The sequence below is a fragment of the Rhodanobacter koreensis genome (genome assembly GCF_054782855.1).
Genome location: NZ_BAAGRR010000011.1, coordinates 172,585 through 281,230 on the forward strand (window position 1 = coordinate 172,585; position 108,646 = coordinate 281,230).

Sequence of the window (108,646 nt, forward strand, 5' to 3'; positions counted from 1 at the left end):
CGCGCCTGTTCGAAGGCAACAACCTCGACTACACCTACGACCTCGGCACGGTCGGCCGTTACTACGTGCGCTACATCCAGCTGATGCGGCACTGGCAGCACGTGCTGCCGGCCGGCACCGTGCTGGACCTGCGCTACGAGGACATGGTGGCCGATACCGAAGGCCAGGCGCGGCGCCTGCTCGACTACCTCGACCTGCCCTGGGACGAGCGCTGCCTCGACTTTCACCAGAACAAGCGTGTCGTCAGAACCGCCAGCATCGCCCAGGTGCGCAAACCGATCTACCGATCGTCCGTGGCACGCTGGAAACATTTCGAGGCCCATCTAGGTTCGCTGCTGGATATCGTGCGTGACTATCGATGAAATACCTGCAGCAAAACCGGACTGCCACCCTTCCACCTTCACCAAGCATCCGCCCATGACCCGATGGTTCGCCTGGACATTCGCCTTCGCCCTGCTCGCCTGTGCGCACACGTCGCAGGCAGCGGACATACCGGTCTATGGCTACAAGGTCGTGCACGTCTATCCGCACGATACCGGCGCCTATACCGAGGGCCTGTTCTACAAGGACGGCTATCTCTACGAGAGCACCGGCGAAGCCGGTCAGTCGACCGTGCGCAAGGTTGAGCTGAAGACCGGTGAAGTGGTGCAGCGCTACAACGTGCCGTCGCAGTATTTCGGCGAAGGCATCGTGGACTGGAAAGGCCGGCTGGTACAGCTCACCTGGCAAACCCAGATCGGCTTCGTCTATGACCTGGCCAGCTTCAAGCTGCAGCACACCTTCACCTATCCGGGCGAAGGCTGGGCACTCACCCGCGACAGCCGGCACGTGTACATGAGCGATGGTTCAGCGGTCATACGCATCCTCGATCCGGAGACCCTGGCCACCACCGGCAGCATCATGGTGATGGCCGATGGCCAGCCTGTGACCAATCTCAACGAACTGGAATGGGTCAAGGGCGAGATCTACGCCAACGTCTGGCTGACCAACCGGATTGCGCGGATCGATCCCGCCACCGGTCACGTAGTAGGCTGGATCGACCTCAGCGGCCTGCTCGATGTCAGCAAGCTGCCCGACCCCGGCAACGACGTGCTCAACGGCATCGCCTACGACGCTGCGCATGACCGGCTGTTCGTCACCGGCAAGCGCTGGCCGAAGCTGTTCGAGATCAGGCTGGTGAAACAGCCGACACGGTGACGCCGACGAAGCCGGTCGAGCCACCGGGATTCACCGGCAAGCGCACGTGTTCAACGCTGCGCGGTCGATTTCCTCGAATCATCGAGTTCGCTGGCCGACCAGCCGCCGCCGATGTCGCCGATCAGTGACACCGAATCCAGCAGGCGCTGCTGCTGCACGTCGAGCGCGCTCTGTTGCGTACTCAGCTGGGTCGCCCGGGCGGTGGCCGCGGTGGTGTAGTCGACGGTGCCGGCCTGGTATTCGTTGAACGCGATCTCGGCACCGCGGGTGGCGTCGCGCACGGCCGCGTCCAGCACCTCGGCCTGCTGGGCGAGGATGCGCAGGCCGGAAAGATCGTCCTCCACATTCTGGAACGCGGTCAGCACGGTGCCGCGGTAATTGGCGACCGTCGCTTCGTAGGTTGCCTTGGCGGCAGCAACCTCGCCATGGCGTGCGCCGAAGTCGAGCACGGTTTCACTGACGTCCGCGCCCAGCGACCAGACATGGTTGGCGATATGCAGCAGGCCGGCGAGCGGCGATTGCGAGAAGCCATCTGCCGCCGACAGCGAAAGGCTCGGGTAATAGGCGGCGATGGCAACGCCGACGGCTGCGTTCTGTGCGGCCATCTGGCGTTCGGCGACGGCGATATCCGGACGACGCTGAAGCAGGGTCGAGGGTACGCCAGCCGGAACCACGGGCAATGTCGGCAGGGTCGTGCTGGAGGGAATATCAAGCTCTTCCGGGTTCTTGCCGACCAGTACGGCAATCGCATGAGCGTACTTCGCGCGGGCGACACCGAGCGCGATCAGGCTGGCCTGCGCGTTCTCCAGCTGGGTGCGCGCACTGATGACGTCGGAAGGCGGGATGGTGCCGGCGCTGTCCTGGTTGGCAATCACGCGCAGGTATTCCTTGTAGGCAGCGACGGTCTTCTGCAGCAGGTCGATGTTGGCATCGCTCACGCGCAGTTCGATGACGGCGGTGGCCAATGCGGTCTGCTCGGACAAGGTGGCGTTGGCAAGGGTTGCTTCGCTGGCCTGGGCAGTCGCCTTGTTCTCCTCGATCGTACGGCGGACCTTGCCCCACAGATCCGGCGCCCAGCTGACATTGCCTTCGAGCGAGCCTGCCGTGCCTATCGATGGTTTGGTGCCGAGACTGCTGGTGGCGCTGCGCTCCTTCGTTGCCGAACCGGTGATGCCGATGGTGGGGAACAGGCTGCTGCGCGCCACCTGCACTTCGGCCAGCGCGGCCTGATAGTTGGCGTAGTCCTGGCGCACGGTCTGATTGGACACCGATACCATCGGCTCGAGCTGGTCGAGCAATGGATCGTTGAAGCCGGTCCACCAGTCACCCTTCGGCGCCTCGGCCGCCGGCGCCGCCGCGGTCCAGCCAGGCAGCTCCTTGTATTGCGGCGGTGTCGCCACCTGCGGTCTGTGGTAGTCGGGGCCGACCATGCAGCCGCCGAGCAACAATGCCAAGGAGGCGGCCAGGGTCGTGTGGAGGATCTTCATGTTCATGCGCTTGCGTCCGATCGGTTCCACGGCAGGGTGGCCGACCACCTGGCGAGCTTGGCGCGCAGGCGGTCGAGATAGAGGTAGATCACTGGCGTGGTGTACAGCGTGAAAACCTGGCTGAAAATCAGGCCACCCATGACGGTGATGCCCAATGGCTGGCGCAGCGATGCACCCTGGCCGATGCCGATGGCCAGCGGCACCGCACCGAGCACGGCGGCGGCCGTGGTCATCATGATCGGGCGCAGGCGTATGACGGCCGCGTCATGGATGGCCTTCTGCGGCTCGTAGCCTTCGTCACGCTGCAGGTGGATGGCGACATCGATCATCATGATCGCGTTCTTCTTGACGATACCGATCAGCAGGATGATGCCGATCATCGCGATCACCGAGAACGGCGTGCCGAAGATCAGCAAGGCCAGCGTGGCACCGATGCCGGCCGACGGCAGGGTGGAGAGAATGGTGATCGGGTGCACGGTGTTCTCGTACAGGATGCCAAGCACGATATAGACGGCCGCCAGTGCCGCCAGGATCAGCAGCGGCATGCTCGACATCGACTGCGCGTAGACCTGCGCGGCACCCGCGAAACTGCCATGGATGGAGGCCGGCAGGCCCAGCTGCTGCGAGACCTGATCGATCGCCACGGTCGCCTTGCTCAGCGAACCACCAGGCGGCAGATTGAACGAAATCGTGGCGGCCACCAGACCACCCTGATGACTGACCTGGGTGGCGGTGTGGTTGCTGGTGTACGTCGCCAGTATCGGGAACGGCACCAGGGTCTCGGATGACGTGCTGTCCGCGCTGCCGCTGGAGCTGCCACCCTTGGCATTGGAGATGGCGTTGGTGAGCTGGTTGGCCTCGGCGTTGGCGTTGCGCGCATTGGTGGAGGATGTGGAGCCCTGTGCCGCACCCACCGCCGACACCTGCTTGACCGGCTGCACCAGCGCGCTCGACATCTGCGTCTGTGCCGTACCGGTGGCGTTGCCTGCTGCGGTGCTGAAGCGCATGCGGTCGAGCATCTGCGGATACTGCCAATACTTCGGCGCCACCTCCATCACGACGTAATACTGGTTGAGCTGGTTGTAGACCGTCGACACGGTGCGCTGACCGAACGCGTCGTAGAGCACGCTGTCGATCTGGTTCGGCGCAAAACCATAACGTGCCGCGGTGGCGCGATCGAAGTTGACGTAGATCTGCAGACCGTTCTGCTGCAGATCCGAGTTCACGTCCGTCATCTGGCTGCGATCCTTGCCCAGCGCGGTCACCAGCTGCGGTACCCACTTGAACAGCGCGTCCGGATCGTCGCTGGTCAGCGTGTACTGGTATTCGGCTGCCGACGAGCGGCCACCGATATGCAGGTCCTGCGCGGCCTGCAGGAAGAGTTTTGCGCCGGACACGGCATTGAGCTTGGGACGCAGGCGATCGACCACCTGCGCCGCCGAAAGCTTGCGCTGCGCCAGCGGCTTGAGTTCGATGAACACATTGGCGGAATTCAACGCACGGCCGCCGGTGAAGCCAGCCACCGAGGCGACCGCGGGATCCTTCTGGACGATGGCCTGCAGCTGCGCCAGCTTCTTCTCCATCGCCTGGAACGAGATGCTCTGGTCGGCGATGATCTGGCCCATCAGGATGCCGTTGTCCTGCTCCGGGAAGAAGGTCGAGGGGACCAGTTTGAACAGGAACACATTCAGCACGACCAGGCCGATCAGGGTCAGTCCGACCAGCAGGGCGTGATCGAGCACGGCGGTGAGCGAACGCGAATATGCCTTCCTGAAACGCTCGAACTGCCGTTCGTACCAGACTGCCCAGCGGGCCTTGGAATGCAGCGCCTTGTTGCGGCTGAGCACATAGGCCGCCATGGTCGGGGTGACCGTCAGCGAGATCAGCAGCGAGAACAGGATGGCGATCGACAGCGTCACCGCGAATTCATGGAACAGCAGGCCGATGATGCCGGGCATCAGCAGGATCGGCAGGAATACCGCGATCAGCGACAGGCTCATCGAGATCACCGTGAAGCTGACCTCGGCACTGCCGCGCAGCGCCGCCTCGCGCACATCCATGCCGGACTCGACGTGGCGCACGATGTTCTCCAGCACCACCACCGCGTCGTCGACCACGAAGCCGGTGCCGATGGTCAGCGCCATCAGCGAAAGGTTGTCGATGCTGTAGCCGAGCAGGTACATCGGCCCGAACGTGCCGACGATCGACAGCGGCAGCGCCACCGCCGGCACCAGGATCGCGCGCGGCGACTGCAGGAACACGAACACCACGCCGATCACCAGCAGCACGGCGATGAACAGGGTGCGCTGGGTATCGTTCACCGCGGCGTTGACCGACTCCGAGCGGTCCACCGCGATGCCGACATGGACATCGTGCGGCAGGGTGGCCTCGATCGACGGCAGCACCTTGCGGATCTGCGCGACGGTCTTGACGATGTTTCCGCCCGGCAGCGGATAGACGATGACCAGTACCGCATCCTTGCCGTTGTAGAGGCCGGCGTTGCGGATGTTTTCGGCGGAATCCTGCACATCGGCGACGTCGCGCAGCAGCACCGGCGCATTGTTGCGGTAGGCCACGACGAGATCGCGGTAGGGCGCAGCCTTGTTGATCTGGTCGTTGGAGGTGACCTCGTAGCGCTGGTCGCCCTGGTCGATGTGGCCCTTGGCGCTATTGGCATTGGCCGAGCTGATCGCGGCACGCACATCTTCCAGACCGATGCCGTAACTGTTGAGCTGGTCGGGCTGCAGTTCCACCCGCACCGACGGCAGCGCGCTGCCACCCAGGGTGATCTGGCCCACGCCGTCGACCTGTGACAGCTGCTGCTGGATCACCGAATCGGCCGAATCGTAGAGCTGCGCACGGGTCAGCGTGTTCGAGGTCAGCGCCAGCACCATGATCGGCGAATCGGCCGGATTGAACTCGCGATAGGTCGGATTGTTGCGCAGCGTCGAAGGCAGGTCCGCGCGCGATGCCTGCAAGGCAGCCTGCACATCGCGTGCGGCACCGTTGATGTCGCGGCTCAGGCCGAACTGGATGATGATCCGGGCCGAACCGACCGTGCTCGTCGAGGTCATTTCGTTGACATCGGCGATCGTGCCCAGGCGTCGCTCCAGCGGTTCGGCCACGGTGGAAGCCATGATGTCCGGACTGGCGCCCGCCATGCTTGCCTGCACCACGATGACGGGATAGGTGACGTTCGGCAGCGGCGCGACCGGCAGCTTGAAATACGCCAGCAGACCGGACAACAGGATGGCGACCGCCAGCAAGGTGGTCGCCACCGGCCGCTGGATGAAAAGCCCCGGGATGCTCACGGCGCGAGCTCGGACGCCGGTTCGGGGCGCTTGCGCTGGAAGCGCTGCGACAGGCGATCAAAGAACAGATAAATGACCGGCGTGGTGAACAGGGTCAACACCTGGCTGAAGGCCAGGCCGCCGATGATGGCGAGGCCGAGCGGACGGCGCAGTTCCGAACCGGTACCGGTGCCCAGCAGCATCGGCAACGCACCAAGCATCGCCGCCAGCGTGGTCATCAGGATCGGCCTGAAGCGCAGCAGGGAAGCTTCGAAAATCGCGTCCGCCGGCAGCTTGCCATGCTCGCGTTCGGCCTCGAGCGCGAAGTCCACGATCATGATGGCGTTCTTCTTGACGATGCCGATCAGCAGCACGATGCCGATGATGCCGATCACGTCCAGATCGCTGCCCGCAATCATCAGCGCCAGCAGGGCGCCGATGCCGGCCGAGGGCAAGGTCGAGAGAATGGTTACCGGGTGGATGAAACTTTCATACAGCACGCCGAGCACGATGTAGACGGCCACCAGCGCCGCGATCAGCAGGTACACCTCGCTGGACAGCGAATCCTGGAACGCTTGCGCGGCGCCCTGGAAGGAAGAGGTGATCGAGGACGGCAGATGCACCGCCTGTTCGGCCTGATTGACTTCATCCACCGCCTTGCTGAGCGAGGCGTCCTTGGTCAGGTTGAACGAGATGGTGACCGCGGGAAACTGTGCCAGGTGACTGATCACCAGCGGCGATTTGGTCACCTCGATCTTGGCGATCGCACTCAACGGCACCTGGCCGCTGCTGCTGGTCTGGCTGGGCAGGTACAGCTCACCCAGCGACTGCAGTGTGGGTAACTTCTCGGGCTTGGCGACCAGGATCACGCGATACTGGCTGGACTGGTCGAAGATGGTCGACACGATGCGCTGGCCCAGCGCATCGTAGAGTGCATTGTCGATCGTCGCCGCGGTAATGCCGTAACGCGCGGCCAGTTGCCGGTTGACCTCCACGTTCACGCTCAGGCCGTCATTGTTCAGATCGCTGGTGACGTCGGTGATCGAGGTGATCTTCTTCATGCGCGCGATCAGCGCGGGCACGTATTGCTGGAAGGCCTGCTGACTCGGCCCCCTCAGCACGAACTGGTACTGGTTCGGCGACACCGTGGTATCCAGCGTGAGATCCTGTTCGGGCTGCAGGTAAAGCTTGATGCCGGGAACGTTCGCCACTTCCTGCTGCAGATTCCTGGCGATTTCCGCCGCGGTCAGCGAGCGATCGTCGCGCGCTTTCAGGTTGATCAGGAAGCGGCCGTTGTTGAGCGTCGTGTTGGTGCCGTCGATGCCGACATACGAGGTCAGTCCGGTGACGTTCGAATCCTTGAGAATCGCGTCTGCCAGCGCCGCCTGACGGTCCACCATCGCGGTGTACGACACGGAATTGTCGGCCACGCTGATGCCTTCGATCACGCCCACGTCCTGGGTCGGGAACAGACCTTTCGGGATGACGATGTACAAGAGCAGGGTCAGCGCCACGGTGGCCGTGGCGACGATCAGAGTCCACGTCTGATGACGCAAGACGAAGCGCAGCCCGCGCTCGTACGCCGCCAGGGTCCTGTCGAACAGGCCTTCGCTGATCCGCTCGAAGCGGCTGGGATGCCGCTCCTTCTGTGCCCGCAGCAGTCGCGCGCACAGCATCGGCACCAGGGTCAGCGAGACCACGCCGGAAATCACGATGGTCACGGCCAGCGTGACGGCGAATTCGCTGAACAGCCGCCCGATCACGCCACCCATGAACAGCAGCGGGATCAGCACGGCGATCAGCGAGACGGTCAATGACACGATGGTGAAGCCGATCTGCCCGGCGCCGGTGAGAGCCGCCTCCAGCGGCGTCATGCCTTCCTCCAGATAACGCACGATGTTCTCGATCATCACGATCGAATCGTCGACGACGAAGCCGGTGGCGATGATCAGCGCCATCAGCGAAAGGTTGTCGATCGAGTAGTTGAGCTCGTACATCATCGCCAGCGTGCCGATCAGCGAGACCGGCACCGAAATGCTCGGGATGAGGGTGGCCGGCACATTGCGCAGGAAGACGAAGATCACCAACACCACCAGCACGACCGCCAGCACCAGCTCGAACGCGGCATCGGAGACCGACGAACGGATCACCCCGGTGCTGTCGGAGACGACCTCGACCTTCATCCCCGCCGGCAGCGTCGACTCCAGCTGCGGCAGCTCCTTCGTGATCTGGTTGACCGTGGCGATCACGTTCGCCCCGGGCTGGCGCTGCACGTTGAGCACGATCGCCTGCGTCTTGTTGTACCAGGCGCCCTGCTCGGTGTTCTGCGCGGACTGGGTGACTCTGGCGACATCGCGCAGATAGACCGGCGCGCCGTTCTGGTAGGAAATCACCGTGTTGAGGTAATCGGTGGGATTCTCGATCTGGTCGTTGCCGTTGATCGTGTAGTCCAGGTTCGGACCGTCGAAGTTGCCCTTGGGCTGGCTGACGTTGACGTTCGCGATCAGCGAGCGCAGGTCGTCGATGCTCAGTCCGTAGGCGGCCAGCTTCTGCGGGTCGGCCTCGACCCTGACGGCGGGCACGTTGCCGCCGGCCGGCGTAACCAGGCCGACACCCGGCACTTCGGAAATCTTCGCACCGAGCCGGTTGTTGGCAACGTCCTGCAGTTGCGGCAGCGACATCGAGTCGGAAGTGACCGCCAGGGTGAGGATGGGCTGGTCGGCCGGATTGACCTTGGCATAGGTCGGCGGTGCAGGCAGGCCTGCGGGCAACAGACTGTTGGATGCGTTGATCGCTTCCTGGACATTCTGTTCGGCCACATCGAGGTTGAGCGACAGATCGAACTGCAGGGTGATGACCGATGCCCCGGCAGAACTGTTCGAGGTCATCTGTTGCAAACCGGGGATCTCGCCCAGTTGCACTTCCAGCGGCGCGGTCACCGTGGTCGCCATCACCGTGGGGCTGGCGCCCGGATAGAAGGTCTGCACCTGGATCGTCGGGTAGTCGACGTCCGGCAGCGACGAAACCGGCAGGAAGCGCACCGCGACCAGGCCCACCAGCACGAGGGCGATCATCAGCAGCGATGTCGCCACCGGCCTGAGCACGAACAGGCGGGAAATGTTCATCGGCTCGCGTATCCGTCGCTCAGGAAGCTTGTGCAGCGGAGGCAGTGCCGCGCACCCGCTTGCCGCCCTGATGCTGTGCGCTTGCCGAGGACGAAGCCGGCGCCGGAGCGCTGCCGGCCCCGGCTGGCTTGGCCGACTTCGCCGCAGCGATCTTGATCCTGGCGCCGTCGCTCAGCCGGTCCATGCCGTCGGTGACGACGGTCTGGCCCGCCGACAGGCCCGACAGGATGACCGTATTCTTGCCATCGCTGGGACCCTGGGTCACCTTGTGCACGGAGACGGTATTGTCGGCATTGACCAGATAGACGTAGTCCCCCGGCGCACCACTCTGCACCGCCGGCGTCGGCACCAGCACCGCTTTCTGGAGCGTGTCGACCAGCAGCTGCACGTTGACGAACTCGCTCGGGAACAGTGCCTCGTCGTCGTTGGGGATCGTCGCACGCAGGGTCACCGTGCCGGTGCTGGTTGCCATCTGGTTGCTGATCGCATACAGCGTGCCGCTGGCGAGCTGCTTGCTGTTGTCGCTGTTGTAGACCTTGACCGCCAGCTTCGCACCCGGCGCGCTGAACTGCTGCTGCACCTTGGCCAACGCATTCTGCGGCACGGTGAACTGCACCGTGGTCGGCTTCATGGTGGTGATGGTCACGATGCCCGGCGAACTCGACGCAGTGACGTAGTTGCCCGGATCGACCAGGCGCAGGCCGACCCGTCCGGCGACCGGCGCGGTGATGTGGCAATAGGCGATGTCCAGATCGAACTGCGCAATGTTCGCCTGATCAGCCTTGACCGCCGCCTCGTCCTGCTGGACCGTGAACTGCTGGTCGGCATAGGTCTGCTCGGCAATCGACTTCTGTGCATGCAGCTGTGTATAGCGGGCAAGGTCGGCACGGGCCTGTGCCAGGCTTGCCTGATCCTTGGCCAGCTGTGCCTGCGCCTGCTGCTTGTTGATTTCGTACTGGCGCGGATCGATCTGGGCGAGAAACTGACCCTTCGTCACGTCCTGGCCTTCCTGGTAGCCCACCGCGGTCAGGTAGCCGCTCAACTGCGGCAGTACGTTGACCGTGGCGACCGGGGTCACCGTGCCCAGCTCGTTCAGGATTTCCGGCATGTTGCCCAGGCTCACGGTGGCGGCGCTCACCACTTGCGCCGACACGCCGTTTTTGGCTTTCTTGCCGCCCAGGAGGTGGATCAGGATCAGGATGATCGCCGCCACAATGACGAGCACGGCGATCAGCAGACCGCGTCTCTTGTAATAGGGTCTGGCTGCTTGCGGGGCGCCGACATTCATGAGTATCTCCAGGTGTTCATTGCCCTGTTTGCGAGGGCCGTTTCGTTGACCGAAACATCGTCGCCTCGCGCGGTAAAACCGCCTGCGGCAAGACTCTCAGCGTGCATTGGGCGATCCATGGTTCGTGCGGTTACCGGACTTGTATTCAGCGTTCACGTTCTCACCCGCCACGGATTCGCTCAAGCAATGATGTACAACCAGGGCGATGAGCTCAGGGGCGGACTGCCATTCGGGAACGGGATGCCGCTGCAAGGGAGGCCGGACAGGCCATCGCTGAAAGCAGCGCGTCAACTCAAACTCATGCGACATTATTCCTGCATATGTATTTTTGCCGTGCTTTTCGGACATCCTCGGTCGCACCCGGATGTGGCGCACGGACTGATTGAACGTTTCTTGCGGCCATGCGTTGACCTGCCACCCGCAAATCACCGCAGGTTGTCCACCGGACAAAATCCTTTCATGCCGGACCACACGAACCATCGCGGCCATCATCCGCGATGAAGCCTGAATCAGCGGAATGACGTGGTGGTGACTGGATACCTTTGCTGGCTACCTTCCCAACCAGCGTGCCGCGCCACGGCCGGCCAGCAGGCCGCTGGCAAAGCAGGCGGTCAGCAGGTAACCACCGGTGGGCGCCTCCCAGTCGAGCATTTCGCCGGCGCAAAAGACGCTGGGACGCACGCGCAGCATCAGGTTTTCGTCCAGTGCTTCCAGTCGCACGCCACCGGCCGTGCTGATCGCCTCGGCGACTGGTCGCGGCGCAAGCAGGCGCAACGGCATCGCCTTGAGCTGTGCCGCCAGCGCGACCGGATCGGCCAAGGTCGATTTCGCGGTCAGTTCGAATACCAGCGCACACTTCGCTGCATCAAGCCCGGCCCGCCGACGCAGCCAGTCACCGATGCTGTGCTTGCCTCGCGGCGCGGCAAGGCGTTCGGCGAGCACCTGTCGGGTATGGCCCGGCACCAGATCCAGCATCAACATGGCATCACCACGCACGGCAATCTGCTCGCGCAGTTCAGCGCCGATCGCGTAAATCAGGCTGCCCTCGATGCCGTATTCGCTGAGCACACACTCGCCCTGCCGTGCGTGGCTCACGCCGCGGCGATCCGTCCAGTGGGCAACGACCGCCTTGAGCGGAGCTCCGGCAAAGCGGCTGGACAGATGCTCGCTCCATGCCAGTTCGAAACCGCAATTCGCCGGCCGCATCGGTGCAACGTCCACCGCAGCCTGCTCGAGCGGAGCCACCCACGCACCATCGGAGCCCAGCTGCGGCCAACTGGCGCCACCGAGTGCCAGGATCACCGCATCGGTCGGCACGACACGTTCACCCTGCGGGGTGGCGAAGTGCAACGCGCCATGCTCCTGCCAGCCCAGCCAGCGATGATGCATGTGGAACGTCACACCGGATTCGCGCAGACGGCGCAACCAGCCGCGCAGCAGGGGCGCGGCCTTGAGGTCGACAGGAAACACCCGGCCCGAACTGCCGGCAAACGTCTCCACGCCCAGCCCGTGCGCCCAGGCACGCAACGCGTCCGCATCAAACGCATCGAGCCAGCGCGCAATGTCGGCTTGCCGCACACCATAACGTTCGACGAAGCGTGTGCGCGGTTCGCTGTGGGTCAGGTTCAGGCCACCCTTGCCGGCCAACAGGAATTTGCGGCCGACCGAGCCCATCACGTCATAGAGATCGACCTTCAGACCACTTTTGCACGCGACTTCCGCGGCCATCAGGCCGGCGGGGCCGCCGCCAATGATGGCCAGGTGGGGAGGAGTTGTCCGGGTCATCCGTGCATGGTCGCATGCTGCCTGAATGGAATGAACCGGCGACCGGGTCATCCCGCGGCGACCGGGCTGACGTCGACTCACCTGGTCCAGGGCGTTCGATCAGAATCAACTGAATTGAAAATAAACCGAATTAATCGGATTTCATGAATTATCGCAGCGACACCCCGCAAGGGCCGGGCAATATATTGCGCAATCGGACGGATTAATATCGTTCCAAACGCATGTAATTGCGCAATTATCAAAAATATCCCAAGCCCGGGTAAACGATTTCATCGCCCATGCCAGATCACGCAAGAACGCTTTTGCCGGGGGCCTGCTTGCTCCTTCTATTTGCTTGATTGGATTCATGAAAAAACCCGACGCAGTACGCCCATCGCGGGATCTCTCAAGCGCGCCTTCACAGGAACACCGCAACGCCACGATTATTGAAAATATTTGCGATGACGGCACGACGGCGTAATTATTCGATTATGTGATAGCGATCACCGAGCACTTCAAAAAGTCCTATTGACTGGTTTCATCTGCAACTCATACCGTCGACGAATTCGCCAATGGGGAGCTTGGCGAATGATCCTGTCGCCACGCCTGCAAAACCATTTCAAATCTGTGTTCAACCCTGAGGGAAACCTGGGGGAGGGTCGGGCACAAGACACAGGATCGCAGGGCAATCCAAGAAAACTCGTCGTGTCGTGTCTGTCCACGACACTCAATCATGAGGTCCACGGGTCTCAGCGGCTTCGTTTGGCCTCGAAAAACATTCTGGGAGCTCTAAATGCCAAACCATTTTCGTCTCAAGATGCTGGTAACCGCGATCGGCATGGCCGCCACCGCGTCAGCCTTCGCGGCACCTACTTCATTCGTCGCACTGACGCAGCCGCATCACGCCACCAGCCTGCGCAACGGTGATGTTGCCCAGGGGCCGCTGGCGTTCTCGCAGCCGATGCACGTGGTGATCTCGCTGAAGTTGCAGAACAAGTCGAAGCTGGACGCCTATGTAGCCGATCCCAAGCACAAGGCACTCACGCCGGCTGAATTCACCGCCATGTATGCACCGACCCAGGCACAGGCGCAGGCGGTCGCGAACTATCTGAAGCAGTCCGGCTTCACCAATGTCACGATCGCGCCCAACCGCATGCTGGTCGAAGCCGATGGCCATGCCGACACCGTGCAGTCATCCTTCCATACCTCGATGGTGCATGTGCGCACGCATGACGGACGCGATGCATACGCCAACTCCAACGATGTGATGATCCCGGCCGAATTGCAGAGCACGGTGCAGTCCGTGCTGGGCCTGGACAACGTGCACATGTCGCACATCTTCGCGCGCCGGGTACGTGCAAACGCCGTTCACACGGATGCGACGTCCGGTACCGCCGTCGGCCACAACCCGCTTGATTTCCCGAAGATCTACGGCGCCAGCAGCCTTGCGCCCGCAACCTCGATCACCGTCGGCAACGTGGTGTCGGGCCAGATGAGCGATGTGCTGAACGACATCAAGTCCTTCGAGAGCACCAATGGCCTGACCTCGCTCGTCCCAAGCATCGAGGGCCCCGGCAATACCGGCAGCGTCTCGGCCAGCGGCGACGGCGAATGGGATCTGGACACCCAGGACATGATCGCTATGTCCGGTGGCCTGAAGAGCCTGATTCTTTATGATGCTGCCTCGCTCTCCGACGCCGCCCTCACCACGGACTACAACCTGGCGGTGACCGACGACAAGGCGGTTGCGATCAACGTCTCGCTGGGCGAGTGCGAAACCGATGCGAAGTCGGCTGGCACGACCACGACCGAAGACGCGGTCTTCGAGCAGGCCGTGGCGCAGGGCCAGACCTTCTCGGTCTCCGCCGGCGATTCCGGCGCCAACGAGTGCGGCACCGGCAGCGGCACCACCCCGAGCTGGCCGGCCAGCTCGCAGTACGTGATCGCGGCGGGCGGTACTGAGATTTACACCACCGGCACCACCACCTGGGCCAGCGAGACGGTGTGGAACAACCTCAACGAGAGCGAGGGTGCCACCGGCGGCAGCCCGAGCACCTTCGAGCCGATGCCGAGCTGGCAGTCGGGCGTGGGCCAGAACGCCGGCCACACCACCCGCGGCGTGCCCGATATCGCCTATGAAGGCAGCCCGGATTCCGGCGCACTGGTCATCGTCGACGGTCAGGCCAACCAGCAGATTGGTGGCACCAGCCTGTCCTCGCCGCTGTTCGTGGGTGCATGGGCGCGTATCCAGGCGGCCAACGGCGGCGCCCTCGGCTTCGCTGCTCCGCTGATCTACAAGGCAGCCGCGGCCAACTATGCAACCGACTTCCACGACATCACCTCGGGCAACAACAGCGGTGAGACGGCCGCCACCGGCTGGGATTACACCACCGGCTTCGGCAGCATCATCGTCAGCGCGTTGTCCAGCAACGTCGGCGGCAGCGGCAGCACGGGTGGCACACCGACTGCCAACTTCAGCGACACGACCAGCGGCCTGACCGCCACCTTCACCGACAGCTCCACCGATTCGGGCGGCACCATCAGCTCGCATGCGTGGACCTTCGGCGACGGCGGCACTTCGACCGCCACCAGCCCGAGCCACACCTATGCGGCCGCCGGTACCTACAGCGTGACCGAGACGGTGACCGACAGCGTCAGCGGCAAGACCAGCTCCAAGACGGCCTCCGTGACCGTCGCCAGCGCCGGTGGCACGCCGACCGCCAACTTCACCGATACCGTGAGCGGCCTGACCGCCACCTTCACCGACAGCTCCACCGATGCGGGCGGTACCATCGGCTCGCATGCGTGGACCTTCGGCGACGGCAGCACCTCGACCGCCACCAGCCCGAGCCACACCTACGCCGCTGCCGGTACCTACAGCGTGACCGAGACGGTGACCGACAGCGTCGATGGCCAGACCAGCTCCAAGACGGCATCGGTGACGGTCTCCAGCGGCGGCACCCCGACGCAGATCCTCGTCAACACCGGCTTCGAAACCGGCAAGGCGACACCGTGGACCATGAGCTCGGGCACGCTGTGCAACAGCAGCAGCTCCTCGTCCAGCTACTGCGGCAGCGGCGAGACTTCGCACGCCGGATCGTGGTTCGCCTGGCTTGACGGTTATGGCACTTCGCACACCGACACGGTCTCGCAAAAGGTAGCGATCCCGAGCGGCAAGACCTCGGCGACCCTGCAGTACTACCTGCATATCGACTCGACCAAGACAACGGCCGTCGACACGCTTACCGTGCAGGTGCTGAATTCGTCAGGGACGGTGCTGGGCACGGTGGGTTCGTTCACCAGCAAGAACACGAACACCGGCTATGCCGTGGAGACCGCCAATCTGTCCGCGTACATCGGCCAGACGGTAACCCTCAAGTTCACCGGCAAGGAGACTTCGTCCTCGGGCAATACCGACTTCACGCTCGACGACATCACCCTGACCGTGCAGTAAGTCCGGAAGGCCAAACGGCGCACACGGATGTGCGCCCTGTCCCTGCGCTTGCCGGCAGGAATGCCTGAGACCGGTTGGAAGACACCACGCGACAGAACGCGCAGGAAGCACGTTCGCATGACTATCAGGGACCCAGGGCCCGATCGGCAACGATCGGGCCTTTCATGTCTTGACGCCCTCGGCGGAACCCGGTCCGTCACCAGAACCATCCCGGCGTTGTATCGTCACCACTTTGCCGCCCAGGATCCTGACGATGCTGCGAACCACGCGAATGCTCTGCTTCTCCTTGCTGACTGTTGCCAGCGCCAGCCAGGCAACCTCCGGGGCACCTGCCATTCCGCGCGAACAGCCCGCACTGCATGCCCTCGCCGGTGCACCCAGCGAAGCCGAACTGCGCGCCACCATCACCCGCCTGGTCGGCTTCGGCACCCGGCACACCATGTCGGATACCCGGTCCGACAAGCGCGGTATCGGTGCTGCACGGCGCTGGGTGAAGTCGCGCTTCGAGGCGATCTCGCACGATTGCGGTGGCTGTATCGAAGTCGTCACGCCGTCGCAGATGTTCACCGGCAAGCGACTCCCGACGCCGACAGAAGTGCTGGACGTGGTCGCGATCAAGCGCGGCAAGGGCGATCCGAAGCGGGTCATCGTGATGACCGGACATCTCGATTCGCGCGTCACCGATGTGATGAACAACCACAGTGACGCGCCCGGTGCAAACGACGACGCCTCCGGCGTCGCTGCGCTGATGGAAGCGGCACGCCTGCTGTCGAAGCAGGACAACGACGCCACCCTGGTATTCGCCGCCTTGTCCGGCGAGGAGCAAGGCCTGTACGGCGGCAAGGTGCTGTCCGACTACGCCGTGGCACAGGGCTGGCAGGTCGAGGCCGATCTCAACAACGACATCGTCGGCAACAGCCGCGGCCAGAACGGCGTGATCGACAACACCACGGTACGCGTGTTCTCCGAAGGCACCAAGAGCAACGAGACCGGCAAACAGGCGGACTACCGCCGCTACCACGGTGGCGAGGTCGACTCGCCTTCGCGCAACGTGGCCCGCTACATGGCGACCATCGCCGACGAGTACATGCCGGACTTCCACGTGAAGATGGTCTATCGCACTGATCGCTACGCTCGCGGCGGCGACCAGGTGCCGTTCCTCGAAGCCGGCTTCCCCGCCGTGCGCGTGACCGAGGCGCACGAGGACTACATCCGCCAGCACCAGGATCTGCGCACCGGACACACCGACCAGGATCGGGGCGTGCATTACGGCGATACCATCGACGGCATCGATTTCCGTTACCTCGCCCGCGTCACCGCATTGAACACGCTGACCATGGCCGCGCTCAGCCGCGCACCGGCACCGCCGACCGGCGTCGACACAGAAGGTGCGCTGGCCACCGACACCACGGTGAAATGGACCCGGGTGCCCGGCGCCGCCGGCTACCGCGTGCACTGGCGCGACACCAGCGCCCCGCAGTGGCAATACCAGCGTGCTGTCGGCGATGTCGACCATGCCGTGCTGCAGGACGTGGTGATCGACGACTGGTTCTTCGGTGTCTCGTCGGTATCGGCCGACGGTTACGAAAGCCCGGTGGTATTCCCCGGTTTTGCCGGCAGCTTCGAGCGTTCGCCGGCAGCGGTGACCGCACCCGACAAGCACTGAAACACCGTTATCAATCGAGCGGTACGCCCAGCGCGCCGAGCCGGCGCAGGCCATCGGCGCTGGGCTGCAAGGCACGGCCATGCGGCAGCCTGCGCAACCAGCCGGCTTCGAACATCGCCGAGGTCAACGCCACGCCCAGCGGTCCGCCCAGATGCATGCGGCGCTCGGTCCAGTCCAGGCAGCTGCGGCCATACAAGGGGGCCGCGTCGGCCAGCAACAGCCCGCTCGAACGCAGCGCCTCGATGCCGACGGGTCGCAGGCGCAGTCCACGTGTATCGGTCTGCAGCCAGTCGCGCTGCAGCAGCGTGGCGCAGAACGCCACGCCAAGGGCACCGGCCAGATGCCGGTAGCAGCAACGTGCGCGGCGCAGTTGCACATCGCCCCTGGCCGGCATGGCGTGCAGCGCCGGCGCTCGTGCCAGTGCAAGCGACTCCAGCATGGCCGCGACACGCTCGTCCGCCAGCCGGTAGTAGCGATGGCGTCCCTGCACATGCAGCGCCAGCAGGCCACCGTCGAGCAGTCGATGCAGATGCGCGCTGGCGGTGGCCGGCGTGATGCCGGCCGCCTGCGCCAGCTCACCGGCCGGACGCGACGTGCCATCGGTCAGCGCCAGCAGCATCGCCGCTCGTGCCGGCTCGGCCAGCAGGCTGCCAAGTTCGGCCAGCTGATATCGATTGAGCGGCGCGGCATCGTTCATGCGCGCAGTCTAGCGAGGCCGCCGCGCGAACGCTTCGCCGCGCGGCGAAACATCGGCCGGTGGCATGCGTCGACACTGCCGGCATGGACATGCATCGCACTCCCGACTCCCTCGTCATCCATCCTTCGATCCTCTACTTCGGCACGCCGATCGTCCTGATCACGACACGCAATCCGGACGGCTCGACCAACATCACGCCGATGTCGTCCGCCTGGGCGCTGGCCGATCGGGTGGTGATCGGCCTCACCGGCGACGGCCAGGGCCTGGCCAACCTGCTGCGCGAACGCGAATGCGTGCTCAATCTCGCCGACACGGACCAACACGAGGCGATCGAGCGACTGGCGCCGACCACCGGCCGTGATCCGGTTCCGCCCTGGAAACGCAAGATCGGCTACCGGCACGAATCCGACAAGTTCGCACTGGCCGGCTGGCATGCCCTGCCCTCGTCGACCGTGGCCGCGCCGCGTATCGCCGAATCCCCACTGCAACTGGAAGCGCGCCTGTGCCATGCGCTGTCCCGCCCGCTCGACGCCTGGCGCGGACAGGCCGGCGGCTACGTGATCCTGGAGCTGGAAGTACTGTGTGTGCACGCCCACGAGGAAGTGGTGATCGCCGGCACGCAGCATATCGATCCGGCGCGCTATCACCCGCTGTTCTACGTGTTCCGGCATTACTTCGGCCGCGGTTCGCGGCTGGGCCGCACCTTCAGGGCTGAAGTGTGAACACTCAGGTGCCGCGCGGCTTCGCTCGGTGCGTCGGCGTGGCGGTCCACGGATCGTCCGGCCACGGGTGGCGCGGATAGCGCCCCTTCAGTTCCTTTCGCACTTCCGGGTAAGTGCGCTCCCAGAAACCTTTCAGATCCTGCGTGACTTGGATCGGCCGGCCGGCCGGCGACAGCAGGTGCAGGGTGACCGGGATGCGCCCGCCGCCAATGCGCGGGGTGTCGGCCAGACCGAACAGCTCCTGCAGCTTGACCGCCAGCACGGGCGGCTCGCCTTCGGCGTATTCCAGTCGTCGTTGCTGGCCGCTCGGCACGGCGAGACTTTCCGGTGCCTGCGCATCGAGCGCCCGGCGCTGCTCGTGATCGAACATCGCCAGCAGCGCCTGCGACAGTTCTTCGGCCGCGAGCGCGTCGAGCCGGTGCTTGCCGCCGAGATACGGCGCCAGCCAGACATCGAGCGCCGCGAGCAAGGCCACATCCGAGACATCCGGCAAGCCCAGCTCCGGCATCCACGCGCGCAGCGCCTGCATGCGCGCGCGCAGGCGCTGCGCGTTGCCGCTCCACGGCAATACGGCGAGGCCCTTCGCACGCACGGCTGCCAGCATCGCCGGCAATGCATCCTCGGGACGCACCGGCACACTGCGACGCTCCAGCACGATGGCGCCGAAGCGGCGCTCGTCGAAGGCTTCGGCGGCGGCGCGTTCGTCGTTCCAGCGCAGCGTGCGTTCGCGCGTGAACTGCAGCGGAAAATCGCGCTCCAGCACGCGCGGATCAAGCGGCGCGGCCGCGAGGATCAGGCTGTCGCGCGCCTCGAAACGCAAGTCCAGCGCGACCAGCCATGGTTCGCCCAGCAGGGCGGTGTTTTCATGCAGGCGCGCGCCGCGACCGTTCGCCAACGTGTAGCGCAAGGGATTGTTGTCGTCGCGCCGCGCGATGCGATCGGGAAACGCATGCAGCAGCAGATCGCCGACCGCGTGGCTGTCCGGCATGCCGCTGGCCGCGGTACGCACGTCCAGACGTCGCCGCCAGCCTTTGCCGGCCTGCTCGATCACGGCCAGTGCGCCACGATCGACATCGCCGCCGCCGGCCGTACCGCGACGATCGCGCCATGCGTGCAGGGCAGTGACCCGCACGCGAAAATCATCGCTGCGCGCGTGCGTGCCGCGCAGCGGCGAACGCGCCTCCATCAAGGCCAGCAGATCAGCGATCAGCGGGCGCAGCTCCGCTGGCGCGCGCAAGGCGGCGGCGCCAAGGCGTGGTGTGGCGCCCAGTTCGAGCATCTGCCGACCGAGTGCCGTGATGCGGCCGTCCGTAGCCAGCGCGGCCAGATTCGTCAGCAGTTCGCGCGCCTGGGCCAGCGCACCGCCCGGCGGCGGATCGAGCCAGGGCAGGTCGACGCTGCTGTTCGCCGTGATGCCCCACGCCGCCAGTTCCAGCGCCAGTGCGGACAGTTCGGCCTGGGCGATTTCGGCGCCGCGCACCGGCTCCAGTCGTTTGCTTTGCGGCCATAGCCGATACGCAGTGCCTGCAGCCACACGGCCGGCACGGCCGGCACGCTGATCGGCCGAGGCCTGCGAGATGGTGACGGTCTCCAGCCGGGTGAAGCCGGAGTTCGGATCGAACCGCGGCTCACGCGCAAGACCCGCATCGATCACCGCACGAATGCCCGGCAGGGTGATGCTGGACTCAGCCACATTGGTCGCCAGAACAATCCGGCGTGTGCCCGCGACAGCCGGACTCAGCGCAGCCTGCTGCTCGGTCAGCGAAAGCTCGCCATGCAGCGCGACCACCTCCAGCGCATGGATTTGTGGGGACGTCTCCGCGAGCAGCACCTGCGTTCGTGCAATCTCGCGGCGTCCTGGCAGGAACGCCAGCACGTCACCCTCGTTTTCCTCGAGCGCCTGACGTGCCACCCGCGCCAGATGATGCTCGACGCTTTCCTGCGTGCGTGCCGGTGGGTGCTCGATGCGCACCGGAAAGCTGCGACCCGGGCTGCTCAGCCGCGGCGCGTCCAGCCAGGACGCTATGCGTTCGCCATCGAGCGTCGCCGACATCACCAGCAGACGCAGTTCCGGTCGCAAGGTTGCCTGCACATCAAACGCCAGCGCCGCGCCGAGATCGCCGGCGAGATGGCGCTCATGGAATTCGTCGAACACGATCGCACCGATGCCGGTCAACTCCGGATCGTGCTGGATCAAGCGGGTCAGGATGCCTTCGGTAACTACCTCGATCCGCGTCGTCGCGCCCACCTTCGACTCGAAGCGGATGCGGTAACCAGCCGTCTGACCAACCTCTTCACCAAGCTGCCATGCCATGAACTGTGCCGCGGCACGCGCGGCGATCCGGCGCGGCTCCAGCATCACGATCTTCTGCCCATCGAGCCATGCCGCATCGAGCAGGGCCAGCGGCACCTGGGTGGTCTTGCCGGCGCCGGGCGGCGCCTCCAGCACCAGCCGCGGATGCGCGGCGAGCGAGGCGCAAATCTCCGGCAGCAGCGGGGTGATCGGAAAGGTAGGCGTGGATGAAGTCATCCGCGCCGATGATAACGGCTGTCGTACGCGACCGGCCTTCCTTGGCCCGTGTCAATGCAAACCCTGTTCGACGGCGACTACGGCGAGGCTGCCGGCTGCAGGCATGCCGCTTCCTGCTTGCGCGCCACATCGGCACTGCCCAGCGCATGGCTGCGCTGGCGCGCCTGCACGATCACCTGCCAGTTGCGTTCGCACAAATTGCCGTGCCGCGAACCCTGTCGCCAGGATTGCATCGCCAGGTCCTGCGCATTGGCATAGTCGGCTTGGCGCAGGGCATCCTCGGCATGCTGCTGCAGCTGCTCCGGCCAGCTTGGCTCCGGCGCAGATGCTGCCGGCAAAGGCACGATCGCGGCGGGTGCCGTGCTGACGCTGTTGCCTGCTGCACGCAGCGGTGCCAGCGACTCGAACCTGCTTTGGTAATCGTCGGTGATCTGCTTGGCATCCTGGGCACCGCGAATCACCCGCGGCGTGATCAACACGATCAGCTCGGTGCGGTCCTTGCTGCGGCTGGTGGTGCCGAACAGCCGGCCCAGCCAGGGGATATCGTTCAGTCCCGGAATGCCGGTATTGGTCGTGCTTTCGTCCTGCTGGATCAGGCCACCAAGCAATACCGTCTGCCCGCTTTGCACCGCGATCTGGGTCGCCACATCACGCTGCGCGATGGTGAAGTTGCCCTGCGCATTGGCGGCACCAAGTGTCGAGCTGACCTGCTGGTGCACATTGAGGTAGACCAGGCCACCCGGATTCACCCGCGGCTGCACATCGAGGATCACGCCCGTGGGGAGATACGTCACCGTACTGGCCGTTGCATCCGTGGACGTTGTCGCGCCCAGGCCGATGATCGAGGTCTGGTTGACCGGGATCTGGTTACCGACCTGGATATGCGCCAGCTGGTTGTTGAGCACGACCATCGAGGGCGCCGACAGTGTCTTGGTATTGGCGCTGGTCTCCATCGCGCTGAGCGCGACCTGCATCTTGCTGTTAATGAAAGAGTAGAACAGCGAATCACCGCTGTTGTAGGTGTTGCCGCCGCCGCCAAGTGCGGCAGCCCGATGGCGATATGGCTGCCCGGGCGTGACGCTGCCATCGCTGTTGGTGGTGCTGCCGGTCAACCCCTGCAGATACCACTGCACACCGAACGCAAAGTCACCCGTAAGTGTGACTTCCATGATGCGCGTCTCGATCTGCACCTGCAGTGGCACATTGTCCAGTTTGTTGATCGCTCCCTTGATCTCCTCCCACTGCGACGGCCGGGCACGCACCATCAGCTGGTTGCTGCTGTCGACCGAGCTGATGCGCACGCTGCCGTCGCTGGAGGTGTATTGCTGGTCGCCCGACCCGCCGTTGCCAGCGGCGTCTCCCGTACCCGCACTGCCGCCACCAGGAGCAAAATTCTTTCCCGTACTACCGATTCCAGTCGACGTGCCACTTCCGAAACCGGTGCTGGTGCCGGTAGTGCCGCCGGTGCCGCCCAGCCCGCCAAAGCCGGTCGAACCAGTGGTTCCGGTCGAGCCGAACGCACCGCTCGAACCACTGGCCGAGCTGCCGAAGCTGCCGGCGGTGCTACCCATGCTGGTCCCGCCATTGCTGTTGTCGGCACTGCCCAGCGTCGTGCTGCTCAGGCCTGGCCCGACCTTGCCACCGTTGTCGCCGCCGTTGCCAGCACCGTTGGTGTAGATCTGCGCCAGATACTTGGCCAGATCCGAGGCCTTGATGTTGCGCACGTCGTAGACGAACAACTGCGGCTCGTTGCCGCCGCCGCGATCGATGCGGGTGATCCAGTCACCGACTTCCTGCAGGTATTCCGGCTGGGTGCTGATCACCACCAGGGCGTTGGTGCGCTCGATCGGAATGAAGCGCAGCATGCCGGCCAGCGGAGTATTCCCCTTTTCGCCGAACATGCCATCCAGCTTGGGCATCAGCTCGCCGACGTTGGCGTACTGCAGGTTGAACACGCCGACCGACATGCCGCGCAGCCAGTCGACGTCGAAGGTGCGCACCATGCTCTGGTAGTTGGCCAGTTCCTCCGGTGTGCCGGACATCACCAGCAGGTTGCGCGCCGGATCCACCAGCAATACGGAATCTGCCCGCGCGAACGGCTTGATCAGCTTCTGCATCTCGGTGGCGGAGATGTAATGCAGCGGAAACAAACGCGACTGCAAGCCGCTCGTGGGTGCGCTGGCGCCGAGGCTCGGCACCATGTTGCCGGCCACGGCTTCCTTCTCGGGCAGCACCACATAGCCGCCGTTGCGCTTGACCAGCGCGTTATGGGTCCACGACAGCAAGGTCTCGAGGATCGGCAGGGCCTGCTCCGCGTCGACCGGTTCGGAAGTGGAGAACGAGATATTGCCCTGCACGCCCGGCACGATCGTGTAGTTCTGCTTGAGCAGGTCGCCGAGGATCGCCTTGACCACCGCCTGCACCGGCTGGTTCTCGAAATTGAAGGTCACCGATCCGCCACCGCTGGCTGTCGGCCGCGGCTGGCTCAGCGCGGTGGGCCGGATGAACTGTCCGCTGCCCCGGCTCACCTCCGACTGGGGTGCGCCCGCGCTGTTGTCCGATATGCCGTTGTTCAACGGCAACGGCGCGGGCACCGGATTCTGCGTGCCGGCGATCGCCTCGCGCTGCAGTGCGCCGTCGTCATGCGGCAGCGATGGCGGCTGCAGGCTGGCACAGCCTGCCAGCCATACGGCACATGCCAGCGCGCCAGTGCGCAGGGTTTGCTGAGTGAGTTTGCGGAACATGGATCAACGTACTCCTGCGTTGGCCGCAGCAGCAGCGGCACGACGTTTCTGGATATTTTCCCTGAGTCGCTCAAGGACTTTTTGTTGAGGCGGATTCCCCGGCTGCGGCTTCACTTGCGGAGCCTGATCATTCCCGCCGCGATTTGCCGGACCGGCAGGATCATGGGACTGGACATTCATCATTGCGCCTGCAGGAACATCCGGGCTGACCGGAGCTTCTGCCGTACCGGGCTTTTGCCCGTCGAAAGGCGCGCCAGCCGGCAGCTTCAACTCGGTCTGACCAGCGGATGTCGCGAACACCGCCGAACGCGGATGCACTTCCAGCAGGGTGACGCTGCCATCCGGCAAGGACGCACCCTCGCGCAGTCGCACCTCACGATGATCACCATTCTTGTCGCGCAGCAAGGCCATGCGCAGCGTCGGCGTGAGGATGATGCCGGTCAGTTCGAGGTCACCGAGGCCGGCACCCGCGCTGGCCATGCGTGCCGCCGGTTTGCGGTCGGGGCTGAACAACGGCTTCTGCCAGACCACGGCGAACTGCTCCAGTGGCAGCGGTGCCGGCAGGCTGGTGGCATTGCCCGCCCGCGGCAGCGGCGCCAGCGCTCGCGGTGCGTTCCAGTGCACCTTGCTGCCGATGCCGCCGAGCAGCAGCAACCACAATGAACCCAGCACGATCGCAGTCACCGCGAGTACCGGGGTCAGGCTGCGCTGATGTGCGGCATTCATGGCGCAGCTCCTTGACCCGATGGCTGCATGCCGGGCGGTGCATTCACGGGGGCCGCCGGAGGGCTCCCGTGCGACGGTCGCAGGTAACCGGACAAGGTGAACTGCACCTCCAGCGGCGCGCCCCGATTCTGCTGCGCCGCCACCGGATTGCGATAGATGCTGAGATCGTCGATGAAGACGTACGGTATACCCTGCTCGAGTTCATGCAGGACACTCGCCAGCGATTCGATGTCGCAACTCAGATTGATGCTCACGGCTGCCTTGCGATAAGGCTCGCCGGGTGTCGCCGGCGGGCTCGGCAACGGCATCTTCTGGCTCACCTCGCAACTGCCGCCATGGGTGCTGTTGCCAACCACATCGACCACGCGCTGCATCAGATCGGCAGCGGCAGTGTTCGGATCGTCGTCCGCCAGAAACGCACTGCTGGCCGCCTGACCCGCACCCAGCGCGGCAAGCCGCTGCTGCAGCGCCGGCTTTTCGGCGATCGCCGCCGCATAGCGGCTCTGCGTGTCGCGCAGGTCGGACATCTCGCCATTGATCTGCCGCAACGGCGCCACGAACCACCAGTGCAGCAAGACGAAGTAAGCCAGCAACAGCGTCAGCAACAACAGCAGGATCGCCGCGATGCGGCTGTCGCGGGGATTGAGTGCAGCCAGCTTCATGGCGCGCCCCCATCGCCTGCCGACGACGCGGCAGCGGGCTTTGCCTGGGCCGTCGCCAACTGCGCCATCAGGTAGAAACGTTCCTTGCCGGTGGTCGGATCGGGCTGGATGCTGCCCTGGAAGCTGGCATTGGTGATCAGTCGCGAATCCTTCAGGGCATCGAGCAGCTTCGCTGCCTGCTGGCTCTGTCCCTGCATGCCCACCTGGCCGGTATTGTCCACGTTGAAACGCTCCAGCCACGCGCTGTCCGGTAGCCGCTGCGTGACATCCTGCAGCACGCTGAGCATGGCACTGGTGTTTTTCTTGCGCCGGACCAGAAAGCCGGCGGCACCCGCGTTGTCCTGCAATTGCGTGCGCAGCGCAGCGACCTGCTGCGCCTCGCCACGCATGTTCTCGACCTCGGTGCGCATCTGCTCGAGCGCCGTCTGCCGGTTCTGCAGCCACTGCGCCAGCACCAGCAACAGCAACAGCACGCAACCCGCCGCCAGCGCCAGGTTCAATCGACGACGCGGCCGCACGTGGCGCGGCGTCTGCTCCAGCGGCAGCAGGTTGACGCCGAGGCGGTCATTGCCGACGGCCAGATCGACCGCATCGATCGAGACGCCCAGCTCGCGCAGGCGCGTCAGCAGGGGATCCAGCATGCCACGCGTCACCACTACCAGTTCCGCATGGAAGCGTCCGGCGATGGGCGCACTCAGTTCGCGCACCGCGTAATACACCTGTGCCGCGCTGAAAGGAGTCTGCCGGTCCATCTCGAACGCCATCACCTGTTGCAGGTTGTCTCGCGCAGCCACCGGCAGCAGCAACGTACGCCGCAACACCATGGGCGGCGGCAGCAGCAAGGCCAGCCGCAGATCCTCGCGATCGACCTTCTGCAAGGCGGCGTTCAGTGCAGCCTGCCCGAAGCCGGCATCGACGGCTGACGGCTCGGCGTTGTCATCCCAACGGGCCAGCGTCTCGCCATGCCCGGCGCGGCGCAGCGTCCACTGCGTGCCCGTGCATTGCAGAAGATGCCAGTCGGCTCCACCGCCGAGCCAGCCACGCCAGCGCAACGGCAGCAGCCCGCGCAATTCGCCACCCCACCAGCCGAGAAAGGCCGGCAATGGCGAAGCACGCAAGCTTCGACGCAGACGATCCAGCAGCGGCCGCAACGACTGAGTTGCCGTATTACTCATTCCGCATTCCCCTCCTGCCAGCGCAGCACCACATACGGTTGCGCACCGGCCTGCCCCCCCTGCATACGAATCGTGGCACGCAATACGGCACGCGTGCCATCGGCCAGCGTAGCCTCGGACTGGATACTGTGTGTGGTTCCGTTGTTGAGAACCACACCTGGATCGTTTGCATTGCGCAGGCGTGTGGCCTGGATCGCACTCTGCTGCTGCGGCGTCATTCCCGGAATTGCTGCCAGCGCCAGTGGCGGCGCCGTATTCGGATCCGGACTCGGGTTGCCCGACCAGATCGTGATGACTGGCGCCACCAGCTGATACAGCGCCGGCGTCATGCCCAGTACCATCTGCAGTTCCTCGATGCTGGCGAACGCCCCGTGGCGCGGACCGTAGTCGCGTCCGGCCGCCGCATAGGCGGCACGCTGGGTGGTCGCCGCGCTGTCGAGGCCGGCCTGGCCACGCCAGTCCACCACGTTGGCGGCCAGCGTCTTGGCGTGTTCCGGGTCCATCCCCGCGGCCTGGAAAAGAGCCTGCAGCACGTCGGGCGTGGCGCTGTTGAGATCCACCTTGCCGCCCTCGTCGATCGCCGACACCATGACGGTGGCATGGTCGTAATGGAACGGATAAATGCGTCCATCACCCATCCATCGCTGCTTCAGGTCCGGATTCTGCAGCCCGTAGACTGCGCGCATCAGGCCTGCTTCGGCGGCGTAATGCGCCTGGGCCTGGGCAAATTCGTAGCGCGCCTGCAAACCCTCGGTACGCGCCAGCGCGGCATAACCTCCCAGCAGGATCGCCAGCAGGGTGCACGCCCACAGCACCAGCAGCAGGGCCACCCCGCGCTGGTCGCTGCGCCGGGCCAGCCGCCGCCTCATGGCTGACTCCCGCCACGCAGGATCGCCCGCGGCAGGCCGGCAGGTCCGTTGCTGTTCAGCGGATTGGCGCGCAATGGCACATCGAGCTGCGGCCAGCCCTGGTTGCCTTCCGGCTGCAGCTCGATGCGTACCAGCTGCGGCAGCATCCGGCCGTCCGCCCACGTGCCGGACCACGCCACGGCCTGTCCCTGCCCGTCGACGCCGCGATAGCCGAAGCTGCCGTCCTTGATGTGATCCAGCAATACCTGCGTATCGCCCAGGGACTTGAGCGGCTGGCCGTCCGGCGGCAGCACGGCCAGGCTCAGCTCCAGCCGCAGGCCGCCCTTGCCGTCACTCACCAGCTGCAGCTGCTGCAACTGCGGGCCGAGCTTGCCGAGATAGCCGGGTAGCGGCGCGACATAACGCATCTCGCGTGCGCTTCCCTCGAAATAGATGGCCTCACCGTGTTCGTTGTGGCTGATCGGCTGGATCAGGCTCTGCGCCAGCTCGCGCCGCAGGAAATCTTCGGCCGAACGGATCTGGTCGACCCGCTCGATCGCGGCGGTACCCGAACGCACGCTGTGGGTGGCAGTGCGGATGCCTGAGTACACGCCCACCAGCAGCAGCGCCAGCAGCACCAGCGAGGCCAGCACTTCCAGCAGGGTGAACCCGGCAGCGCGTTTCATCGGTCAGCCTGCAGACTGCCGGCGCTGCCACCGCCGACTTGCGGACCGGCCAGCCGCAACGTGCGGAAATGCGCCTCGCGCGGATGCGCCGGCGGTCCCCATTGCACGTCAAGATCCAGTTGGTACAGATGCAGCGGCGCAGCGGGCGGAGCCACGCCGGCCTGATTCCATGGCGTCACGTCGAGCCGCCAGCGGAACTGGCGATTGAACTGGCCAGAACGGCTGCCCGCCTGCAGCGGCTCGCCGACATACGCGCTGTCCAGCATGCTGCGTGCCCACATCGCCGCCTCGCTGTGTTCGGCTGCGTTGCGGCTCAGGTTGATCGAAGCACCAGCCACCTTCATCAAGGCAGTGAATGCAATCGCCAGCAGCATGATCGCGGCAATCACCTCGAGCAGGCTGAAGCCTTGCTGCAAGCATGCATGCCGTGGGTGCAGGCGGTTCATCGCGCCGCCACCGTATCGACCACGCGCACTTCACCGGTCAGCCAGGACACGTTGACATGCCACTGCCGCTTGCCGCTCTGCAGGGTGATTCGTCCGCCGGTGGAACTGCCGTCGGGAAAGAAGCGGATGCGCCCGGTGTGATCGTTCGGCTCGTCCTCCTTCGCACTGGTGACGCTTACGCGCAGCCCCTTCGGCAGGCGTATGTCCTGCTCGCGTACGTTGCGGTAGGTATTCGCGCGGGTGTCCACGTCGAAGTTCTGTTCCTGTCCGCGCACGATCGCCTGCGCACGTGTGGCCCGCAGCGCACCGGCCAGCTCGCTGCTGGCCGCACGCACGCGCGCACTGGCCAGCCCCTGCGTCACCGCGACCGACACAGCGGCGGCCGCGATGCCGATCAGCAGGATCACCGCGAGCATCTCGAGCAGGGTGAACCCGTTGGCGCGCGCAAGCTTCATGACTTACTGCCAGTTGCCCACGTCCTGGCTGTAACCGTCGCCACCAGGCTTGCCGTCCTGACCGTAGAAGATCAGATCGAAGTTGCCGTGCTGGCCTGGATACTGATAACCGAAGGCGTGACCCCACGGATCCTTCAGGTCCGATTCCTTCGCATACGGGCCCTGCCAGTTCGATGCGTTGGCCGGCTTCACCACCAGATCCTCCAGCTGCTGCGGCGGCGAGCCGTTGTCCAGTGCGTAGTTCTCGATCTTCTGGCTCAGCGTCAGCAGCTGCGCCTTGCCCGCACCGTACTTGCCCTTGTCGACGTTCTTGCCGACCTGGGTCACTACCACCGCGCCGATGATGCCGATCAGCACGATCACCGCCAGCATTTCGAGCAGGGTGAAGCCGGCGTTCGAACCGATACGTCGTGGTTGCCTGTATTGCATGGGATTACCTCGGGTTGGCGAATGGTTGTGCATCTACTGGATATTGCTGGTGAGACTGAGCAGCGGCAGCAGGATCGCCGCCATGATGATCGCCACCATCACCGTCATCACGATGGTCAGCGCCGGTACCAGCGCAGCCAGCAGACGATCGATCGCGCGCCTGGATTCAAGTTCAAACGTATCGGCCACTTTCAGCAGCATGGTGTCGAGCTGGCCGGCTTCCTCGCCGACCTGCACCATCTGCATCGCCAGCCGCGGGAACAGCTTCGACTGTCCCAGCGCGAGGCTCAGTCCGGCACCGCCCTTGACCTGCTCGTGCGCTGTCGTCAGCGCCGCATCCAGTGCGCGGTTGCCGGTGACCTGGCGTGCGATGGTCAGCGCGCTCAGCAAGGGCACTCCGTTCTTCAGCAGGGTGCCGAGCGTGCGGGCGATCCGTGCGGTCTCCACCTTCAGCAACAGCGGGCCGACCAGCCGCATCGTCAACAGCCGCATGTGCCAGGCCAGCCGCGCCTGCGGATCGCGCAATCGCGCACGCCAGAAAAACAGCCCGCCTCCGAGCACCAGCAGGATCAGCCACCACCATGCCTGCAAGGTGTTGCCGAGCACCAGTACCGCTTCGGTGATCCACGGGATCGGCACCTGCATGTCCTCGAAGATCGGCACGAACTGCGGCACCACGTAGGCCAGCAGCAGCACCAGCGAACCGAGCACGCCCACCATCAGGAACGCCGGGTAGATCAACGCGTTGACGATGCTGCCGCGCAACTGTTGCGAACGCTCCAGATAGTCGGCCAGCCGGCGCAGCGTCTCTTCCAGCGAACCGCCTGCCTCGCCGGCGCGCACCAGGCTGACATACAGCTTCGGGAATACGCCGTGTTCCTCGTCCAGCGCAGAGGACAGCGTGTTGCCGCCACGCACGCGGTCACGCACGCGCTCCACCAGCTTCTTCGCGCTCTCGCCCTCCGGCAGCTCGAGCAGGATGCCGAGCGCGCGATCCAGCGGCTGGCCGGCACCGAGCAGGGTGGCCAACTGATGCGTGAACTGTGCCAGCTGGTCACCGGTGAACGGACCGCGCTTGAACAGGGCCGCCAGCCCACTGCCGCCACCGGCAGCATCGGCAGGCTGCGCCTCCAGCGGGGTGTGTCCCTGATCCTGCAGCCGGCCGATCACCTCGTCGACACTGGCGGCCTCCATCTGCCCCTGCAGCATTTCGCCGGCATCGCTGACTGCCTTGTAACGGAACTGCGCCACGTCAGCCTTCCTGCGTGACGCGCAGGACCTCCTCCAGCGTGGTGATGCCGGCCACGGCCTTGACGATGCCGTCCTCGTACATCGTGCGCATGCCTTCGGCGCGCGCCTGCTTCTCGATCTCGCCGGCATCGGCGCGCTGCATCACCAGTCGGCGCAGCGGATCGCTCATGGTGAGAAATTCCATGATCGCGCGGCGACCGCGATATCCCGTGGGATTGGCCGTGCTGCTGCCCGGTTTCCACAGCCGGATCGGCCGCTCGTCGGTGTATTTTTCCAGTTCGAACTGCGCGATCACTTCGGGCAACGCCTCGTAGGAAATCGCCGTTTCCGGATCGAGCCGGCGCACCAGCCGCTGCGCCAGGATGCCGTTGACGGTGGAACCGAGCAGGTAGTCTTCGACGCCCATGTCCAGCAGCCGCGTGATGCCGCCGGCCGCCGAATTGGTGTGCAGGGTGGACAGCACCAGATGGCCGGTGAGCGCGGACTGGATCGCGATGCGGCAGGTCTCCAGATCGCGCATTTCGCCGATCATGATCACGTCCGGGTCCTGGCGCATGATCGAACGCAGCGCACCGGAGAAATCCAGCCCGATCTGCGGCTTCACCTGGATCTGGTTGATGCCTTCGAGCTGGTATTCGACCGGATCCTCGACCGTGATGATCTTCACGTCATTGGTATTGATCTGCGACAGCGCGGTGTACAGCGTGGTGGTCTTGCCCGAGCCGGTCGGACCGGTGACCAGCAGGATGCCGTGCGGCCGATTCAGCACCTCGACGAAACGCGACTGGAAGCTGTCGGTGAAGCCAAGCGAGGCGAAATCGAACACCACCGATTCGCGATCGAGGATGCGCATCACCACCGACTCGCCGAAACTGGTCGGCACGGTCGACACGCGCAGGTCGAGCTCCTTGCCCTGCACGCGCAGCTGGATGCGGCCGTCCTGCGGCAGCCGGCGCTCGGCGATGTTCAGCCGCGCCATGATCTTCACGCGCGAAATCACCGCCGCGGTCGACGATGATGGCGGCGCCTCCACTTCATGCAGCACGCCGTCGATGCGGTAACGCACCTTCAGCCGGTTCTCGAACGGTTCGATGTGCACGTCCGAGGCGCGCTGCTCGACCGCACGTTGAAGAATCAGGTTCACCAGCCGGATCACCGGCGCTTCGGACGCCAGATCGCGCAGGTGCTCGACGTCATCCTCTTCCGCGGCACTGCCGTCGAGGTTTTCGACGATCGTGCCCATCGCCGAACGGCCGCTGCCGTAATAGCGTTCGATCAGGCCATCGATTTCCGAGCGCAGGCCAATCCGCAGGGCGACCGGTCGACCCGCGGCCAGCTCGACTGCCTGCAACGGATACGGATCCGCCGGGTCGGCCACGATCAGGGCCAGCCCGTCCTTTTCATCGCTCACCGGCACCACGTGTTGCTGCTTCAGGAAGCGCAACGACAGTTCGAGATCGACTGGCGGCAACTCCGGTGCATCGCGCGCCGCCAGCAGCGGCACCTGCAGCAATTCCGCCCAGGCCTCGGCCAGATCGCGCTCGGACACCAGTCCGAGCCGAGCCATCAAGGTGGTCAGCGTGCCTTCGGCGGATTCCTCGTGCAGCCGGCGCGCACGCCCCAGGTCACTGTCCTTCAGGCGACCGCGTGCGACCAGCCACGCACAGACTTCCGCTTCGCGGTCGTCCATGCCGGTGCCCGCCCCGTCAATCGCCGGCTCAATGGCTGCCGACATCCTCCACCCCGCTCAAATATAGGCGAATACCGTCAACGCCCCCCTTCAGCGAAACGGTAAACACCATAGTTATCACATCCGGCAGGCGACAGGCGAGCAGCGTCGTGCCACGTCATTGTCCCGTTCATGGATCGCACCTGAAATGAATGCCCATTGTGAGGCTTGCATCGCCCTGATGGGCACCAGCGGCCGGGAAAATTTCCCGGCCTAAGCCGGCTGTGATCCCGTTCGCGCAAATTATTTCGACGCGTTGCCGCTTCATGCAGCAGCACCTGACTCGAAGCGGTGGATTCAGGGGCAGTCTTGCACACCCATCAACGTCTGGGACAATGTTGTTTTCGCTCCTTGGCCGAACCATGCAGCTGCTCGATATCGGCGCCAACCTCGGCCATGAGTCGTTCCATCACGATTTCGATGCCGTATTGCAGCGTGCGCATGCGCACGGGGTCAGCCGGATGATCGTCACCGGCGCCTCGCGCGAAGGCAGCGCGCATGCACTGATGCTGGCCAAGGCACATCCGGCCGTGCTGTTCGCGACCGCCGGCGTGCATCCGCACCACGCGATCGACTATGACGATGCCACCGATGCGGTGTTGCGCGAACTTGCGCAGGATCACGCGGTTCGCGCGATCGGCGAAACCGGGCTCGACTACAACCGCAACTATTCGCCACGCGCGGTGCAACTGCAGGTGTTCGAGCGCCAGTTGCAGATCGCGGCAGATACGCAGAAGCCGCTGTTCCTGCACCAACGCGATGCACATGTCGATTTCATTGCTTTGTTGCGACGTTATCGCGACAAGGTTCCTGCCGCCGTGGTGCACTGCTTCACCGACACCGGTGAAGCGCTGCGCGACTACCTCGCGCTGGATTGCCATATCGGCATCACCGGCTGGATCTGCGACGAGCGCCGCGGCACCCACCTGCGCGAACTGGTGCGCGAGATTCCCGCAAATCGGTTGATGATCGAGACCGATGCACCCTATCTGCTGCCGCGCACAGTGCGGCCGCAGCCGGCGCACCGGCGCAACGAGCCGATGTATCTGAAGCACATCTGCGAGGAGATCGCGCGCGACCGTGGTGAACCGGTGGCCGTCACGGCGGCGAACAGCACCGCTACCGCGGAGGCGTTCTTCGGCCTGTTACAGCTCCCTTAGGGATGGCCTGAATAACTCGTCATTACCAGCGAAAGCTGAAAAGCTCCACAACAGCGAAGCTGGTCAATCCAGCGTCTGCAGTGTCTTGCAACGGCACTGGATCCCAGCTTTCGCTGGGATGACGGGCAAAGATTTATTCAGACCATCCCTAGAAGTACCCGAGGTGCGCCCCTACGGCAACAACGTGCGCGTCTCGCCAGGCACCAACCCGTCCAGCGCATGCTCGCCAATTCGCACGCGTATCAGCCGCAGCGTAGGAAAGCCGACCGCGGCGGTCATCCGCCGAACCTGCCGGTTGCGGCCCTCGCGCAGGGTGAGACTGAGCCAGCTGGTGGGAATGCTCTTGCGGAAACGTACCGGCGGATCGCGTGGCCATAGCCAGCCTGGCTCCGTTGCAAGTTCCGCTTCCGCTGGCAGTGTTCCGCCGTCATTCAACGAGACACCTCGGCGCAATGCCTGCAGGGCCTCCTCGCCAATTGCTCCATCGACCTGCACCAGATAGGTCTTGGTCTGCTTGTGGCGCGGATCGGTGAGCCGATGTGCCAGACCACCATCATCCGTCAGCAATAGCAGGCCCTCGCTGTCATGATCCAGCCGTCCAGCCGCATAGACGTCCTTTTGCCGGACGAATTCGGCCAGCGTGCGCCGTCCGCCCGCATCAGTGAACTGGCACAGCACGCCATACGGTTTGTTCAAGGCGATCAGCATGGCGACGCGCCTGCAAGGCGCCTCAGGGCGTCGAGGCGGTCGATGCCGGTGCCGACGGTTTGACGAAACGCAAGGTCATCCGGTCGGACTCGCCGATCGCCTGATACTTCGCCTTGTCCTGCTCGCCCAGCGCAAGCGTGGGTGGCAGGGTCCACACACCCTTCGGGTAGTCCTTGGTGTCCTTCGGATTCGCGTTGATCTCGCTGCTCTCGTCCAATGTGAAGCCAGCATCCGTGGCCAGCTTCACCACGTAGCGGGTCGGCAGGTAACCGCTCTGCTTCACCGTTGCCAGCGGGGCATCGTTGTCGGCGCGGTGATCGACCACGCCCAGCACGCCACCGGGTCGCAGCACCGCGAAGAACGCCTTGAACATCGCTGGCGCGGTATCCGTCATCACCCAGTTGTGCACGTTGCGGAATGTCAGTACCAGATCGGCCGAACCGGGCGCGCCGAACACCGGCGCCTTCGGATCGAAGGTGACGAACTGTGCCTTGCCGTAATGCGTCGCGTCGCCGGCAAACTTGCGATGCAGTGCATCGTCGTCGCGACGCGCTTCGCCGCCGCCACTCGGCGCCTGCACGGCGGCAACGTAGTGACCGTTGTCGTGCAACAGCGGCGCCAGGATCTCGCTGTACCAGCCGCCACCGGGAGTGATCTCGATCACCGTCTGATCCGGCCGGATACCGAAGAACTGCAAGGTGGCCTTGGGATGGCGATACACGTCGCGGGCGCGGTTGGCCTCCGAACGCCAGCTGCCGGCCAGCACGCTATCCAGCTGGGCGGAAGTGAAATCGCTGGCGCTGGTTGGCGGTACCAACTCGTTGGCGGGCTGATCCGTTCCGGTCGAACTCGCCGGCGCAGCTTGCGCCATGGCGATGCCGGGCAGGCTCAGGCAGGCCGCCAACAACAACGTCACCGTTGCGCCCCTGCTTGCTGCTCGTATACCGCGATTCATCGATTGCCCCTTGGTGTGTTGGTTGTCCGGACCCGGCGCCATCATGACGACCGCGATGTGCAGATTCGGTGGATGTCTCAGAACGGCCGCGGGCACACGGATTGCAGCCCGTCGATATGTTCGTGCAGATCCGGCGCGATGCCCTGCCACATCGGATCGAGGATGAAATCGATACCCTCGTAACGGGCCAGTTTCGCGGCCGGAATGAAATCCGCATCGCCGGCGATCAGGATGATCTGGTCGACCAGCTTCTTGTAGGTCAATGCGGCGATGTCGATGCCGATCTTCATGTCGACCTGGGTCTGGCGCATGTCCGGTTCGAAATGCTCATCGCCGAGATCGTCCCACTGCAGGTTGCCGTCACGCAGCTGCTGGTAGGCGTTGCGCTTCAACTGCCATTCGCCGCGTTCGGCCAGCCTGCCCAGCCGCAGCGCCAACTTGCGCTGGCGGCGTAGCTGGTCGTGCAGCTCACGCCGGAACCCGGCGGCCCCGGTGCGCCCGAAGTCGATGCTGTCGCCGCTGACCGGCTTGATGAAACTCTTTTCCAGCGGCGGGCAGTCATAGAAGAAGATCCGATACAGCGATTCGCGCGGACGATCGACCGCCTTCAGATGCTCCAGCGCCATGGTGAACACGGTTTTCGCCACGGCACGCGCATCGTTGGCGTCACGCTCGCCGTACACCTTGCGATAGCGGGCAAGGAAAAAAGCACCGTCAACGAGGATGGCGGTACGGTTCATGGGACAACCTTATGGGCATGCGGCATGGATGAATGAACGCCGTCGGCAGAATGGGCCGGCGACGGACGCTCATTCTACGCGAAGGTTCCACTGCAACGGCAGCCGATGCCGCTCAGTAATGGATCACCGAGCGGATCACCTTGCCCACATGCATCAGCTCGAATGCGTCGTTGATGCGCTCCAGCGGGAGCACCTCGGTGATCATCTCGTCGATGCGGATCTCGCCGGCCATGTAGCGGTCCACATAACCCGGCAGCTGCGAGCGGCCCTTGACTCCGCCGAAGGCGGAACCACGCCACACGCGACCGGTGACCAGCTGGAACGGCCGCGTGCTGATCTCCTGCCCGGCGCCGGCGACGCCAATGATGATCGACTCGCCCCAGCCCTTGTGGCAGCACTCCAGCGCCGCGCGCATCACGTGGACATTGCCGATGCATTCGAACGAATAGTCCACGCCGCCGTCGGTGAGCTCGACGATCACCTGCTGGATCGGCGTGTCCGGGTAGTCCCTGGGATTGATGAAGTCGGTGGCGCCGAGCAGCTTCGCCATCTCGAACTTGTCCGGGTTGGTGTCGACCACCACGATGCGCCCGGCCTTCGCCATCACCGCACCCTGCACCACCGACAAGCCGATGCCACCCAGGCCGAACACCGCCACCGACGCACCCGGCTCCACCTTCGCCGTGTTGAGCACCGCACCGATGCCGGTGGTGATGCCGCAACCGAGCAGGCAGACCTTCTCCAGCGGCGCGGCCTTGCTGATCTTCGCCAGCGAGATCTCCGGCAACACGGTGTATTCGCTGAACGTGCTGGTGCCCATGTAGTGCAGCAACGGTTTGCCGTTGAGCGAGAAACGCGATGTGCCGTCCGGCATCAGGCCCTTGCCCTGGGTGACGCGGATCTTCTGGCACAGGTTGGTCTTGCCGGACAGGCAGAACTTGCACTCGCCGCATTCGGGCGTGTACAGCGGGATCACGTGGTCACCGACCTTGAGCGAGGTCACACCCTCACCGACTTCCTCGACGATGCCGCCACCCTCGTGGCCGAGAATCACCGGGAACATGCCTTCGGGGTCGGCACCCGACAAGGTGAACGCATCGGTGTGGCAGACGCCGGTGGCGACGATGCGCACCAGCACCTCGCCAGCCTTCGGTCCGTCCACATCGACCTGTTCGATCGTGAGCGGCTTGCCCGCTTCCCAGGCTACGGCAGCACGTGACTTCATGGTTCAACTCCTGGCAATCGGTCTGCAACGACCCACGATGATGACGTGTCCGCCGGCTTTGCGAAACCACATCAGCCAACGGCCGTGTCATCGGGCCGAAACGCCGACATCTGCCGACCGTAGTCGTCCGCCTCGGCCAGCAACCATTCGCGGAACAGCTGCAGGCCGCGATGTTCCTGCGAGCGTGACGGATACACCAGCCAGTAGGCCTCCTTCACCGCCAGGTAGTTTTCGCCCAGCACCTGCAGCCGCCCGGCGTCGATCAGCGACTTCGACGTCACCATCCGCCCCAGCGCCACGCCAAGGCCTTCCAGCGCCGCGTGGCGCAACGCATCGAGGCTGTCGAACTGCGCCACATAGCGCTTCGGTGGCGTGCCGCCAGTGCGACCGAACCAGTCGCTCCAGCGCGTGGAGGGACTCGGCTCACCGAGCAGCGGCCAGCGCGACAGGTCACGGGGGTCAACACCCTGCATCCGCGCTATCAATTCCGGCGCTGCGACTGGCGCGATCCATTCGCCGAACAGCCGCTCGCTGTGCAGACCGGGCCAGTTGCCACGGCCATAGCGCAAGCCGACATCGACCGGCTCGCGCTCGAAATTCACCAAGGCCGAACTCGATTGCAGGCTGAGCTCCAGATCCGGGTGCACCGCGACCAGCCGTGGCAGTCGCGGCACCAGCCAGCTCGACATGATGCCGGGACTGGCGCTGAGCGTAAGCGCATCGTGGTGACGCTGGTGATAGCGCGACATCGCATGCTCGATGCCGTCGAAATGCTCGCCCACCGCCTCGAGCAGGCTGCAGCCATCCACGGTCAGCGTCACCCCGCGCGGCCCGCGTTCGAACAGGCGCCGCTCCAGCCGTTCCTCCAACTGGCGCATCTGGTGGCTGAGCGCGCTTACGGTGAGGTTCGCCTGCGCTGCCGCACGCGACAGATTGCCCTCGCGGGCAACCAGAACGAACTGTTGCAGCAGACCCAGCGGCAGCTTGCGCATCTTGAATTTTCCTCAAGTCTGGCTTGCGAATATATCGCTTTTTGGCGGCATGTGGCCTGTGTATCTTGAGCTCACACCAAGCCTCCATGCTCCCCAGGAGATCCCGTCATGAGCTCACTCTGGACCAACCTGCTGTTCCTGCACGGCCACGTCACCCACACCGATCTGCCCTGGCGGCCCGATGCGCGCACCGAGACGGGCCGGCGCAAGCCCGCCCCCGGGAAAGCCAAGTCCATCGCACGGATGTGCTGCGCGGCGGTCTGGCCGCGGCTCGTCGGACCGCGCTGAGCCGACGCTTCCCGTGTCCGGCATGCCACGTCCCCGGATACATCACGCTCCTTTTGCCCGGACGCGTGCATGCTTGGCGCTTTCAATGCTCCGAGGTGTTCCTCCGTGCACAAGCGCCCACTTGGCAAATCGTCGCTGTCCATCGCCCCGCTCGCCTTCGGCGGCAACGTGTTCGGCTGGAGTGTCGACGAAAAACGCTCGTTCGAACTGCTCGATGCCTTCGTCGACGCCGGTGGCAACCTGATCGACACCGCGGATGTCTATTCGGCCTGGGTACCGGGCAACAGCGGCGGCGAATCAGAAGCCATCATCGGCAGGTGGCTCAGGCAGAGCGGCAAGCGCGACAAGGTCGTGATCGCCACCAAGGTGGCGAAGTGGGCCGAGCATCCCGGCCTGTCGCCGGTGAACATTGCCCAAGCCGTGGATGCGTCGTTGCAGCGCCTGCAGACCGACCATATCGACCTGTATCAGGCCCATGAGGACGATGCCGGCGTGCCGCTGGCGGAAACCCTGGGGGCGTTCGCGCGACTGATCGAGGTCGGCAAGGTGCGCGTGATCGGTGCGTCGAACTACCGTGCCGACCGCCTTGCCGATGCGCTGGCGGTATCGAAACAGCACGGGCTGCCACGCTACGAGAGCCTGCAACCGGAATACAACCTGGTCAGCCGCGCCGGTTACGAAAAGGAACTGGAGCCGCTGATCCGCTCTGAGGACATCGGCGTGATCAGCTACTACGCGCTGGCCAGCGGCTTCCTCAGCGGCAAGTACCGCAGCGAGGCCGACCTGGCCAGAAGCAGTGCACGCGGCGGTTCGGTGAAGAAATACCTGAATCCACGCGGCATGCAGGTGCTCGACGCGCTGGATGCCATCGCCGCTGCCCATCACGCCACCCCGGCCCAGGTGGCGCTGGCATGGCTGATTGCGCGGCCCGGTCTTACCGCGCCGATCGCCAGCGCCACCAGCGCGGAACAACTGCATGAGCTGCTTGGCGCGATGACGCTGGCACTTGGCAGTGACGAGATCGCCCAACTGGATCTAGCGAGCAGCTGACTCCGCGGCAGCGGCGGCCGGCGGTGGTGTCAGGCCATCTGGCAGCTCCACCTGGTCGCCTTGCGCCTGCAACACGACCAGATAGTTGTGCGGACCCAGCAGGTACTCCATCGGCAGCAGGGCGAAGCTGACCTTGTCGGTATCGAGCGCCTGGCTCGCAGCCGCCACCCAGGCAGCCTCCACATTCGCGTGCAGTTCGGCCATGCCCAGCTTGCGCATTGCGCCCGATTCGGCGAGCACGGTACGACAGACGTCCAGCTGGTCGCTCATCGGCAGCTGCTCCAGACGATCCAGATCGCCCAGCGCCCAGGCATTGGCTCGGCTGCGTATCAACTCGACATCGCCCTCGAGATGGTCGAGGGTCTTCTCGAAGCACTGCAGGTCATCGGCCTGGGCCAGGTCGAAATTCCTGACCGCGTCAGGCGGCCCGACCGGATCTGCGCGATAAACCACCGGCGTCAGGCCGAGGTGATGCTGTTTCAACGCATCCGTGATGACCGGCTCGATCACCGTGCCGGAAAGGTCGGCCTGCTCCATCGCTGCGAGGTAAAGCCGGATCGCTGCGAAGATCGGCCGATGGCTTTCGATGCTGTCGTCGCGGCCGATGTAGGCCGTCTTCAGCCGCAACCATGTCGCATAGTCAGTCGGCGACACGACATCCTGCAGCTTCCGGCCCGCGGGATTGAACGCCAGCTTGTCGAAATAGCCGACATCCGCGTGAATGCGCACGACCGGCGCCGCCAGCACCTGCTGCGACTGGGCAATCCGCTGCCGCACCTCCTGCGCCTGCCAGCGAATCCTGCCCGGCAACTCATCCAGCGTGCCGAGTACCCACAATACGTGGTCGCCCCGGCTCACCTTCCACAAGCCCGGACCCGGCTGCACGCCGGTAACCGTCACGGTCTGCAGGGTAACTGCATGCGACGCGACGCGTGGCGGCGTGGCCGCAGCCGGAAGCGCCGTCGCCAGCAGCGCTGCCATCAGCACCCGTTTGCCGAAACCATGCATGCTGCCCTCCACCCCGCGACGGTGATATCCGCTCGGACCAGCATACCTTCCGCATCCATGGCACGACGCCGGCTGGCGACCGGACCACGCGGCGGATCACTCCGGTGAGGTACTCGCACTTGCAGGAGCACCGGCACTGCTGCCGGAAGCAGGAACCTCATCCTGATCCTCCGGCGACTCGACCCGATAGCCATCTGCCTTCAGCGCGGCCAGATAGCCGTCCGGTTTCAGCAACTCGGTCATCGGCAACATCGCGAACGTCTGCGTGTTGTGGACGAGCGCCGTCCGCGCAGCGGCGAGCCATGTTGCCTGCTGCTTCGCCGGCACATCGTCCAGCCCCAGCGTGCGTGCAAAGCCCGCACCGGCGAGTGCCGCCACGCAGGCATCGCGCCGTTCGCTGTCGGGCAGTTCACGCAGGGCCTGCAGATCCCCGGTAGCCCACGCATTGGCGCGTGCCTTCATCGCCGGCATGTCCTGCTCGATGCTGTCCAGCGTGCGGATGAAACAGGTGGTGTCGTGCGGCGCGGAGCTCTTGAACGCCTTGATCGCCGCGCCCGGGTGCTCGACGACGACCTGGTAGTCCGTCGACACCTCCTTGACGCCGTAACGCGTGGCCAGCGCATCAACGCTGGCCTGGATGCCGCCGGTCTTGCTCAGACCATTCGCCGAGATCGCCTTGCGATACAGCTCCTGCGCCGCGAAGATCGGCCGCCAGCGCTCGATGCCGCGGTTGTCGCCGAGGTACTTCTGCTTGAGCACCTGCCAGCGTGCATACACCGGTGGCGGCAGCACCTGCTGCAGGGTTGCACCATCGTCGTTCTTGCGCGCGCTGTACGCCGACGGCAGCAGAAAGAGCTTGCCCAGGAATCCGACCTTGGCATCGAGCTTGACCGAAGGTGACAGCAGCACCTGCTGCGACTGGCTGATCACCTGCTCCAGCTCGTGCGACTGCCACTGCATGTTCCGTGGCAGCGGCGACAGCGTGCCGAGCACCCACATCACATGATCGCCCTTGCTGACCTTCCACAGGCCCGGGCCCGGCTGCACGCCACTGACCACCACGGCGGCAAGGTTCGCCACGTCCGTCGGCACCGGTGCGAGCGGCGCAGTGGCCGCAGCCGATTGCGCGAATGCCGGCACGGTGCCGCACAGCACGAACAGGAAAATTCCACACAGCAGGCGCATCCGGATGACTCCGTTCTCGAAGCGCCCATTGTGGCAGGCCCATTATGACTCGGAGATTGCCTGATACGCGGTCACAGCTGTACGGCGGCATCCGGGCGGACCGAAGCCCGCGAACATGCCATGGGGCTGCCGGATTCCGTCCGTGCCCGCGTCGCCAATACACAAAAGAAACGGGGCGCCGGAGCGCCCCGTTCCATCCGTTGCCGCCGCGGATACCCGGCTGGCCGCGATCAGTGCTTCGCGAGCGTGGCCAGCGCCGCATTGAAGGTGCTGCTGGGGCGCATTGCCTCGCTGACCAGGGTGAGGTTCGGATGGTAATAACCCTGGATGTCGACCGGCTTGCCCTGCGCACCGTTGAGCTCGCCGACGATCTTCGCCTCGTTCTCTTCCAGCGCCTTGGCCAGCGGAGCGAACTTCGCCTTCATCGCGGCATCCTCGTCCTGCGCGGCCAGCGCCTGCGCCCAGTACAGCGCCAAGTAGAAATGGCTGCCGCGGTTGTCCAGCTCGCCGACCTTGCGCGCCGGCGACTTGTTGTTGTCGAGGAACTTGCCGGTGGCCTGGTCGAGGGTCCGCGCCAGTACGCCGGCGGCCGCATTGTTGTAGCGATTACCGAGATGCTCCAGCGACGCGGCCAGCGCGAGGAATTCGCCCAGCGAATCCCAGCGCAGGCAGTTCTCTTCCAGGAACTGCTGCACGTGCTTGGGCGCGGAACCGCCGGCGCCGGTCTCGAACAGGCCACCACCCGCCATCAGCGGCACGATGGAAAGCATCTTGGCGCTGGTGCCCAGTTCCATGATCGGGAACAGGTCGGTCAGGTAGTCGCGCAGCACGTTGCCGGTCACCGAGATCGTGTCCAGACCCTGGCGGATGCGCTCCAGCGAATGGCGGGTAGCCTCCACCGGCGTCATGATGCGGATGTCGAGGCCCGAGAGGTCGTGGTCCTTGAGGTAGCGCTCGACCTTGCTGATCACCTGCGCGTCGTGCGCACGCTGTGGATCGAGCCAGAACACGGCAGGCGTGCTGCTCAGGCGCGCTCGGCTCACGGCAAGCTTCACCCAGTCCTGGATCGGTGCATCCTTGGTCTGGCACATGCGCCAGATGTCGCCCGTCTCGACCACGTGTTCCAGCAGCACCTTGCCGGACTCATCGATGACCTTCACCACACCGTCGCCGGCGATCTGGAACGTCTTGTCGTGCGAGCCGTATTCCTCGGCCGCCTGCGCCATCAGGCCCACATTGGGCACGCTGCCCATGGTGGCCGGATCGAAGGCGCCATGCGCCTTGCAGTCCTCGATCGTCGCCTGGTAGACACCGGCGTAGCAGCGATCCGGGATCACCGCCTTGGTGTCCTGCAGCTTGCCTTCGGCGTTCCACATCTTGCCGGAGTCGCGGATCATCGCCGGCATCGAGGCGTCGATGATCACGTCGCTGGGCACGTGCAGGTTGGTGATGCCCTTGTCGGAATTCACCATCGCCACCGCCGGGCGCTTCGCGTATTCGGCATCGATATCGGCCTTGATCGCGGCCTGTTGATCGGCGGGCAACGTGGCGATGCGTGCATACAGGTCGCCGATGCCGTTGTTCGGATTGAAACCGGCAGCCTGCAGCGTGTCGGCGTGCTTCGCCAGCACGTCCTTGTAGAACTCGGTGACCGCCACACCGAACATGATCGGATCGGACACCTTCATCATGGTGGCCTTCAGGTGCAGCGAGAACAGCACGCCCTGCTGTTTCGCGTCCGCGATCTGCGCGTCGATGAAGCCGGCCAGCGCCCGCCTGCTCATCACCGAGGCATCGATCAGCTCGCCGGCCAGCAATGGCGTCTTTTCCTTCAGCACGGTGTGGCTACCGTCCTTGCCGAACCACTCGATGCTGACATGGCCGGCCTTCCCGACCAGCGCGGACCGCTCGCTGCCGTAGAAGTCGCCGCCGTCCATGTGCGCCACGTGGGTCCTCGAATCGCCGCTCCACGCGCCCATCTTGTGCGGATGCTTGCGTGCATAGTTCTTCACCGACAACGGTGCGCGGCGGTCGGAATTGCCCTCGCGCAGCACCGGGTTCACCGCACTGCCCTTGACCTTGTCGTAGCGCGCCTTGACGTTCCAGTCGCCGACGTCCTTCGGTGCCTCGGGGTAATCCGGCAGTGCATAACCCTGCTGTTGCAATTCCCGGATCGCCGCCTTTAGCTGCGGCATCGAGGCGCTGATGTTGGGCAGCTTGATGATGTTGGCATCCGGCGTGGTCGCCAGCTGGCCCAGCTCGGCCAGATCGTCGGCGATCTTCTGCCCGTCCTTCAACAGCTCCGGGAACAGCGCAATGATGCGTCCGGCCAGCGAGATGTCGCGCGTCTCTACCGCGATACCCGCCGTGCTGGTGTAGGCATCGATGATCGGCAGCAGCGACTGTGTGGCCAGGAACGGCGCTTCGTCCGTGAGCGTGTAGATGATCTTTGGCGTGGTGGACATGGTCTGCATGGGCCTCTTTGCTGCGGCAATCAGGGATGGGAGCTGCGACCCGGGTCAGGCCGCAGTGGCATGGCACGCGCCATGCCCGCGGCGACCGGATCATGCGAGCCACCCCGGCAAGGTTGATCGGAGTTCACGAAAAGCCTCCCATTGTCGCGGTTTCAGCGGGGAGGGGGAAGCGCGCGCCCGGCACAATCGGCCCACATGCATCGGCGCATGGGGCATCGTGCTGGCCCTGCCCAGGGCCAGTTTCACGCCCGTTCCGGACCGCGGTTGCAGCCCGCATGGAGCGCCTCGATGTCGATCGCAGTCGCGCAGCAAGCCGGCGCACGGCGATATCGCACGCATGCGAAAACAGGAGCCCGGCCAAGCCGCGCTCCTGTTGTGACCACATCAGCACCCGATGACCCAAACCTGCCGAAGGACACCCTTAGACAGGTTTGAGCATCAATGACACCGTCGCCTCAATGCCCCGTCGTGCTGGCCGGCGGCGGCGAGGCCGTGCCGCTGTTCATGGGCGTCATGGCCGTGCCATTGCTTGCCGGCGCTTGGGTGGTGGCAGCGGGCGCCGGTGGCGGCGTGGCCGGCGATGCCGCAGTGGCGGCCGGCGGTGGCGTGGCGGGCACCTGCGGGGACGATTCATCGTTCTTGCCGCACGCACTCAGGGCCAGCACGGCGGCGGCAGAAGCCGCATACATCAGGATCTGGCGAGTCATCTTCATCTGGAACCTCCTGCCTCGGGAAAAACGAACAGGCTTGAGCCTGGAAACAGGTTCAGTGATAACCGTCCTGCTGTTAACAGGCCGTGTGCACGAAGGCAAAGCATCGCTTACAAGCAGGCCTGCAGCTCATGCCAGGATCGCGTACAGCGCGTACCTCAACCCCGCACGCCGACCATGCGACGCGCTCGCTCCTGCCGGCTCGCGCGCCAGCTTTTCCAGCGCGCTGCCAGGCACGAGAAGATCACGTACAGCGCCGGGGTGCTGAGCAGGGTAAGGCTTTGCGAGAACAGCAGACCGCCGATCAGGGCGATACCGAGCGGACGGCGCAGCTCGGAACCTTCACCAAGACCGATCGCGATCGGCAGCGCGGCGAGAATGGCAACCATCGTGGTCATCATGATCGGGCGGAAACGCACGATGCAGGCTTCGCGCGCGGCATCCACCGGGTTCTTGCCATGCTCGCGCTCGGCGACGAGGGCGAAGTCGATCATCATGATCGCGTTTTTCTTGACGATGCCGATCAGCAGCACCAGCGCGATCTGCGCAATCACCGACAGATCGGTGTTGGTGAGCCACAGCGCGAGCAGTGCGCCGACACCGGCCGCAGGCAGGGTGGACAGGATCGTCACCGGATGGATCAGGCTCTCGTACAGCATGCCGAGCACGATGTAGACGGTGAGGATCGCGCCCAGCACCAGCCACAACATGCCGCTCTGCGACTGCTGGAAACGGCGGAAATCACCACCCACGTTGAGCTTGATGTCGCCGGGCATGCGCATGTTGCCGGCGGTAGCCTGGATCACCTGCAGCGCTTCGCCCATGCTCACACCAGGCGCCAGGTTGAAACTGAGATCCATCGTGGTCTGCTGGTTCTCGTGGGTGACCTGGGTGGGCGCCAGACCCGCCCGCTGATGCGCGAAAGCAGTGAGCGGAATCATGCTGCCGTTGGTCGAGCGCACATAGGTGCTGTCCAGCGAAGCCGGTGTGGCGGTCTGGTTCGGCAGCGCGTTGATCACCACCTTGTACTGGTTCAGGTCGGAATAGATCGTCGACACCTGGCGCTGGCCGAAGGCGTCATACAGCGCGCCGTCGATGGTGCCGATGGAGAGCCCGAGTCGCGAAGCCTTGTCGCGATCGATCACGATGTCCTGTTCGAGACCGGCATCGTCGACGTCACTGCCGACATCCTTCAGCTTGGGATTCTTTTTCAGCTCGGTCACCAGCTTCGGCAACCAGGTCTGCAGCTCGGCCAGGTCGTCGCCCTGCAGCGATATCTGGTACTGCGCGCCCTGGCTGCTGCCGCCGCCACCGAAGCTGGGCAGGTCCTGGATCGGACGCAGCCGCACATTCAAGTCCGGATACTTCGCCGCCTTCGCGCTTAGCCGCGCCAGCGCCTCGAAGGTGTCGTCCGTGCGCCCCGCCTGATGGGTCTTCAACTGGATGTCGAAGAAACCGCTGGCGCCCTGCCGGCTGCTGCCCAGCCGCGAGCCCACCGTGGCAACGTCGTGATCCTTCAGCAGCATGTCGATCAGGCGCTGCTGGCGATTGACCGAGTCCTGGAACGACACCGTGGCGCCGGATGTCGCACGGCCGCGGATCAGGCCGGTGTCCTGCTGCGGGAACAGGCTGGTCTTGACCTGGGTGAACAGAAATACGGTGACACCGATCAGGATCAGCGGGGTCAGCGACAGCAGCAAGGCATGCCGCAGCGAGAAATCCAGCGACCGCACATAGACCGCGAGCATGCGCTCGTGGAAGCGGTCGATCGCCCGGCCCCAGCGCGACGATTCCGCCATTTCGCGATGACCCCGAAGGAAATGGCCACACAGCGACGACGTGAGGGTCAGCGAGATCACCGCCGAGATCACGATCGCCGCCACCAGCGTCATCGTGAATTCCTTGAAGAACATCCCGGTGATGCCGCCCATGAACAGCAACGGGATGAACACGGCGATCAGCGAGCCGGTGATCGACACGATGGTGAAACCGATCTCGCGCGCACCGGCCAGCGCCGCCTGCATCCGCGTCATGCCCTGGTCGATGTGCCGCACGATGTTCTCGATCACCACGATCGCGTCGTCGACCACGAAGCCGATCGCGATGACCAGTGCAAGCAGGGTCAGGTTGTTGAGCGTATAGCCGAGCACGTACATCAAGGTGACTGCGCCAGCCAGCGACAGCGGCACTGCCACGGCGGCAATCAGGGTAGGCGCCAGCCGGCGCAGGAACAGCGCCATCGTCAGCACCACCATCGCCAAGCTGATCAGCAGCGTGGCCTGGACCTCGTGCAACGACGCACGGATGGTCGGCGTGCCATCGAAATACGGCGTCAGCGTGGTGCCCGGCTGCAGATAGCCGTGCAGTTCGGGGATGGCTGCCTTGACCCGGTCCACCGTGCCGATGATGTTGGCGTCGGACTGCTTGTAGACGTACATCAGGATCGCCGGCTTGCCCTGGAACCAGGCCGCCTGATAGGCGTCCTGGGTACCGTCGTAGACCCTGGCCACATCGGACAGGCGCACCGCCACGCCCTTCTGGTTGGCGATCACCAGCTTGGCGAAATCGGCGGCGTTGTGCAGGGCGTCGTTGGCGGTCACCGCCATGGTGGTACGGCCGTCCGTCAGGAAGCCTTGCGGCGACGTCACGTTGGCCGCGGTCAGGGCATTGCGCAGATCGTCCGGCGACAGGCCCATCGCGTTGAGCGCGCGCAGGTTCACGTCGACACGCACCGCCGGCGTCGACGCACCGGCGATATCCACCGAGGCCACGCCCTTGAGCTGGCGCAGCCGCTGCGCCAGCAGCGAATCGGCCACGTCGTACAGGTCGCGCGTGGATTGTGTGTCGGAAGTCAGTGCGAAGGCGATGATCGGATCGTCGTTCGGGTTGGCCTTCTCGTAACTGGGCGGGCTGTTGAGGCCGGATGGCAGATCCGACTGCGCCGCGTTGATCGCCGCCTGCACGTCACGCGCGGCAGCGTCCAGGTCGCGACCGGTATTGAACATCAGGAACACCTGCGTGCTGCCCAGCGAACTGGATGAGCGCATGGTGTCGATACCGGGCACCTGGCCCAGATGACGTTCCAGGGGCGCGGCCACGGTGGAAGCCATGGTGCCGGCGCTGGCGCCGGCCTGACTGGCCTGCACGAAGATCACCGGAAACTGCATGTCAGGCAGTGCGGACACACCCAGCAGCGCATAGCAGATCACGCCGACCACGAAAACGCCGATCGCCAGCAACGAGGTGCCGATCGGACGGCGGATGAACGGGCCGGAGATATTCATGAAGCTGGCTTGATCAAAGTACGGATCACGTTAACCCAGATGGCGCGCGGAGAGCTCATCAGGCTGTTAACGCAGCTGCCGCGAAAAGGTTGAGCTGGAACCTGGATGATCGGGCACCTGCATTTCCACCTGCAAGGCGCCCTGTGGACAAGATCAAGCCACACCCTGCTTCGCGTGCCGGAGTGCGCGCTGTTCGCGACGCGCGGCAAGCCAGTCGGAGAAACGCTCCATGTACAGGTAGATCACCGGTGTGGTGTACAGCGTCACCAGCTGCGACAGCAGCAGGCCGCCGACGATCGACACGCCCAGCGGACGGCGCAGTTCCGAACCGATGCCGTTGCCCAGCGCCAGCGGCAGTGCGCCGAGCATCGCCGCGGCGGTGGTCATCATGATCGGGCGGAAGCGCAACAGACAGGCGCGGCGAATCGCATCGTGCGCGTTCATGCCGGTGCGCTTCGCCTCGATCGCGAAGTCGATCATCATGATCGCGTTCTTCTTCACGATGCCGATCAGCAGCACGATGCCGACGATGCCGTCCACCGACAGGCTCATGCCGCACAGGATCAGCGCCAGCAGCGCACCGACACCGGCCGGCGGCAAGGTGGAAATGATCGTCAGCGGATGGATGTAACTCTCGTACAGCACACCCAGCACGATATAGATCACGATGATGGCAGCGAGCAGCAGCAGCACCTCGTCACCGAGACTGGAGGAGAACTCCGCCGCCTTGCCGATGAACTGGCCGCGCACCTGCGGCGGGAAATTCAGCTGCTTCTCGATCGTGTGGATGGCATCCACCGCCTGCGACAGCGAATAGCCCGGCGCCAGGTTGAACGACACGGTCACCGCCGGCAGCTGCTGCTGGTGACTGACCACCAGCGGCGCGGTGGTGATTTCGGACGTCGCCAGCGAGGCGATCGGAATGATGCTGCCGCTACCGAGGATGACGCCGGTATTGGCGACGTTGATGCCGGTGCTGGTGGACGAATTGCTCGAGGCGACCTGGCCGAAGCTGGTCGCATTGCTGCCGGTGAGCGCACCGTTGCCGTTGCTCTTCACTGCCAGCTGGTTCAGCAGCGAGGTACTGGTGCGGAACTGCGGCGCCACTTCGAGCACGACGCGATACTGGTTGAGCTGGGTGAAGATGGTCGAGATCTGGCGCTGGCCGAACGAGTCGTACAGCGTGTCGTCGATGGTCTGCACCGGCACGCCAAGCCGGCTGGCCTTGTCGCGGTCGATGGTCAGCTTCAGCGCGGTGCCCTGATCGGCCAGGTTGTTGCCGACGTCGGCCAGCTCCGGACGCTGGCGCATCGCCTGGGTCATCTGGTTCGCATAACCGGACAGCTCAGCCGAATTCACGTCCGATAGCGAATACTGGTATTCGGTGGCAGAAACCTGGCTGTCCAGCGTCACGTCCTGCACCGGCTTGAGATAGAGCGCCACACCGGGAATGTCTGCCGCGGCCGCCTGCAGGTTCGCCACCATCGTGTCCAGATTGGGGCGAACGCCACGATCCTTAAGCACGATGCTGAGCTGGCCCTGGTTCAGCGTGGGATTGACCGAGCCGGCGCCGATGAAGGCCGCCACGCCCGCCACGCCGTCCTGTTTGCGCAATGCATCGGCGACAGCCTTGGTGCGCTGCTCCATCTGCGGGAACGCCACGTTCTGGTCGGCCTGAACCACGCCGGTGATCATGCCGGTGTCCTGCTCGGGCAGCAGACCCTTGGGGATCACGATGTAGAGGAACACGGTGACCACCACGGTGATCGATGCGACGGTGAGGGTCAGGCCCCGATGATCAAGCACCCAGTCCAGCGAGCGTTCGTAGACGTTGACGGTGCGCGTCCACAGGTTCTTCTTGCCGGCCGCAGCATGACGCTCATGTGCATCGTCGCCTTCGGGCAGCTGGTCAGCCTTGAGCAGGTAGGCGCACATCATCGGCGTCAGGGTCAGCGACACCAGCATCGAAATGGTCACCGCGATGGTCAGCACCCACGCGAATTCGTGGAACAGCCGGCCGGTGACGCCAGGCATCAGCAGCAGCGGCAGGAATACCGCGACCAGCGATACGGTCAGCGACAGCACGGTGAAGCCGATTTCCTTCGCGCCGATCTCGGCCGCCTCCTTGCCGTCCTTGCCCTGCTCGATGTAGCGCACGATGTTCTCGATCATCACGATCGCATCGTCGACCACGAAACCGGTGGCCACGGTCAGCGCCATCAGCGAGAGGTTGTCCAGCGACATGCCGGTGAACGCCATCACGCCGAACGTGCCGAGCAGCGACAGCGGCACCGCCACCGACGGGATGATCGTGGCCCACAGGCGGCGCAGGAACACGAAGATCACCGCCACCACCAGGAAGATGGTCAGCAGCAGAGTGAACTCGACGTCGTGCACCGAGGCGCGGATGGTCACCGTGCGGTCGGCGAACACGTCCAGATGCACGTTGGCCGGCAGCACCGCGCGCAGCTGCGGCAGGATCTGCCGGATCGACTCCACCGTCTGCACGATGTTCGCACCGGGTTGGCGACGGATGTCCAGCAGCACCGCCGGTTTGCCGTTCGCCCATGCGGCAAGCTGGTCGTTCTCCGCGCCATCGACCACGTTCGCCACGTCGGAGAGACGCACCGCCGAGTTTTTCTGGTAACTGATGATGGTGCTCTTGTATTCCTCGGCCGTGGCGAGCTGATCGTTGGTGCCGATGCTGTAGCTCTGCGTGGCGCCGTTGAGCGTCCCCTTCGGTGCATTCACGTTGGCCTGGGTCAGCGCGCTGCGCACGTCCTCCATGGTCAGGCCGAGGTTGGACAGCTGTGCCGGATTCACCTGCACGCGCACGGCCGGGCGCACGTTGCCGGCGATCGAGACCAGGCCCACGCCCTGCACCTGCGACAGCTTCTGCGCCAGGATCGAGTCGGCGTAGTTGTTGACGTCGCGCAACGGCAGGCTGTCGGAGGTGAGCTCCAGCGTGAGGATCGGCGCATCGGCCGGATTGACCCGGTTGTATACCGGCGGATACGGCAAGGTGCTGGGCAGCGTGCCACGCGCCTGGTTGAGTGCCGACTGCACGTCCTGTGCGGCGATGTCGATGTCGCGATCCATGTTGAATTGCAGCACGATCGTCGACAGGCCGGCCGACGAGTCGGAGGTCATCATCGACAGGCCGGAGATCTGGCCGAGATTGCGCTCCAGCGGCGTGGTGACCAGCGAGGCCATGGTGGCGGCGCTGGCACCCGGGTACTGCGTGCTCACCACCAGGCTGGGCGCCTCGATCTCCGGCAGCGCCGAGACCGGCAGCTGGCGGTAACCGAGAATGCCGAGCAGCAGGATCGCCACCATCAGCAACGAGGTGGCGATCGGGCGGCGAATGAAGAGCGTCGAAAATCCCATGGGGCGTCGCAACCGTCAGTAGGCGTGGTCGTGGTCGACCATCAATGGAAGTACCGAATAAAATCCGAGCGAACAAGCGCAGCGTAGACACGGGTCGCGCGAGAACGGACCCGTGCGGGTGAGCGGCAGATCGGCCGTGATCACCCCCCGCGTGAGGTCGAGCTGGTCAGCCGCCGCCACGGCGGCCACCGCCCTTCTGACCATTCTGCTTGGACTTCTGCAATTCCGCCGCGGTGGGTGCCGCCGGCACCTCGCCGGGTTTCAGTGCCTGCACTTTGCTGCCGGGCTTGAGCCGGAATTGGCCTTCGGTGACCACCTGCTCACCCACCGTCAGGCCCTTCACGATCATCACGTGGCTGACGCCCACTTCGTTGGCCGTCGTCACCGGCTGCATCTTCACCGTCTTGTCGTCCTGCAGCAGATACACATAGTCACCGTCCGGCCCGCGCTGCACCGCCTGGGCCGGAATCACCAGGCCACCGGCATCGGTACGCACCTTCAGCTGCACGTTGACGAACTGCCCCGGCCACAGGATGTTGTCCGCGTTGGGGAACTGTGCGCGCAGCTTGAACGTGCCGGTACTGGTGTCGATCTGGTTGTCGATCACCTGCAGCACGCCGCCGTTGGCGAGCGGGTGGGAGTCGGTGCGATCCAGTGCTGCCACTTCGAGCTGGGCGCCACCCTTGAACGCATTGCGCACGGTTTCCAGGTTCTGCTCGGGCAGATAGAAGATGACGTAGATCGGATGCACCTGGGTCAGCGTGACGATCGCGGTTGTGGTGGTCACCACATTGCCCGGATCCACGCTGCGGATACCGGTGACGCAATCGCAGGGCGAGATGATGCGGGTGTAATCCAGCTGCACCTTGCTGGAGCGCACGCTCGCCTCATCCGCGGTCACGGCCGCCTGCAACTGGCCCACGTTGTTGCGGAAGGTATCCATGTCCAGTGCGGCCACGTAGCCGCTGGCCACCAGCGCCTGGTTGCGCTTGAGCGTGCTTTGCGCGGTCGCGAGCAGAGCCTGGTCCTGCTTCTGCTTGGCGACCGCCTGATCATAGGCCGCCTGGAAAGTACGCGGATCGATCTGCGCCAGCAGATCGCCCTTCTTCACCGACTGGCCCTCGGTGAAGTTGATGCTCATCATCTGCCCGGCCACCTGCGGGTTGATCGTCACCGTGTTGAGCGCCTGCACGGTACCCAGGCCGGTCAGGTAGATCGGCACGTTCTGGCTCACCACCGGCTCGACCGTGACCGGCACCGGCGCGTTGTCCTTGCCGTCCTGTCCGCCGTTCTGATCTGCGGCTGCATTCGCACGGGCGCCATGGCGCTGGCCACCTTCGGCAGCCGGCTTGTGCAGCAGCCGGAAACCAATCGCCGCCACCACGATCACCGCAATGACGATCAATGCGATCTTCCAAAAACGCGACATGTGAAACTCCTGGACTTAACTGAAACGGCGCGGCCACTCGGCACACCATCACGCAGTATGCATAGCTGATGTGTATGGAGTTTGTCGGTTTCACCCACCGGGACAAAGTCCGACCGGACTCCTCTGGGGTGAAAGCATAGGGGCAGTTGAACAAGATTGGACAATGCCGGTTGACAGGGGTGGGGTATGACCGATGGCAGGGGCGAGCGCCCACGGTCCGCGACAAAGCTCGCGGCCAGCCGCATGAAAACCTGGCCATGTCGCCAGATCACCGGCACGAAGGCCTGAAACTTGCCGCGAGCTTCGTTTATAATCCGCGACTGGCTGTCCGACCTGGTCACGGGTCTGGCGGCGACAAGCGGGTATCTACGGCCCGGCAACCCGTACCGGGATGACTTTCCGGACCGGTAATCCAGTACAAGCAAATCAGGCATGCCGGAACGGCCATCGTGGCCTTGTCGCCCTGCCCACTGACAGGAGTACGTGCGTGAGCGGTCCCATGAGCAAATCCGATCAGAGCGTCTTGCGCCAGTTTTCCGTCATGATCGGCGGCCTGGTGGTGCTGACCCTGGTGCTGATCTTCTCCGCCCTGGCGATTTACGAGCATGCGCCGCACGAGACCAATCCGAACGAGCCGGCACAGATCGCCGAACGGATTGCTCCGGCCGGTGCCGTCTACGCCGGCAATACCGGCCGCGCCGCCATGCAGGCCGCCGCCGATGCCGCCGCCAAGGCTGCTGCATCACAGGTCGCCTACGGTGGCACCACGAACGGCAAGGAAATCTACGACCACCTGTGCACCAGCTGCCATACCGCCGGCGTCGCTGGCGCGCCGAAGCTGGGTGACAAGAGCATGTGGGGGCCGCGCATTGCCGAGGGCCTCGACACCTTGATCAAGCATGCCACCGAGGGTTACCACGGCCCGGACGGCAACTTCATGCCGCCGAAGGGTGGCAACCCGGCCCTCACCGACGAGCAGATCAAGGCCGCCGTGACCTGGATCGTCGGTCAGGCCAAGTAAGCCAGCTTCAAATAGAGCAAGACCAAACGCCGCCCTTGATTGGGCGGCGTTTTCGTTTGCTCCTTCCCCTGCTTGCAGGGGAAGGTCGGGATGGGATTGTCCGCGCTTGCGATAAGATCAAAAGCACCCGTCCCGAGCCCTCCCCTGCATGCAGGGAAGGGAGTACCACGCGCATGGCCTTCAGCCTCCATGCACCTCGACCCACTCCCGCGCAAACCCCTGCAATCGCGGAAAGAACGCCTCGAAGCGCTCCTGCAATGCCGCCTCCCGCGCCACCAGCACGGGTAATGCCGTATCCAGCGGATTGTCCCGGCTCAACCGCTGCCCGATGCCTGCCAGCGCCTGCCCCAGCACGGCGCCGCCGGCATAGCCGGCCGGCAGGTCATGCGCCTCCATGTAGCCGCGAAACCGCCGCAGCGCCGGTGGCAGCAAGGCATCGTGACGGTGCAGCAGCGCACGCAGCGCGTCGGAGTATTCATCCAGTGGTTGCGCGCACCAGCGCGAAAAATCCCGCACCAGGCAATGATCGAACCACATGTCCAGCAGGATGCCGGCATAACGCCGGTACGGCGATGGCAGCAGCGCCTTGGCCGCCAGTACCTCGGGATGGGCATCGGTATACACGTCGATCGCGCGATGCAGCTGGATGCCGGTGATCACCCTCGGGGGGAATTGTCGTTCATCGGGTCGGCCGTGCACGAAATCACCCAGCATGCCGCCGAGTTGCAGCCATTCGTCGTCGCCGGCCAGCAGCATGTGCGCCAGATGGTTCATCCGTGCTGATCCGGATGCCGCCACAGGCGGCGGACACGACCGGCGGTTATCATCATGTGCATGAATCCCACCGAGCTCCCCGCCGAGCCTGCCAGCTTTCCTGATATCGCCGCCAGTTTCATGCTCGACGGCCCCGCCGGCAAGCTCGAAACCATCAGTGATGTCGCCGAACGCGCCGATGCACGCCGCGCGGTCGCGGTGATCTGCCATCCGAACCCCGTGCAGGGCGGCACCATGCACAACAAGGTGGTGACCATGCTGGAGCGCGCGTTGAGCGAATCCGGGCTGGACACGGTGCGCTTCAACTTCCGCGGCACCGGCGCCTCTGAAGGTGCGTATGACAATGGCGAGGGTGAAGGCGATGACCTGGCCGCCGTGGTGGCCTGGGTGCGCCGCACGCGGCCGGACGATGCGCTGTGGCTGGCCGGCTTCTCGTTCGGCAGTTACGTCACCATCCGCAACGCAGCCCGACTGCAGGCGAAGGCGCTGATCAGCATCGCCCCGCCGGCCGGCCGCTGGTCGTTCGAGTCGATCACCCCGCCCGGCTGCCCCTGGCTGGTGGTGATGGGCGAGGAGGACGAAGTGGTCGAACCGCAGGCCGTGTTCGACTGGATCGACAGCCTCGACGCTCCACCGGAGCTGGTGCGCATGCCCGAGACCGGCCACTTCTTCCATCGTCGCCTGATGGATCTGCGCGGCGCCGTGAAACATGCCGTGATCGACTGGCTGCCACCGGCGCGCGAGTCGTGAAGCGCACGGCGCGCCGTACCTGACACTGCCCTCACCTCCATCCAAGACCTGCCGCTTCATGAGTGAAACTCCCCTGCTTGCGCCGAGTGCGCGCTATCTCGAAGGCGTCGCCGCGCATCGCTGGGAGTCCGATCCCACCCAACTGGCGCTGCTGCCCGAGTTCGACCGCATGCATGCGGCGCTGTGCGCCGGACCGGCGGGCAATGGCAACGGACTGTTTGGACGGCTGAAATCGCTACTCGGCAACGATCAGCCCGAAGCGGTGCCCGGCCTGTACCTGTGGGGCACCGTCGGTCGCGGCAAGACCTTCCTGATGGACCTGTTCGTCGCCAGCCTGCCGCATGGCGTCGCGCTGCGCCGGCACTACCACCGCTTCATGGGTGAAGTGCACGAGAGCCTGCGCTCGCTGGGCGATCGCCAGAACCCGCTCGTCGAGGTGGCCGCCGGTCTCGCCGCACGCTGCCGTGTACTGTGCCTGGACGAATTCCTGGTCAACGACATCGGCGATGCGATGATCCTGGCCAACCTGCTCGACGCGCTGTTCGCGCGTGGCGTGACCCTGGTCACCACCTCCAACACCGCACCAGCCAATCTCTACAAGGACGGTCTGCAACGCGCACGCTTCCTGCCTGCGATCGCATTGATCGAGCAACGCTGCCATGTGGTCGAGATGGCCTCGTCGCACGACTGGCGCCTGCGTGCGCTGGCGCAGGCGCCGGTGTACCTGACCCCGCCGGGCGCCGAAGCGCATCGTGCGCTGGAGCGCATCTTCAGCAGTCAGGCCAGTGGGTCCGTCCAGCAGGACGGCTCGCTGCAGATCAACGGCCGCGACATCCCGTATCGCAAGCGCGCTGACAACATCCTGTGGTTCGATTTCGACGCACTGTGCGAAGGCCCGCGCGCGGTCGCCGACTACATCGCGCTGGCCAAGGCCGGCCCGGCGATCATCATCGCCAACGTGCCGCAGTTCACCATCTACAGCGAGGATGCCGCCAAGCGCTTCGTGCAATTGGTCGACGAGTTCTACGACCGCCACGTCAAGCTGGTGCTGTCCGCCGCCGCACCGATCACTGAGCTGTACGACGGCGAACGCCTGCGGGCCGAATTCGGCCGCACCGAATCGCGCCTGATCGAGATGCAGAGCAAGGACTATCTGGCGCTGGAACATCGCGCGGACTAGCCTCGACAGTCATGCCTCGCAGCGCCCTGCCATGAATGCCATGCCGACCCGCTCTCGCCGCGACAACGTCAAGGCGATCTTCCGCGTTGTCGGCGGCAATTTCCTCGAGATATACGACTTCATGGTCTGTGGCCCTTGCTGCTCGCCTGCACCGTACTCGCCTTGCTCACCGCGTATCCGGTGCTGCACTGGCTTGTGGCCAGGCCCGGCTTCGAGCGGTTGCTCGGCGTGGATCTGTGGCTATCCTGCATCTACGCCAGCTACAACGGCGCACTGGTGGTGGCGCTTACCGAAATCATGCCGGTCGAGGTGCGCACTGCCGGTTTCTCGCTCGCCTACAGCCTCACCATCATGCTGGGCGGTTCGAGCCTCGCGATCTCGCAATGGTAGATCCATCTCACCAGCAACAGCGCCGCGCCGGGGCTGTTGCTGTGGCTGTCGTTCGCGGCGCTGTGCGGATTGATCGCCACCGCGCTGGTGTATCGCAACCCGGAAAAGCGCATGTTGCATCGGGCATAGGCCGCCACGATGTGTTTGGGAACATGCTGCACAGCATGGAATGCATCGCCGCGAGCTACCAAGCTGTTGGCGACGTGGAGCCACGTATAAAGGCGTATCGTCCACGCTCCGCACCGTCGGGTTTCTCATGGCAACGAAGATGTCCTTCCCCCAAGCCGGCTTCTTGAGCCATCTGGAGCTGCTTGGTGAATCCACTTCCCTGCTTGCTGGCGCAGCGCTTTCGCCACTACTTGCCCGGATTCTTTTGACTTCGAACGAAACGACCGTGGAACTGACCAAGGCCACCGGTTGCCTGATCCAGTTGCTGAAGGCAAAGCTGGCAACGCTGAAGGCAGCATTCGACACGGACCTGGCAGCCGACGAACTGCGTCGCTACCAGAAGTTTGCCAAGCCCGGGCAACCGTCGCCACATATCGTCCAGCTCCGGCAGAAGCAGGCCGCCGCCCGACAAGCCTCCAGCCAGTCGAAGCAATCTTTCATCAAGGCCGCCGCGGCGTTTGTCCGTGAAGCCGGCATCGAAGTTCCACAACGTGTGGTGCTTGAAGTGTTCATCACCCACTGGATCGACGCCAACGTGCCCAAGGACTTCGTCCACGCGGCATGACAGGGCCGACCTTCGGCCGCCACCACTTCAGTTGTTTGGAATTGTCGATAGCTTCTATGCCTGCTCACAAGCAATACAGACCTTGCGAAGCGGATAGCCAAACAGCAACCTCCAAATATCCGCCACCCAAAGCGAACATTGCATGTCGCTTCATGTGCAACGATAAAGCGGCACGATGGATCCGGTTATACATCCGGTTGTTAGCCGGACCCCGCACAGATAAGCTCCAGGTGAATCATAGCGTTGCGTCGGAACCCACGAACGTGATCAGGAATGTATAGCCGGACCCACGGGACCGTTTATTAGGTAGTTAGAGGTTGCTGTCATGCGTGTAGCATCTGAAACATGGCGATCCATAATCGCGCGCGACAATGGTATTTGTCAGTACTGCGGAGTCGATTTGTTTGCCACCTTCTCTTCGTATTGGTCAGCTACAGTTGACCATGTTCATGCGGTGGCTACTGGCGGCACTGATGACGCAATTAACCTTGTTGCGTGCTGTCCAGCATGCAATTCCATGTTATGCCGTAGTGGCCACTTGCAAACAATTCTCGAACGTAAAGCATTTGTAGCCGCTCGTCGCGCTCAAGAACAAGCAGGGTATGAGGCTTGGTTACGTGAGCATCGGGGGCTCGCGGTGTAGCCTCTAACAACTCATCCAAGCGGACGCGCGTACCGCGCGCCGCTTAACTCAGGCGTTAGACCCGTCCAGACATGCTTACAATCGACCTCAACGACCCAGCTCAGTTCACGCGTGAAAATGTTGCCAAGCTCATTGGCTCAGTCTTGGACACCCAGAACTGGCAGCTACGGGTAACAAAGCAAGGCATTGCGTACTTATCTGACGTAACGGGGTCACGTGACATAGAAGGCTTGGCGTTTCGCTTCGAGACTTGGGGTGCTAGGAACAACTATGTTGGGTTCCAAGCTGCGCATGACCAAAGCTGGGTCGCACAGGTTTTTGCCGACCTCATGGAAAATTGGCCAGATCCAAAAGATTCCTACATCGGGTGCTAGGTCTAACATTTCGTTCAAGGCGGACGGCTTCGCCGCCGCTTAACTCCAGCGTTGACCGTCAGCTCCTGGCCGAAACGGTCTTACGCACCAACGAATTCGTTTCCGTCCAGCAAAAAGTCGGCCACGCGCTGTATCCACGCGCTAGCATCGGTCATCCCCAAAGGAGATACCCATGCGCCGCACCCTGTTCTTTCTGGCGCTTGCCGCCGCCATCGCTCCGTTGCATGCCACTGATGCCCCCAGCGTGCAGGCAATGGCGCAGCAGGAGCTGCCGCAAGTCACCGCGTGGCGGCGCGATATCCACCAGCATCCGGAACTGAGTAACCGCGAGGTACGCACCTCGGCACTGGTCGCCGCCGAGCTGAAGAAGCTGGGACTGGAAGTGCATACCGGTATCGCGCATACCGGCGTGGTCGGCCTGCTCAGGGGCGACCTGCCCGGCCCGCGGCTGGCGATCCGCGCCGACATGGATGCGCTGCCGGTGACCGAGGAGGTGGACCTGCCGTTCGCCTCGAAGGCCAAGGGCGAATATCGCGGCAAGCCGACCGGCGTGATGCACGCCTGCGGCCACGACGCGCACACCGCGATGCTGCTGGGCATGGCACAGGCATTGAGCGGCATGAAGAAGCAGTTGCACGGTTCGGTGCTGTTCGTGTTCCAGCCGGCCGAGGAAGGTGCGCCGGCCGGTGAGGAAGGCGGTGCCTCGCTGATGCTGAAGGAGGGCCTGTTCCGCGACTTCAAGCCGGACGCGATGTTCGGCATGCACGTGGTCAGCTCGCTCAACGTGGGCACGGTGGCGGTGCGGCCGGGGCCGACGATGGCGGGCTCGGACTGGTTCCGCATGGTGGTACACGGCAAGCAGACGCATGGGGCGATGCCGTGGGACGGAGTCGACCCGATCGTCACCTCGGCCGAGATCATCAGCGCCGCGCAGACCATCGTCAGCCGCAAGCTGGATATCGGCAACCTGCCGGCGGTGCTCAGCTTCGGCATCATCGAGGGTGGCTCGCGCTACAACATCGTGCCGGACCAGGTGGAGCTGCAGGGCACCTTGCGCACGTTCGACGCCGATATGCGCCAGCAGGCGATCGACAATCTGAAAAGCATCGCCGAGCACATCGCCGCCGCCAACGGCGCCACCGTGGAGGAACAGATCCCGGTGGGTGACAGCAACCCGATCCTGGTCAACGATCCCGCGCTCGCCGCCCGCGTGCGCAGCAGCATCGGCAAGGCGCTCGGCAGCGAGCACGTGATCGAGGCGAAACCGTGGATGGCTTCGGAGGACTTCGCCTATTTCGCCAAGGCGGTGCCCAGCGTGTACTTCTTCGTCGGTGCCACGCCGCTGGGCCAGGACGCCTCGAAGGCACCGGCCAACCATTCGCCGAAGTTCTACCTCGACGAGGACGCGCTGAAGATCGGCATGGAGTCGATGCTGCAGGCCAGCCTGGATTACCTCGACGCCCCGGCTTCGTGAGTGGCGAACCGCACGCATGGCCCGCATCCTGATCCCGCTGCCACGCCGTGACTTCGATCCGTCCGAAGTCGCGGTGAGCTGGCACACCCTGCATGCCGATGGCCACCAGGTGATCTTCGCCACGCCGGACGAGCGCATGGCCAGCGCCGACGAGTTGATGATCACCGGCATCGGCCTCGATCCGTGGGGCTGGATACCGGGACTGCGTCGACTGCGCCTGGTCGGATTGCTGCTGCGCGCGGATCGGCATGCGCGCAGCGCGTATGTGTCGATGTTGCAGGATATGGCCTTCCACGCGCCGCTGCGCTGGGACGATCTAAACGTTGCAGACTTCGATGGCTTGCTGTTGCCCGGCGGGCATCGGGCATGCGGCATGCGCGAGTATCTGGAGAGCCGGCAACTGCAGCGTCTGGTCGCGGCATTCTTCGCGGCGAACAAACCGGTCGCGGCGATCTGCCACGGCGTGTTGCTGGCCGCGCGCAGCCATGCGGCCAGCGGCCGCTCGGTACTGCATGGGCGCCGCACCACCGCGTTGACCTGGGCGCTGGAAAAGAAAGCCTGGGCGACGGCGCGGATCAGCCGCTTCTGGGATCCGCTCTATTACCGCACCTATGCCGAAGCACCGGGCCAGCCGGTCGGCTACATGTCGGTGCAGCAGGAAGTGACACGTGCACTGGCCGATCCGGCCGACTTTCTCGACGTGCCGCGCGATGCACCGGACTACCGCCGCAAGACGAATGGCCTGGCACGCGACAGCGACGCCGATGCGTCACCGGCCTTCGTGGTGCGCGACGGCAACTACCTCTCCGCGCGCTGGCCCGGCGACGTGCACCGCTTCGCGCGGGAGTTTTCGGCGATGTTCGCCAGGCCGTAACCGCGACGCTTACAACGCGGTCGCGTCCGGATGCGCTTGCTGGAAACGGCGGTGGTGGATCAGCAGGCCGCCGAAATAGACGATGTAGTAACCGACCAGCAGACCGATCACCAGCATGGTCAACGGACTGGAGGCGTAGCCGCCCATCGGTGACCCCGGATAACCTCCAACCTGTGTCGTCATAGCCGATACCTGCTGCATCTGCGGCAGTACCACCATGAAACGCCAGAGCAACCGGCCGAGCAGCAGCACGGTGAGCAGCGCGCCGATCCACGGGTTCGGCACATAACAGTCGCCCTTGACCGGGTCGACTTCGAAGCGGGTCAGCCTGATGCCGAGCAGGCCCAGCGCGCCGCCGATCAGCACGCCACCAAACAATCCCCCGGCCAGTTCGACCCGGTGAAAACCGCTGAGCGCCAGCAGCACACCGATGACCGAAAACACCACGATGCGCGCGATCATCCGCTTGCGCCGGATCGGCTGGCGGCCGAACTGGCGGCTGACGCGCCGCCACACGATCCAGGCCAGCAGCGGCAGCATGATCAGGTAGTTGGTCATGTGGGGAGGCATCGGCGTCACCGGGTGATGGACTGCACCCAGCTTAATCGAGCGAACGGCGGCTGACGACTGACGTTTGTCATCTCTCGCCCCATCCCGGCGGGCAGGCTCAACCGCTGCCCAGCTGTTCGGCAAGCGAACGCGTCCTCTCCGTCACCACATTGCCGGTATGCCGGGTCGACTTGCGCTCGATCAGCATCAGCAGGCATTCCTGCTCGGCCACCGGATTGTGCCGCACGCCCCTGGGCACCACGAACATCTCGCCTTCGTCCAGTTCGACGGGCGCGGCATGTTCCAGCTCGATGCGCAGATGCCCCTGGAGGATCAGGAACAGCTCGTCCTCGTCGTCGTGACTGTGCCAGCACAGCTCACCAAAGACCTTGGCGACCTTGATGTAGCTGTCATCGACTTCGCCGACGACCCGCGGCGACCAGTAGTCGGCGAGTGCGGCAGCGATGGCTTTCGGCGAACTCGCGCTGGACATCATACTGGTCTACTTCGCCTTGCCCTGGTTCGCCACCGCGGCCATCTTCGCCGCGATCGCGTCGGCATCGCCGAGGTAGTAGTGGCGCAGCGGCTTGAGATGCTCGTCGAACTCGTACACCAGCGGCACGCCATTGGGGATGTTCAGCTCGACGATCGCCTCGTCGGAGATGCCGTCGAGATATTTCACCAGCGCGCGCAGCGAGTTGCCGTGCGCGGCCACCAGCACGCGCTGGCCGGCCTTGATCGCCGGAGCCAGCTCCTCGTGCCAGTACGGCAGCACGCGGGCCACGGTGTCCTTCAGGCATTCGGTGTCGGGAATCTCTTTCGGATCGAGCGTGGCATAGCGCGGGTCGTGTACCGATTCGTTGGCGCTGCGCTCCAGCGGCGGCGGCGGGATGTCGTAGCTGCGGCGCCAGACCTTGACCTGCTCCTCGCCGTACTTCGCCGCGGTCTCGGCCTTGTTGAGGCCGGTCAGCGCACCGTAATGGCGCTCGTTGAGGCGCCAGTCGGTATGTACCGGCAGCCACATCAGGCCCATCGCGTCCTGCACGCCCCACAAGGTGCGCACGGCGCGCCTGAGCACCGAGGTGTGCGCCACGTCGAACGCATAGCCCTCGGCCTGCAGCAGCCGGCCGGCTTCCTGCGCCTCGGCCATGCCCTGCTCGGTGAGGTCGACATCGGCCCAGCCGCTGAAACGGTTGTCGAGGTTCCACTGCGATTGGCCGTGGCGGATCAGTACGAGCTTGTGCATGGCTGCGCTCATCAGGATGCGGTAAACCGCGAATGGTGCAGGCCGGCCCCGGCATCGTCAAATGCCGACCCTGCCACAGGTCATGCTAAACCGATGGGAGCGTCGAGGCATCCTAGTCTTACCACTCACACACGGAGACAAGCCATGCGTCGTCTTTCGACGGTTCTCATCACGACTGCATTCGCGCTGGGCCTGCCGCTGCTGGCGGTGGCGCAGGACAGCGACATCGACAAGGTCAACGGCTCGGTACGGGTCGAGGCCGGCCAGCATGCCGGCACGGTCAGCACCGTCAATGGCGCGGTGCACATCGCCGACGGTGCCGTCGTGCGCAAGGCCAGCACCGTCAACGGCTCGATCGAACTGGGCGACAAGGCCCAGGCCGGTGAACTGGGCACGGTCAATGGCGCGATCAGCCTGGGCGACGGCAGTCGCGTCAGCGGTCAGGTCGACGCCGTCAATGGCAGCCTGCACCTGGCCCCCGGCGCCGAGGTTGGCGGCAAGCTGAGCAACGTCAACGGCGCCATCGTGCTGGACAACGCACATGTCGCCGGCGGACTCGGCACGGTCGGCGGCGACATCACGGTCGGCGCGAACTCGCACGTCGAGGGCGGCATCCTGGTCGACAAGCCGAGCGGCTGGTTCAACTGGAACAGCCGCACGCCGCTGGTGGTGATCGGCCCGCACGCCGTCGTGCAGGGCACGCTGGAGTTTCGCCGGGATGTGGTGCTGAAAGTCAGCGACAGCGCGCAGATCGGCCCGGTGAAAGGCGCCACGGTGGTGAAGTTCAGCGGCGCGCAGCCGTAAGGTGAGGAGTGAGGGAAGAGGAGTGAGAAGTGAGAGTGTGCCAAAGCCAGTGCGACTTGCTTTCTCTCACTTCTCGCTCCTCTCCACTCACCTCTCGCTCATAGCCAGTCGCGTGGCTTCAGGTAATCGGCCAGCCGCGCCTCGGCGGAACCCGGTTCGGGCGTGTATGCATACTCGAAGCGCACCCGCGGCGGCAGGCTCATCAGGATCGATTCGGTGCGGCCACCCGACTGCAGGCCGAACAGCGTGCCGCGGTCGTAGACCAGGTTGAACTCCACGTAGCGGCCGCGCCGGTACAACTGGAACTCGCGCTCGCGCTCGCCGTACGGCGTGTCCCTGCGGCGTTCGACGATCGGCAGGTAGGCATCGAGGAAGCCCTCGCCGACCGCACGGGTGAAGCCGAAGCAGCGCTCGAAGCCACCTTCGTTGAGGTCGTCGAAGAACAGTCCGCCCACGCCGCGCGTCTCGTCGCGGTGCTTCAGGTAGAAGTACTCGTCGCACCACTGCTTGTAGCGCGGATAGACATCCGTGCCATAGGGCGTGCACAAGTCGCGCGCGACGGTGTGCCAGTGCACCACGTCCTCGTCCACCGGGTAGAATGGCGTGAGGTCGAAGCCGCCGCCGAACCACCACACCGGCTGCACGCCTTCCTTGCTGGCCTCGAAGTAGCGCACGTTGGCGTGCGTGGTCGGCACGTGCGGGTTCTTCGGATGCAGCACCAGCGACACGCCGGTGGCGATGAAACTGCCGCCGGCCAGCTCCGGCCGGTGCACGGTCGCGCTGGGCGGCAGCTGGTTGCCGGACACACGCGAGAAATTCACCCCGCCCTGCTCGAACACCGCGCCATCACGCAGCACGCGGGTACGCCCGCCACCACCGGCCGCGCGTTGCCACGCGTCCTCCTCGAAATGCGCGCTGCCGTCGACCTGCTCGATCGCGGCACAGATGCGATCCTGCAATTCGCGCAGGAAGGTTTCGGCACGGTCTGCCTGCTCGCTCATCACGCTACCCATGACTTCTAATGACGCGAGCTTAGCAAGCCGCGACAGCGCCGGCCGATGCGGCGCGGTGTCGCGCACAGCTGTCGCCGGTCAACCCTGCCACAGGCGGTGTTGCAGCCTGGTGCCGATGTCGTTCTGCCGCGGCCCGTATCCTCAACTGATCCGTGCGCGCATGCGCCGATGACCGATCAGCTGGGCCCAGCGCAGACCCAGATCGGTCCACATCAGGTAGCCGGACTCGATCAGCAGCAGACCCAGATAACGCCCATGCCACGGCAGCTTCGGCTCGGCGGCCACCGGCGACGCGGTGAAACCCAACCGGCGTGCCAGCAGCAGGCAGCGGGCGAGATGGTAGCGGCTGGTCACCAGCGCCACGGACGGCAATGCCGTGCCATCGACTTGCGAAAGCAACAGGCGGCGCGCATGTCGCAGGTTCTCGAACGAATCGACCGACTCCTGCTCCAGCTCCACCCGCACCTCGGCAGACAGCCCGTGCCGCCGAAGCCATTCATGACCAGCCTGCGCCTCGCTGTGCTGGCCACCGCTGCAGCCGCCGAGCAGCAATACGTGACGGGTTTGTTGCTGCTGGGTCAGGGTCAGCACGCGATGCAGGCGTTGCCGGTAATCCTGTCCCGGCGCATCGCCCTCGAGTTGGCGACCGAACACCAGCGCAATCATCCGACGCGGTGGTGCCAGCGGGCTGCGCACGGCGACCCGGCAGACATGGATCAGATAGCCCAGCCAGACCATACCGGCGCTCAGCAGCACCGCCAGCACGGTCACCACGCCCGCATGCAGGATGTCGCGGTCGCGCAGATAGCGCCAGGGGCTTCGTGATGCAGGCATGCTGGACGGCACGGGAATCAGCGGTGATCGGCGAAGACCGTCCAGCTTAACCGGGCGGCACGGGGTTCGCGGCATGTTCATGCCGGCATGGCCACGATGCGGATCCGCCGATGGGCGCGCCGACACAGGCTAGGCAAGCCTGGAGGCGGCCGCTAGGCTTTCCTGATGCCTGTTCAGATGACCCCTCTCGCGATCACTGCGTACACTGCCACCTCGGCCATGGGCCACGGTCTCGCCGCCCAGCTCGGCGCGCTCCGGCATGCCCGCAGCGGCTTGCGCCCGAACGATTTCAGCAGCGCACCGCTGGCCTGCTGGATCGGTCGTGTCGATGGCGTGGAAGACGCCGCGCTGCCCGCGATCCACGCGGCATGGGAATGCCGCAACAATCGGCTGGCGTGGCTCGGCCTGAATCAGGACGGCTTCCTCGGCCACGTGCAAGCCGCGCGCGAACGCTACGGCGCCAGCCGCATCGCGCTGCTGCTGGGCACCTCCACCGCCAGCATCGGCGCCACCGAGGAAGCCTATCGCCGGCTCGACCCCGATGGCGGTTTTGCCGGCGACATGCTGCGGCCGGCGATCCATGCACCACATTCGCTGGCAGCCTTCGTGCGCGAAGCCCTGGGCCTCGAAGGCCCCTGCCTGACGATCTCCACCGCCTGCTCGTCCAGTGCCAAGGTATTCGCGAGCGCCGAGCGGATGCTTCGCCTCGGTCTCGTAGATGCCATCGTGGTCGGCGGCGTCGACACCTTGTGCGACAGCGTGCTGTTCGGCTTCAACGCGCTGGAACTGGTCTCGCCCGAGCCATGCCGGCCGTTCGATGCCGCGCGCAACGGCATCTCGATCGGCGAGGCGGCCGGTTTCGCCCTGCTCGAACGGATCGACGCCGCACCCGCTGCCTTGCAACTGCTCGGCTACGGCGAAGCCAGCGACGCGCACCACATGTCCACCCCGCATCCGGATGGCCTCGGCGCCGAGCTGGCGCTGCGCGATGCGCTGTCGCGCGCCGGCCTCGAAGCGACCCAGATCGACTACATCAACCTGCACGGCACCGCCAGCCTGAAGAACGACGAAGTCGAGGCAGCCTTGGTCAGCCGCGCCTTCCCGACCGGCACGCGGGCCAGTTCCACCAAGGGCTATACCGGCCACACGCTGGGTGCGGCCGGCATCGTCGAGGCGACGATTGCGCTGCAGGCGATCGAACATGGACTGGTGCCCGGCAACCTCGGCGGCATCACGCCCGATCCGATCTGCGGCGCGCAGTTCGCCTGGCAGAACGAGCAGCAACACATCGAGGTGGCACTCAGCAACTCGTTCGGCTTCGGCGGCAACAACGCCTGCCTCGCATTCGCTCGCGCGGGATTTGTCGCATGAGCATGCTGCGTGTCTACATCGAAGGTGTCGGCCTGTGGTCGCCGCAGCTGGCCAATTTCGCGGCGCTGAAGTCATTGCTGGCAGGCACCGTGCCGGAACCTCCACCGACCCGGCCCACCGCCGCCACGCTGCCGCCGAACGAACGCCGTCGCGCACCGGAGAGCGTGCTGCTGGCGGTGGAAGTCGCCGACCAGGCGGTAAGTATGAGCGGCCGTGCTGCGAGCGAACTGGCCTGCGTATTCGCGTCCTCGCATGGCGATCAGCCGATCACCGACTACATGTGCGCCACGCTGGCGAACACGCCCGCCGAACTGTCGCCGATCCGTTTCCACAATTCGGTGCACAACGCCGCAGTCGGCTACTGGACGATCGCCACTGGTTGCCACGCGCCCTCCACGGCCGTAGCTGCGCAGCGTGCCAGCTTCGGCGCCGGTCTGCTAGAAGCGGCCTGCCAGGTGCTGGCCGAGCAGCGTCCGGTTCTGCTGGCATGCAGCGATACCGCTGGCAGTGGGCCACTGCTGGAAGCCACCGGCTGCACCCAGTCGTTCGGCTGTGCACTGGTACTGGCACCGGAAGCGAGCGCCACCGCGCTGGCCCGACTCGAGCTGACGCTGACTTCGGCCCGACCCGTCACGTTGCTGGCCGAACCCATGGAACGCTGGCGCGATGCGAATGCCTCGGCCGCAGCATTGCCATTGCTGGCACTATTGACCATGGGGCATGGCCAGTGTCAGCTGGATGCTGCCGCCACACTGGGATTGCAGATCGACATGGATCGAATCGAAAGGGAGCCGGTCGCTTGAACACCACCGTTGCGCGCTGGTGCGTGCTGATTCCCTGCCTCAACGAGGAAGCCGCGATTCAGGCGGTGGTCGAATCCGTACTTGCACTCGGTGCGCCGGTGATCGTGATCGACGACGGTTCGGATGACCGCACGCCGGAGATCGTCGCCGCGTTGCCGGTCACCCTGTTGCGCCACGTCACGCGCTGCGGCAAGGGCGAGGCGCTGCGCCGCGGTTTTCGCGAAGCACTGCGGCAAGGCTTCGATGCCGTGCTGACCATGGACGGTGACGGCCAGCACCTGGCCAGTGACATCCCGCGCATCGTGGCCGCCGCCGCGCAGTATCCCGATCACATCGTGATCGGCGCCCGTCTGCTCGACCGTGCGCAGCAACCGATGAGTCGCCGCCGCGCCAACGCCGTCGCCGACTGGGGCATCTCGTGGGCCTGTGCGCAACCGGTCGCCGACACCCAGAGCGGCCAGCGCTGGTATCCGCGCGCGGCACTGGAGCTGGTGGACCTGCCGGCGGAGAACTTCGTGTTCGAGGCAGCGATCCTGATTGCTGCCTCGCGCGAGAAAAAGCTCGGCGTGGTCTCGGTGCCGATCGCGTCGCGCTATCACGGCGAGTTCCGGCTCAGTCATTTCAACCCGGTGCGCGATGTCACCCGCATCACCGTCTATACCATCGGCCGGGTGATCCACTACGGCAACGTCATCGCCAGCCATCGTCGCTCGCGTGGCACACCGACCGTGGTCTGCGACAACCGCTGAAACCATCCCGCATCGCGGAGTCAGGCCATGCCGCCGTTGACACCGATCACCTGGCCATTGATGTAGGCCGCCGCATCGCTGCACAGGAATGCCACGAGCGCGGCGACTTCCTCCGGCTTGCCGGCGCGTTGTGCGGGCACCAGCTCGCGGATGCGTTCCGGCGGAAAATCCTCGCCGATCATGCGCCCCTCGATCACGCCCGGCGCGACCACGTTCGCCGTGATCCCGCGCGAGGCCATCTCGCGCGCCAGCGATCGGGTGGCGCCATGCAGGGCGGCCTTCGCCGCCGCGTAGTTGGCCTGCCCGCGATTGCCGAGCTGCGCCGCCACCGAGCTGACCGAGACGATGCGGCCAAAGCGTGCGCGCGCCATCGGCAGCAGCAACGGCTGGGTCACGTTGAAGAAACCATGCAGGGACACGTCGATCACACGATGCCATTGCTCGCTGCTCATGCCGGCCATCGGCGCATCGTCGTGGATACCGGCATTGTTGATCACGGCATGGATCGGCCCCTCGGGCAACAGCGCATCCAGCGCCGCACGCGTCACCTCGGCATCGGTGACATCGAATGCCGTGGCCTGCGCGCTCCCCCCGGCGTCACGGATCGCCACCACCACCGCTTCCGCGCGGTGCAGGCTCTGGTTGGCATGCACGATGACGTGATAACCGGCTGCAGCGAGCGCATGGCCGATCGCACCACCGAGTTCACCACTGCCGCCGGTAACCAGCGCACGGCGCAGAACAGCTGTTGCAGACATGACGTGACCTCGCAGCTCAGGACTCGGGATGGCGAAATTCAGGATAAATGACCGCAGCGCGCCCGCTGGCCAGCAGGCGACCGCGATGCTCGACGCGGAACGCGTACTGCGCACCGCCATCGTCGGCGTACAGACATTCGGCATGGATATCCAGCATGCCGTCCAGTCCGTCGACATACTCCTCGAACAGCTGCACATCGCGCAGGCTGACCAGCCGCCCCGGCCGCGCCACGTCCACACCGTCGACACGTGCCAGCAGGGCACCGTGCACGGCCATCGCCTGTGCCCCGTATTCGGCCAGATGCACCGCGTGCAGACCGTGCGGGCCGCGCAGCGGGTTGTCCATGCGCGCGTGGCTGGCACTGACCGCATGGATCGTGCACTCGTCCCACACCTGCACCGCATCCAGCAGGCACATCGTGCCGGCATGCGGTATCAGCTGCGCCCAGTCAGTCTTCGGAAGCATGCGTATGCGGCGCCATCAGGATCGACAGACAGAAGTGGAAGGCCACGCCCAGGCTTACCGTGAGCCCGATCGCGCGCAGTACCGGAATGCTTGCCCACGCCAGCATGCCGAATACCAGCAGCGCGGACAGCACGCATACGATGGTGGCATGCAGGGTGCGCCGCTGCTCGGCCGGATCGCCGGTATCGCGCTCGAAGAACAGCGCATAGTGCAGGCCGAGCCCGCCGGCAAGGATCAGCGCAACCAGATGGAACAGCGAGATCTCGATGCCAGCCACGCGCTCCACCGCCAACACCAGGAACGTCGCCAGCGTCATCGGTGCCAGCACATGCCAGGCGCGGCGCAGGCTGCGCAGCGCCAGCGCAATCGTCAGCACCAGCAGCAGGCTGGCGACCAGGAGTGCCTGCAGGATGCGCGTACGATAGTCGGCCACCAGCGATTCCGAGGCCGCTTTCAGGTCGAGCAGGCGCACCGCGCCATGCGTGTTTTCGCCGAGCGCCTGCAGCGCGGCCACATCATGCACGCCACTGACCGTACCCAGCCCCAGCCAATGGCCGTCGCGCTGCACCAGCATCGCGGCAAGACGTTGACCGAGCGGCGTCTGCGCGTAACGCTCGGGTGTCAGCGGTGGCAATCCGCGCGCAGTCTGCACATCGTCGAGAAATGGCTGGAACAGGTCGGGACGGAATGGCAGGCCTTGCAAGGCCTCGTTCAACTCGTGCTGCAAAGTGGCGCGATTCGGCAGCTTCTGCTGACGCGCGAGCTGCAGCGCCACGGTCGGCAGATAGCGCGACGGCAACTCCAGCGCATCAACCGCATGTTTCGCCACCGGCGCATCGACGCGCGGCTGCAGCCTTTCCGACAAGGCCAGCACGCCCTGCTCGGTGGGTGCCTGCAGCACCAGCAGATAGCGGACATCCGGTGCGCCCAATGCCTCGCGCAGACGGGCATCGTTCTGCAGCATGTCCTGCGGCAACGGGGTCAGTGCAGCGAGATTGTTCTGCCAGAACGGACCGGGCGCGAATGCCAGCATCAGTGCGATCGCCATCGCCACCAGCACCGGAATCCAGCGCGGTCGTGGCAGCCGGTCGACGAACGCGCGCGCCATCGCCAGCCAGCGCATCTGCGCTACATCGCGAACGCGCACAGGAAGCAGATGCGACAGCAGATAACGCGTGCTGAAACCGGCGACCAGCAGGCCGACGATGGTGAATACGGCGAGCTGCTTCAACCCGTTCACGCCGGATGCGTAGAACGCCAGGTAGGCAATGCAGGCCGAGGCGATCGCGGTAAGCAGCAGCGGCCACAATGCACGCACGCTCTGCACGGCATCCTCGCCGGCACGGCGATGGCTGAGCACGCGGATGGGATATTCCTGCGCAACGCCGAGCAGGGTGAAACCGAACGCCAGGGTGATCCCGTGCACTTCGGGAAAAGCCAGCGTCAGTGCGGCGATGCCGGCCAGTGCCGCGCTGGCGATCGGCAGCGCCGAGAGAAGCAGCGAACTGAAACTGCGATAGGCCAGCAGCAGCAACGCGATGAAGCCGACACTGGAGATGCGGCCGATCCAGTCGGCCTGCTGCCGGGTCTGCGTGCCCATCACCACGCTGAAATAACCCGGACCGCTGAACCCGAGTTTCGCGCCGGCACTCCCCGGCAGCGCATCGAACGCGTGCCGGATGCCGTCGATCGCCTGCTGTTGCGCGTCCGGGTCGAAACCCGCGGCGGAAGTCTGCACCAGCAGCAAGGCTTCGTCCTGCGGCGAGAACCACACGCCTTCCCGCACGTCGGGCGATTTTGCCGGTGCCCAGCGCTCGGCCAGCTTCAGCACTTCCAGTGTGGGGTCACGCGGCAGCAGGCCCTTCAGCAGGCTTGCCGCCGGCGAGGACAGATCATCCAGCCGTTGCTGCAGCTGATCGGCCAGATACGCTTCGTCCAGCGGCTGCGTATCCAGCGTCGGCGACAGCAGGTAGCGATACGGCAGCAGGCCGGAAGGCAGTGCAGCCAGGTCGAAGCTGCCATTGAGCACCTGGCTGTAGCGCTTGTCGTTGCGCAACGCGCTCGCCAATCCCTGGCTCAGCGCCGCCAGTCGTGTATCGGCAAGTTGCCCGTGGGAGTCACTACTGATCGCCAGCAACAGCAGGCGCGAGCCGGGCCCGTCACCGACCTGCTCCATCAGCAACCGCTGATCCGGCGTGGTTGGCGCAGGCATGAAACTGCGCAGATCGGTACTGACCTTGAGCCGTTGACTGACCATCCAGCCGAGTCCGGCCAGCACCAGCAACCAGACGACCAGCAGCGTGGTACGACCGCCGCGGTGCATGTTCAGTGCGTGCCCTGGCACAGCGCCTGCAACGCTTCGCGCGTTGGCTGTGCGGGCATCTTCGCCGCCAGCGGGCCCAGCAGGTCGATCGCAAGATCGCCGTCGGCCTCCTGCATGCGCATGCAGCGCGACTCCTTGCCGACACCATCGATCGTGATGCCGGCGATGGTTTTCGCCACCTTCGCATCGCGTGGAATCAGGCTCAGCGTCCACGTCCCGGCCGCGTCGCCGCTCTGCCGTATCTCGAACGCCTGCTGCAAGCGCCCGGCATCACCACTCAGCAACGCGACAAAACTGTCCAGCAGCACCTGCAGCTGGGGGGCACGTTGCAGCGAAAAGTGTCGTGGACTCTTTCCCGCTTGCTGCTGCGTCACTTCGCCGTCGGTGATGGTGGCGGTTTCCTCCTTGGGATGCAGGACGTGCCGCTGCAGCTTGTCGCCACCCAGCCATGCCAGCTCACCGGACACCACCAGCGGCCGCTCCAGCACCTGCATGAAGCGCGCCTCGGCAAACGGCGTACGTGCCGGCGGCGGCACACCCAGTGCCGTGATCAGCGCATGTGCGGATGACGATGACGCAGCGGGAGCCGGGGTGGCGCTACCGGCCTCAGACGCCGACGCGCTCGCCCACAGGGGCAGCGCCATGCCCAGCAGGAGCACGCAGATCTTGCTGCCAGAAATCATAGAAATTGAACCAGTTGTAGGGAGCGACATGGACGTAATGTTCCAGACGTTGCGCATAACGGGCAATCATCGCGTCCAGCGCCGGGCCGCGCTGCTGCCGCGGAATCTCCACCCGGTCGGCCAGCGGCTCGAAGATCAACCGGTAGCGGTTACCGCCCAGATACAAACCGAAGCACAACACCACCGGCACCTGCAACGTGTGCGCCAGCAACCATGGGCTGACCGGAAACGGCGCCGGCGAACCCAGGAATGGCGCATACCGCAACACTTCGTGGCCACGCCCGCGATCGGCCAGCATCGCCACCACGGCGCCGTTCTGGCAGGCCTCGGACATCGCCAGCGCAATCGAGGTGCCATCCTGCGCGGCGTCGATCACGTTGGCACCCACTTCCGGCGCCAGCGCCTCCAGCAGTTCGGTCAGAGCCGGTGTCTTCTGCTTGTCCAACACCACCCGCAACGGCATTTCCGGCCGACGTGCGCCGAGCGCCCGCAACGCCTCGAAGCTGCCCTGGTGCGAACCGAACAGCAGCACGCCACGCCCCAGCGCAATGCGCTGGTCTAGCAGTTCCAGCCCTTCGACCTCGATCCGGAACGGTTTCTCGCCATGCGCCAGCAGAAACACCCGATCCATGATCGTGGCGGCGAAACAGTGGATATGCCTGAGCACCTGCCACGGCATCACGGGTTGGCCGAACACGCGCTGCAGGTACTGCTGCGATGCCTGCCGCTCCGGCCGGCGGCGCAGGTAGAAATACAGCGTGATCGGATATAAGCACAGCCGCGCCATGCGGCGACCGCCGTACAGCGCGATGGCGCGGATCAGCCAGATGGCGAAACGGCCGCCACCTTCCGGCCGGCTCTGCCAGTGTTCGTTCGTGCTCATGTCGCTCCCTCGACCAGGCCACGCGCCAGCAGGTTGCCGCCACGTCGAACCTCGAAGCGAAAGCGCGATCGGTCCGCATCCGTTTCCGTCAAATGCAGCATGGCCGCCTCATCCGGCAGCAGCGGCGCCACGAACTTCGCCTCCAGCACACGTGCCAGCCGCTGGTTTCGCCATGCGCGCAGGGCCAGTGCCACCTGCTCCAGCAGAATCACCCCGGGCACCAGCGGATGGCCCGGGAAATGGCCAGGCAAGGCCGGATGCGCGGCATCGATGCACAGCGCCTGCTCGTATACGGCGTGGTTCATGGGGTGACGGCCCGGCTGCCATGCAGCAGTTGTGGCCAGTGCAGGGCCAGCTGCAGCAGCATGTCGTGCAGGCCGGGATGGCTCAGATGACGCAAGCGCCAGCGGCGATAGCCGTACTCCAGCAGGAAGGCGGCACCAAGCAGCACATAACCACCCACATGCAGCCACGCCGCGGCCCAGCGATCCGACAGCGGCAGCGGCGAGGCGATACCCAGCCGCGCCAGCAGGCCGCTGTGCTCGGCGAACAATAACAACACGGCCAGCGCGATGGCCTGCATGCCCAGCAACAGCGTCCAGAACCAGGTGAGCTGACGTGCGTAGCCTGCCACCCCGGGTTGTTGCAGCCGTTCGGCACCTTCGATGGCAACGATGAAGCGCGCCACCAACGGCTCGGACGTGCTCAACGTGCGCCCGAACCAGCAGGCCAGCAACACATTGATCAGCACCGGCACCGCTTCCAGCAGCAGACTGGCGAACCCGTACAGCGACAACAGCAACAAGGTCGCCAGCAGACCCAGCCACGCCAGCCACGGTCCGGCACGCCGGGTCAGCAGGCGCGGCAGCAGTACGGCGGTCAGCAGCAGCGAGAGCGCGATCAGCGGGAAAACCTGCCGATGCGTCAGCGCGCCGGCCATGGCCAGCAACGGATACGCCAGCAGCAAGACCAGCACATAACGCCGCGTCGTGTGTTGAATCGGTTGCACACAAGATGTCATGCCGGATTCCGCCATGGCTCCGCCAGAATCGACAGCCTGCCACTTGCGGCTGAATACCATGTGACGAAGCCGGTGACGCCGAGGGGTTGAAGCGTGAACGTCAGCCGACGCGGTGCTGCTCGACATGTGCGGAGAGCGTGCGCAGGCTGGTGAAAATCTGTCGGTTGTCCGGGTTGTCCGAGCGCAGCTGGAACCCGTAACGCTTGGACACGGCCAGCGCGATTTCCAGCGCGTCGATCGAATCCAGGCCCAGCTCGCCCCCGAACAACGCGGCATCGGGGGCGATCTGTTCCGGCGTGACGGCTTCGAGATTCAGGCATTCCACGATCAACGTGGCCAATTCGTGCTGCGCTGCTGTCTGTTCTGCCATGCTCGATTCCGTACGCCTGATTCATTGCCTCCCCCCGGTGGCAGTGGGCGCGGAGTGTAACATAGCGCCCCTGTCGTTCCCGGTTGCAACCAATGATTCAGGGATGTGAAGACCCACAGATCGAACCGCTGCAGCGCCGTGCGCCGCGAATTTCCTACCGGATTGCGGACGCTGCAGATGTGCTGAAAGAGCCGGGCACCCTGGTGCTGTTCGGCTTTGGTGCCGGCAGCCCGGATTCCGGCGATCCGCGTCAACTGCAAGTGACGCTGGAATGCTTCGACGCGCCCGCACCACTGGAGGTCTGGCAGGTTGATGCACCGGTGAGCTGCGGTACCGACGGTGCCCTGCGCTGGTCGGCCGGTGGCGGTTGGCTGTTTGCGGCCATCGAACTGGACGAGCGCGAGCACGGCGGCCCCACCGCCACCGCGAAGCTGGCCTACGAGCAACTGCACTGCTTCGTGGGAACCCGCGGCGCGCAGCATGTGCTGCGGGTATGGAACTACCTTGGCGCGATCAATCATGGCGAAGGTGATGCCGAGCGCTACAAGCACTTCTGCGACGGCCGCGCCGCCGGCATGGGTGACTTTTTCGCCGAAGGTTTCCCCGCCGCCACCGCGATTGGCCATCACGGCGACGTGCACCGGCTGCAGGTCTACCTGCTGGCCTGTGACCAGTGCGGCATCCGGGTGGAAAATCCCCGCCAGGTCAGCGCTTGGCGCTATCCGCGCCAGTACGGCCGCACGCCACCCAGCTTTGCCCGCGCCATGGTGTTTCCGGCGAAAGATGCGCTGGCGATCTCCGGCACCGCCGCGGTGGTCGGCCACGCCTCGGCGCATCACGACGACCTGGATGCGCAGCTCGATGAAACCCTGACCAACCTGGAGGCGCTGCTCGCCAGCGCCGACATGGCGGCCGGATTCGACACCCACTCACCGCTGAAAGCCTACGTGCGCCACAGCACCGACGCCGCGCGCGTGCGCGAATTCTTCCGGCAGCGCCTTCCCGGCGTGCCGATACTGTTGCTGCATGGCGATATCTGCCGCAGCGAACTGCTGGTGGAAATCGATGGCTGGCGCTACGCCTGAAAGCTCGGCCCATGCCGCGTCATGCATTACTGGCGCGCGTAGGCCGGATCCAGACTGCCCAGAAAGCTGCGCACCGCAGAACGAATGTACGGATTCGCACCCGCTTTCTTGTCTGCATTCTTGTCATCGGCACTCTGTTCTGCGCGAACGGGCACGGTCTGCAGCAACTTTCCGGTCACCGCGTCAAACACGGATATCGTCGCGGAATAGCCGACCACAGGTGCAAAGGAACCGCCGCCGCCACTCAGGGACGGGTTGCTGTAACCGGCGGTGATCCAGGGTGAATAATGGACTGCAACACGATACGGCCTGGCTTGATCCTTTGAACGAGAGGGTTGATCGTTCCGGAACGAACCATCGCTGGCTTCAACCGCGAGCAAGGTAACGTGCCGGTCGGATGCCCAGTCGGAAAATGCATTTTCGACCGTGATGCAATTGACACTGTCACTGGTACACGCCAGGTAGAAGGTGAATCGCGGGCTTGCATCGGCACCGAACAGCTGCAGGGACTGCAAGCTCTGCTGCTGCGCCGGACTCATGATTGCAGTCGGTGCTGCACATCCCTGCAGCAGCAGGACCATTGCGCTCATCATCCATATCCGCATCGCACGCTCCCTTGCTATGTCTCGGTGGCTGCCAAACACGCCAAAGGACGCGAATAACCCGAACGCCGAGCTACCGCATCGCGAACCAGCCAGTTCACCTCGTCAATGGCATCAGCTGACGCTTGCAGCAAACCATCGGGATCAGGCGACGTCAAGCCTCCTGCTGACCACCGTCGTTCGATGCTTTTACCGGCCGCTTCCAACCGTGGAATGTCTGCTGCCTGCCACGCGCCACGGTCAGCTCGCCCTCCGGCGCATCGTGCGTGATCACCGAGCCGGCGCCGATGGTGGCCTGCGCACCGACCGTCACCGGCGCCACCAGGGCGCTGTTGGAGCCGATGAAGGCGCCGTCGCCGATGCGCGTGACGAACTTGTTCACGCCGTCGTAGTTGCAGGTGATGGTGCCGGCGCCGACGTTGACCCCGCGGCCGATCTCGCTGTCGCCGAGGTAGCTGAGATGGTTCGCCTTGCTGTTTTCGCCGATGTGCGTCTTCTTGACCTCCACGAAATTGCCGACATGCACGCCGGCATCCAGCTCGGTGCCGGGACGCAGCCGCGCGAACGGACCGATCGTGCAGGGGCCGTGGGTGATCACGCCCTCCAGGTCACAATGCGGCTGCACCACGGTGCCGGCCGCCAGCTGCACGTCCTTCAACCGGGTGAACGCGCCGATGCGCACATCATCGCCGAGCCTCACCTGGCCTTCGAGGATCACGTCGATGTCGATCTCGACGTCATGGCCGGTATGGATCGCGCCGCGCACATCGATGCGCAGGGGGTCAGCCAGCCGCACGCCTTCGGCCAACAACGCGTGGGCGGCGCGTTGGCGATACGCCGCTTCCAGCTCGGTCAGTTGCAGCGGATTGTTGGCACCAGCGGCCTCCACCGGATCCGCGCATTCCACACTGAGCGCGGCACGAGCTTCCTCGGCGGCCATGCGGAAGATGTCGGTGAGGTAGTACTCGCCCTGGGCATTGTTGCGATCGAGCCGCTTGATCCAGCCACGCAGGGCCTTCGCTTCGGCAATCAGGATGCCGGTATTGACCAGATTGACCGCGCGCTGGTTGGCGTCGGCGTCCTTTTCCTCGATCACCGCGCGCACCTTGGCATTGCCGTCACACAGCACCCGGCCGTAGCCGTGCGGATCGGCGAGCCGGGTGGTGAGCAGGCTGAAGCCACCCTCCGCCTGCACCAGTTGCTGCAGCGTCGCCACCCGGGTCAGCGGCACGTCGCCATACAGCACCAGCACGCGCGCATCCCTCGGCACGCCGGCGAGCGCTTGCTCCACCGCATGGCCGGTGCCCAGCCGCTCGGCCTGCAGCACCCAGCGCAGATCGGCCTGATCGGCAAACGCCGCTTGCACCTGCTCGCCGCAATGGCCGTAGACGATATGGATCGCCACCGGCTGCAAGGCACGTGCTGCGGCGATCACATGGGCCAGCAGCGGCCTGCCAGCCAGCGGCATCAGCACCTTGGCCCGGTTCGATTTCATCCGCGTGCCGGCACCAGCGGCGAGAATGATCACATGCAGGTTTGCAGCTTCCATATCGCTCCCATGGCCATCTGGAGATAGTGACGGCGCAGGATACATCCTGCCTCTGTCCGTACTCTGGCTCAATGCTTCGCTTCCTCTGCTGCCGGCCTGAGCTTCCTCAACTGCGGCGCATAGGCCTTGACGAAAGCGTTGCGCAGCACGCCGAGGATCGCTTCGGATGTATCCAGCTGTTTGTCGTCGATGCGCCCGCTGATCGGCACGCGGGTCGCGAACTGATCGTTCGCATGGTTCTCGAACAACGAGACCACGCCCTGGGCCAGCGCTTCATAGGCCAGCTTGACCGGTCCCTTCTTGTCCTGTTCCACATCCTGTTTCCAGCTGAAGAGCTTCAGGTCGTGGAAAATCGGTTTGGCATAACCGTCCAGCTGACCGTTTCTGGCTTCCAGTTCCATCGTGAAAGTGCCGCTGCCACCCGCAAAATCAAGCCCGGCATAGGCTTGCGCGAGCGCGTTGGCCCGGGTGAGCTGGATGCCGGTGACTTGCAGCTGGTAGGAAAAATCGCCGAAGTGATTTAGTGGATCGAAGCTCGCGCTGGTCTCAAACGACGCGTCACCGAGGATCTTCGCCGTGGCATGCAGGGTGGCCACACGATTGCCGTGACGTCGCTGGATGTTGGTGAGATTGGTGACCGTGCCGTTGACATCGGTCATCTTGAGGTCGACGCGCGGGTTCGACACAAAGTTCTGGAAGGTCACCGTACCCTGACTCACATTGACCTCATCCAGCCGCATCGGTGCCAGCAGCTTGAGTTCGGCACGCCAGTCCACGCCCTTGCCGGTCTGGCTGCCGCTTTCACCCTGTCCCTCGACAAAATTGACCGTGGGTTCGGTGAAATTCACCTTGCCGCGAAACACGCCATGGCTCAGCGCAAACCAGCTCAGCTCGATATCGGCGCGCTTGCTATCCAGCAAGGGCGCCGGCAGTTTGCCGGTCGTCTTGACGATGCGCAGCCCATTGATCGTGTAGGCGCCATGCCACAAGTGCAAATCGATATCCGCGATCTGGCCATGGTAGTCACCCATCCGATCCATGCGGGTATTGAGATAATGCTTCACCACATAAGGCAGCAGCGCGCGCGCGATCACCAGCAGCAGGATGACGACCAGCAGCCGGCCAAGATGGCGGCGATGATGAGGCTTCATGGGATCGATCCACGGTGCAAGTCAGCGCATTCTAGATACCGGCATGTTCGCGCGGCGTGGATGGCTACGGCCGCCACGGGCGCACCGCCCCGAACGCTTCGGTAGAGACGGAGGGCTGGCCGGCGTGGCACTCGAAGCGGAACACATAGTCCAGGCTGAATGGCTGGGCCTCGCTGTCCACCTCATGGGTGTTGCCATCGGCGTCGGCAGCCCAGTGTTCGATCTGCAGCGGGGTGAACCGCCATTGCAGAGCAGCCACGCGAACGGCGGCAAAGAACTGTTGCCAGCGCGGCGGAGCCGCGTCTATCACTATCCCCCGCACGTCGCTCACCATGCCAGCCTTGTCCACGATCAACCGTGCCTGCACTTCTTGCGGCGGCAGGCAGGCGGCGAGCTGGCTCGCCGGATAGACCGGCATCACGCGCTGAAACAGCGTCGCACCGGTGGAAACATCGCCCAGCGCCAAGTGATAGCGCGTCGTACCCGGCGGCGGCACCATCCTCCACGAGGCGTCGCCGCGCGGCGGTGGTGGCGCGATGCGCGGCGAGCTGGCGCAGCCGGTCAATATCAGCAGCGCGAAGCAACCTGCGTACCGCCATCGAGCTGTCTGCCCTGTCATGCGCGTCGCGCACTCATGCGTCATATCGATATCCTGCCCACGCAAAAACGCCGGCACAAGGCCGGCGTCTGTTCATTATTGCTAGTCGTCAGTTAGTGCTTGAGGTTCTTGCGCAGGCGCTCCAGCGCCTGCAGCTGGGTCATCGCCTCGACCAGCTTGGCCTGGGCTTCGGCGATGTCCACCGCGTCGGTGCGGTGGGCCAGCGCGTCCTCGGCTTCCTTCTTGGCGCGCTGCGCGGACGCCTCGTCCAGATCGGACGCGCGGGCGGCAGTGTCGGCCAACACGGTGATCACCTGCGGCTGCACTTCCAGGATGCCGCCGGAAACCCAGAACTGCTGACGCTCACCGCCGGCCAGCACCACGTCGACGTGGCCCGGCTTCAGACGGGTGATCAGCGGGGCGTGGCGGGGCGTGATGCCCAGCTCGCCCAGTTCGCCGGTGGCGACCACCATCACGGCGTCGCCGTGATAGATCTCGGCTTCGGCACTGACGATGTCGACGCGTATGGTTTGGGTGGTCATGACTCAGGTTCCGAATGCGTAAGACACCGGGCGGACTGAAGGTCCGCCCTTGAGGATCAGGCGGCCTTCTTGGCGCCCATGTCTTCGGCCTTCTTGACCGCCTCGTCGATGCTGCCGACCATGTAGAACGCCTGCTCCGGCAGGTGGTCGACGTCGCCGTCGACGATCATCTTGAAGCCGCGGATGGTTTCCTTCAGCGGCACGTACTTGCCCGGCGAACCGGTGAACACTTCGGCCACATGGAACGGCTGCGAGAAGAAGCGCTCGATCTTGCGCGCGCGCGACACGGCCTGCTTGTCTTCTTCCGACAGCTCGTCCATGCCGAGAATCGCGATGATGTCCTTCAGCTCCTTGTAGCGCTGCAGCGTGCCCTGTACGCGACGGGCGACGTCGTAGTGCTCCACGCCGATCACGTTCGGATCCAGCTGACGGCTGGTGGAATCCAGCGGATCCACCGCCGGGTAGATACCCAGCGAAGCGATGTTGCGGCTCAGCACCACGGTCGCATCCAAGTGGGCGAAGGTGGTCGCCGGCGACGGATCGGTCAGGTCATCCGCGGGCACGTACACGGCCTGGATCGAGGTGATCGAGCCAGTCTTGGTCGACGTAATGCGCTCCTGCAGCACGCCCATTTCCTCGGCCAGTGTCGGCTGGTAACCCACGGCCGACGGCATGCGGCCGAGCAGCGCGGACACTTCGGTACCGGCCAGCGTGTAGCGGTAGATGTTGTCGACGAAGAACAGCACGTCACGGCCCTTGCCGGAAGCGTCCTTCTCGTCGCGGAAGTACTCGGCCATGGTCAGGCCGGTCAGCGCCACGCGCAGACGGTTGCCCGGCGGCTCGTTCATCTGGCCGTACACCATCGCGACCTTGTCGAGCACGTTGGAGTCCTTCATCTCGTGGTAGAAGTCGTTGCCCTCGCGGGTACGCTCGCCCACGCCGGCGAACACGGACAGACCTTCGTGCGCCTTGGCGATGTTGTTGATCAGTTCCATCATGTTGACGGTCTTGCCCACGCCGGCGCCGCCGAACAGGCCGACCTTGCCGCCCTTGGCGAACGGGCACATCAGGTCGATCACCTTGATGCCGGTTTCCAGCAGGTCGTTCGCGGCCGCCTGTTCGTCGTAGCTCGGCGCCTCGCGATGGATCACCCACTGCGCCTGCTCGCCGATCGGGCCGGCTTCGTCGATCGGGTTGCCGAGCACGTCCATGATGCGGCCGAGCGTCTGCTTGCCGACCGGCACCTTGATGCCTTCGCCGGTGTTACGCGCGATCAGGTTGCGGCGCAGGCCGTCGGTGGAACCGAGCGCGATCGTGCGCACGATGCCGTCGCCCAGCACCTGCTGCACTTCCAGCGTGATCTCGGTGCCGTCGATCTTCAGTGCGTCGTACACCTGCGGTACCTGATCGCGCGGAAACTCGACGTCGATGACCGCGCCGATGATCTGAACAACTTTGCCCTGGCTCATGGAATGCTCCGGATGGATCTTTTAAGGTTCTGTCTAAGCGCCGTGTGAACGTCGCTCTTATTGAGAGTGCGGCCACGGATGGCCGCTTTTTGATCTTGTTCTGCGATCACGGACGATCGCACTTATACAGCTGCAGCACCGCCGACGATTTCCGAAATTTCCTGGGTGATCGCCGCCTGGCGCGCCTTGTTGTAGACCAGGGTCAGTTCACCGATCACCTTGTTCGCGTTGTCCGACGCGCTCTTCATCGCCACCATCCGCGCGGCGTGCTCGCTGGCCAGATTCTCCAGCGACGCCTGATACACCACCGACTCGATGTAACGACCCAGCACATGCTCCAGCACGGCCTGCGCATCGGGCTCGTAGATGTAGTCCCAGTCGTGGCTCGCTTCCAGCTTGACACCGGCATAGGCCGACTCACCGGCCGCCTGGTGCGCCTCCATTTCCGACGCCACCAGCGGCAGCGGCAGCAGCGCGTCGATGGTCGGCTTCTGCGTCATGGTGTTGACGAAGTCGTTGTAGGCGAGAAACACGCGATCCAGGCCGTTGGACGTATAGGCATCCATCATCACCTTGATCACGCCGACCAGCTGTTCAAGCTTGGGCTTCTCGCCAAGATGGCTGACGCTGCCGATCAGGTTGATGCCCTTCAGACGGCGGAAGAACGAAATCGCCTTCTGGCCGATCGCCACCACGTCCACCTGCACGCCCTGCTTCTGCCACTCGGCGATCGCCGGCAGCAGGCGACGGAACAGGTTGGAGTTGAGGCCGCCGCACAGACCACGATCGGTCGACACCACGATGTAACCGACCCGCGCCACGTTGTCGCGCTGGGTCAGGAACGGATGGCTGAAATCGGTGCTGGCCTGGGCCACGTGCGCGATCACCTTGCGCATCGAGCGGGCATACGGACGCGAGGCCTTCATCATGTCCTGCGCGCGACGGATCTTCGCAGCAGAGACCATTTCGAGCGCGCGCGTGACCTTGCGCATGTTCTGCGTGCTCTTGATCTTGGTTTTGATTTCGCGTCCGCTGGCCATGCTCTATCCGCTCGTTATGCTCGCTGGTGGAAGGGAGGACGTTGCCTGCCCTTCCGATGCACTACTGCCGTATTACCAGCTACCGGTTTTCTTGTACTCGTCCAGCGAGGCCTTGAAGGTGGCTTCGATGTCGTTGTTCCAGTCACCGGTGGCCACGATCTTGGCCATCAGCTCGGCGTGGTTCTGGTGCATGAACGCGTGCAGGCCCTTCTCGAACGGCAGCACCTTGTTGACCGGCAGGTCGTCGAGGTAGCCCTTCTCGGCGGCGTATACCGACAGCGCCAGCTCGGCGATCGACAGCGGCGAGTACTGCGCCTGCTTCATCAGCTCGGTGACGCGCTGACCACGGTCGAGCTGGGCGCGGGTGGCCGGGTCCAGATCCGAGGCGAACTGCGCGAACGCGGCCAGCTCACGGAACTGCGCCAGTGCCAGTTTCACGCCGCCGGACAGCTTCTTGACGATCTTGGTCTGCGCGGCACCGCCGACGCGGGACACCGAGATACCGGCGTTCACGGCCGGACGGATGCCGGCGTTGAACAGGTCGGTTTCCAGGAAGATCTGGCCGTCGGTGATCGAGATCACGTTGGTCGGCACGAACGCCGAAACGTCGCCGCCCTGGGTCTCGATGATCGGCAGCGCGGTCAGCGAACCGGTCTTGCCCTTCACTGCGCCGTTGGTGAACTTCTCGACGTATTCCTCGGACACGCGCGATGCGCGCTCGAGCAGACGCGAGTGGAGATAGAACACGTCGCCCGGATAGGCTTCACGACCCGGCGGGCGCTTCAGCAGCAACGAGATCTGGCGGTAGGCGACGGCCTGCTTGGACAGATCGTCATACACGATCAGCGCGTCTTCGCCGCGATCGCGGAAGTACTCACCCATCGCGCAACCGGAATACGGCGCGACGTACTGCAGCGCGGCCGATTCGGACGCCGAGGCGACCACGATGATGGTGTTGGCCAGGGCGCCGTTCGCTTCGAGCTTGCGCACCACGTTGGCGATCGACGAGCGCTTCTGACCGATCGCGACGTAGATGCACTTAATGCCGGAATCCTTCTGCGCGATGATCGCGTCGATCGCCAGCGCGGTCTTGCCGGTCTGGCGGTCGCCGATGATCAGCTCGCGCTGGCCACGACCGACCGGGATCATCGCGTCGACCGACTTGTAGCCGGTCTGCAGCGGCTGGTCGACCGACTTGCGCCAGATCACGCCCGGCGCGACCTTCTCGATCGCCGCGTTGAGCTTGGCACCGAGCGGACCCTTGCCGTCGATCGGGTTGCCCAACGCGTCGACGACGCGGCCGAGCAGCTCCGGGCCAACCGGCACTTCAAGGATGCGGCCGGTGGTCTTGGCGGTGTCGCCTTCGCGCAGGTGCTGGTATTCACCGAGCACCACCGCGCCGACCGAGTCGCGCTCGAGGTTCAAGGCGAGGGCAAACGAATTCCCCGGCAGCTCGATCATTTCGCCCTGCATCACATCGGCCAGGCCGTGGATGCGCACGATGCCGTCGGACACGCTGATGATCGTGCCTTCGTTGCGTGCTTCCGCGCCGAGCTTGAACTGCTCGATGCGGTTCTTGATCAGTTCGCTGATCTCGGACGGATTCAAAGTGGTGCTGGACATGGTCTTTAATCCCGGAAAATTTGGAAACGAGTCGCCTTTCTCAAGAGTCCGGCAATAGATGGCCGGTTTGGCTCTTCGCGAAATGGACTTCGCGTAAAACTAGTGGCTCAGTGCGCCGGCCAGCTTTGCCAGCCGTCCGCGCGCTGAGCCATCGATCACTTCGCTGCCGGTATCGATCACCACACCAGCCAGCAACGAGGCATCGACCTGGGTTTCCAGTTCGATCTCGCGCTTGAAGCGGCGCTTCAGCGACACCTTGAGCTGCTCGGCCTGCGCCGCGTCCAGGGCCATCGCACTGGTCACCTTGACCAGCAGCTGCGACTCGGACTCACGCTTGAACGCCTCGTACAGATCGGCCACTTCCGGCAGCAATGCCATGCGACGCTGCTCGGCCATTTCACCGAGGAACTGCGCAAATGGGGCGTCAGCGACCATGCCGGCCGGCAGATGCAGCGCCACCAGTTGGGCCGGCAGCACCCGCGGATCGGTGCCGAGATCGGCCACGCGCGGATCCTTCGCCACCGCAGCGGCAAAGGCCAGCGCCTGCGACCACGCAGCCAGCGAACCGGCCGCATGGGCCACTTCGAACGCGGCGCGGGCGTACGGACGGGCGAGGGTGATTGCCTGAGCCATGGATCAGATCTCAGCCGCGAGCTGGTCGAGCAGGGCCTTGTGCGTCGACGCATCGACTTCGCGCTGCACGATCTTGCTGGCACCCTGCACCGCCAACGCGCCCACCTGCTCGCGCAGCTGGTCACGGGCACGCTGGGCCATCGACGCGATGTCGTCCTGCGCGCTCGCCTTCAGCCGGTTGATTTCGGCGATGGCTTCGCTGCGGGCCTTGTCGATGATCTGGTTGGCCTGCTGCTGGGCCTTGTCGATGATCTCGGAAGCCTGCTGGCGGGCCTGCTTGATCTCGCCAGCCACCTTCACGTCCGCGCTCTTCAGCTCGGCGTGCGCACGTTCGGCGGCATTGAGGCCCTCGGCAATCTTGACCTGCCGGTCCTCAATCGCCTTGTTGATGTGCGGCCAAATGAAGTGGACGCAGAACCAGATCAGGATGGCGAACGAAAGCATTTCGCCAATCAAGGTCGCGTTGAAATCCATCGCTGCGTTACCTGTAAATACGGGATGAAACGGACACGGGCATCACGACACCCGTGCCGAACAGACGGCGGCGCCACGGCGCCGCCAGGGGACTCAGCCTGCCGCCAGCTTCGACAGCAACGGATTTGCCACGGCGAAGTACATCGCCAGCGCCACGCCGATCAGGAACGCCGCGTCGATCAGGCCGGCAAGCAGGAACATGCGACCCTGCAGCAGCGGCACCAGTTCCGGCTGGCGGGCAGCGGCTTCCAGGAACTTCGAACCCATGACGCCGATACCGATACAGGCACCGAGTGCACCGAGGCCGATGATCAGACCCAGCGCGATAGCGGTGAAGGACTGCACTTGAGCAATATGAGCGATGAGTTCCACGACGGTCTCCTGAAGAAATTTAAACTTGAAAGATCAAAACGGTTGAAACAGATGGTTCGAAAAACGCGTATCAGTGATGATCGTGCGCCATCGAGATGTACACGATCGTCAGCACCATGAAGATGAAGGCCTGGATGCCGATGATCAGGATGTGGAAGATGCCCCACACCGTGTAGCCGATGATGCCCATGCCGTACAGCGCCCAGCTGCCGGCGGTGAACAGGCCGGCGATCAGCATGAACACCAGCTCGCCGGCGTACATGTTGCCGAACAGTCGCATCGCCAGGCTCACCGGCTTGGACAGCAACTCGACCACGTTGAGCAGGAAATTGGGGATCCACAATGCCGGATGCGCACCGAACGGCGCGGTGAACAGCTCGTGCATGTAGCCGCCGAAGCCCTTCGCCTTGAAGCTGTAGAAGATGATCAGCACGAACACGGTCAGCGACATCGCGAACGTCATGTTGATATCGGCGGTGGGTACGGCGCGGAAATGGCCGATCCCGAATTTCTCGGTGATCCATGGCAGCAGATCCACCGGCAGCAGATCCATCGCGTTCATCAGGAACACCCAGACGAATACAGTCAGCGCCAGCGGACCCAGGAAACGACGATCACCATGGAACACGTCCTTGACCTGGCCGTCGACGAACTCCAGCACCAACTCGACGAATGCCTGGCCTTTGCCTGGTACGCCTGCCGTGGCCTTGCGCGCCTTCAGCCAGAAGAGCAGGCAGAAGATCACGCCCAGCGCCAGCGACACGGTGACCGAGTCGATATGCACTGCCCAGAAACCATCCGGACTCGCCTGCGGACGCAGGTGGGTCAGATGGTGCTGGATGTATTCGGTCAGACCGCCCGACTCGCTCGCCATGTCTCAACCCTTGAATCTGAACGCCAGCAGATAAACCGCGTAAGCAGCCGCCAACCCCGTGATGGCGGCCAGCGGCGGCAACTTGTATTGGAACAGGATCACGACCAGCCCCCCGACGATCACGACCCATTTCAGGAACATGCCCGTCAGCAATCGGCTCAACGCCATGCCAGCCCCGTTCAACCCGCTGAAGAACCGCGCCGACAGCAGCGCGGTACCCAGCGCCACGATCGCCGCACCCGCAGCAGCCGACATCGCCTCACGACGCCCCAGCGTCAGGAAAACGAGGCCAACCAGCACCGCCACAGCAAGCTGCAGCCACATGATGCGCAAGGCGAGACGTCGACCGGAGGCAAGACTGTTGAGCACGTAACGTCCCCGCGCGGTTTACACCAGGCGGCACCGAAACAGCTACGGGCCACGATCCAATCCGCAAAAGTATATCAGTGCGCCGCTTGCAGCGACAAGCCGTGCAAGCTGTGGCATCTCGTCCCGGCAGCCGCAAATTCAGCGTGCAGCCAAGCCGGAAGTCTTGCTCATTCGCAGAAACTTTTGCCACCGCACATACAAACAGGGCCGAACACGAGGTTCGGCCCTGGGATCGCGGCGAACCGCGACGATGCAACTGTGTCTCTGGATTACTTGGCAGCCTTCTTGGCGGCAGCGACCGGCGCCGTCACGGCGTCGTTGGCGGCCTGGCGCTGCTCCTGCACGAGTGCATTCAGCGACTCGGCGGTCTTCTGGGTGACGGCGATCACTTCCTGCGAAACCGCCACCGCACGCTCGGCGTTGTCGCGGTTCAGGCTGGTGCCCTTTTCCCACAGGCTGCGCAGGCCGTTGATGTCGCGGGTTTCCAGCGCTTCGGCAACGAACTCGGCCGAAACCTTGGTCTGCTCCTCGAGCGCCTTGAGCTGCAGCTCGGCGACCGTCTCCAGACCCTTCAGGGCCAGCGACTGGGCCTTGAAGGCGCTGTCGGTGAGCTGCTTGGTGAAAGCGAAAAGCTGGTTGTTGAATTGCTGAGTCATGGTGCTGTCCTCACGGAGGATGGGGTAGTGGGACGCACTCTATCAGCACTTTTTGTGCAATGCAATATATTTTTGCACTATCGACCAGACCAGTCACAAAAAATTCAACGAAAACGTTTACTTGATGACAGTTAACACTTTTCGCGTCGCGTCAAAAATCACGACGACTGCAGCTTGCTCCCGATGTGCAGGTCTCATGCACCACCACCTTGTCCAGCCCAGGCAGACGCGGCTGCAGATGCCGCCAGATCCAGCGCGCCAGCATTTCGCTGGTCGGGTTCTCCAGCCCCTCGATGTCGTTGAGGTAGTGATGATCGAGCTGGTCATACAACGGCGCAAAGGCCGACTTCACATCGGCAAAATCCATCACCCAGCCCAGCTGCGGATCGGGCTCGCCGGAGACGTGGATCTCGACGCGGAACGAATGCCCGTGCAACCGGGCGCATTTGTGCCCGGCCGGCACGTTCGGCAGCCGGTGCGCCGCCTCGAGGGTAAAAATCTTGAAGATATTCATGTCGGCATTGTACAGCCGGGCATGTGTGGCACCGCGGCATGATTGATCCAGGCAACCCGGATTCTGCTGCGCTACCGGATGCCACGAGAGCCCATTACGTCGACGTCGACGGCTGGCACAACCAGCGCCAGGCACGTTTCACCAGCACCTAATAGGCCGTCCGGCTGTTGGCCGTACTGCGGATTTGCCCTACATTCCGCTTGCCGGGCGACGTTCCGGCATTCCATTCACCGAATTGCGCAGGGAAACGTATGGCAAAGACCCAGAAACAGGCTGTGAAGAAGGCCGCCGCCAAGCCGGCCGCCCCGAAACCGATCAAGGAGACCCTGAGCAAGTCGGGGCTGGTGGCGCACATCGCTGAAACGAGCGGCGTCGTGGCCAAGGACGTGCGCGCCGTGCTCGCCGCACTGGAAGGTGCCGTCGTCGGCTCTGTCCACAAGAAGGGCGCCGGCACCTTCATGCTGCCGGGTCTGCTGAAGATCACTGCCGTCAATGTGCCGGCCAAGCCGAAGCGCAAGGGCATCAATCCCTTCACCAAGGTGGAACAGTGGTTTGCTGCCAAGCCGGCCAGCGTGAAGCTCAAGGTGCGCCCGCTGAAGAAGCTCAAGGACGCTGCCGCCTGAGTTAAGGGGGCGCCCGACATTGCGGTACCTGGTTCATTGCCGCCGACGCGCGGCAATGAACCGCACAATGGTTTGCTCCGTCATCACCACGCGCAAAACCCCTCGCCATTACGCGGGGCAGCAGTTTCAACGAGAGCTTGCAAGCCGGATCGGCGCACATGTCACTGCCCTGCCAAAGGTGACGCACCACTCGTCGGCTGGCAAGTCAACGCTTCATGCCGTGATCCCGGCGCACGAGATGCGCAGGTCGCTTTGAAAGAGAGAGATACGCGGCTCAGGCCCAGGTGGCCTACCTCTCCATGGGTCACGGTCAAGAACCACTTTTCACCGTAGTTAAGCGTTGTCACGATCAGCCTTGCTGATCATCGGCCGAATGCCGCGTCGTGGATGCATCCCTGCAGGCGAAGTGCGCGCCATCTTTGGCCACCGCAACACCATCCATCTGGACGAAGGGTTTGGTGCTGCCGTGACTCGGCCTTCCATGCATCCGGAAAACTTCCCGCATTGACACGCTGGACGATTGCGCGTGCCATACGGCTCCACCCATCGCGCCAGGAACCGCTTCGCCATGAGGGAAAAGCCCGCGCTGTCGTTCTGGCAGATCTGGAACATGTGCTTCGGCTTTCTCGGCATCCAGTTCGGTTTCGCGCTGCAGACGGCCGATGTCAGCCGGATCTTCCAGACCCTGGGCGCATCGCTGGAACAGATTCCCGTGCTGTGGATCGCCGCACCGGTCACCGGCCTGGTCGTGCAGCCGATCATCGGGCATTTCCCCGATCGACATGACGCCGAAGGAATACCGTGAAGCGGGACGCAGCCATCGTCCGTGCGCAATCTCCTAGATCGTCTCAACCCGTCCTGGCTGTCATTTCGGGGAGCACTTGATGCATCCTGATATTTCCGTAATTATCGAAATATGGAATCCACGAACGCCCTCATCTGCCTCAGTGCCCTGTCCCAGGAGCACCGCCTTCATCTCTTTCGCCTCCTGGTCCAGGCTGGCGAGAAGGGCATGTCTGTCGGCGAGCTCGCCACGGCAACGCGCCTTCCGGGCGCAACGCTGACCAATCACCTGCACATCCTTCGACGCGCAGGTCTGGTTGCCGACGAACGCCGCGGGCGGGTGATCCAATGCCGCGCGAACTACGAACAGATGAACTCGCTGCTCGGTTTCCTCACCGAGAACTGCTGCGAGGGCTCCGGCGGCTCTGCGGGTTGTGCGCCGGCCATCAACTGCCCGCCAAGGAAAACATCATGAAGCGCTTCCACGTCCACGTGAACGTCGAACATCTCGGCACCAGCATCTCGTTCTACTCGACCCTTTTCGGGATGTCCCCAGCTGTCGTGAAAGAGGACTACGCCAAGTGGATGCTCGACGACCCCAGGATCAACTTCGCCATCTCGGCTCGAGGTCGCGCCATTGGCGTAGATCACCTGGGACTTCAGGCGGACGACGACAACGAGCTCGCCGCCATCGGGGCACGTCTCCAATCCGCCGACGCAGTGACGCTTGCCGAGAAGGCCACGACTTGTTGCTACGCCCGCTCTGACAAGTTCTGGGCTGAAGACCCTCAGGGAGTCCGCTGGGAGAGCTTCAGGACGCATGGCGAAGCCACGACGTATACCAGCGCACCGAGCTCCGCCGAGCCGATGAAGGGTTCCTGCTGCGGCCCTTCGGAAGCAGGCGCGGCCAGCTGCGCACCACAAACATCAAGCCACTGCCGTTGAGGTCCCAATGAGCACGCCCCCGTACAACGTCCTCTTCCTGTGCACCGGAAACTCGGCTCGCAGTGTGATGGCTGAAGCCCTGCTCAACGTCTTGGGCCAGGGCCGCTTCATCGCCCACAGCGCCGGCAGCTTCCCGAGTGGCACGGTTCAGCCGATCGCTGCGGAGATGGCGCGCGAGTTCGGTTACGCAACAGCACTGCGCAGCAAGAGTTGGGATGAGTTCGCACAGCCGGACTCGCCTCCCATCGATATGGTCATCACCGTATGTGACAACGCAGCCGGAGAAGTGTGCCCGATATGGCCCGGACACCCCATCACAGCCCACTGGGGTGTGCCTGACCCCGTGAGCATCGAAGGCCCCGAAGAGGCCCGCAGGCGGGCATTCCGAAGCGCCTGGATGATGCTTCGACAGCGCATCGAGTTGCTCCTGGCCCTCCCTCTGGCGAAGCTGGACCGCATCGCCACGCAGCGCGAATTGCGGGGCATCGGCAATACCGAGCACGCCGGATGAGCACCGAAGTTACAAGCACCCATGCACCCGCTCCCATCGGCTTCTTCGCACACTATCTCAGCGTCTGGGTCGCGGCCTGCATCGTCGCTGGCGTATTACTCGGGCACTTCTTCCCGCCCCTCTTCTCGGCCCTGGCGTCCCTGGAGGTGCAGCACATCAACCTGCCGGTGGCGGTGCTGGTATGGCTGATGATCGTCCCGATGCTCATCAAGGTGGACTTCACCCAGCTCAGCGGAGTGCGCCGACAGGCTCGAGGCATCGGCATCACGCTGTTCGTGAACTGGGGCGTCAAGCCGTTCTCCATGGCACTGCTGGGCTGGCTGTTCGTCCGCCACGTCTTCGCGGCGTGGCTCCCGGAGGCGCAGCACGACTCGTACATCGCGGGGTTGATACTGCTTGCCGCGGCGCCCTGCACGGCAATGGTCTTCGTATGGTCCAGGCTGTGCGATGGAGAGCCCAACTTCACCCTGGCCCAGGTCGCTCTGAACGACGCCATCATGGTCGTTGCCTTCGCTCCCATCGTGGCGTTGCTGCTTGGCGTGGCATCCATCGTCGTGCCCTGGCCGACGCTGATGCTCTCCGTCCTGCTGTACATCATCGTGCCGGTGATCGCAGCGCAGCTCTGGCGCATGCAACTGCTGCGTGGTCCGGGGCTGCCGGCGCTGGAGCGAACGCTGAAACGCCTCGACCCCTGGTCCACCGTCGCCCTGCTGGCAACCCTGGTGCTCCTGTTCGGCTTCCAGGGAAGAGCCATCACTGCGCAGCCCCTCGTCATCGCGATGCTCGCTGTGCCCATCGTGATTCAGGTGTACCTCAACGCGGGGATCGCGTACGGGTTGAGCCGCTGGCTCAAGGTGCCTCACTGCGTGGCGGGACCGGCCGCACTGATTGGCGCCAGCAACTTCTTCGAGCTGGCGGTGGCCGCGGCCATCAGCATCTTCGGACTCCAATCCGGCGCAGCTCTCGCGACTGTGGTCGGCGTCCTGGTTGAGGTCCCCGTGATGCTGTCCGTGGTCCACATCGTGAACCGGACGAGGCCCTGGTTCGGCGAGACGTCGATGGCGTAGCGGCAAATCTGTGCATCACGTCGCCAAGTTGAGCGTGCTGTCTCCGGCCGAACGCGAACCTTATTGCCCTCCGCCATCGGTCGTCTCCAATGGTTTGCTGGCAGGTTTAGCGTTCCTTGATCCTGGTATCAGTCAGCGACATGGCGGCAGTTTTTTTGACGGTAGCAACCTCCCGTCAATACCTACCGCCACGCGACGGTAGATCAACAATGGACGTGATAGACGTCGCCAGACATAGAAAAGGCTGGAACCCTTGCTGTTGCTGGGTTTACCGGCCTTCTTTGGACGTCACTGGATAAGTTCTTGGTGGCTATGGGTGGACTCGAACCACCGACCCCAGCATTATGAGTGCTGTGCTCTAACCGGCTGAGCTACATAGCCTTTGGGAACCCGCCGTACCGGCATCGGAACGATGCGGGCGGGGCGCGGCAGTGTAGTCGGGTCGTCCTGTCGGTTCAAGTCTGATGCTTGCTGTCGTTTCGCTCGCCGTGGTTGAATCGGGTGAAACTTGGGTGCGGCGTTACCGGCGGAGACCACGCTGGCCCACTCCTGGAGGCGACATGATTGATGTTGATGGCTACCGTCCGAACGTGGGCATCGTGCTGCTCAATGCAGACGGGCAGCTGTTCTGGGCGCGCCGGGTCAATCGTGATGGCTGGCAATTTCCGCAGGGCGGCATGCGTTCGGACGAGACTCCGCTGGAAGCGATGTACCGCGAACTGGAGGAGGAAACCGGGCTGGCACCACACCACGTGGAAGTGATCACCGCCACTCACGGCTGGCTGCGCTATCGCCTGCCCAATCGCTATGTACGCCATCACCAGCGGCCGACGTGCATCGGCCAGAAGCAGGTGTGGTTTCTGCTCAAGCTGGTCGCCAGCGAGGCGGAGTTGAAGCTGGATGCCTGCGACAAACCGGAGTTCGACCTCTGGCGCTGGGTGGATTTCTGGTACCCGGCTGCGCACGTGGTGAACTTCAAGCGACAGGTGTATGAACGGGCGCTGCGCCACTTTGCGCCCCTGGTGGAAGACCTGTTCAGTGTCGAACTCGGCAATGTACCGCCACGGGACAACGCCGATGACACACCACCCGGCCCCCACGACGGCTGCAAGGCCGCCTGAATGAAAGACAGCAAGCAGTCATTGCCTAATTGTTGACAATCATTCGCATTCGCGTTCTTATACGCGCCATGTATATCTGCATGTGCAATGCCGTTACCGACCACGACATCCGCCGCGAGGCGGCCGACGGCGTGCATACCTTTGCCGAATTGCAGGCCCGCACCGGCTGTTCCGATTGCTGCGGCTGCTGCGAGCAGGAGGCCCGTGCCACGCTGGACAAGGCCGTCGAACACGTACTCGGCCAGTTGCCGATCCTCACGGCCTGAGCTGCAAAATCCTCCGCAACGAATCCATCGCGACCGCATGGCCGTGCACGGCCCGTGCATCGGCAAACCATTGCCATTCGCATTTCGTCGGCGTGCGCGCTGAGTTTGTATAGTGGCGACCCAACGCGCCAGCAGCCGGAGAGCCCCATGAAAGGTGATGCGAAAGTCATCGAGTTCCTCAACAAGGTGCTCTACAACGAACTGACCGCGATCAACCAGTATTTCCTGCACTACCGCATGCTCAAGGACTGGGGCTACACCGAGCTGGCCGAGCACGAGTACAAGGAATCGATCGAGGAGATGAAGCACGCCGATCACCTGATCGAGCGCATCCTGTTCCTCGACGGCCTGCCGAACCTGCAACACCTGGGCAAGCTGCGCATCGGCGAGAACGCGCTGGAATCGATGCAGGGCGACCTGGATCTGGAACTGGCCGCGGTGGTCGACCTGCGTGCCGCGATCGCGCACAGCGAAGGCATCGCCGACTACATCAGCCGCGACCTGTTCAAGGACATCCTGCACGACGAGGAAGAACACATCGACTGGCTGGAAACCCAGTTCAGCCTGATCAAGGACATCGGCGCCGAGCGCTATCTGCAGAGCAAGATGCAGAGCTGAGCCACCTCGCCGGTGCGCTGAAGCGTGCATCGGTTCCTTGACGCTTTCGTCACGGCAGGGCTATACCTTCGGTTTTCCCCGGAATGGCCCGCATGGCTTCACGCCCTCCACCGCGCTTCGTCGTGCGCCGGCATGATGATGCTGGCTCGCGTCGGCGCGGGCTGTGGCTGGGCTCCGCGTGGCTGGCCAGCCTGCTGCTGACCGGGTTGCTGGTCGGCCTGCTGACCCGCCACGCCAGCCCGGCGGCCAACGACCAGCGCCAGCAGCGCGCGCTGAACGCGCAGATCGACGATCTCAAGCAGCAGGTCGCGAACCTGCAGCGCGCCGCCCAGGTCAATGAAGTCGCCACCCGCTCGCTGCGCGGCACGCTGGCCCAACGCGAGGAAGAGCTCAATGGCCTGCGCGCCGATCTGGGCTTCTATTCCCGGCTGGTGGGCGGTGACGCCCAGCGGACCGGCCTGAAACTGCAGGAAGTGAAGCTGCAGCCGATCACCGGTTCGCACGGCTGGAACCTCACCCTCAGCCTGACCCAGAACGCGAAGCGCGACGAGGAAACCGTCGGCAACGCGGTGATCAGCGTGGAAGGTCTGCGCGGCGACAAAGTAGTCACGCTCGACTGGGCGGCACTCGGCGATGCCGCGCAGAAAGACGGGCTGCCGTTTCGTTTCGTGTATTTCCAGCAGCTGCACGGCACCTTCGTGCTGCCGGCGGATTTCCGCCCGACGCGGCTGCGCCTGCTCATTCAACCCACCAGCGGCGAACCGGTTGACCGTACCGTCGCCTGGGGCGCCGCGCTGAGCGGCAACATAACCACAGCCCAAGGGGATCAAGATGCTCAACCGTAAGCGCAACGAGCGCAGCAATGCCAGCCACGAAACCAGCCTGATCGCCCGCGGCACGGTGATCCGCGGTGATCTGCGCTTCAGCGGTGCACTGCACCTGGATGGCCGCATCGAAGGCACCGTGTTCGCCGAAGGCGAGGATGCGATGCTCACGCTCAGCGAGCACGGCCAGGTGCAGGGCGAGATCCGCGTGCCGCATGCGGTGATCAACGGCCACGTCACTGGCGACGTGCACATCAGCGCCCGGCTGGAACTGGCGGCGCAGGCACGCATCGATGGCGACCTGCGCTATCACACGCTGGAAATGGCCGCCGGCGCTCAGGTCAACGGACGCATCTCACGCCAGGCCGAAGACACCCCGCGTGAGCTGCCGGCCCCGGAAACCGCCGGCACTGATCTGCTCGACGACGCCATGCCTGCCTAAGCGGTATGCTTGCATCAACCGGCAACGCCCCCACTTGAACGTCATGGAAACTCTGCTCTCGATCCCTGATTACCGCAGCAGCGGCGCACCGCTGCTGTTCACCGCCGCGGCCGCACACAAGGTGCACGAGCTGATTGCCGAAGAAGGCAACCCGGCGCTGAAGCTGCGTGTGTACATCAGCGGTGGTGGTTGCTCGGGGTTCCAGTACGGCTTCACCTTCGACGAGGCCCAGGCCGAGGACGACTTTGCGGTCGAGCGCGAGGGCGTGACCCTGCTGTGCGATCCGCTGTCGTTGCAGTACCTCACCGGCGCGCAGATCGACTACGCCGAAAACCTCAGCGGCGCGCAATTCGTGATCAGCAACCCGAACGCCAAGACCACCTGCGGCTGCGGCTCCTCGTTCTCCACCTGAGAGGCCGTCCGATGGACCGGGCCAAACTGCCGCGCCCCAACACCTTTGCCGGACTCAGCCGGGTGCTCGACCGGGTCGCCGAGAAGCGCGATGACTCCGCATGGGTCCGCGCTCAGGCTCATTCAGTCGAGGCGCGCTACCTGCTGCTGGACGCGGTCGGCGAAGCCTTTCTGCAACGCGAGCATGAGGCGCTGCGATGGCTCGACGCCATCGAACGTGAGCGCTGGCTCGATGACTTGCCCGGCAGCCTGCTCGGCATCGCCGACGGGCAGGCGATCTTCATGCTGGTGCTGGACGATGCCGCCCGCATCGCCGCACTGGAAACCGCACTCGATGCCCGCCGCGCGGGCCTGCGTGCCGCCGGCCTGCTGCTGACGGCGAACGAAGCGGGCCTGTTCGCCTACGCCAAGGGCCTGTCGCACTGGCAGCGCGAGACCAGACACTGCGCGCATTGCGGTGCATCGCTGCAACTGGTCGCTGCGGGCCATCGCGCGCAGTGCACGAACCCCGATTGCGCGCGCCTGCATTTCCCCCGCACCGATGCGGCCGTGATCATGCTGATCGAACACGAGGGTGCCTGCCTGCTCGGTCGCCAGGCCGGCTGGCCGCCGGGTCGCTATTCCACCCTGGCCGGTTTCGTCGAGCCTGGCGAGGCGCTGGAGGACGCGGTGCGCCGCGAGGTGGCCGAGGAGGCCGGCGTGATCGTCGACGAGGTGCGTTATCACTCCTCGCAACCGTGGCCGCTGCCCGCGTCGCTGATGGTCGGCTTCATCGCCACCGCCGCATCGCGTCACATCGCCATGCGCGATCACGAGCTGGAAGACGCACGCTGGTTTACCCCCCAGCAGATCGTCGACGGCATCGCGGACGGCAGCTTCATACCTTCCACCGCCCTGTCGGTGTCGTACCAGCTGCTGGCGCACTGGCTGCAACAGCGTGCAGGGCTGGACCTCGATGGGCTGGTTGCCGGCACCGCTCCGCACTGACTCCCGGGAAGGTCACCGCCGCCGTTCATCGGCGAACTTGAGGTCAAATCGTCTGTCATAACCCTCCGTGCATCACCAGGATTGGCGATGGAACACCGGGGTAGTCCACCTGATGCAAAACAGCACCTGCGCTTGGCGAGTCGATCCGGCATGCCGGGGTGGCAAGACGCCGTGCGACGCGGCGCCATTCTCGGCGGCGTACTCGCGGGCCATCTCGTCATCCTGATGATGGTGCTGCACCCCTCGTGGCGGCGTGCCGGATATGTGGCACGTCGGCCAAAGGATCACGTACTTCGGCTCACTTTCGACCGGTTACCGGAAGTCGTTCGGCTTTCGTCGACTCGTATTACCACGCGAGTGCCGACCAAGACGAAACCTGCGCGATCAGCGATCGTATTGCCCGAGGTCATGACCACCTCTGTCACGCGCCTGGCAAACGCCTCACCTTCGACCACGTCAACCCCGATCACGACGACACCGCTGATGGCTGGCGGCCTGCACCGGAGCTATCAGCCCGGCGATTTCCGGATGGCCTTGCAGAACGCGCAGCGAACAAGGCCAGATCACATCCCCGGCAGCATCACACCGCGGATAGGCGGCATCCGGCTGCAGACCGGTTCCAGCATCATGGGAACCGTGCACCGGCTTGCTGAGGTCAGTCGCTGCACAAACGAACAATTCCGTCTGCAGAACAGCACCCACCAGTTCACGCCCGAAATGATCGATCAGGCGCTCGAAACAGCCGGCTGCGGGCCTCATCTCGGGCATGCGGCACTTGATGCCACGATAGATGCCCTCTCTCATCCGGCGATATTCGGCCACTGAGGCGCACCAGCCCATCCAGCCTGGCTGGCTGGCGCGCACATTGCTCTACTGCATCTGCGAAGAGATCGAACACTCGCTTACAATGCGGACATCACCTGCGAGTACGCATCATGGCCATCAGTCTGCTCGTTGCCCTCATTGCCCTCGGCCTGCTGCATGCCATGCCGCAACTGGCGCGCTGGCGCGGTGATGGATGGTTCCGTCGCTGGGTTGCGCAGCTGGCTGACACCAGTGGCAGCGGTCGCGTGCTGCTGACCCTGCTACTGCCCGTCGCGCTATGCGCACTGCTATGGTGGCTGCTGGGCCACCTGCTGCTGGGTGATTTACTGCAGCTACTGTTCTCTCTGGCCGTGCTGCTGTATTGCTTCGGCCCGCGCGAATTCGAAACCGACCTGGAAAACATCCTGACGGCGCCTGACGGTGCCAGTCGCGAAGCTGCCGCGCAGGCGCTCGCCGACGATGGTGAAACGGTCGCCTGGAACGCTCCCGCTCTGGGGGTCGCGATCGCATACGCCGCCTTGCGCCGGCGCTTCGGTGTGCTGTTGTGGTTCTTCCTGCTCGGCCCGATCGGTGCCTTGCTGTACCGCCTGGCGCAAACACTGGGCCGTGACGAGTCGCTGCGGCTCGACCCCGGCAGCCGCACGGCGGCACGCTATACCGCCAACGCGCTGGACTGGCCAGCAGCACAGTTGCTGACCTTCACCCTGGCGGTGGTGGGCCACTGGGACGCAGTGATCGGCGCCTGGAAACGCTGGCACAGCCAGGCAGCCGCCACCAGCTGGTACAGCGTCGGTCCAGGCTTTCTCGGTGACGCGGCGCAGGCCGACGTGTTGATCGATATCGAGGCCGGCGACGGCTACGCCGAGGAGCACAGTGATCCGCTGGTCGAACTCGTGCGCTTGCGCAGCGCCTTGCTGCGCGCACTGCTGGCATGGCTGAGCCTGGTGGCGCTGATCGTGCTGGGCGGCTGGGTGAGCTGACCGCGCACCGATGGCGAACCAGTCTACGCGAGGTCACCGCGCAACTCGCGCACCCGTGCCTCCAGCGTCGCCGCACTGACTTGTTGCGGCGCCTGCGGCGCATCCGCCACCAGTTCCACGCGCGCACGGAAACGTCGCGGCAGGCGTGCGCGACGCAGCATCGAGTCACGTCGGCTCCATACACTCCCCCACAATCCACGCAGTGCCATCGGTATGACCGGCACCGGCCGGCGCTCCAGGATCTTTTCCACGCCCGGGCGGAATGTCGCGATCTCGCCATCGCCGGTCAGTCCCCCTTCGGGGAAGATGCAGACCACCTCGCCAGCCGCCAGCGCCTCGTCGATCGCGTCATAGGCCTGTTGCAGCACCGCCGGATCCTCCCTGTGGCCCGCAATCGGGATCGCCTTGGCGGTGTGGAAGACGAAGCGCAGCAGCGGGATGTTGAAGATCTTGTAATACATCACGAAGCGCGCCGGGCGCCGCAGGTTCGCCATGAGCAGCAGCGGATCCATGAAGCTGACATGGTTGCACACCAGCAACGCCGGGCCTTCCTCCGGCAGGTGCTGCATGCCATCCACGCGCACCCGGTACAGCGTGTTCACCAGCAACCAGGTGATGAAGCGCATCAGGAACTCGGGCACCAGGGTGAAGATGTAGACCGCCACCAGTACATTGAGCAGCGCCGCCGCGAGGAAGATCTGCGGTGCCCCGAGGCCGAGCGCGCTCAACCCGAGCCCGAAGCCCGCGGCCAGGCAGATCAGCAGCGCGTTGAGGATGTTGTTGCCGGCGATGATTCGCGACAATTGCTCGCGCGGCGCCCGGCTCTGGATGAAGGCGAACAGTGGTACCACGTAGAAGCCGGCGAACACCCCGATCATGGTCAGGTCGAACACGATGCGCCAGCTGCCCGCGACATGCAGAAAGGCCAGCCAGTCCAGTCCCTGCACCGCCGATGCCGCCGGCCGTGCGAAGAACAGATCGACACCGAACGCGGTGAGGCCGAACGCGCCCAGCGGCACCAGGCCGATTTCCACCCGCCGGCCCGACATCCTCTCGCACAGCAGCGAGCCGACGCCGGTGCCCAGCGAGAACAGGGTCAGCACCAGCGTGTTGACCGAACCGTCGCCACCTAGATTGAGCCGGGTATAGATCGGCAGCTGCGCCACCAGCACGGTGCCGAAGAACCAGAACCACGAGATGCCCAGCACTGCGTTGAACACCGCACGATCGTTGTGCGTGATGCCGAGCACGCGCACCGTCTCGCTCAGCGGGTTCCAGTTGAACTTCAGCTCCGGCGCAGTTGCCGGCGCCGATGGAATCGCACGACTCGCGCCGTAGCCGAGCACCGCCACGCCGATCGTCAGCACGGCCGAAGCCAGCGGTCCCACGCCGGCCAGCAGCATCAACGCATTGCCGGCGATCATGCCGATCAGGATCGCCAGTTGGGTGCCCATCTCCACCATGCCGTTGCCGCCGACCAGCTCGGCCGGCTTCAGCGCCTGTGGCAGGATCGCGTACTTGATCGGCCCGAACACGGTCGAATGCACGCCCATCATGAACAGCACGATCAGCAGCAGCATCAGGTGGTGGGTATGGAAGCCGTAGGCCGCCAGCAGCATCGCCGCGATCTCGAACAGCTTCACGTAACGGATGATCCGGGTCTTCTCGAACTTCTCGGCCAGCTGCCCCGCGGTGGCCGAGAACAGGAAGTACGGCAGGATGAACAGCGCCGGCGCAAGATTGGTATACAGCGACACCTGCTGATCCGGCAGCCCCATCTGGAACGCTGCCAGCATCACCATCGCATTGCGAAACGCGCTGTCGTTGAACGCACCCAGCGCCTGGGTCCAGAAGAACGGCGCAAACCGCCGCTTGCCCAGCAGTGCGAACTGACTCATGCGATGCCCTGGTGAGAAAAGATCCGTGTCAGCCCGCCGGGCCTCTTCGTTCAAGGGATTATTGCCATCGAAAAGGTTTCCGCACAACGCAGCGCATGCAAGGCCCCGCACTGAACGGCAACATGGCCACTGCCGCCATCACGTTTGTCTGCAGTTGGATCCGCCGTACCCCGTGCGAACACACCATGCCGGGTATGTTTTTTGATCACCGATCCGCGGGTTTTGACATTGCGCAAACTGACTGAAACTTTTGCGCACCCATCGCATCGAAGTACGGAGCCATGCTTGTTCTGATCTATTTGCTCGTTCTGGCTTTAGATTATTTCGTAACTTATTGCGATATAACAGCTTGTTATTGCAATCCGGCCGCTCTTGTCCGCAACATTTCGTAACTTTATTTAATCTTCAGAATTCCCCCCGCATTAGGTACTACGATAGGCAAGCCCCTTAATCATCGCCCTGGCCACCGCCGATGAACGCGCAAAAAAACACGCTCTCCACTGCTGGTGGAACCTTCTCCGATCGCATAAAGCTGCTGATCCAGCGCGTTGGCAGTGCTACCGAGATCGCCAGAATGTGCGGATTTTCGGAGGGCGTGGTGCGCAGCTGGCGCGATGGCAACACCGATCCGTCGCGAGCACGCTGCGTCACGCTGGCGCGCACCTTGGGCATTTCGCTGGTGTGGCTGGTGGCGGGTGAAGGCACGCTGCAGATCGACCCGACCGTGCCCACCCAGGACGACCAATACAGTTCGGAAAACGTGACGTCCCATCGGCCGCGCAGCCGTTTGAGCACGCAGGGGCATGCCGAAAACTCGGGCGTCGACGCCCAGCGGTTGAACACCGCCATGCGTATCCTGCAGTCGGAGCTGAGCCTGGCCGGCAGCCAGCTTTCCCTGTCCGATAACACCGACCTGTTGACCCAGCTCTACGAAATCCTCGGTCCGGGCGGCTCGCATGTTGACCCGCTGGCCATGGTGACGTTCAACCATCGTCTGGCTGAGCGTATCCGTCAGGACCGCAGCGCGGTCTGATTCCGCAGCGGAACGTTCACCCATGAAAACGGCAGCCACGATGGCTGCCGTTTTTTTATGGCCTCTGCTCAGAGCAGGGCGATATCGGCAATCGCGCCGAACTGCGCTTTCAACTGGCCCAGCAGGGCTAGCCGGTTGGCGCGCACGGCCGGATCATCGGCATTCACCAGCACGCTGTCAAAGAATGTATCCACCGGTGCCTGCAGTTGCGACAAGCGGGCCAGCACGGCGGTGTAGTCACCCGCGGACAGCGCCCCGGCCGTCTCGCGCTGAGCGGTGCTGAGCGCGTCGGCCAGTTCACGCTCCGCATCTGCCTCGAAGTGTGCCGGGTCGACTGCCCGACCGATCACTGGCGCACCCGTTTCCTCGGCCTGCTTGCGCAGGATATTGGCGACGCGCTTGTTCGCCGCGGCCAGGCTGATCGCCTCCGGGCGACGACCGAACTCGGCCACGGCGCGCAGGCGCCGGTCGAAGTCGACCAGGCTGGTAGGTTGCACCGCCAGCACGGCCTCGAACTGCGCGGTGTCGAAACCCTGTTCGGCGTAGTAGCCGCGCAGGCGATCGAGCACGAAGTCGTACAGTTCCTCGAGCAGGATCGCCCGTCGCTCGCCAGCATGCAGGACCGGTGGCTTGCCGTCCTTGCTCGGCTTCAGGCCAGCCGCCAATGCATTATCCGGCAGCAGTTCCAGTGCCTCGACAAAACTGCCGCGCAGATCGAGCTCAAGGCCGGCCTCGATCAGCGTACGCGCCAGACCGAGTGCAGCACGGCGCAGTGCGAACGGATCTTTGTTTCCACTCGGCTTCATGCCCACCGCGAAGATACCGGCCAGCGTATCCAGCCGCTCGGCCACCGCCAGCACCTGGCCCAGCTTGCCGGCAGCGATCGCATCGCCGCCGAAGCGCGGCTGGTAATAGCTGTCCAGTGCCGCGGCCACCTCGGCCGATTCACCATGATGGCTGGCGTAGTAACACCCCATCACACCTTGCAGCTCGGGAAACTCGCCAACCATGCGGGTCAGCAGGTCACATTTGCTCAGCGAGGCGGCTCGGGTGGCCGCACCGGCATCCGCATCAACCCGGTTGGCGATCACGCGCGCCAGCTCGGCCACACGCACGCTCTTGTCCCACAGGCTGCCCAGCGCCTGCTGGTAAGTGACGTTCTTGAGCTGCTCCTGGTAACTGGCCAGCGGCGTCTTCAGATCCTCGTCCCAGAAGAACTTGGCGTCGGCGAAGCGTGGCCGGATCACCCGCTCGTAGCCCTTGCGGATCTCGGCCGGATCCTTGCTGTCGATGTTCGCGATGCCGATGAAGTGCTCGGTGAGTCTGCCGTCGGCGTCGAACACCGGCACGAATTTCTGGTTCGCCACCATGGTGGTCACCAGCGCCTCCGGCGGAACAGCAAGAAACTCACGTTCGAAGGTGCAGGCGATCGCCACCGGCCATTCGGTAAGGTTGGCGATCTCGTCGAGCAAGGACTCGTCCAGCCGCGGCACATTACCAGTCTGCTGTGCAGTCCGGGCCACCTCCGCACGGATGCGCTGGCGCCGTTCCTGCGGGTCGGCAAGAACGTTGGAAGCACGCATCGCATCCAGCCAGCTGTCGGCATCGGCCACATGCACCGGCTGTGGATGCATGAAGCGGTGGCCGCGTGACTTGCGCCCGCTCTTCAGGCCGAGCAAGCCACCATCGACGATCTCGGCACCGTGCAGGATCACCAGCCAGTGGACGGGACGCACGAAGCTGTAGTCGTGATCGGCCCAGCGCATCGGCCGCGGAATCGGCAAGTTCTTCAGCGCTTCTTCGATGATTTCCGGCAGCAGGGCCGCCACCGGCTGACCGGGCTTCACCGCACGAAACACGAACCACGAACCCTTGTCGGTTTCCAGCTTTTCCAGTCGCTCGACACCGACGCCACAGGACTGCGCGAAGCCGAGCAGCGCTTTGGATGGCAGGCCATCGGCATCCAGCGCGGCGTTCATCGCCGGTCCACGTCGCTCGATTGCCTGCTCCGGCTGCGCCTGTGCGACTGCGGGAATATGCACGGCCAGACGGCGCGGCGTGCAATAAGCTTTTGCCTGATCCAGCGCAGCCTCGATACCGCGCTTGGCCAGCCCGTCGCAGATGCCGCGCAGGAATGCGGAGGAGAGTTCGTCCAGCGCCTTTGGCGGGAGCTCCTCGGTACCCAGTTCGATCAACAGCGGCTTGTGCTCAGCCATGGGCCAGCTCCTTCACTTGCTTGAGGCCCGGGAAACCCAGCTTCTCGCGCTGCGCCACATAGGTTTCGGCGACGCTGCGCGACAGCGTGCGCACGCGCAGGATGTAGCGCTGGCGTTCGGTGACACTGATCGCGCGACGTGCATCGAGCAGGTTGAAGGTATGGCTGGCCTTCATCACCTGTTCGTAGGCCGGCAGCGGCAGGTTCGCGGCGATCAGCTTGTTCGCCTCGCCTTCGCAGACGTCGAACCAGTGCAGCAGCTCAGGTACGTTGGCATGCTCGAAGTTGTAGGTGCTCTGCTCTACCTCGTTCTGATGGAATACGTCGCCATAGGTGACGATGCCACGTGGGCCGTCGGTCCAGACCAGGTCGTAGACGTTGTCCACGTTCTGCAGATACATCGCCAGCCGCTCCAGACCGTAGGTGATCTCTCCTGTGACCGGGCGGCATTCGAGGCCGCCGGCCTGCTGGAAGTAGGTGAACTGGGTCACTTCCATGCCGTTCAACCAGACTTCCCAGCCGAGTCCCCACGCGCCCAGGGTCGGTGATTCCCAGTTGTCCTCGACGAAGCGCAGGTCATGCACCAGCGGATCGAGGCCGAGTTCCTTCAGCGAACCGATATACAGATCGAGGATGTTTTCCGGATTCGGCTTCATCACCACCTGATATTGGTAGTAATGCTGCAGGCGATTCGGGTTCTCGCCATAGCGACCGTCGGTCGGTCGGCGCGAGGGCTGCACATACGCCGCCGCCCACGGCTCGGGACCGAGCGAGCGCAGAAAGGTGGCCGGGTGGAACGTGCCTGCGCCAACCTCGGTATCGAGTGGCTGCAACAGCACGCAACCCTGCGCCGCCCAATAGCGGTTGAGGGTCTGGATCACATCCTGGAAGGTGCGCGCGGACATGGCTTTCCGTGACCTGGGATAAAGCGCGTTAGTATAGCCGCAGCTTGCTTTCCCACCGGGCTCCGACCGGCAAAGCACCACGGGGGTAATATCGGAATGGCCGCATCACCGCAAATCGCATCCCTGCTGGGCCGTCGCGGCCGGCTGGAACTGGACGATCTGCTGGCTGCGCTGGTGGTCGACGGCTATCTGCTGGCAGATGACGCCAAGCAGGTGCGCATGGGCGCACGCGCCGGGCGCAGTACCGTGGAATTGCATCCGCTGGTATTGATCGCCAACGCCAAGCTGGCAAATCAACGCGAGCCGGGGCGACCGCTGAAACTGGAAGCATTGACCGAATGGCTGGCCAGTCACGCCGGTCTGCCGTATCTGAAAATCGATCCGATGAAGATCCACGTCGCCTCGGTAACCCAGGTGGTCAGTCACGCGTACGCCCAGCGCCATCGGATCCTGCCGGTGGCAGCCGCGCCCGGCGAAGTGACGTTCGCCACCTGCGAACCGTTCGACGCGGGCTGGGCCGCCGATCTGGCACAGATGCTGCGGCGTGACGTGAAGCGGGTGGTGGCCAGCCCGATCGACATCAACCGCTACCTGCAGGAATTTTATGGCGTCCAGCGCTCGATCCAGCTGGCGCAGGACGCGAAGGCCAACGACAACAACGCCTCGGCGATTCTCAACTTCGAGCAGCTGGTCGAGCTGGGCAAGAGCGGCGAGGTCGGCGCCGACGACCGCCATGTGGTGCACATCGTCGACTGGCTGCTGCAGTACGCATTCGAGCAACGTGCGTCCGACATCCATCTCGAGCCACGCCGCGAGACCGGGCATATCCGCTTCCGCATCGATGGCATCATGCACAAGGTGTTCGAGCTGCCGTCGCCGGTGATGACGGCGGTGACCGCGCGCATCAAGATCCTTGCGCGCATGGACGTGGCCGAGAAACGCCGGCCGCAAGATGGCCGCATCAAGACCCGCTCGGCAGGCGGCCGCGAGGTGGAGCTGCGCATCTCCAACATGCCCACCGCCTTCGGCGAAAAGGTGGTGATGCGCATCTTCGATCCTGACCTGGTGGTCAAGGACTTCGCCCAGCTCGGTTTCTCCGTCGACGAGGGTGCCAACTGGCGCAGCATGGTGGAGCGTCCGCACGGCATCGTGCTGGTCACCGGTCCGACCGGCTCGGGCAAGACCACCACGCTGTATTCCACGCTCAAGCACCTGGCCACACCCGCGCTCAACGTGTGCACGGTGGAAGACCCGATCGAGATGGTCTCGCCTGAATTCAACCAGATGCAGGTGCATGCCGCGATCGACCTGGATTTCGCCGCTGGCGTGCGTACCCTGTTGCGCCAGGATCCGGACATCATCATGGTCGGCGAGATCCGCGACCTGGAGACCGCGCAGATGGCGGTGCAGGCCTCGCTGACCGGTCACCTGGTGCTGTCCACTCTGCATACCAACGACGCGCCCAGTGCGGTCACTCGCCTGCTCGATCTGGGCGTGCCGCATTACCTGATCCAGTCCACCCTGACTGGCGTGGTTGCACAGCGACTGGTGCGCACCCTGTGCCCGCACTGCAAACAGGAAACCACGCAGGATCCGCAGGCATGGCAAGTACTCACCCACGGCTGGTCGATACCGGTGCCGGACAAGGTATTTCAGCCGATCGGTTGCCTTGAGTGCCGCAATACCGGCTTCATGGGCCGCACCGGCATCTACGAGATGATGAAGCTCTCTCCACGGTTGCGCGGACTCATCTCGGCCGAGCTCGATCTGGGCAACTTCGGGCAGGCTGCATTGTCCGAAGGCATGCGGCCGTTGCGCATATCCGCCGCCGACCAGGTGGCTGCCGGACTGACCACCGTGCAGGAAATCCTCACCGTGCTGCCGCCCATCGAGACCTTCGACGACACACCGCCGTAGAGACGCCCACTCCTCATTCAGCGCTTCCGTGCATGAAACCCGTATTGATCATCCGAACCGGCCGTGCGCCGGACAACATCCGTGGCCGGCATGGCGACTTCCCCCACTGGTTCCGGCTCGGTGCGCAACTGCATCCGCAACAGATCCGGATTATTGATGTCGCCGCTGGCGAGACACTCCCACCACCACAGGAAATTGCCGGCGCCATGATTACCGGTTCTGCGGCCATGGTCACCGAGCGGGCAGCGTGGAGCGAGCGCACTGCCGGCTGGATCCGCAGCGCGATGGATGTGGAACTGCCGCTATTCGGGGTCTGCTACGGCCATCAGCTGATGGCGCATGCGTTGGGTGGGCGTGTCGATTACCTACCCGGTGGGCGCGAGATTGGCACCCAACCGATCGAACTGCTCGACTGCGCTGCAGCCGATCCCCTGACTTGCAGCTTGCCAGCCAGTTTCCGTGCACATACCACCCACGAGCAGAGCGTGCTCGAACCGCCGCGTGGCTCCACCGTGCTGGCGCGCTCCCTCCGCGATCCGCATCAGCTGCTGCGCCACGGACCGCAGGCGATCAGCAGCCAGTTCCATCCCGAGTTCAATGCCGACGTGATGCGCGCATACATCAAGCGCAAGCATGTCGACATGCAGCGCGAAGGCGCAGATCCGCATAGGGCCTTTAGCAGCGTCGCCGCCACGCCGCTCGCCCGCCGACTGCTGCGGCAGTTTGCCCGCCTGCACGGGTGGAGTCATGCAGCCGCGTGGGGTTGAATGTTCAACCGCGCAAGCGTCGGGCGATTGCGTCGCGTGAGAACAGGGCGAACACCACACCGAACAGAAAACCGCCAATATGCGCCCACCAGACATAGGCGCCATAGCTAGGCCCGGCGTAGCTGAACAACAATTGCAGCAGCACCCAGATACCGATCAGCAGAAAGGCCGGCACTCTTACAAACTCCAGATACAAGCCCAGCGGCAATACCAGTCCGAGTTTGGCGCGTGGAAACAGCGCCACATAGGTGCCTACTACTGCCGACACCGCACCACTGCAACCAATGATCGGCAGGCGCACACCCGCCAATGACAAGGCACCAATCAGGTTCGCCACGATACCGCCGATCACGAACAGCAGCAGAAAGCGCAGCGAGCCCAACGCACGCTCGCCCGGCAAACCGAAGATCGCCAGAAACAGCAGATTGCTCAGCAGATGCAGCCAGGTCACATGAATGAATAGCGCCGTGAACAGGCGCAGCAGAGCAGGGTCGGTCAACTGCGGCAGCAATGCCTCGTGCGGATCGAAGATGTTCGCCGGCACTGTTCCCCATTCCAGCAACAACGAAATCCGTTGCGGCGGCGGTGTCAACGCAAGACCGACGAAACACACCACACACAGCGTGACCACCAGCAAGGTGGCCCAGTGCCAGCGGGGTCGGCGGCGTGTTTCGACGTGTACAAACAAAAGCGCATTTCCTCGGATAGCGACCGGATAGCGGCGTGCCGACCATCATAGGGGATCGCGCATGACCGACCGTGACCGGGTTGCAATCCATGCAAAGAAACCCGCCGTCAGCGGGTTGCGCTCTTCGATCGCGTCAGCCATGTCGCATAAAGAAAAACCCCCACCGTTTCCGGTGAGGGTTTTTGGGATAAAGCCCCTGGCGGTGACCTACTCTTGC

General features: G+C 64.4%; 102 protein-coding genes, 1 tRNA gene and 1 pseudogene (1 of these 104 cut by a window edge). 40 read left to right on the forward strand and 64 right to left on the reverse strand.

All coding sequences use genetic code 11. The annotated features are described in order from the left end of the window. Together ACYVKM_RS13075 and ACYVKM_RS13080 are read left to right on the forward strand one after the other, a co-directional pair. Nucleotides 1–362, forward strand: partial view of a tetratricopeptide repeat protein gene (locus ACYVKM_RS13075; protein ID WP_460878050.1) — the end only. It extends 1,684 nt beyond the left edge of the window; only the last 362 of its 2,046 coding nucleotides appear in the window; the start codon falls outside the window, past its left edge; the stop codon is at nt 360–362. A gap of 55 nt (nt 363–417) precedes the next feature. Then, the gene (locus tag ACYVKM_RS13080; protein WP_460878051.1) at nt 418–1,197 is read left to right on the forward strand and encodes a glutaminyl-peptide cyclotransferase; all 780 of its coding nucleotides are present in this window, start codon (nt 418–420) and stop codon (nt 1,195–1,197) included. A gap of 50 nt (nt 1,198–1,247) precedes the next feature. On the opposite strand, the gene ACYVKM_RS13085 is transcribed toward ACYVKM_RS13080, so the two are convergent. The 5 genes from ACYVKM_RS13085 to ACYVKM_RS13105 form a co-directional block, all read right to left on the reverse strand. Beyond that, entirely contained in the window at nt 1,248–2,690 is a 1,443-nt protein-coding gene (locus ACYVKM_RS13085; RefSeq protein WP_460878052.1) for an efflux transporter outer membrane subunit, read from the reverse strand. Continuing rightward, nucleotides 2,687–5,995: an efflux RND transporter permease subunit gene (locus ACYVKM_RS13090; protein ID WP_460878053.1), complete on the reverse strand. Its 3,309-nt coding sequence runs from the start codon at nt 5,993–5,995 to the stop codon at nt 2,687–2,689. The genes ACYVKM_RS13085 and ACYVKM_RS13090 overlap by 4 nt, the downstream gene beginning before the upstream one ends. After that, nucleotides 5,992–9,099 carry an efflux RND transporter permease subunit gene (locus tag ACYVKM_RS13095; RefSeq protein WP_460878054.1) on the reverse strand — a complete coding sequence of 1,036 codons (3,108 nt, stop codon included), beginning with the start codon at nt 9,097–9,099 and terminating at the stop codon, nt 5,992–5,994. Before ACYVKM_RS13095 ends, ACYVKM_RS13090 begins: the two co-directional genes overlap by 4 nt. A 19-nt stretch (nt 9,100–9,118) precedes the next feature. Further along, on the reverse strand, nt 9,119–10,387 hold the full coding sequence (locus ACYVKM_RS13100; RefSeq protein ID WP_460878055.1) for an efflux RND transporter periplasmic adaptor subunit: 1,269 nt from the start codon (nt 10,385–10,387) through the stop codon (nt 9,119–9,121). Nucleotides 10,388–10,936: 549 nt separating this feature from the next. Then, on the reverse strand, nt 10,937–12,172 hold the full coding sequence (locus ACYVKM_RS13105) for a TIGR03862 family flavoprotein (protein WP_460878056.1): 1,236 nt from the start codon (nt 12,170–12,172) through the stop codon (nt 10,937–10,939). Between the two features lie 772 nt (nt 12,173–12,944). Here ACYVKM_RS13105 and ACYVKM_RS13110 point away from each other — a divergent pair. Together ACYVKM_RS13110 and ACYVKM_RS13115 are read left to right on the forward strand one after the other, a co-directional pair. Further along, the gene (locus ACYVKM_RS13110) at nt 12,945–15,605 is read left to right on the forward strand and encodes a PKD domain-containing protein (RefSeq protein WP_460878057.1); all 2,661 of its coding nucleotides are present in this window, start codon (nt 12,945–12,947) and stop codon (nt 15,603–15,605) included. A 253-nt stretch (nt 15,606–15,858) separates the two neighbouring features. Further along, entirely contained in the window at nt 15,859–17,271 is a 1,413-nt protein-coding gene (locus ACYVKM_RS13115) for a M20/M25/M40 family metallo-hydrolase (RefSeq protein WP_460878058.1), read from the forward strand. Between the two features lie 10 nt (nt 17,272–17,281). On the opposite strand, the gene ACYVKM_RS13120 is transcribed toward ACYVKM_RS13115, so the two are convergent. Further along, the gene (locus ACYVKM_RS13120) at nt 17,282–17,968 is read right to left on the reverse strand and encodes an ArsR/SmtB family transcription factor (protein WP_460878059.1); all 687 of its coding nucleotides are present in this window, start codon (nt 17,966–17,968) and stop codon (nt 17,282–17,284) included. Between the two features lie 89 nt (nt 17,969–18,057). Between ACYVKM_RS13120 and ACYVKM_RS13125 the strand changes: the two genes are divergently transcribed. Continuing rightward, entirely contained in the window at nt 18,058–18,690 is a 633-nt protein-coding gene (locus ACYVKM_RS13125) for a flavin reductase family protein (protein ID WP_460878060.1), read from the forward strand. A 4-nt stretch (nt 18,691–18,694) separates the two neighbouring features. Here ACYVKM_RS13125 and hrpB read toward each other — a convergent pair whose 3' ends face one another. From hrpB to gspE, 12 genes are all read right to left on the reverse strand, one after another. After that, on the reverse strand, nt 18,695–21,220 hold the full coding sequence (hrpB, locus tag ACYVKM_RS13130; protein WP_460878061.1) for an ATP-dependent helicase HrpB: 2,526 nt from the start codon (nt 21,218–21,220) through the stop codon (nt 18,695–18,697). Nucleotides 21,221–21,297: 77 nt separating this feature from the next. Continuing rightward, the gene (gspD, locus tag ACYVKM_RS13135; RefSeq protein WP_460878062.1) at nt 21,298–23,964 is read right to left on the reverse strand and encodes a type II secretion system secretin GspD; all 2,667 of its coding nucleotides are present in this window, start codon (nt 23,962–23,964) and stop codon (nt 21,298–21,300) included. Between the two features lie 3 nt (nt 23,965–23,967). Then, nucleotides 23,968–24,690, reverse strand: a complete 723-nt coding sequence (locus tag ACYVKM_RS13140) for a hypothetical protein (RefSeq protein WP_460878063.1) — start codon at nt 24,688–24,690, stop codon at nt 23,968–23,970. Beyond that, nucleotides 24,687–25,352, reverse strand: coding sequence for a type II secretion system protein GspM (gspM, locus tag ACYVKM_RS13145; RefSeq protein WP_460878064.1), 666 nt, complete (start codon nt 25,350–25,352; stop codon nt 24,687–24,689). Before gspM ends, ACYVKM_RS13140 begins: the two co-directional genes overlap by 4 nt. Continuing rightward, nucleotides 25,349–26,527 (reverse strand): PilN domain-containing protein, encoded by a 1,179-nt coding sequence (locus tag ACYVKM_RS13150; RefSeq protein ID WP_460878065.1) that lies wholly within the window; start codon nt 26,525–26,527, stop codon nt 25,349–25,351. Before ACYVKM_RS13150 ends, gspM begins: the two co-directional genes overlap by 4 nt. After that, entirely contained in the window at nt 26,524–27,396 is an 873-nt protein-coding gene (locus tag ACYVKM_RS13155) for a type II secretion system minor pseudopilin (protein ID WP_460878066.1), read from the reverse strand. The genes ACYVKM_RS13150 and ACYVKM_RS13155 overlap by 4 nt, the downstream gene beginning before the upstream one ends. Then, a complete protein-coding gene (locus ACYVKM_RS13160) occupies nt 27,393–28,061 on the reverse strand; it encodes a prepilin-type N-terminal cleavage/methylation domain-containing protein (protein WP_460878067.1) in 669 nt (222 codons plus the stop codon). The genes ACYVKM_RS13155 and ACYVKM_RS13160 overlap by 4 nt, the downstream gene beginning before the upstream one ends. Continuing rightward, nucleotides 28,058–28,507, reverse strand: a complete 450-nt coding sequence (locus ACYVKM_RS13165; RefSeq protein WP_460878068.1) for a type IV pilus modification PilV family protein — start codon at nt 28,505–28,507, stop codon at nt 28,058–28,060. The genes ACYVKM_RS13160 and ACYVKM_RS13165 overlap by 4 nt, the downstream gene beginning before the upstream one ends. Next, on the reverse strand, nt 28,504–28,962 hold the full coding sequence (locus tag ACYVKM_RS13170) for a GspH/FimT family pseudopilin (RefSeq protein ID WP_460878069.1): 459 nt from the start codon (nt 28,960–28,962) through the stop codon (nt 28,504–28,506). The genes ACYVKM_RS13165 and ACYVKM_RS13170 overlap by 4 nt, the downstream gene beginning before the upstream one ends. 3 nt (nt 28,963–28,965) lie before the next feature. After that, nucleotides 28,966–29,391, reverse strand: coding sequence for a type II secretion system major pseudopilin GspG (gspG, locus tag ACYVKM_RS13175; protein ID WP_460878070.1), 426 nt, complete (start codon nt 29,389–29,391; stop codon nt 28,966–28,968). Nucleotides 29,392–29,424: 33 nt separating this feature from the next. Beyond that, on the reverse strand, nt 29,425–30,642 hold the full coding sequence (gspF, locus tag ACYVKM_RS13180) for a type II secretion system inner membrane protein GspF (protein WP_460878071.1): 1,218 nt from the start codon (nt 30,640–30,642) through the stop codon (nt 29,425–29,427). A gap of 1 nt (nt 30,643) precedes the next feature. Continuing rightward, complete coding sequence (gene gspE, locus ACYVKM_RS13185; RefSeq protein WP_460878072.1) at nt 30,644–32,377, reverse strand: type II secretion system ATPase GspE; 1,734 nt, start codon at nt 32,375–32,377, stop codon at nt 30,644–30,646. Nucleotides 32,378–32,733: 356 nt separating this feature from the next. Here gspE and ACYVKM_RS13190 point away from each other — a divergent pair, with 356 nt between their 5' ends. After that, on the forward strand, nt 32,734–33,531 hold the full coding sequence (locus ACYVKM_RS13190) for a TatD family hydrolase (RefSeq protein WP_460878073.1): 798 nt from the start codon (nt 32,734–32,736) through the stop codon (nt 33,529–33,531). 171 nt (nt 33,532–33,702) lie between these two features. On the opposite strand, the gene ACYVKM_RS13195 is transcribed toward ACYVKM_RS13190, so the two are convergent. The 5 genes from ACYVKM_RS13195 to ACYVKM_RS13215 form a co-directional block, all read right to left on the reverse strand. After that, a complete protein-coding gene (locus tag ACYVKM_RS13195) occupies nt 33,703–34,239 on the reverse strand; it encodes a pseudouridine synthase (RefSeq protein WP_460878074.1) in 537 nt (178 codons plus the stop codon). A 22-nt stretch (nt 34,240–34,261) separates the two neighbouring features. Beyond that, on the reverse strand, nt 34,262–35,194 hold the full coding sequence (locus tag ACYVKM_RS13200; protein WP_460878075.1) for a class I SAM-dependent methyltransferase: 933 nt from the start codon (nt 35,192–35,194) through the stop codon (nt 34,262–34,264). Nucleotides 35,195–35,271: 77 nt separating this feature from the next. Then, nucleotides 35,272–35,934: an NYN domain-containing protein gene (locus ACYVKM_RS13205; RefSeq protein ID WP_460878076.1), complete on the reverse strand. Its 663-nt coding sequence runs from the start codon at nt 35,932–35,934 to the stop codon at nt 35,272–35,274. A 112-nt stretch (nt 35,935–36,046) separates the two neighbouring features. Beyond that, nucleotides 36,047–37,159, reverse strand: coding sequence for an S-(hydroxymethyl)glutathione dehydrogenase/class III alcohol dehydrogenase (locus tag ACYVKM_RS13210; RefSeq protein ID WP_460878077.1), 1,113 nt, complete (start codon nt 37,157–37,159; stop codon nt 36,047–36,049). 71 nt (nt 37,160–37,230) lie between these two features. Next, nucleotides 37,231–38,151 carry a LysR substrate-binding domain-containing protein gene (locus tag ACYVKM_RS13215; protein WP_460878078.1) on the reverse strand — a complete coding sequence of 307 codons (921 nt, stop codon included), beginning with the start codon at nt 38,149–38,151 and terminating at the stop codon, nt 37,231–37,233. Between the two features lie 108 nt (nt 38,152–38,259). Between ACYVKM_RS13215 and ACYVKM_RS13220 the strand changes: the two genes are divergently transcribed. Together ACYVKM_RS13220 and ACYVKM_RS13225 are read left to right on the forward strand one after the other, a co-directional pair. After that, nucleotides 38,260–38,439, forward strand: coding sequence for a hypothetical protein (locus tag ACYVKM_RS13220; RefSeq protein WP_460878079.1), 180 nt, complete (start codon nt 38,260–38,262; stop codon nt 38,437–38,439). A 105-nt stretch (nt 38,440–38,544) separates the two neighbouring features. Further along, nucleotides 38,545–39,489, forward strand: a complete 945-nt coding sequence (locus ACYVKM_RS13225; RefSeq protein WP_460878080.1) for an aldo/keto reductase — start codon at nt 38,545–38,547, stop codon at nt 39,487–39,489. Here the strand turns inward: ACYVKM_RS13225 and ACYVKM_RS13230 are convergent. The 7 genes from ACYVKM_RS13230 to ACYVKM_RS13260 all read right to left on the reverse strand — a co-directional run bounded on the left by ACYVKM_RS13230 (nt 39,475) and on the right by ACYVKM_RS13260 (nt 52,966). Beyond that, entirely contained in the window at nt 39,475–40,497 is a 1,023-nt protein-coding gene (locus ACYVKM_RS13230) for a TraB/GumN family protein (protein WP_460878081.1), read from the reverse strand. The two genes, ACYVKM_RS13225 and ACYVKM_RS13230, sit on opposite strands and share 15 nt — an antisense overlap. A 96-nt stretch (nt 40,498–40,593) precedes the next feature. Then, nucleotides 40,594–41,682 (reverse strand): TraB/GumN family protein, encoded by a 1,089-nt coding sequence (locus tag ACYVKM_RS13235; protein ID WP_460878082.1) that lies wholly within the window; start codon nt 41,680–41,682, stop codon nt 40,594–40,596. Nucleotides 41,683–41,912: 230 nt separating this feature from the next. Next, the gene (locus ACYVKM_RS13240) at nt 41,913–44,147 is read right to left on the reverse strand and encodes an NADP-dependent isocitrate dehydrogenase (protein WP_460878149.1); all 2,235 of its coding nucleotides are present in this window, start codon (nt 44,145–44,147) and stop codon (nt 41,913–41,915) included. A 464-nt stretch (nt 44,148–44,611) separates the two neighbouring features. After that, entirely contained in the window at nt 44,612–44,869 is a 258-nt protein-coding gene (locus ACYVKM_RS13245) for a hypothetical protein (RefSeq protein ID WP_460878083.1), read from the reverse strand. A gap of 155 nt (nt 44,870–45,024) precedes the next feature. Continuing rightward, a complete protein-coding gene (locus ACYVKM_RS13250; RefSeq protein WP_460878084.1) occupies nt 45,025–48,150 on the reverse strand; it encodes an efflux RND transporter permease subunit in 3,126 nt (1,041 codons plus the stop codon). Between the two features lie 153 nt (nt 48,151–48,303). After that, complete coding sequence (locus tag ACYVKM_RS13255; protein ID WP_460878085.1) at nt 48,304–51,537, reverse strand: efflux RND transporter permease subunit; 3,234 nt, start codon at nt 51,535–51,537, stop codon at nt 48,304–48,306. Nucleotides 51,538–51,703: 166 nt separating this feature from the next. Further along, on the reverse strand, nt 51,704–52,966 hold the full coding sequence (locus ACYVKM_RS13260; RefSeq protein WP_460878086.1) for an efflux RND transporter periplasmic adaptor subunit: 1,263 nt from the start codon (nt 52,964–52,966) through the stop codon (nt 51,704–51,706). A gap of 499 nt (nt 52,967–53,465) precedes the next feature. On the opposite strand from ACYVKM_RS13260, the gene ACYVKM_RS13265 reads away from it, so the two are divergent. After that, complete coding sequence (locus ACYVKM_RS13265) at nt 53,466–53,987, forward strand: c-type cytochrome (protein ID WP_460878087.1); 522 nt, start codon at nt 53,466–53,468, stop codon at nt 53,985–53,987. Nucleotides 53,988–54,167: 180 nt separating this feature from the next. Here the strand turns inward: ACYVKM_RS13265 and ACYVKM_RS13270 are convergent, their stop codons facing one another. Beyond that, nucleotides 54,168–54,761: an acyl carrier protein phosphodiesterase gene (locus ACYVKM_RS13270; RefSeq protein ID WP_460878088.1), complete on the reverse strand. Its 594-nt coding sequence runs from the start codon at nt 54,759–54,761 to the stop codon at nt 54,168–54,170. 60 nt (nt 54,762–54,821) lie between these two features. Between ACYVKM_RS13270 and ACYVKM_RS13275 the strand changes: the two genes are divergently transcribed. From ACYVKM_RS13275 to ACYVKM_RS13305, 7 genes are all read left to right on the forward strand, one after another. Then, nucleotides 54,822–55,511 (forward strand): alpha/beta hydrolase, encoded by a 690-nt coding sequence (locus ACYVKM_RS13275; protein WP_460878089.1) that lies wholly within the window; start codon nt 54,822–54,824, stop codon nt 55,509–55,511. A 58-nt stretch (nt 55,512–55,569) separates the two neighbouring features. Beyond that, a complete protein-coding gene (gene zapE / locus ACYVKM_RS13280; protein WP_460878090.1) occupies nt 55,570–56,691 on the forward strand; it encodes a cell division protein ZapE in 1,122 nt (373 codons plus the stop codon). 135 nt (nt 56,692–56,826) lie between these two features. Further along, complete coding sequence (locus ACYVKM_RS13285; protein ID WP_460878091.1) at nt 56,827–57,081, forward strand: hypothetical protein; 255 nt, start codon at nt 56,827–56,829, stop codon at nt 57,079–57,081. 256 nt (nt 57,082–57,337) lie between these two features. After that, the gene (locus ACYVKM_RS13290) at nt 57,338–57,814 is read left to right on the forward strand and encodes a hypothetical protein (RefSeq protein WP_460878092.1); all 477 of its coding nucleotides are present in this window, start codon (nt 57,338–57,340) and stop codon (nt 57,812–57,814) included. 325 nt (nt 57,815–58,139) lie between these two features. Further along, the gene (locus tag ACYVKM_RS13295) at nt 58,140–58,457 is read left to right on the forward strand and encodes an HNH endonuclease (protein ID WP_460878093.1); all 318 of its coding nucleotides are present in this window, start codon (nt 58,140–58,142) and stop codon (nt 58,455–58,457) included. Between the two features lie 546 nt (nt 58,458–59,003). Next, nucleotides 59,004–60,305 carry an amidohydrolase gene (locus tag ACYVKM_RS13300; RefSeq protein WP_460878094.1) on the forward strand — a complete coding sequence of 434 codons (1,302 nt, stop codon included), beginning with the start codon at nt 59,004–59,006 and terminating at the stop codon, nt 60,303–60,305. A gap of 16 nt (nt 60,306–60,321) precedes the next feature. Next, entirely contained in the window at nt 60,322–61,179 is an 858-nt protein-coding gene (locus tag ACYVKM_RS13305; protein ID WP_460878095.1) for a type 1 glutamine amidotransferase domain-containing protein, read from the forward strand. 9 nt (nt 61,180–61,188) lie between these two features. Here the strand turns inward: ACYVKM_RS13305 and ACYVKM_RS13310 are convergent, their stop codons facing one another. The 3 genes from ACYVKM_RS13310 to gpmA form a co-directional block, all read right to left on the reverse strand. After that, nucleotides 61,189–61,749 (reverse strand): DUF1453 domain-containing protein, encoded by a 561-nt coding sequence (locus tag ACYVKM_RS13310; RefSeq protein ID WP_460878096.1) that lies wholly within the window; start codon nt 61,747–61,749, stop codon nt 61,189–61,191. Between the two features lie 97 nt (nt 61,750–61,846). Continuing rightward, nucleotides 61,847–62,221 (reverse strand): cupin domain-containing protein, encoded by a 375-nt coding sequence (locus ACYVKM_RS13315; protein WP_460878097.1) that lies wholly within the window; start codon nt 62,219–62,221, stop codon nt 61,847–61,849. 9 nt (nt 62,222–62,230) lie between these two features. Further along, nucleotides 62,231–62,974 carry a 2,3-diphosphoglycerate-dependent phosphoglycerate mutase gene (gpmA, locus tag ACYVKM_RS13320; RefSeq protein WP_460878098.1) on the reverse strand — a complete coding sequence of 248 codons (744 nt, stop codon included), beginning with the start codon at nt 62,972–62,974 and terminating at the stop codon, nt 62,231–62,233. A 144-nt stretch (nt 62,975–63,118) separates the two neighbouring features. Here gpmA and ACYVKM_RS13325 point away from each other — a divergent pair, with 144 nt between their 5' ends. Beyond that, nucleotides 63,119–63,778, forward strand: a complete 660-nt coding sequence (locus tag ACYVKM_RS13325; protein ID WP_460878099.1) for a DUF4097 family beta strand repeat-containing protein — start codon at nt 63,119–63,121, stop codon at nt 63,776–63,778. Nucleotides 63,779–63,876: 98 nt separating this feature from the next. Here ACYVKM_RS13325 and hemF read toward each other — a convergent pair whose 3' ends face one another. Further along, entirely contained in the window at nt 63,877–64,779 is a 903-nt protein-coding gene (gene hemF, locus ACYVKM_RS13330; protein ID WP_460878100.1) for an oxygen-dependent coproporphyrinogen oxidase, read from the reverse strand. 153 nt (nt 64,780–64,932) lie between these two features. Then, nucleotides 64,933–65,625 (reverse strand): ElyC/SanA/YdcF family protein, encoded by a 693-nt coding sequence (locus ACYVKM_RS13335; protein ID WP_460878101.1) that lies wholly within the window; start codon nt 65,623–65,625, stop codon nt 64,933–64,935. Nucleotides 65,626–65,790: 165 nt separating this feature from the next. On the opposite strand from ACYVKM_RS13335, the gene ACYVKM_RS13340 reads away from it, so the two are divergent. From ACYVKM_RS13340 to ACYVKM_RS13350, 3 genes are read left to right on the forward strand one after another with little or no spacing between them, the layout of a single operon-like run. Then, entirely contained in the window at nt 65,791–66,996 is a 1,206-nt protein-coding gene (locus ACYVKM_RS13340) for a beta-ketoacyl-[acyl-carrier-protein] synthase family protein (protein WP_460878102.1), read from the forward strand. Next, a complete protein-coding gene (locus ACYVKM_RS13345) occupies nt 66,993–67,799 on the forward strand; it encodes a beta-ketoacyl synthase chain length factor (protein ID WP_460878103.1) in 807 nt (268 codons plus the stop codon). The genes ACYVKM_RS13340 and ACYVKM_RS13345 overlap by 4 nt, the downstream gene beginning before the upstream one ends. Beyond that, the gene (locus ACYVKM_RS13350) at nt 67,796–68,548 is read left to right on the forward strand and encodes a glycosyltransferase family 2 protein (protein WP_460878104.1); all 753 of its coding nucleotides are present in this window, start codon (nt 67,796–67,798) and stop codon (nt 68,546–68,548) included. The genes ACYVKM_RS13345 and ACYVKM_RS13350 overlap by 4 nt, the downstream gene beginning before the upstream one ends. 20 nt (nt 68,549–68,568) lie before the next feature. Here the strand turns inward: ACYVKM_RS13350 and fabG are convergent, their stop codons facing one another. From fabG to ACYVKM_RS13390, 8 genes are all read right to left on the reverse strand, one after another. Continuing rightward, nucleotides 68,569–69,306: a 3-oxoacyl-ACP reductase FabG gene (fabG, locus tag ACYVKM_RS13355; protein WP_460878105.1), complete on the reverse strand. Its 738-nt coding sequence runs from the start codon at nt 69,304–69,306 to the stop codon at nt 68,569–68,571. A gap of 16 nt (nt 69,307–69,322) precedes the next feature. Next, nucleotides 69,323–69,772, reverse strand: coding sequence for a phosphotransferase (locus tag ACYVKM_RS13360; protein WP_460878106.1), 450 nt, complete (start codon nt 69,770–69,772; stop codon nt 69,323–69,325). Continuing rightward, nucleotides 69,756–72,095, reverse strand: a complete 2,340-nt coding sequence (locus ACYVKM_RS13365; RefSeq protein ID WP_460878107.1) for an MMPL family transporter — start codon at nt 72,093–72,095, stop codon at nt 69,756–69,758. The genes ACYVKM_RS13360 and ACYVKM_RS13365 overlap by 17 nt, the downstream gene beginning before the upstream one ends. Before the next feature lie 2 nt (nt 72,096–72,097). After that, the gene (locus ACYVKM_RS13370; protein WP_460878108.1) at nt 72,098–72,754 is read right to left on the reverse strand and encodes a LolA-related protein; all 657 of its coding nucleotides are present in this window, start codon (nt 72,752–72,754) and stop codon (nt 72,098–72,100) included. Next, nucleotides 72,702–73,661, reverse strand: a complete 960-nt coding sequence (locus tag ACYVKM_RS13375) for an LpxL/LpxP family acyltransferase (RefSeq protein ID WP_460878109.1) — start codon at nt 73,659–73,661, stop codon at nt 72,702–72,704. Before ACYVKM_RS13375 ends, ACYVKM_RS13370 begins: the two co-directional genes overlap by 53 nt. Further along, nucleotides 73,658–73,966, reverse strand: coding sequence for a hydroxymyristoyl-ACP dehydratase (locus ACYVKM_RS13380; RefSeq protein WP_460878110.1), 309 nt, complete (start codon nt 73,964–73,966; stop codon nt 73,658–73,660). The genes ACYVKM_RS13375 and ACYVKM_RS13380 overlap by 4 nt, the downstream gene beginning before the upstream one ends. Then, on the reverse strand, nt 73,963–74,670 hold the full coding sequence (locus tag ACYVKM_RS13385) for a COG4648 family protein (RefSeq protein ID WP_460878111.1): 708 nt from the start codon (nt 74,668–74,670) through the stop codon (nt 73,963–73,965). The genes ACYVKM_RS13380 and ACYVKM_RS13385 overlap by 4 nt, the downstream gene beginning before the upstream one ends. A gap of 112 nt (nt 74,671–74,782) precedes the next feature. Next, nucleotides 74,783–75,052 carry a phosphopantetheine-binding protein gene (locus ACYVKM_RS13390; protein WP_460878112.1) on the reverse strand — a complete coding sequence of 90 codons (270 nt, stop codon included), beginning with the start codon at nt 75,050–75,052 and terminating at the stop codon, nt 74,783–74,785. Between the two features lie 92 nt (nt 75,053–75,144). Between ACYVKM_RS13390 and ACYVKM_RS13395 the strand changes: the two genes are divergently transcribed. Further along, nucleotides 75,145–76,137 carry a chorismate transformation enzyme, FkbO/Hyg5 family gene (locus tag ACYVKM_RS13395; RefSeq protein ID WP_460878113.1) on the forward strand — a complete coding sequence of 331 codons (993 nt, stop codon included), beginning with the start codon at nt 75,145–75,147 and terminating at the stop codon, nt 76,135–76,137. A gap of 26 nt (nt 76,138–76,163) precedes the next feature. On the opposite strand, the gene ACYVKM_RS13400 is transcribed toward ACYVKM_RS13395, so the two are convergent. From ACYVKM_RS13400 to queD, 15 genes are all read right to left on the reverse strand, one after another. Further along, nucleotides 76,164–76,727, reverse strand: coding sequence for a hypothetical protein (locus ACYVKM_RS13400; protein ID WP_460878114.1), 564 nt, complete (start codon nt 76,725–76,727; stop codon nt 76,164–76,166). A gap of 166 nt (nt 76,728–76,893) precedes the next feature. After that, entirely contained in the window at nt 76,894–78,288 is a 1,395-nt protein-coding gene (gene glmU / locus ACYVKM_RS13405) for a bifunctional UDP-N-acetylglucosamine diphosphorylase/glucosamine-1-phosphate N-acetyltransferase GlmU (RefSeq protein ID WP_460878115.1), read from the reverse strand. 68 nt (nt 78,289–78,356) lie between these two features. Next, nucleotides 78,357–79,439, reverse strand: coding sequence for a DUF748 domain-containing protein (locus ACYVKM_RS13410; RefSeq protein WP_460878116.1), 1,083 nt, complete (start codon nt 79,437–79,439; stop codon nt 78,357–78,359). A 64-nt stretch (nt 79,440–79,503) separates the two neighbouring features. After that, nucleotides 79,504–80,082: a hypothetical protein gene (locus tag ACYVKM_RS13415; RefSeq protein WP_460878117.1), complete on the reverse strand. Its 579-nt coding sequence runs from the start codon at nt 80,080–80,082 to the stop codon at nt 79,504–79,506. Nucleotides 80,083–80,150: 68 nt separating this feature from the next. Beyond that, nucleotides 80,151–80,579, reverse strand: a complete 429-nt coding sequence (locus tag ACYVKM_RS13420) for a F0F1 ATP synthase subunit epsilon (protein WP_077444773.1) — start codon at nt 80,577–80,579, stop codon at nt 80,151–80,153. Between the two features lie 56 nt (nt 80,580–80,635). Next, complete coding sequence (gene atpD / locus ACYVKM_RS13425; RefSeq protein ID WP_460878118.1) at nt 80,636–82,048, reverse strand: F0F1 ATP synthase subunit beta; 1,413 nt, start codon at nt 82,046–82,048, stop codon at nt 80,636–80,638. 122 nt (nt 82,049–82,170) lie between these two features. Then, nucleotides 82,171–83,088, reverse strand: a complete 918-nt coding sequence (atpG, locus tag ACYVKM_RS13430) for a F0F1 ATP synthase subunit gamma (protein WP_460878119.1) — start codon at nt 83,086–83,088, stop codon at nt 82,171–82,173. Between the two features lie 72 nt (nt 83,089–83,160). Continuing rightward, the gene (gene atpA, locus ACYVKM_RS13435) at nt 83,161–84,711 is read right to left on the reverse strand and encodes a F0F1 ATP synthase subunit alpha (RefSeq protein WP_460878120.1); all 1,551 of its coding nucleotides are present in this window, start codon (nt 84,709–84,711) and stop codon (nt 83,161–83,163) included. 99 nt (nt 84,712–84,810) lie between these two features. Then, nucleotides 84,811–85,344: a F0F1 ATP synthase subunit delta gene (locus ACYVKM_RS13440; protein WP_460878121.1), complete on the reverse strand. Its 534-nt coding sequence runs from the start codon at nt 85,342–85,344 to the stop codon at nt 84,811–84,813. A 3-nt stretch (nt 85,345–85,347) separates the two neighbouring features. Continuing rightward, the gene (locus tag ACYVKM_RS13445; RefSeq protein ID WP_460878122.1) at nt 85,348–85,818 is read right to left on the reverse strand and encodes a F0F1 ATP synthase subunit B; all 471 of its coding nucleotides are present in this window, start codon (nt 85,816–85,818) and stop codon (nt 85,348–85,350) included. Nucleotides 85,819–85,911: 93 nt separating this feature from the next. Next, nucleotides 85,912–86,190 carry a F0F1 ATP synthase subunit C gene (atpE, locus tag ACYVKM_RS13450; protein ID WP_077554220.1) on the reverse strand — a complete coding sequence of 93 codons (279 nt, stop codon included), beginning with the start codon at nt 86,188–86,190 and terminating at the stop codon, nt 85,912–85,914. A 70-nt stretch (nt 86,191–86,260) separates the two neighbouring features. Further along, nucleotides 86,261–87,064 (reverse strand): F0F1 ATP synthase subunit A, encoded by an 804-nt coding sequence (gene atpB / locus ACYVKM_RS13455; RefSeq protein ID WP_460878123.1) that lies wholly within the window; start codon nt 87,062–87,064, stop codon nt 86,261–86,263. A gap of 3 nt (nt 87,065–87,067) precedes the next feature. Then, a complete protein-coding gene (locus tag ACYVKM_RS13460; RefSeq protein WP_460878124.1) occupies nt 87,068–87,433 on the reverse strand; it encodes a hypothetical protein in 366 nt (121 codons plus the stop codon). Nucleotides 87,434–87,702: 269 nt separating this feature from the next. Continuing rightward, nucleotides 87,703–88,089, reverse strand: a complete 387-nt coding sequence (locus ACYVKM_RS13465; protein ID WP_449426842.1) for a phasin family protein — start codon at nt 88,087–88,089, stop codon at nt 87,703–87,705. 151 nt (nt 88,090–88,240) lie between these two features. Further along, complete coding sequence (gene queD / locus ACYVKM_RS13470; RefSeq protein WP_460878125.1) at nt 88,241–88,603, reverse strand: 6-carboxytetrahydropterin synthase QueD; 363 nt, start codon at nt 88,601–88,603, stop codon at nt 88,241–88,243. Between the two features lie 251 nt (nt 88,604–88,854). Here queD and ACYVKM_RS13475 point away from each other — a divergent pair, with 251 nt between their 5' ends. The 7 genes and pseudogenes from ACYVKM_RS13475 to arsB all read left to right on the forward strand — a co-directional run bounded on the left by ACYVKM_RS13475 (nt 88,855) and on the right by arsB (nt 92,532). Beyond that, nucleotides 88,855–89,226, forward strand: a complete 372-nt coding sequence (locus ACYVKM_RS13475) for an HU family DNA-binding protein (protein ID WP_460878126.1) — start codon at nt 88,855–88,857, stop codon at nt 89,224–89,226. A gap of 355 nt (nt 89,227–89,581) precedes the next feature. After that, nucleotides 89,582–89,734, forward strand: a complete 153-nt coding sequence (locus tag ACYVKM_RS13480; RefSeq protein ID WP_460878127.1) for a hypothetical protein — start codon at nt 89,582–89,584, stop codon at nt 89,732–89,734. A 60-nt stretch (nt 89,735–89,794) separates the two neighbouring features. Next, nucleotides 89,795–90,007: pseudogene (locus ACYVKM_RS13485) on the forward strand (MFS transporter); the annotation flags it as partial. A 135-nt stretch (nt 90,008–90,142) separates the two neighbouring features. Further along, on the forward strand, nt 90,143–90,484 hold the full coding sequence (locus ACYVKM_RS13490) for an ArsR/SmtB family transcription factor (protein WP_460878128.1): 342 nt from the start codon (nt 90,143–90,145) through the stop codon (nt 90,482–90,484). Further along, nucleotides 90,481–90,954: an ArsI/CadI family heavy metal resistance metalloenzyme gene (locus ACYVKM_RS13495; RefSeq protein WP_460878129.1), complete on the forward strand. Its 474-nt coding sequence runs from the start codon at nt 90,481–90,483 to the stop codon at nt 90,952–90,954. The genes ACYVKM_RS13490 and ACYVKM_RS13495 overlap by 4 nt, the downstream gene beginning before the upstream one ends. Nucleotides 90,955–90,961: 7 nt before the next feature. Further along, nucleotides 90,962–91,465: an arsenate reductase ArsC gene (locus ACYVKM_RS13500; protein WP_460878130.1), complete on the forward strand. Its 504-nt coding sequence runs from the start codon at nt 90,962–90,964 to the stop codon at nt 91,463–91,465. Beyond that, the gene (arsB, locus tag ACYVKM_RS13505) at nt 91,462–92,532 is read left to right on the forward strand and encodes an ACR3 family arsenite efflux transporter (RefSeq protein ID WP_460878131.1); all 1,071 of its coding nucleotides are present in this window, start codon (nt 91,462–91,464) and stop codon (nt 92,530–92,532) included. The genes ACYVKM_RS13500 and arsB overlap by 4 nt, the downstream gene beginning before the upstream one ends. A 304-nt stretch (nt 92,533–92,836) precedes the next feature. On the opposite strand, the gene ACYVKM_RS13510 is transcribed toward arsB, so the two are convergent. Beyond that, nucleotides 92,837–92,913 (reverse strand) — tRNA-Met (locus ACYVKM_RS13510). A 179-nt stretch (nt 92,914–93,092) separates the two neighbouring features. On the opposite strand from ACYVKM_RS13510, the gene ACYVKM_RS13515 reads away from it, so the two are divergent. The 9 genes from ACYVKM_RS13515 (at nt 93,093) to ACYVKM_RS13555 (ending at nt 99,006) form a co-directional block, all read left to right on the forward strand. Continuing rightward, nucleotides 93,093–93,653, forward strand: a complete 561-nt coding sequence (locus ACYVKM_RS13515; protein ID WP_460878132.1) for an RNA pyrophosphohydrolase — start codon at nt 93,093–93,095, stop codon at nt 93,651–93,653. Nucleotides 93,654–93,721: 68 nt separating this feature from the next. Continuing rightward, entirely contained in the window at nt 93,722–93,919 is a 198-nt protein-coding gene (locus tag ACYVKM_RS13520) for a (2Fe-2S)-binding protein (RefSeq protein ID WP_460878133.1), read from the forward strand. A 147-nt stretch (nt 93,920–94,066) separates the two neighbouring features. Then, complete coding sequence (bfr, locus tag ACYVKM_RS13525; protein WP_077518923.1) at nt 94,067–94,537, forward strand: bacterioferritin; 471 nt, start codon at nt 94,067–94,069, stop codon at nt 94,535–94,537. Nucleotides 94,538–94,629: 92 nt separating this feature from the next. Continuing rightward, nucleotides 94,630–95,382, forward strand: a complete 753-nt coding sequence (locus ACYVKM_RS13530) for a DUF6776 family protein (RefSeq protein WP_460878134.1) — start codon at nt 94,630–94,632, stop codon at nt 95,380–95,382. After that, nucleotides 95,369–95,803: a bactofilin family protein gene (locus ACYVKM_RS13535; protein ID WP_460878135.1), complete on the forward strand. Its 435-nt coding sequence runs from the start codon at nt 95,369–95,371 to the stop codon at nt 95,801–95,803. Before ACYVKM_RS13530 ends, ACYVKM_RS13535 begins: the two co-directional genes overlap by 14 nt. A gap of 43 nt (nt 95,804–95,846) precedes the next feature. After that, nucleotides 95,847–96,215: an iron-sulfur cluster insertion protein ErpA gene (gene erpA, locus ACYVKM_RS13540; RefSeq protein WP_077518920.1), complete on the forward strand. Its 369-nt coding sequence runs from the start codon at nt 95,847–95,849 to the stop codon at nt 96,213–96,215. Between the two features lie 11 nt (nt 96,216–96,226). After that, nucleotides 96,227–97,201 carry an NAD(+) diphosphatase gene (gene nudC / locus ACYVKM_RS13545; protein WP_460878136.1) on the forward strand — a complete coding sequence of 325 codons (975 nt, stop codon included), beginning with the start codon at nt 96,227–96,229 and terminating at the stop codon, nt 97,199–97,201. 87 nt (nt 97,202–97,288) lie between these two features. Beyond that, nucleotides 97,289–98,026 carry a hypothetical protein gene (locus ACYVKM_RS13550; protein WP_460878137.1) on the forward strand — a complete coding sequence of 246 codons (738 nt, stop codon included), beginning with the start codon at nt 97,289–97,291 and terminating at the stop codon, nt 98,024–98,026. Nucleotides 98,027–98,136: 110 nt separating this feature from the next. Continuing rightward, the gene (locus ACYVKM_RS13555; protein ID WP_460878138.1) at nt 98,137–99,006 is read left to right on the forward strand and encodes a beta-lactamase induction protein; all 870 of its coding nucleotides are present in this window, start codon (nt 98,137–98,139) and stop codon (nt 99,004–99,006) included. A gap of 23 nt (nt 99,007–99,029) precedes the next feature. On the opposite strand, the gene ACYVKM_RS13560 is transcribed toward ACYVKM_RS13555, so the two are convergent. After that, nucleotides 99,030–100,904 carry an MFS transporter gene (locus ACYVKM_RS13560; RefSeq protein WP_460878139.1) on the reverse strand — a complete coding sequence of 625 codons (1,875 nt, stop codon included), beginning with the start codon at nt 100,902–100,904 and terminating at the stop codon, nt 99,030–99,032. 472 nt (nt 100,905–101,376) lie between these two features. Here ACYVKM_RS13560 and ACYVKM_RS13565 point away from each other — a divergent pair, with 472 nt between their 5' ends. Next, complete coding sequence (locus ACYVKM_RS13565; RefSeq protein WP_460878140.1) at nt 101,377–101,937, forward strand: helix-turn-helix domain-containing protein; 561 nt, start codon at nt 101,377–101,379, stop codon at nt 101,935–101,937. Nucleotides 101,938–102,005: 68 nt separating this feature from the next. Here the strand turns inward: ACYVKM_RS13565 and glyS are convergent, their stop codons facing one another. Both glyS and glyQ read right to left on the reverse strand, forming a co-directional pair. Then, a complete protein-coding gene (gene glyS / locus ACYVKM_RS13570) occupies nt 102,006–104,153 on the reverse strand; it encodes a glycine--tRNA ligase subunit beta (protein WP_460878141.1) in 2,148 nt (715 codons plus the stop codon). Further along, entirely contained in the window at nt 104,146–105,057 is a 912-nt protein-coding gene (gene glyQ, locus ACYVKM_RS13575; RefSeq protein WP_460878142.1) for a glycine--tRNA ligase subunit alpha, read from the reverse strand. Before glyQ ends, glyS begins: the two co-directional genes overlap by 8 nt. A gap of 96 nt (nt 105,058–105,153) precedes the next feature. On the opposite strand from glyQ, the gene ACYVKM_RS13580 reads away from it, so the two are divergent. Together ACYVKM_RS13580 and ACYVKM_RS13585 are read left to right on the forward strand one after the other, a co-directional pair. Next, nucleotides 105,154–106,974 carry a GspE/PulE family protein gene (locus ACYVKM_RS13580; RefSeq protein ID WP_460878143.1) on the forward strand — a complete coding sequence of 607 codons (1,821 nt, stop codon included), beginning with the start codon at nt 105,154–105,156 and terminating at the stop codon, nt 106,972–106,974. A 32-nt stretch (nt 106,975–107,006) separates the two neighbouring features. After that, on the forward strand, nt 107,007–107,741 hold the full coding sequence (locus ACYVKM_RS13585) for a glutamine amidotransferase (protein ID WP_460878144.1): 735 nt from the start codon (nt 107,007–107,009) through the stop codon (nt 107,739–107,741). A 4-nt stretch (nt 107,742–107,745) separates the two neighbouring features. On the opposite strand, the gene ACYVKM_RS13590 is transcribed toward ACYVKM_RS13585, so the two are convergent. After that, entirely contained in the window at nt 107,746–108,429 is a 684-nt protein-coding gene (locus ACYVKM_RS13590; RefSeq protein ID WP_460878145.1) for a rhomboid family intramembrane serine protease, read from the reverse strand. Nucleotides 108,430–108,646 lie beyond the last annotated feature (217 nt).

Bases quoted from the DNA above. Each gene is read 5' to 3' on its own strand.
- ACYVKM_RS13390 (WP_460878112.1), bottom strand. From the start codon at position 75,052: ATGGCAGAACAGACAGCAGCGCAGCACGAATTGGCCACGTTGATCGTG.
- ACYVKM_RS13375 (WP_460878109.1), bottom strand. From the start codon at position 73,661: ATGAGCACGAACGAACACTGGCAGAGCCGGCCGGAAGGTGGCGGCCGT.
- hrpB (WP_460878061.1), bottom strand. From the start codon at position 21,220: ATGACTTCATCCACGCCTACCTTTCCGATCACCCCGCTGCTGCCGGAG.
- ACYVKM_RS13250 (WP_460878084.1), bottom strand. From the start codon at position 48,150: ATGAATATCTCCGGCCCGTTCATCCGCCGTCCGATCGGCACCTCGTTG.
- ACYVKM_RS13160 (WP_460878067.1), bottom strand. From the start codon at position 28,061: ATGAAACGCGCTGCCGGGTTCACCCTGCTGGAAGTGCTGGCCTCGCTG.
- ACYVKM_RS13530 (WP_460878134.1), top strand. From the start codon at position 94,630: ATGGCTTCACGCCCTCCACCGCGCTTCGTCGTGCGCCGGCATGATGAT.
- ACYVKM_RS13335 (WP_460878101.1), bottom strand. From the start codon at position 65,625: ATGCCTGCATCACGAAGCCCCTGGCGCTATCTGCGCGACCGCGACATC.
- ACYVKM_RS13410 (WP_460878116.1), bottom strand. From the start codon at position 79,439: ATGAAGCCTCATCATCGCCGCCATCTTGGCCGGCTGCTGGTCGTCATC.
- ACYVKM_RS13210 (WP_460878077.1), bottom strand. From the start codon at position 37,159: ATGAAGTCACGTGCTGCCGTAGCCTGGGAAGCGGGCAAGCCGCTCACG.
- ACYVKM_RS13310 (WP_460878096.1), bottom strand. From the start codon at position 61,749: ATGCCTCCCCACATGACCAACTACCTGATCATGCTGCCGCTGCTGGCC.
- ACYVKM_RS13520 (WP_460878133.1), top strand. From the start codon at position 93,722: ATGTATATCTGCATGTGCAATGCCGTTACCGACCACGACATCCGCCGC.
- ACYVKM_RS13565 (WP_460878140.1), top strand. From the start codon at position 101,377: ATGAACGCGCAAAAAAACACGCTCTCCACTGCTGGTGGAACCTTCTCC.
- ACYVKM_RS13275 (WP_460878089.1), top strand. From the start codon at position 54,822: ATGAATCCCACCGAGCTCCCCGCCGAGCCTGCCAGCTTTCCTGATATC.
- ACYVKM_RS13235 (WP_460878082.1), bottom strand. From the start codon at position 41,682: ATGCGCCTGCTGTGTGGAATTTTCCTGTTCGTGCTGTGCGGCACCGTG.
- ACYVKM_RS13300 (WP_460878094.1), top strand. From the start codon at position 59,004: ATGCGCCGCACCCTGTTCTTTCTGGCGCTTGCCGCCGCCATCGCTCCG.
- gspD (WP_460878062.1), bottom strand. From the start codon at position 23,964: ATGTTCCGCAAACTCACTCAGCAAACCCTGCGCACTGGCGCGCTGGCA.
- glyS (WP_460878141.1), bottom strand. From the start codon at position 104,153: ATGGCTGAGCACAAGCCGCTGTTGATCGAACTGGGTACCGAGGAGCTC.
- ACYVKM_RS13440 (WP_460878121.1), bottom strand. From the start codon at position 85,344: ATGGCTCAGGCAATCACCCTCGCCCGTCCGTACGCCCGCGCCGCGTTC.
- ACYVKM_RS13165 (WP_460878068.1), bottom strand. From the start codon at position 28,507: ATGAACCGCCTGCACCCACGGCATGCATGCTTGCAGCAAGGCTTCAGC.
- gspM (WP_460878064.1), bottom strand. From the start codon at position 25,352: ATGAAGCTGGCTGCACTCAATCCCCGCGACAGCCGCATCGCGGCGATC.
- ACYVKM_RS13150 (WP_460878065.1), bottom strand. From the start codon at position 26,527: ATGAGTAATACGGCAACTCAGTCGTTGCGGCCGCTGCTGGATCGTCTG.
- ACYVKM_RS13475 (WP_460878126.1), top strand. From the start codon at position 88,855: ATGGCAAAGACCCAGAAACAGGCTGTGAAGAAGGCCGCCGCCAAGCCG.
- ACYVKM_RS13400 (WP_460878114.1), bottom strand. From the start codon at position 76,727: ATGAGCGCAATGGTCCTGCTGCTGCAGGGATGTGCAGCACCGACTGCA.
- ACYVKM_RS13380 (WP_460878110.1), bottom strand. From the start codon at position 73,966: ATGAACCACGCCGTATACGAGCAGGCGCTGTGCATCGATGCCGCGCAT.
- gspE (WP_460878072.1), bottom strand. From the start codon at position 32,377: ATGTCGGCAGCCATTGAGCCGGCGATTGACGGGGCGGGCACCGGCATG.
- ACYVKM_RS13395 (WP_460878113.1), top strand. From the start codon at position 75,145: ATGATTCAGGGATGTGAAGACCCACAGATCGAACCGCTGCAGCGCCGT.
- ACYVKM_RS13500 (WP_460878130.1), top strand. From the start codon at position 90,962: ATGAGCACGCCCCCGTACAACGTCCTCTTCCTGTGCACCGGAAACTCG.
- ACYVKM_RS13325 (WP_460878099.1), top strand. From the start codon at position 63,119: ATGCGTCGTCTTTCGACGGTTCTCATCACGACTGCATTCGCGCTGGGC.
- gpmA (WP_460878098.1), bottom strand. From the start codon at position 62,974: ATGCACAAGCTCGTACTGATCCGCCACGGCCAATCGCAGTGGAACCTC.
- ACYVKM_RS13095 (WP_460878054.1), bottom strand. From the start codon at position 9,099: ATGAACATTTCCCGCCTGTTCGTGCTCAGGCCGGTGGCGACATCGCTG.
- gspG (WP_460878070.1), bottom strand. From the start codon at position 29,391: ATGCAATACAGGCAACCACGACGTATCGGTTCGAACGCCGGCTTCACC.
- queD (WP_460878125.1), bottom strand. From the start codon at position 88,603: ATGAATATCTTCAAGATTTTTACCCTCGAGGCGGCGCACCGGCTGCCG.
- ACYVKM_RS13340 (WP_460878102.1), top strand. From the start codon at position 65,791: ATGCCTGTTCAGATGACCCCTCTCGCGATCACTGCGTACACTGCCACC.
- ACYVKM_RS13220 (WP_460878079.1), top strand. From the start codon at position 38,260: ATGAGCTCACTCTGGACCAACCTGCTGTTCCTGCACGGCCACGTCACC.
- ACYVKM_RS13190 (WP_460878073.1), top strand. From the start codon at position 32,734: ATGCAGCTGCTCGATATCGGCGCCAACCTCGGCCATGAGTCGTTCCAT.
- glyQ (WP_460878142.1), bottom strand. From the start codon at position 105,057: ATGTCCGCGCGCACCTTCCAGGATGTGATCCAGACCCTCAACCGCTAT.
- atpD (WP_460878118.1), bottom strand. From the start codon at position 82,048: ATGAGCCAGGGCAAAGTTGTTCAGATCATCGGCGCGGTCATCGACGTC.
- fabG (WP_460878105.1), bottom strand. From the start codon at position 69,306: ATGTCTGCAACAGCTGTTCTGCGCCGTGCGCTGGTTACCGGCGGCAGT.
- ACYVKM_RS13140 (WP_460878063.1), bottom strand. From the start codon at position 24,690: ATGAATGCCGCACATCAGCGCAGCCTGACCCCGGTACTCGCGGTGACT.
- ACYVKM_RS13110 (WP_460878057.1), top strand. From the start codon at position 12,945: ATGCCAAACCATTTTCGTCTCAAGATGCTGGTAACCGCGATCGGCATG.
- ACYVKM_RS13155 (WP_460878066.1), bottom strand. From the start codon at position 27,396: ATGAGGCGGCGGCTGGCCCGGCGCAGCGACCAGCGCGGGGTGGCCCTG.
- ACYVKM_RS13195 (WP_460878074.1), bottom strand. From the start codon at position 34,239: ATGCTGATCGCCTTGAACAAACCGTATGGCGTGCTGTGCCAGTTCACT.
- ACYVKM_RS13230 (WP_460878081.1), bottom strand. From the start codon at position 40,497: ATGCATGGTTTCGGCAAACGGGTGCTGATGGCAGCGCTGCTGGCGACG.
- ACYVKM_RS13295 (WP_460878093.1), top strand. From the start codon at position 58,140: ATGCGTGTAGCATCTGAAACATGGCGATCCATAATCGCGCGCGACAAT.
- ACYVKM_RS13465 (WP_449426842.1), bottom strand. From the start codon at position 88,089: ATGACTCAGCAATTCAACAACCAGCTTTTCGCTTTCACCAAGCAGCTC.
- nudC (WP_460878136.1), top strand. From the start codon at position 96,227: ATGGACCGGGCCAAACTGCCGCGCCCCAACACCTTTGCCGGACTCAGC.
- bfr (WP_077518923.1), top strand. From the start codon at position 94,067: ATGAAAGGTGATGCGAAAGTCATCGAGTTCCTCAACAAGGTGCTCTAC.
- ACYVKM_RS13550 (WP_460878137.1), top strand. From the start codon at position 97,289: ATGGAACACCGGGGTAGTCCACCTGATGCAAAACAGCACCTGCGCTTG.
- ACYVKM_RS13245 (WP_460878083.1), bottom strand. From the start codon at position 44,869: ATGAAGATGACTCGCCAGATCCTGATGTATGCGGCTTCTGCCGCCGCC.
- ACYVKM_RS13215 (WP_460878078.1), bottom strand. From the start codon at position 38,151: ATGCGCAAGCTGCCGCTGGGTCTGCTGCAACAGTTCGTTCTGGTTGCC.
- zapE (WP_460878090.1), top strand. From the start codon at position 55,570: ATGAGTGAAACTCCCCTGCTTGCGCCGAGTGCGCGCTATCTCGAAGGC.
- ACYVKM_RS13490 (WP_460878128.1), top strand. From the start codon at position 90,143: ATGGAATCCACGAACGCCCTCATCTGCCTCAGTGCCCTGTCCCAGGAG.
- ACYVKM_RS13515 (WP_460878132.1), top strand. From the start codon at position 93,093: ATGATTGATGTTGATGGCTACCGTCCGAACGTGGGCATCGTGCTGCTC.
- ACYVKM_RS13125 (WP_460878060.1), top strand. From the start codon at position 18,058: ATGCATCGCACTCCCGACTCCCTCGTCATCCATCCTTCGATCCTCTAC.
- ACYVKM_RS13560 (WP_460878139.1), bottom strand. From the start codon at position 100,904: ATGAGTCAGTTCGCACTGCTGGGCAAGCGGCGGTTTGCGCCGTTCTTC.
- ACYVKM_RS13420 (WP_077444773.1), bottom strand. From the start codon at position 80,579: ATGACCACCCAAACCATACGCGTCGACATCGTCAGTGCCGAAGCCGAG.
- ACYVKM_RS13260 (WP_460878086.1), bottom strand. From the start codon at position 52,966: ATGTCGCGTTTTTGGAAGATCGCATTGATCGTCATTGCGGTGATCGTG.
- ACYVKM_RS13270 (WP_460878088.1), bottom strand. From the start codon at position 54,761: ATGAACCATCTGGCGCACATGCTGCTGGCCGGCGACGACGAATGGCTG.
- arsB (WP_460878131.1), top strand. From the start codon at position 91,462: ATGAGCACCGAAGTTACAAGCACCCATGCACCCGCTCCCATCGGCTTC.
- ACYVKM_RS13205 (WP_460878076.1), bottom strand. From the start codon at position 35,934: ATGAACCGTACCGCCATCCTCGTTGACGGTGCTTTTTTCCTTGCCCGC.
- ACYVKM_RS13265 (WP_460878087.1), top strand. From the start codon at position 53,466: ATGAGCAAATCCGATCAGAGCGTCTTGCGCCAGTTTTCCGTCATGATC.
- ACYVKM_RS13115 (WP_460878058.1), top strand. From the start codon at position 15,859: ATGCTGCGAACCACGCGAATGCTCTGCTTCTCCTTGCTGACTGTTGCC.
- ACYVKM_RS13255 (WP_460878085.1), bottom strand. From the start codon at position 51,537: ATGGGATTTTCGACGCTCTTCATTCGCCGCCCGATCGCCACCTCGTTG.
- ACYVKM_RS13200 (WP_460878075.1), bottom strand. From the start codon at position 35,194: ATGAATCGCGGTATACGAGCAGCAAGCAGGGGCGCAACGGTGACGTTG.
- ACYVKM_RS13240 (WP_460878149.1), bottom strand. From the start codon at position 44,147: ATGTCCACCACGCCAAAGATCATCTACACGCTCACGGACGAAGCGCCG.
- hemF (WP_460878100.1), bottom strand. From the start codon at position 64,779: ATGAGCGAGCAGGCAGACCGTGCCGAAACCTTCCTGCGCGAATTGCAG.
- ACYVKM_RS13315 (WP_460878097.1), bottom strand. From the start codon at position 62,221: ATGTCCAGCGCGAGTTCGCCGAAAGCCATCGCTGCCGCACTCGCCGAC.
- ACYVKM_RS13555 (WP_460878138.1), top strand. From the start codon at position 98,137: ATGGCCATCAGTCTGCTCGTTGCCCTCATTGCCCTCGGCCTGCTGCAT.
- ACYVKM_RS13365 (WP_460878107.1), bottom strand. From the start codon at position 72,095: ATGCACCGCGGCGGTCGTACCACGCTGCTGGTCGTCTGGTTGCTGGTG.
- ACYVKM_RS13360 (WP_460878106.1), bottom strand. From the start codon at position 69,772: ATGCTTCCGAAGACTGACTGGGCGCAGCTGATACCGCATGCCGGCACG.
- erpA (WP_077518920.1), top strand. From the start codon at position 95,847: ATGGAAACTCTGCTCTCGATCCCTGATTACCGCAGCAGCGGCGCACCG.
- ACYVKM_RS13080 (WP_460878051.1), top strand. From the start codon at position 418: ATGACCCGATGGTTCGCCTGGACATTCGCCTTCGCCCTGCTCGCCTGT.
- ACYVKM_RS13290 (WP_460878092.1), top strand. From the start codon at position 57,338: ATGGCAACGAAGATGTCCTTCCCCCAAGCCGGCTTCTTGAGCCATCTG.
- atpA (WP_460878120.1), bottom strand. From the start codon at position 84,711: ATGTCCAGCACCACTTTGAATCCGTCCGAGATCAGCGAACTGATCAAG.
- ACYVKM_RS13580 (WP_460878143.1), top strand. From the start codon at position 105,154: ATGGCCGCATCACCGCAAATCGCATCCCTGCTGGGCCGTCGCGGCCGG.
- ACYVKM_RS13170 (WP_460878069.1), bottom strand. From the start codon at position 28,962: ATGAAGCTTGCGCGCGCCAACGGGTTCACCCTGCTCGAGATGCTCGCG.
- ACYVKM_RS13120 (WP_460878059.1), bottom strand. From the start codon at position 17,968: ATGAACGATGCCGCGCCGCTCAATCGATATCAGCTGGCCGAACTTGGC.
- ACYVKM_RS13535 (WP_460878135.1), top strand. From the start codon at position 95,369: ATGCTCAACCGTAAGCGCAACGAGCGCAGCAATGCCAGCCACGAAACC.
- ACYVKM_RS13585 (WP_460878144.1), top strand. From the start codon at position 107,007: ATGAAACCCGTATTGATCATCCGAACCGGCCGTGCGCCGGACAACATC.
- ACYVKM_RS13100 (WP_460878055.1), bottom strand. From the start codon at position 10,387: ATGAATGTCGGCGCCCCGCAAGCAGCCAGACCCTATTACAAGAGACGC.
- ACYVKM_RS13105 (WP_460878056.1), bottom strand. From the start codon at position 12,172: ATGACCCGGACAACTCCTCCCCACCTGGCCATCATTGGCGGCGGCCCC.
- ACYVKM_RS13415 (WP_460878117.1), bottom strand. From the start codon at position 80,082: ATGACGCATGAGTGCGCGACGCGCATGACAGGGCAGACAGCTCGATGG.
- glmU (WP_460878115.1), bottom strand. From the start codon at position 78,288: ATGGAAGCTGCAAACCTGCATGTGATCATTCTCGCCGCTGGTGCCGGC.
- ACYVKM_RS13085 (WP_460878052.1), bottom strand. From the start codon at position 2,690: ATGAACATGAAGATCCTCCACACGACCCTGGCCGCCTCCTTGGCATTG.
- ACYVKM_RS13305 (WP_460878095.1), top strand. From the start codon at position 60,322: ATGGCCCGCATCCTGATCCCGCTGCCACGCCGTGACTTCGATCCGTCC.
- atpG (WP_460878119.1), bottom strand. From the start codon at position 83,088: ATGGCCAGCGGACGCGAAATCAAAACCAAGATCAAGAGCACGCAGAAC.
- atpB (WP_460878123.1), bottom strand. From the start codon at position 87,064: ATGGCGAGCGAGTCGGGCGGTCTGACCGAATACATCCAGCACCATCTG.
- ACYVKM_RS13345 (WP_460878103.1), top strand. From the start codon at position 66,993: ATGAGCATGCTGCGTGTCTACATCGAAGGTGTCGGCCTGTGGTCGCCG.
- ACYVKM_RS13445 (WP_460878122.1), bottom strand. From the start codon at position 85,818: ATGGATTTCAACGCGACCTTGATTGGCGAAATGCTTTCGTTCGCCATC.
- ACYVKM_RS13495 (WP_460878129.1), top strand. From the start codon at position 90,481: ATGAAGCGCTTCCACGTCCACGTGAACGTCGAACATCTCGGCACCAGC.